Source organism: candidate division KSB1 bacterium, assembly GCA_034506395.1.
GTDB lineage: Bacteria > Zhuqueibacterota > Zhuqueibacteria > Thermofontimicrobiales > Thermofontimicrobiaceae > Thermofontimicrobium.
Map to the genome: position 1 here is coordinate 1 of JAPDPQ010000015.1, position 115,343 is coordinate 115,343.

64 protein-coding genes and 1 riboswitch (1 of these 65 running past the window's edge) are annotated in these 115,343 nt (G+C 46.4%); of the genes, 11 read left to right on the forward strand and 53 right to left on the reverse strand.

The window, feature by feature from the left end:
* From ONB37_11200 to ONB37_11225, 6 genes are all read right to left on the reverse strand, one after another.
* Nucleotides 1–1,944 (reverse strand): condensation domain-containing protein (locus ONB37_11200; protein MDZ7400721.1); only part of this gene is annotated, 1,944 nt, incomplete at its 3' end.
* A gap of 314 nt (nucleotides 1,945–2,258) precedes the next feature.
* Nucleotides 2,259–5,657, reverse strand: a complete 3,399-nt coding sequence (locus tag ONB37_11205) for an amino acid adenylation domain-containing protein (protein ID MDZ7400722.1) — start codon at nucleotides 5,655–5,657, stop codon at nucleotides 2,259–2,261.
* Between the two features lie 265 nt (nucleotides 5,658–5,922).
* On the reverse strand, nucleotides 5,923–10,689 hold the full coding sequence (locus ONB37_11210) for an acyltransferase domain-containing protein (protein MDZ7400723.1): 4,767 nt from the start codon (nucleotides 10,687–10,689) through the stop codon (nucleotides 5,923–5,925).
* A gap of 206 nt (nucleotides 10,690–10,895) precedes the next feature.
* Complete coding sequence (locus tag ONB37_11215) at nucleotides 10,896–20,747, reverse strand: amino acid adenylation domain-containing protein (GenBank protein ID MDZ7400724.1); 9,852 nt, start codon at nucleotides 20,745–20,747, stop codon at nucleotides 10,896–10,898.
* A 340-nt stretch (nucleotides 20,748–21,087) separates the two neighbouring features.
* Nucleotides 21,088–29,865, reverse strand: coding sequence for an SDR family NAD(P)-dependent oxidoreductase (locus tag ONB37_11220; protein ID MDZ7400725.1), 8,778 nt, complete (start codon nucleotides 29,863–29,865; stop codon nucleotides 21,088–21,090).
* Nucleotides 29,866–29,915: 50 nt separating this feature from the next.
* On the reverse strand, nucleotides 29,916–30,632 hold the full coding sequence (locus ONB37_11225) for a GNAT family N-acetyltransferase (GenBank protein ID MDZ7400726.1): 717 nt from the start codon (nucleotides 30,630–30,632) through the stop codon (nucleotides 29,916–29,918).
* 1,521 nt (nucleotides 30,633–32,153) lie between these two features.
* Here ONB37_11225 and ONB37_11230 point away from each other — a divergent pair.
* Nucleotides 32,154–36,236, forward strand: a complete 4,083-nt coding sequence (locus ONB37_11230) for a PKD domain-containing protein (protein MDZ7400727.1) — start codon at nucleotides 32,154–32,156, stop codon at nucleotides 36,234–36,236.
* Between the two features lie 278 nt (nucleotides 36,237–36,514).
* On the opposite strand, the gene ONB37_11235 is transcribed toward ONB37_11230, so the two are convergent.
* The 20 genes from ONB37_11235 to mtaB all read right to left on the reverse strand — a co-directional run bounded on the left by ONB37_11235 (nucleotide 36,515) and on the right by mtaB (nucleotide 56,933).
* Complete coding sequence (locus tag ONB37_11235; GenBank protein ID MDZ7400728.1) at nucleotides 36,515–37,276, reverse strand: DUF72 domain-containing protein; 762 nt, start codon at nucleotides 37,274–37,276, stop codon at nucleotides 36,515–36,517.
* A 218-nt stretch (nucleotides 37,277–37,494) separates the two neighbouring features.
* A complete protein-coding gene (locus ONB37_11240; GenBank protein MDZ7400729.1) occupies nucleotides 37,495–38,205 on the reverse strand; it encodes a hypothetical protein in 711 nt (236 codons plus the stop codon).
* Between the two features lie 216 nt (nucleotides 38,206–38,421).
* Nucleotides 38,422–39,729: a tetratricopeptide repeat protein gene (locus ONB37_11245; GenBank protein MDZ7400730.1), complete on the reverse strand. Its 1,308-nt coding sequence runs from the start codon at nucleotides 39,727–39,729 to the stop codon at nucleotides 38,422–38,424.
* A gap of 217 nt (nucleotides 39,730–39,946) precedes the next feature.
* The gene (locus tag ONB37_11250) at nucleotides 39,947–40,483 is read right to left on the reverse strand and encodes a hypothetical protein (GenBank protein MDZ7400731.1); all 537 of its coding nucleotides are present in this window, start codon (nucleotides 40,481–40,483) and stop codon (nucleotides 39,947–39,949) included.
* A gap of 526 nt (nucleotides 40,484–41,009) precedes the next feature.
* Nucleotides 41,010–41,600, reverse strand: coding sequence for a shikimate kinase (locus tag ONB37_11255; GenBank protein MDZ7400732.1), 591 nt, complete (start codon nucleotides 41,598–41,600; stop codon nucleotides 41,010–41,012).
* 50 nt (nucleotides 41,601–41,650) lie between these two features.
* The gene (locus ONB37_11260) at nucleotides 41,651–42,988 is read right to left on the reverse strand and encodes a tetratricopeptide repeat protein (GenBank protein MDZ7400733.1); all 1,338 of its coding nucleotides are present in this window, start codon (nucleotides 42,986–42,988) and stop codon (nucleotides 41,651–41,653) included.
* 681 nt (nucleotides 42,989–43,669) lie between these two features.
* On the reverse strand, nucleotides 43,670–44,176 hold the full coding sequence (locus ONB37_11265) for a DUF5668 domain-containing protein (protein MDZ7400734.1): 507 nt from the start codon (nucleotides 44,174–44,176) through the stop codon (nucleotides 43,670–43,672).
* Nucleotides 44,177–44,201: 25 nt separating this feature from the next.
* Entirely contained in the window at nucleotides 44,202–44,999 is a 798-nt protein-coding gene (locus ONB37_11270) for a PspC domain-containing protein (protein MDZ7400735.1), read from the reverse strand.
* Between the two features lie 279 nt (nucleotides 45,000–45,278).
* Nucleotides 45,279–46,031: a protein-L-isoaspartate(D-aspartate) O-methyltransferase gene (locus ONB37_11275; GenBank protein ID MDZ7400736.1), complete on the reverse strand. Its 753-nt coding sequence runs from the start codon at nucleotides 46,029–46,031 to the stop codon at nucleotides 45,279–45,281.
* A 120-nt stretch (nucleotides 46,032–46,151) separates the two neighbouring features.
* Nucleotides 46,152–47,129 carry a histone deacetylase gene (locus tag ONB37_11280; GenBank protein ID MDZ7400737.1) on the reverse strand — a complete coding sequence of 326 codons (978 nt, stop codon included), beginning with the start codon at nucleotides 47,127–47,129 and terminating at the stop codon, nucleotides 46,152–46,154.
* The gene (nfi, locus tag ONB37_11285) at nucleotides 47,116–47,805 is read right to left on the reverse strand and encodes a deoxyribonuclease V (GenBank protein MDZ7400738.1); all 690 of its coding nucleotides are present in this window, start codon (nucleotides 47,803–47,805) and stop codon (nucleotides 47,116–47,118) included. Before nfi ends, ONB37_11280 begins: the two co-directional genes overlap by 14 nt.
* Nucleotides 47,802–48,368 carry an NUDIX hydrolase gene (locus ONB37_11290; GenBank protein ID MDZ7400739.1) on the reverse strand — a complete coding sequence of 189 codons (567 nt, stop codon included), beginning with the start codon at nucleotides 48,366–48,368 and terminating at the stop codon, nucleotides 47,802–47,804. The genes nfi and ONB37_11290 overlap by 4 nt, the downstream gene beginning before the upstream one ends.
* Nucleotides 48,365–50,155, reverse strand: a complete 1,791-nt coding sequence (locus ONB37_11295) for an N-acetylmuramoyl-L-alanine amidase (protein ID MDZ7400740.1) — start codon at nucleotides 50,153–50,155, stop codon at nucleotides 48,365–48,367. The genes ONB37_11290 and ONB37_11295 overlap by 4 nt, the downstream gene beginning before the upstream one ends.
* Nucleotides 50,156–50,396: 241 nt before the next feature.
* Nucleotides 50,397–50,723: a DUF1232 domain-containing protein gene (locus ONB37_11300; protein MDZ7400741.1), complete on the reverse strand. Its 327-nt coding sequence runs from the start codon at nucleotides 50,721–50,723 to the stop codon at nucleotides 50,397–50,399.
* 39 nt (nucleotides 50,724–50,762) lie between these two features.
* The gene (locus ONB37_11305) at nucleotides 50,763–51,104 is read right to left on the reverse strand and encodes an Mth938-like domain-containing protein (GenBank protein MDZ7400742.1); all 342 of its coding nucleotides are present in this window, start codon (nucleotides 51,102–51,104) and stop codon (nucleotides 50,763–50,765) included.
* Nucleotides 51,101–51,955, reverse strand: a complete 855-nt coding sequence (locus tag ONB37_11310) for a DUF3808 domain-containing protein (GenBank protein ID MDZ7400743.1) — start codon at nucleotides 51,953–51,955, stop codon at nucleotides 51,101–51,103. Before ONB37_11310 ends, ONB37_11305 begins: the two co-directional genes overlap by 4 nt.
* The gene (locus ONB37_11315; GenBank protein ID MDZ7400744.1) at nucleotides 51,955–53,103 is read right to left on the reverse strand and encodes a tetratricopeptide repeat protein; all 1,149 of its coding nucleotides are present in this window, start codon (nucleotides 53,101–53,103) and stop codon (nucleotides 51,955–51,957) included. The genes ONB37_11310 and ONB37_11315 overlap by 1 nt, the downstream gene beginning before the upstream one ends.
* Nucleotides 53,104–53,185: 82 nt before the next feature.
* Nucleotides 53,186–53,527 (reverse strand): lipopolysaccharide assembly protein LapA domain-containing protein, encoded by a 342-nt coding sequence (locus ONB37_11320; GenBank protein MDZ7400745.1) that lies wholly within the window; start codon nucleotides 53,525–53,527, stop codon nucleotides 53,186–53,188.
* 229 nt (nucleotides 53,528–53,756) lie between these two features.
* Nucleotides 53,757–55,094, reverse strand: coding sequence for a tRNA (N6-isopentenyl adenosine(37)-C2)-methylthiotransferase MiaB (miaB, locus tag ONB37_11325; protein ID MDZ7400746.1), 1,338 nt, complete (start codon nucleotides 55,092–55,094; stop codon nucleotides 53,757–53,759).
* Nucleotides 55,095–55,604: 510 nt separating this feature from the next.
* Nucleotides 55,605–56,933: a tRNA (N(6)-L-threonylcarbamoyladenosine(37)-C(2))-methylthiotransferase MtaB gene (gene mtaB / locus ONB37_11330; protein MDZ7400747.1), complete on the reverse strand. Its 1,329-nt coding sequence runs from the start codon at nucleotides 56,931–56,933 to the stop codon at nucleotides 55,605–55,607.
* 155 nt (nucleotides 56,934–57,088) lie between these two features.
* On the opposite strand from mtaB, the gene ONB37_11335 reads away from it, so the two are divergent.
* The gene (locus tag ONB37_11335) at nucleotides 57,089–57,571 is read left to right on the forward strand and encodes an NUDIX hydrolase (GenBank protein MDZ7400748.1); all 483 of its coding nucleotides are present in this window, start codon (nucleotides 57,089–57,091) and stop codon (nucleotides 57,569–57,571) included.
* Nucleotides 57,572–57,707: 136 nt separating this feature from the next.
* Nucleotides 57,708–58,895, forward strand: a complete 1,188-nt coding sequence (locus tag ONB37_11340) for a class I SAM-dependent methyltransferase (protein MDZ7400749.1) — start codon at nucleotides 57,708–57,710, stop codon at nucleotides 58,893–58,895.
* A 214-nt stretch (nucleotides 58,896–59,109) separates the two neighbouring features.
* Here ONB37_11340 and ONB37_11345 read toward each other — a convergent pair whose 3' ends face one another.
* The 7 genes from ONB37_11345 to ONB37_11375 form a co-directional block, all read right to left on the reverse strand.
* Nucleotides 59,110–62,169 carry an efflux RND transporter permease subunit gene (locus ONB37_11345; protein ID MDZ7400750.1) on the reverse strand — a complete coding sequence of 1,020 codons (3,060 nt, stop codon included), beginning with the start codon at nucleotides 62,167–62,169 and terminating at the stop codon, nucleotides 59,110–59,112.
* 286 nt (nucleotides 62,170–62,455) lie between these two features.
* Nucleotides 62,456–63,331, reverse strand: a complete 876-nt coding sequence (locus tag ONB37_11350) for an efflux RND transporter periplasmic adaptor subunit (protein ID MDZ7400751.1) — start codon at nucleotides 63,329–63,331, stop codon at nucleotides 62,456–62,458.
* Between the two features lie 770 nt (nucleotides 63,332–64,101).
* Entirely contained in the window at nucleotides 64,102–65,427 is a 1,326-nt protein-coding gene (locus tag ONB37_11355) for a TolC family protein (protein MDZ7400752.1), read from the reverse strand.
* Between the two features lie 305 nt (nucleotides 65,428–65,732).
* Complete coding sequence (locus ONB37_11360) at nucleotides 65,733–66,182, reverse strand: MarR family transcriptional regulator (protein MDZ7400753.1); 450 nt, start codon at nucleotides 66,180–66,182, stop codon at nucleotides 65,733–65,735.
* A gap of 365 nt (nucleotides 66,183–66,547) precedes the next feature.
* The gene (locus ONB37_11365) at nucleotides 66,548–68,878 is read right to left on the reverse strand and encodes a heavy metal translocating P-type ATPase (protein MDZ7400754.1); all 2,331 of its coding nucleotides are present in this window, start codon (nucleotides 68,876–68,878) and stop codon (nucleotides 66,548–66,550) included.
* Nucleotides 68,879–69,344: 466 nt separating this feature from the next.
* On the reverse strand, nucleotides 69,345–70,553 hold the full coding sequence (locus tag ONB37_11370; protein ID MDZ7400755.1) for a hypothetical protein: 1,209 nt from the start codon (nucleotides 70,551–70,553) through the stop codon (nucleotides 69,345–69,347).
* Complete coding sequence (locus tag ONB37_11375; protein ID MDZ7400756.1) at nucleotides 70,550–71,788, reverse strand: hypothetical protein; 1,239 nt, start codon at nucleotides 71,786–71,788, stop codon at nucleotides 70,550–70,552. The genes ONB37_11370 and ONB37_11375 overlap by 4 nt, the downstream gene beginning before the upstream one ends.
* Before the next feature lie 420 nt (nucleotides 71,789–72,208).
* On the opposite strand from ONB37_11375, the gene ONB37_11380 reads away from it, so the two are divergent.
* Nucleotides 72,209–72,910: a nucleoporin NDC1 gene (locus ONB37_11380; protein ID MDZ7400757.1), complete on the forward strand. Its 702-nt coding sequence runs from the start codon at nucleotides 72,209–72,211 to the stop codon at nucleotides 72,908–72,910.
* A gap of 13 nt (nucleotides 72,911–72,923) precedes the next feature.
* On the opposite strand, the gene ONB37_11385 is transcribed toward ONB37_11380, so the two are convergent.
* The 5 genes from ONB37_11385 to ONB37_11405 all read right to left on the reverse strand — a co-directional run bounded on the left by ONB37_11385 (nucleotide 72,924) and on the right by ONB37_11405 (nucleotide 79,180).
* Entirely contained in the window at nucleotides 72,924–73,640 is a 717-nt protein-coding gene (locus ONB37_11385) for a DUF1638 domain-containing protein (protein MDZ7400758.1), read from the reverse strand.
* A 154-nt stretch (nucleotides 73,641–73,794) separates the two neighbouring features.
* Nucleotides 73,795–74,799, reverse strand: coding sequence for an iron ABC transporter permease (locus ONB37_11390; protein MDZ7400759.1), 1,005 nt, complete (start codon nucleotides 74,797–74,799; stop codon nucleotides 73,795–73,797).
* Nucleotides 74,796–75,581, reverse strand: coding sequence for an ABC transporter ATP-binding protein (locus ONB37_11395; GenBank protein MDZ7400760.1), 786 nt, complete (start codon nucleotides 75,579–75,581; stop codon nucleotides 74,796–74,798). Before ONB37_11395 ends, ONB37_11390 begins: the two co-directional genes overlap by 4 nt.
* 221 nt (nucleotides 75,582–75,802) lie before the next feature.
* Nucleotides 75,803–76,714: an ABC transporter substrate-binding protein gene (locus tag ONB37_11400; GenBank protein ID MDZ7400761.1), complete on the reverse strand. Its 912-nt coding sequence runs from the start codon at nucleotides 76,712–76,714 to the stop codon at nucleotides 75,803–75,805.
* Between the two features lie 267 nt (nucleotides 76,715–76,981).
* Nucleotides 76,982–79,180, reverse strand: coding sequence for a TonB-dependent receptor (locus ONB37_11405; GenBank protein MDZ7400762.1), 2,199 nt, complete (start codon nucleotides 79,178–79,180; stop codon nucleotides 76,982–76,984).
* A 222-nt stretch (nucleotides 79,181–79,402) separates the two neighbouring features.
* Nucleotides 79,403–79,607: riboswitch (cobalamin riboswitch) on the reverse strand.
* 746 nt (nucleotides 79,608–80,353) lie between these two features.
* On the opposite strand from ONB37_11405, the gene ONB37_11410 reads away from it, so the two are divergent.
* Complete coding sequence (locus ONB37_11410) at nucleotides 80,354–80,842, forward strand: DUF4252 domain-containing protein (GenBank protein ID MDZ7400763.1); 489 nt, start codon at nucleotides 80,354–80,356, stop codon at nucleotides 80,840–80,842.
* A gap of 330 nt (nucleotides 80,843–81,172) precedes the next feature.
* Here the strand turns inward: ONB37_11410 and ONB37_11415 are convergent, their stop codons facing one another.
* The 4 genes from ONB37_11415 to ONB37_11430 all read right to left on the reverse strand — a co-directional run bounded on the left by ONB37_11415 (nucleotide 81,173) and on the right by ONB37_11430 (nucleotide 90,692).
* A complete protein-coding gene (locus ONB37_11415) occupies nucleotides 81,173–82,999 on the reverse strand; it encodes an L-fucose isomerase (protein ID MDZ7400764.1) in 1,827 nt (608 codons plus the stop codon).
* A gap of 679 nt (nucleotides 83,000–83,678) precedes the next feature.
* On the reverse strand, nucleotides 83,679–84,995 hold the full coding sequence (locus tag ONB37_11420) for an anaerobic sulfatase-maturation protein (GenBank protein MDZ7400765.1): 1,317 nt from the start codon (nucleotides 84,993–84,995) through the stop codon (nucleotides 83,679–83,681).
* Between the two features lie 653 nt (nucleotides 84,996–85,648).
* Nucleotides 85,649–89,005 carry a glycoside hydrolase gene (locus tag ONB37_11425; GenBank protein MDZ7400766.1) on the reverse strand — a complete coding sequence of 1,119 codons (3,357 nt, stop codon included), beginning with the start codon at nucleotides 89,003–89,005 and terminating at the stop codon, nucleotides 85,649–85,651.
* 157 nt (nucleotides 89,006–89,162) lie between these two features.
* Entirely contained in the window at nucleotides 89,163–90,692 is a 1,530-nt protein-coding gene (locus ONB37_11430; protein ID MDZ7400767.1) for a serine hydrolase, read from the reverse strand.
* 737 nt (nucleotides 90,693–91,429) lie between these two features.
* Here ONB37_11430 and ONB37_11435 point away from each other — a divergent pair.
* Both ONB37_11435 and ONB37_11440 read left to right on the forward strand, forming a co-directional pair.
* Nucleotides 91,430–92,329, forward strand: a complete 900-nt coding sequence (locus tag ONB37_11435) for a HAMP domain-containing protein (protein MDZ7400768.1) — start codon at nucleotides 91,430–91,432, stop codon at nucleotides 92,327–92,329.
* A 294-nt stretch (nucleotides 92,330–92,623) separates the two neighbouring features.
* Nucleotides 92,624–93,019: a hypothetical protein gene (locus tag ONB37_11440; GenBank protein ID MDZ7400769.1), complete on the forward strand. Its 396-nt coding sequence runs from the start codon at nucleotides 92,624–92,626 to the stop codon at nucleotides 93,017–93,019.
* 19 nt (nucleotides 93,020–93,038) lie between these two features.
* Here ONB37_11440 and ONB37_11445 read toward each other — a convergent pair whose 3' ends face one another.
* The 11 genes from ONB37_11445 to ONB37_11495 all read right to left on the reverse strand — a co-directional run bounded on the left by ONB37_11445 (nucleotide 93,039) and on the right by ONB37_11495 (nucleotide 107,675).
* On the reverse strand, nucleotides 93,039–93,233 hold the full coding sequence (locus ONB37_11445) for a hypothetical protein (protein ID MDZ7400770.1): 195 nt from the start codon (nucleotides 93,231–93,233) through the stop codon (nucleotides 93,039–93,041).
* A gap of 27 nt (nucleotides 93,234–93,260) precedes the next feature.
* Nucleotides 93,261–93,803, reverse strand: coding sequence for a peptidylprolyl isomerase (locus tag ONB37_11450; protein ID MDZ7400771.1), 543 nt, complete (start codon nucleotides 93,801–93,803; stop codon nucleotides 93,261–93,263).
* A gap of 13 nt (nucleotides 93,804–93,816) precedes the next feature.
* Nucleotides 93,817–94,719 (reverse strand): PfkB family carbohydrate kinase, encoded by a 903-nt coding sequence (locus ONB37_11455; GenBank protein MDZ7400772.1) that lies wholly within the window; start codon nucleotides 94,717–94,719, stop codon nucleotides 93,817–93,819.
* Between the two features lie 152 nt (nucleotides 94,720–94,871).
* The gene (locus tag ONB37_11460) at nucleotides 94,872–96,104 is read right to left on the reverse strand and encodes a M14 family zinc carboxypeptidase (GenBank protein ID MDZ7400773.1); all 1,233 of its coding nucleotides are present in this window, start codon (nucleotides 96,102–96,104) and stop codon (nucleotides 94,872–94,874) included.
* Nucleotides 96,105–96,523: 419 nt separating this feature from the next.
* Nucleotides 96,524–99,004: a phosphodiester glycosidase family protein gene (locus ONB37_11465; GenBank protein ID MDZ7400774.1), complete on the reverse strand. Its 2,481-nt coding sequence runs from the start codon at nucleotides 99,002–99,004 to the stop codon at nucleotides 96,524–96,526.
* A gap of 411 nt (nucleotides 99,005–99,415) precedes the next feature.
* Nucleotides 99,416–100,105 carry a DNA repair protein RadC gene (gene radC, locus ONB37_11470; GenBank protein MDZ7400775.1) on the reverse strand — a complete coding sequence of 230 codons (690 nt, stop codon included), beginning with the start codon at nucleotides 100,103–100,105 and terminating at the stop codon, nucleotides 99,416–99,418.
* A 768-nt stretch (nucleotides 100,106–100,873) separates the two neighbouring features.
* The gene (locus ONB37_11475; GenBank protein ID MDZ7400776.1) at nucleotides 100,874–101,740 is read right to left on the reverse strand and encodes an FAD binding domain-containing protein; all 867 of its coding nucleotides are present in this window, start codon (nucleotides 101,738–101,740) and stop codon (nucleotides 100,874–100,876) included.
* A complete protein-coding gene (locus tag ONB37_11480) occupies nucleotides 101,741–102,253 on the reverse strand; it encodes a 2Fe-2S iron-sulfur cluster-binding protein (GenBank protein MDZ7400777.1) in 513 nt (170 codons plus the stop codon).
* Between the two features lie 159 nt (nucleotides 102,254–102,412).
* The gene (locus tag ONB37_11485) at nucleotides 102,413–104,668 is read right to left on the reverse strand and encodes a xanthine dehydrogenase family protein molybdopterin-binding subunit (protein MDZ7400778.1); all 2,256 of its coding nucleotides are present in this window, start codon (nucleotides 104,666–104,668) and stop codon (nucleotides 102,413–102,415) included.
* Between the two features lie 620 nt (nucleotides 104,669–105,288).
* A complete protein-coding gene (gene thrC, locus ONB37_11490) occupies nucleotides 105,289–106,563 on the reverse strand; it encodes a threonine synthase (GenBank protein ID MDZ7400779.1) in 1,275 nt (424 codons plus the stop codon).
* A gap of 134 nt (nucleotides 106,564–106,697) precedes the next feature.
* Nucleotides 106,698–107,675, reverse strand: coding sequence for an ornithine carbamoyltransferase (locus ONB37_11495; protein ID MDZ7400780.1), 978 nt, complete (start codon nucleotides 107,673–107,675; stop codon nucleotides 106,698–106,700).
* A gap of 958 nt (nucleotides 107,676–108,633) precedes the next feature.
* Between ONB37_11495 and ONB37_11500 the strand changes: the two genes are divergently transcribed.
* The 4 genes from ONB37_11500 to ONB37_11515 form a co-directional block, all read left to right on the forward strand.
* A complete protein-coding gene (locus ONB37_11500) occupies nucleotides 108,634–112,767 on the forward strand; it encodes a PAS domain S-box protein (protein MDZ7400781.1) in 4,134 nt (1,377 codons plus the stop codon).
* Between the two features lie 24 nt (nucleotides 112,768–112,791).
* Complete coding sequence (locus ONB37_11505) at nucleotides 112,792–114,156, forward strand: sigma-54 dependent transcriptional regulator (protein MDZ7400782.1); 1,365 nt, start codon at nucleotides 112,792–112,794, stop codon at nucleotides 114,154–114,156.
* Nucleotides 114,157–114,836: 680 nt separating this feature from the next.
* The gene (locus tag ONB37_11510; GenBank protein ID MDZ7400783.1) at nucleotides 114,837–115,253 is read left to right on the forward strand and encodes a response regulator; all 417 of its coding nucleotides are present in this window, start codon (nucleotides 114,837–114,839) and stop codon (nucleotides 115,251–115,253) included.
* On the forward strand, nucleotides 115,250–115,343 hold the 5' portion of the coding sequence (locus tag ONB37_11515; GenBank protein ID MDZ7400784.1) for a UpxY family transcription antiterminator. 467 nt of this gene lie beyond the right edge of the window; the window shows 94 of its 561 coding nt (coding positions 1–94); the start codon lies at nucleotides 115,250–115,252; its stop codon lies beyond the right edge, outside the window. Before ONB37_11510 ends, ONB37_11515 begins: the two co-directional genes overlap by 4 nt.

The following is a 115,343-nucleotide window of genomic DNA, read 5'->3' on the forward strand; positions in this document are numbered from 1 at the left end:
TATGCTTTTGGCCGATCGCTGAATATTGGGATCGGCCGTGCTCTCCTGGGCGATCCGATCCCATTCCTCATCCATGCTGATGATATGGGCTTGATAATCGGGCAGATTGTTTTTTAATTGCCGTTGCGTGAGAATCACGGGCACCTGGGTGTCCTCCAGCATGAACGCCATGCGGGGTTTGGGATAGGCCGTATCCAGTGGGACATAAACCGCTCCCGCTTTGAGGATGCCCAGCGTCGCCACAATCATATCCAGCGACCGCTCCATGATGATCGCCACGAAATCGTCAGGCTTTACGCCCAGTTTCATCAGATAATGGGCCAATTGATTGGCTCGTTCATTCAATTCTCGATAGCTGATCTGCTGCTCGCCAAAGATGGCCGCCGTGGCATCGGGTGTGCGGGCGACCTGCGCCTCGAACAACTGATGCACGCAGCGATCACTGGGATAGTCCCGCTGCGTCTGATTCCATTCCACGACCACCTTTCTTTCCTCTTCCGCCGTCATCAGCGGGAGCTCATCGATCGATTGATCTGGATTTTTAACAATTCCCTGGAGCAGATTTTGGAAATGACCTGCCATGCGGGCGATCGTGTCGTGGTTGAAAAGGTCGATATTGTATTCCAGGGCGATGCGCAGGCCATCTTTCCGCTCTTCGGCGAACATGATGATATCGAATTTGGCCGTGCCGCTTTCGGTTTCGATCAGGCTGATCTTCAGTTCGGGCGTCTGCAGCGCCTCCTGCTGGGCCTCCTGCAGCGCAAACATCACCTGGAAGAACGGCGTGTGGCTCATGTCCCGCTCGGGATGCAATTCGCTCACCAGCATTTCAAACGGCACGTCCTGATGGGCATAGGCCTCCAGCGCCATATCATTCACCCGCTTCACCAATTCCCGAAACGATGGATTGCCCGACAGGTCGCTGCGCATGACCAGCGTATTCACAAAAAATCCGATCAGGTCTTCCAATTCTGCCCGAGTGCGATTGGCGATGGGTGTACCGACCGAGATATCCTCCTGCCTGGAATAGCGATAGAGCAGCACTTTGAACGCCGTCAGCAAGGTGGTGAAGAGGGTGACGTTCATTTGTTTGCTCAGCGCCTTCAATCCTTCCAATATGGTTTTCGGAAAGATGAACGCCTGATGAGCGCCCCGATAGGTCACGTACGGCGGACGAGGATGATCGGTGGGCAAATCCAGAATCGGCGGCGCACCTGCTAATTGTTTTTTCCAATAGGCGATTTGATTTTCTAACAACTCGCCTTGCAGCCATGACTTTTGCCATACGGCAAAATCGGCGTATTGGATGGGAAGTTCGTCCAATGGCGAAGGCTTGCCCGCAGAAAAAGCATGATATAGCGACACAAATTCCTTGATGAGCACGCCAATGGACCAGCCATCCGAGATGATGTGATGCATGGTGAACAGCACGATGTGCTCTTCGGGATTCAGCCGAATTAGACTGGCTCGCAGCAGCGGTGGTTTGGAAATGTCAAATGGGGTCTGCGCATCCTCAGTGGCCAATTCGATCGCTCGAGCCTCCTGCTCCTGTTTCGGCCGATGGCTCAGATCGATGATGGGGATGTCCACCAACAAATCAGGCAGCACGATCTGTTTGGGCCGCTCGTCTTCGGTAATAAAAGCTGCCCGCAGCACCTCATGTCGCCTGACGATCTCGTTCAAACTGTGCTTCAAAATATCAATATTCAATTTGCCCTGGCAACGGACCGCTGCAGAGATATTGTACGAGGGGCTGCTCGGGTCCCACTGATACAAAAACCACATCCGCTCTTGCGCAAACGACATGGGATATTCCTGTTGATTTTCCCGCCTGGGAATGGCAAATTTTTTCGCTTGCTGCTGGCTCTTCTCCTGCAACTTTTTCATCAACAACGCCCGTTTCTCAGGCGACAGCTCTGCCAGTCGTTTTGATACATCACCCATCGTTCTGCTTTCCTTTTTGCTTTTTTTATATCGAAGTATTTCTCTGTCTTTTTTTGTGAATTGAGTAGGTTAAGTAAGTTGAGTGGTTGAGTCAGGTAAGTGGGGTGTTGATTGATGATTTTGAAAGGCGCCCAGCCAGATTAAAGGATGCGAAATTCATTTTGCAATATCAATCTACCTAACATCCCCCCTGTCCCCCCTTCAAAGGGGGGAAACTATGGCAAATCCCCCCCTTTGAAGGGGGGGTAGGGGGGATGTCAAATTTAATCCAACTCAATAACCCTAAGTCCCCAATTACCTAATTACCCAATCCACTAATCCCCCAAAAGCTTCTCCACTTCCTCCTCCGACAACCCTTCCAATTCATCGAGCATTTCGCCCAATTCTTCCTCGCTGACCTGTGCGGCCTGGGCTTCGGCGATGACCATAGCCAGATTGGCCACAGTCGGCGCTTCGAACAGCTTGCGCAACGGGATCTCCACGTTATAGGTGTTTCTCAAGCGAGAGATGATCTGTGTGGCCATGAGCGAATGCCCGCCCAGATCGAAAAAGTTGTCGTAAATGCCGACCTTCTCGATGCCGATGGTCTTTGCCCAGAGATCGGCAATCATCTGCTCCACGGGATTGCGGGGCGCCACGTAATCGTGCTCCAGCTCAGGCCGATCCTGATCGGGCACGGGCAATGCCTTGCGGTCGATCTTGCCGATGGGCGTCCGAGGCAGTTCGTCAATGGCCATGAAGATGCCTGGCACCATGTAGTCGGGCAAATTCTCTTTCAAATAATTCCGCAGCTCGCTGTTCGACGGCGCTTTGTCCTTGAATTCGGCTTTGGGCACGACATACGCCACCAGCCGTTTGTCACCCGCTTGCTCTGTTCGAGCCACCACGACCGCTTCTTCAATAGCAGGATGCTGCTGCAACATAGCTTCGATCTCGCCCAATTCGATGCGATAGCCTCGCACCTTCACCTGATGATCGACTCGGCCCAGAAATTCGATATTGCCATCAGGCAGAAACCGAGCCAGATCACCCGTGCGGTACAGCCGTGCGCCTTTCTTCTGGCTCAACGCATCGGGGATAAATTTTTCCGCCGTCAAGTCCGCCCGATTCAAATAGCCTCGAGCCAGGCAATCCCCGCCGATGTACAGCTCGCCAGGCACGCCGATCGGCACGGGATTGAAGAATTCATCCAGAATATAAATGTGCCGCAGCGCCGTGGGCTTGCCGATGGGCACGCCCAGGCTGAGGCCGTTCTGGTTGAAATTCGCTGGCACTTCAAAAGTCGTTGAAGTAATCGTCGCCTCGGTCGGGCCGTAGGCATTCAACAGTTTGGCTGAATTCAAAGCTGTCTTTTCCCAGAGTTGCAAGTTTTCAGCAGACATCAAGTCGCCCCCCACGATAAATAGTCTCAGTTGTCCATTAGTATTGGTAAATTTTGATCCGTCCCATTCCCGCAGCAATTGGTTCCAATAGGCGGTCGGCGGATTCACCACCGTCAGCCCGTATTCGGCGAGGTTCTTTTGGAATTCGGCAGGGCTCCAGATATTGGATCCCCGCAGCACCAGTTTCGCCCCAGCGATCAACGGCGGCAGGATTTGCTCCAGCGAGGCATCGAAGTTCATCGAGGCGAATTCCAGCACGTGATCGCTGGGCTGGAGCGCATAATAATCTCGCATATTCAGGCAATGGTCGGCAAGAGCGCCATGCGAGATCATCACGCCTTTGGGCTTGCCTGTGGAACCCGAGGTGTAAATGACGTACGCCAGGTTTTCCATCGCCGCCCGCTGCTTGGGATTTTTCTTGCTCTTTTTGGCGATCGCCGCTCCATCCCGTTGCAGGCAGATTTTCTGGCTATTGTTTTCGGGCAGCGCTGATAACAGATTCTCTTCGGTAAGGATCATCGAGACACCCGAGTCCTCGATCATCAGCGCCAGCCGCTCTTTCGGATAGGCGGGATCCAATGGCAGATAGGCTGCCCCCGCTTTGAAAATCGCTAACAGCGAAACGATCATGTCCATGGGCTGCTCCAGGCAGATGCCCACCAATGTCTCAGGCGCCGCCCCACGGTCCATCAGATAATGCGCCAATCGATTGGCTCGGTCGTTCAGTTCCTGATAGGTCAGCTTGTCTTGTTCATAAATGAGCGCAATCTCTTCAGGCGTCTCTTTGACCTGGGCTTCGAACAGTTCGGAGATGGTTTTCGATTGCGGCTGGTGAAATTCTTGCGGTGCCCGACTCCAGCGCTGGAGAACTTTCGCCCGTTCGTCATCGGTCAATAGTGGCAGATCGGAAATGCGTTGCTCGACATCTCTCACCAGGCCATCGAACAAAATTTGAAATTGCGCCGCCATGCGTTCGATCGTCTCGGGTTCAAATAGATCGGTGTTGTAAACGATCTGGCCTCCCAGCTTTTCTTCGTTTTCCTCGATCACGAATGTCAAATCGAACTTGGCCGTGCCGCTGTCGATCTGCCTCGGTTCAATGGTGATATCGGGCAGCCGCAGCGTCTGCGCCGTAGTATCGAGATGGACGAACATGGCCTGGAAGAACGGCGAGATGGCCATATCCCGCTCGGGCTGCAATTTCTCCACCAGCGTCTCGAACGGGATGTCCTGATGCTCATAAGCCCCCACAGCAGCCGCTTTGATCTTTTTCAACAGCTCCCGCACCGTGAGATTGCCCGAAACCTGGGTGCGCATGACCAACGTATTGACGAAAAATCCGATCAGGCTCTCGGTCTCCTTGCGATTGCGGCCCGCAATGGGCGTGCCCACGCAGATATCCTCCTGACTGGTGATGCGATACAAATAGGCATAAAACGCCGCCATGTAGATCATAAACCGAGTGACATCCTCCTTTTTCGCCAGCGCCTCGATGGCCTGCCGAAGCTGGCCCGAAAAATTGAAGAAATAGGTGGCGCCGTGGGTAGTCTGGTAGCTCGGTCGGGGATGATCCAGCGGCAGATTCAGCACGGGCGGCGCCCCAGCCAATTGCTGCCGCCAATAGGCCAGTTGCTCCTCCAGCACCTTGCCCTGCATCCATTGACGCTGCCACACGGCGAAATCGGCGTACTGCACCGTCAGTTCTGGCAACGGCGAGGGAAGGCCCGCCACGAGCACCTTGTACAGGATGGCCACCTCCTGGATGAAGATGCTGAGCGACCAGCCATCGGACACGATGTGATGCATCACCAGCAGCATCAGATATTCCTGCTCGGCCAGGTGCATCAGCGTCACCCGAAACAGCGGGCCTGTGGATAGATCGAACGGCAATTGCGCCTTCTCTTTGGCCAGCTTCATGGCCGCCGCTTCCCGCTCCGAGGCAGGCAGATGCCGCAGATCGATCTGCTCCAACTGGATCGGCATTTCCGACTGAATGACCTGGATTGGCTGATCGTTCTCGGTGGCAAAGGTCGTTCGCAGCACTTCATGCCGCTGGACGATGATGTTCAGCGCCTTCTCCAGCGCAGCGATGTTGGGCTTGCCCTTCAAAATCACCGCAGCGGGATTGTTGTACAGCGGCGTTCCAGGGTCCAATTGATCCAGAAACCACAATCGCTGCTGGCCGAAAGACAACGGGAATTTATTGGTCGCCCGCCCTTGCGGCAGGATTTTCGTCCCAAGCACATCCACCCCTTTTTCCTTCAGCATCAACTCCAGCAGCGCCCGCTTTTCAGGAGATAAATTTTTCAACTGCTCTTGTATATCGGTCATCCGTGTCCCTCTTGGTTGCCAGTGATCAGTGGTCAGTGATCAGTGGTCAGTGATCAGTCTTCAGTCGCCAGTCATCAGTCGAATGTTTTAAGTTATTCTTATTCCAAGCCTATGTCCAATAAATCTATCATCCCATCATTCCAATTTTCCATTATTCCACTATTCCAACATTCCATCATCTCATAGCCTCATCACTCCATCACTCCATCACATCATCACTCCGCTACCCCATCATCCCCAATTACCCAGTTACCCAATCAACCAATCACCCACCCCGCTTCTTCTCCAATAACGCCCGTGCCTCTTCATCGGACATCTGCTCCACCATCGCTAATATTTGGGCCAAATCGGCTTCGGTCTGCTGCTTGGCGGCCTTTTCGTTTTCGATGCTTTCGGACAGTGTGGCAATGGTCGGCGACTCGAACAATTCTCGCAACGGCAATTCCACAGTGAACCGTTCTCTCATGCGGGAGACCAGTTGCGTTGCCAAAAGCGAATGCCCGCCCAATTCAAAAAAGTTATCATAAATCCCGATCGGCTCAATGCCCAGCAGTTCCTGCCAGATAGCGACGATCTCTTGCTCCAGCTCGTTTCTGGGCGCCACGTAGGGATTGGGCAGATTCGGCCTGGGATGAAACGACGAAGGCCCAGATGGCTCAACTGGTGCTGTATCTTTTTTCGCCTCCCGACGGACCCATTTTTCCATCCGAGCCTGCAAGCTGGCAGTGGAGAGGATCACCTGAGAGAGGCCATTCATGGATAAAATCTGCTCGAACGCCTGGACCCCTTCAGCAGGTTGTAATGCCAGATGCATCATTTCCGAGCCAATCGCTCCTGCTTGGTGGACGTCTTCATCAAATCGCCAGCCCTCCCAGTTCACACTCATCCAGCCAGTTCCATTCACCTGATTTTGTCTGGCGACAAAGGCATCCATAAAGCTGTTGGCTGCCGCATAGGCTGCCATGCCCAGACCGCCCAGAATTGAAGCCAGTGACGATTGCAACAGGCAAAAATCAAGCGGTTTACCCTTGAGCACTTTTGCCAGCACATCGGTGCCAATAACCTTTGCCTGGAACTGCTGAAAACAGAACGCCGCATCCAATTCCTGAATCGGCCGCAATGAGTTTACTCCAACCAATCCCGCCGCATGAATGACGCCATGGATGGTCCCAAAGCGATCCGCCACCTGCTGGACAGCCATTTGCATCTCTTGTTCGTTCGCCGCCTGGGCCTTGAGCACCATCACTTCGGCGCCCGCTGCTTCCAATTCCTGCAGTCGCTTGATCCGCTGCACCATCCCCGAGTTCGCCTGCGGATTGCTGATTATCGATTCCCATTCTGACTTCACTGGGAAATCGAACATATCGAGCAGCGCCAGTCTGGCGTGATATTTTTTCGCCAGATGCTCCGCAAAGGTCAGACCGATTCGTCCCAAACCACCTGTGATCAGATAAACCCCTTTTTCTCGCAATCGAGGGGCTAATGGTGTTTTATCGACCAAGTGATATTCTTCAAAATGCTGAATCCAGCGATGACGACCCCGATAGGCCACCGTGCTTTCACTGGTATCGGACAGGATTTCAGCAACCAATTTGTCTTCCCAGCCACTGGCGATCCCCGCCCGATCGAAATCGATATGGCGACAGATCAGATTGGGATACTCCTGGGGAATGACTTTGCAAGCGCCTAACAGCGTCGCCTTTTCAGGCACAAGCGTTTCGGTTCCTATTACGTCCAGCACATCGGTGGTCACGGCGGCAATTCGGATCGGTGCGGCAATGTTCTGTCTGGCCAAAGCCTGGGCTAAATGGATTATACTGTAAAACCCATAGTTTTGCAGAATTTCAAAGTCAGCACTTCGATCCGCATCGAAGGTCCACAAATGAACAATTATTTCTGGAATCCGCTCCTTTTCCTTGAGACCTTTCACCAACTGCTCATAGTCGGCAGGTTCAGCAGGATTGATGGCATAAACATGGCTATTGATGCAGCTAAAACCATTACCTGGAACCACCGAGGTCACCTCTGCGCCACCTTTCACTAGTCGATTGACCAATTCTGCCCCTGCTCCATTCTGATCCACAAAGATGAGCCAGCGGTAGCTGCTCAGATCGGCATCCGCATCATGAGCGAGCGCAGGCAGGTCCGCTCGTCGCCAGGATGGCACATAGAACCACCGCTCAAATGGCTGCCGTTTTGAAGGATCGGCCGAAGCCGCTTCTGCCTTGGTCTGGGCTTTCACCTCAAACCAATAGCGCTGCCGCTCGAACGGATAGGTCGGCGCTGGGATGCGATGGCGTTGCTCATGGGCATAAAATCCCTGCCAATCGATCTTCACGCCCGCCAGCCACAGTCTGCCCAACGTGTTCAACAGAAATTCGACATCGGCAATTTTTTCTTTTGGGTGTCGCATCGATGCCAGTACCACTCGGCCTGGGACCGAACTCGGCACTCGCCGAGCCAGCGTGCTCAGGGTATTGCCTGGGCCTACCTCCAGAAACAAGGTATTGGGATCCTGCAGCAGTTCCCGAATGCCGTCGCTGAAGCGGACCGTCTGGCGCAGATGTCTGGCCCAGTATTCGGGATCCGTGGCTTGCTCCACCGTAATCCACGTCCCAGAAACGTTCGATAGATACGGCAGTTGCGGCGGATTCAGTTTGACTTTCTTCACTTCTTCGATGAATGGCTTCAAGATCGGCTCCATCATCGGCGAGTGAAAAGCGTGGGAAGTATGCAATCGCCGAAACTCGATCCCTTTTTCTGCCAACCTTTTTTCCAATTGTTCGATAGCTTCGAACGTCCCAGAGACCACGCAGAGCGATGGGGCATTGACTGCCGCCAATGACAAGCTTTCATTCAAATAGGGCTGGATCGCCGCCTCATCTAACGGTACGCTGAGCATAGCGCCCGCAGGCAGGGACTGCATTAACTGGCCTCGGGTCGCCACCAGGCGGAGCGCATCATCCAGCGACATCACGCCCGCCAGACAGGCGGCCACATATTCGCCAATGCTGTGGCCGATCATCGCCTGCGGCTTGATCCCCCATTCCTGCCACAGTTTCGCCAGGGCGTATTCGATGACGAACAGTGCGGGCTGGGTGATGCGGGTTTGGTTGATTTTTTGATTTGCTTCTTCTGTCGACATCCCCCCTGGCCCTCTGTCCGCCGATTGGCGGATACTTCCTTCGGTCGCTTCAAAGGGGGGAACAACAGCTTCCCCCTTTGAAGGGGGATTGTGGGGGATGTTCCAATTAGGATCATCCTTGAGATAAATCACATCCCTCAAATCCAAACCCAAAAGCGGCTTCAGGAACTCAGAACAATAATCCACTTGTTCCCGAAACGTTGGCTCGGATTCATAAAGCTCCCTGCCCATATTGACATATTGGGCGCCCTGGCCGCTGAACATGAAGACCACACCTGGCTCGCCTTTATCCGCAGCATGATAGCTGCCCAGAATCCGTTGCGGATCACGATTTTTTAAAATGGTCAGCAATTCTTCTTTGGAGCGACCGATAAGAAATCTTCGATGATCCAACGCCTTGCGCCCCACCAGCAACGTGAACGCCAGATCGGCCAGATTGACATTGGTCTCCGTTTCGAGAAACTTAGCCAGATTATCCATGGCCTGGTTGACAGCGGATTCAGTTTTGGCCGACAGCGCTACCAACTGATAGTCCCGTGACGCCCCAGAGGGTTCGAGCTCTGGCGCTTCTTCGAGGATGACATGGACATTGGTGCCGCCGATGCCGAACGAGCTGACGCCCGCCCGACGGGGCGTATCGCCCATCCGTTTCCATTCCCGCAATTCCGTGTTCACATAAAACGGGCTATTTTTGAAATCGATATGCGGATTGGGGCGTTCAAAATTGATGCTCGGCGGGATGACGCCCTCCTTCAATGCCAGCGCTGTTTTGATCAGGCCAGTCACTCCCGCAGCGGTATCGAGGTGGCCGACATTGGCTTTCACCGCCCCCAGAGCACAAAATTGCTTTTTGTCCGTCCGCTCTCGAAACACCTGGGTCAGGGCCGAGATTTCGATCGGATCGCCCAGGCTGGTTCCTGTGCCGTGGGTTTCGATGTAGGTAATGGTCTCGGGCTCCACATTGGCGACGGCTTGCGCCATGGCAATCACCTCCACCTGACCTTCCACCCCAGGGGCGGTAAATCCCACCCGATTGGAGCCGTCATTATTGCAGGCAGCGCCTCGGATAATCGCATAAATATGGTCGCCGTCTTTGATGGCATCGGATAGCCGCTTCAGAACGACCACTGCCACGCCATTTCCACCAACCGTCCCTGCTGCCTTTGCATCGAATGGCCGACAGTGACCATCTGGGGAGAGGATCATGCCTTCCTGATACATGTAACCTTGAGTTTGTGGCAACAAAATCGTTGCCCCGCCGGCCAGGGCCATATCGCATTGGTAATTAGTTAAGCTTTGATAAGCCAGATAAACCGCTACTAAAGAGGTGGAACAAGCGGTCTGGACATCAAAACTCGGTCCTCTGAGATTCAATTTATATGAGACTCTTGTTGTGAGAAAATCTTTGTCGTTGCCAATTACATATTGATAAATATCAGCAGAGCTCAAAGCACCATTATGCGCCCGCAAAATCGAGAGCATATAGACATTCAATCCCATGCCAGCAAAGGTTCCGATCAATCCGGCATACCGGTCAGCGTCATACCCTGCGTTCTCCAGGGCTTCCCAGGCGCACTCGAGGAACAACCGCTGCTGCGGATCCATCAGCTCAGCCTCTCGAGGAAATATGCCAAACAATGCAGCGTCGAATTCATCCACCTTATCGAGAATGCCTCTTGCTCTAACATAATTTGGATGGCGAAGTTGGTCAGGATCAACCCCAGCTTCAATCAGTTCCTCTTCAGAAAAAAAAGAAATGCTTTCAACGCCGTTTTTGATATTTCTCCAGAACTCTGCTACATTTCGGGCACCCGGAAATCGGCCAGACATACCAATGATAGCTACATCGAAATCACTATAATTCTCAAGAATTGCCTTTCCACTCATCCACTTCCTCGCTAACTATCGATCCTCCCCCTGATTTGAACATATTTTTTCAATAGAATCGGAAATATTCAATCCTGAAATCAGAGTAGCATCTGCGAAATAAGAATTTGCCTTTTCCGCATTGAATCGCGCCAAGAAGGATTGACGCATTTTCCTGCATTTTTTATCAAAGCGGCCTCATAGCCAAAATCGTTTGACAGCATCTTTTATCGCGTTTCGGTTCTTTTTAGCCGCTCTCGTTGTGCTTCGAGCGCATGTCTTTGCCGCGAGGCACGCTGTTGCTGTTGTTGAAAGATTTGTTTTTGGTTTTCATCCTGCTGCAAAAATTGGCCCAGGCTATAAATGGTGGGATGCTTAAATAATTCAACGATGGAAATCTCTCGTTTCAATGCCTCACATAGCAGGGTGTGAACCTTGGCCATTGCTAACGAGTGGCCGCCGATATCAAAGAAATTGTCATGAATACCAATTCGATCCAGCTTTAATACCTCTTGCCAAATTTTAGCGATCAGTGTCTCAATTTCCGTTCGAGGCTTTACCATTGCTGGCGCATTTTCCGAGCGAATTTCGACCGGTTCAGGGAGAGCTTTGCGATCGATTTTGCCGCTCTGGGTCAATGGCCAGGTTTTCAAAGCCACGAAGTGGGACGGCACCATGAAATCTGGCAATTGTTCTCTCAAAAAATTCCGTAGTTCCTCTGCAACGGGAGCAGGCTGATGATCATGCAAGAAATATGCGATGAGCCGGGGTTCTCCGGAACGATCTTTTTTTGCCACGACGACAGCGCTTTCAATGGCTGGATGTTTCATCAATCGGGATTCGATCTCTTCTAATTCGATTCGGAAGCCACGGATCTTCACTTGAAAATCGACTCGACCCAGAAACTCAAGATTGCCATCGCTCCGAAAGCGGGCAAGATCGCCTGTCTTATACAGCCGCGCGCCTGGCTCGGAGGAAAATGGATCTGGGATGAATTTTTCGGCAGTCAAATCTGGCCGAAGATGATACCCGCGCGCCAGACAAACACCGCCCAAATGCAATTCGCCGCTCACACCCATGGGGACTGGGTTCAAATATTGATCCAGCACATAAACCTTGATATTGTCCAATGGCCTCCCAATCGGGATCGTCGTCGTGTTCTCAGGCAATTGTTCAACCTGATAAATAGTTGGTCCGACTGTCGCCTCGGTGGGGCCATAACCATTGAAGAATTTTCGGCCCACCATCCATCGCGTAACGATCTCGGGCGGAAGATTTTCGCCGGCTGAAATTAGAACTTTCAAACCAGGCACGCTCTCGGGTGGCAAAATTGCCAACAGCGAGGGCGGTAGAATGGCAACATTGATCTGCTGATCGTTGATCAATTGGATCAGGCTCGGAGTGGCTAAGATCGTCTCGCGTTTGGCCAAAACTAGTGATCCCCCGGCCATGAACGCAGTAAAAATCTCTGATACTGAAGCATCGAAGCTGCAAGAGGCAAATTGCAACCAGCGACTGGTGGCATCGACTCCCAGTGCTCTGACATGGGCTGTCGCAAAATTGCAGAGACTGCGATGTTGCACCAATGTCCCTTTCGGCTTCCCAGTTGAGCCAGAGGTATAAATCATATAGGCTAAATTCTCGGGAATTGCACCACTGATCGGATCTTCTCCACTCTTCTCGGCAATTTCAGACCAATCCGAATCAATATGGATCACCTGCACACCTTCCGGGGCAATATTTAGATCCAGACTCTTCTGGATGATTAAACATTTTGCCCCAGAATCTTCTATCATGAGCCGCAAGCGGTCCAACGGATAAATTGGATCCAACGGCAGGTATGCCCCACCCGCTTTTAGCACGCCCAGCATTGCGACCAGCAAATCAATTGAGCGGTCCACACAAATAGCGACAATAGTCTCTGGTTTCACTCCAAGGCTTTGCAGATGATGCGCCAGATGATTGGCCCGGGCATTCAGCTCGCCATAAGTTAATTTCTCTTTGTCAAACACAACGGCTAAGGCCTCAGGATTTTCAGCGACCTTGGCTTCGAATAGCTCGTGGATGCAATAGTTAGCAGGAAATTCCCGATCGGTTTCATTAAATTTTTCCAGGATCATTGTTAATTCCGACTGTTCGGGTAAGGCTACATCAGTGATGCGAGCCTCCGGCCGCGATGTCATCCGCTCTAATACAACGATCAAATTGTTCAGCATCCGAGAGACCGTTTGTTCCTGGAACAAATCAATATTGTAGGTGAATGAAACCGCCATCCCCTTTGGCGATTCGGTTGCCATGAGCGTCAGATCGAACGGTGCCACGTTCTGCTCCAACGTCACCGATTCCAACGGCAGGCCTCCCAGATTCATCTGTTCACCCGCTTCGCCCAGCGCGAAGGACGATAGGTCTTGAATCTCGCTCAGATGCGCTTTCTCAAGCACCAGCATCGTCTGAAAAACTGGGGTGCGGCTCGGATCTCGATGGGGATGGATCTTTTCCACGATGAGCGGGAATGGATAATCCTGATGCAACAAGCCCTCTACCACAGTGGTTTTCACCTGATTGAGCAAGTCAACCACGGTTTGCTGGTCGTGAACAGCCGAGCGAAACGCTACTGGATTAACAAAATAGCCGATCACATTGGCAAATTCCGATTTGGTTCGGCCAGTGGTTGGAGATCCGACGATAATATCCTCCTGATTCGTGTAACGATGGAGCAAGATGTCATAAGCCGTCAACAGGATCATGAAAGTGGTCGCGCCATAGTGCTCGCCCAGTCTTTTTAATTTTTGAACCAATTCAGGATCCAATCGGGCTGATACCGACTTTCCCTTGAAAGTTTGAACTGCTGGTCGCGGATAATCCAGCGGGAGATCAAGATTCGGCAAATCACCGGCCAGCTTCTGTTGCCAATATGCCAAATCTTTCTCAGCTTGAGCCTCGGACAGATACTTCGCTTCTTCCGCAACGAAATCTTTGAACTGATGTTTCAGCGGCGCTAATTCGATTTCACCATCTACTCGAGAATAGATTTGACTCAGTTCATAAAGCAGAATCGTCTGTGACCACAGATCGGTAATGATATGATGGCTCACGAACAACATGAAGTGATCTTGAGGCGATCGAGAGAACACCCAGACTTTCATGAGCGGCCCGTGTTCAAAATCGAACGGCTGCTTCGCCTCGCTTTCCATGCGATGCTGAATAGCTTCTTCATCCAATAGCGAAACATCTTCAATTTTGAAGAAAACTTCCATTCTGGGATGGATCTGTTGAATCGGCTCCCCATCTCGAACTGCAAAGGTCGCACGTAAAACTTCGTGACGATCGACCAGGTGCTGGAAGGCATCTCTCATTCGGGATAGATCAATCTCTGACCGAATACGCACGGCGTAAACCATGTTATAGATGCTTTCTGGATTGACCTGATACTGAAACCAGAGCGCCTTCTGTCCCTGTGATAGCGGATGTTCTCTGATCTGATCGACCGGTTGATCGTTTTCTGGTTTGTCAACGGTCGGCTGGACATCAGCGAGTTGCGATACCACATGCTGCGCCAAATCTAGTGTGGATGGTCCCTGTAGCAGCATTGCCACTGGCAACACAATTCCCAAGTTCGACTCGAGGCTGTTTTTCAATTCGATCGCCATTAAAGAATCCATGCCCATCATATTGAGCGGTTTGTGCAAATCCAGCTTTGAGGATGGAACGCCTAAAACTCGGGATAATTGCTTTTGGAGATATTCCACAAGAACATCTTGACGTTTCTCAGGTTCGATAGCCACCAGTTCGTCCCGAGTTAAAACCGCCTGGCCTTTGGTCGGTTCGGCCTTTCTCCTCTGCTTGATCTTTTCTGCCGCAAAATTGGAAACGAACGGCGGTATTTCCTGGTCAGGATAAAGTTGTAGCACTTGTCTCCAATTGATCGGCGCAACGATGACCTGTGGGAGCTGGAGCTGAAGCAATCTTTCAAAGATGGCGATACCTTTTTCTGGGGCGATTGTCTGGAAGCCTTTGGTTGCCAATCTGCCGCCGCGATCGGCACGGGCAGCTAGACCGATCTGTGACCAAGCAGCCCAATTGATGGCCATGGCGGGCAATCCCATCTCATTACGATAATGTGCCAGTGAATCCATAAAAATATTGGCCGCCACATAATTTCCCTGGCCTGGCGAACCAAAAATAGCTGCGGCTGAGGAAAACAGGATAAAAAAGTCCAACGGCAAATCCAGGGTCAATGTATGAAGGTTCCACGCCCCTTGCACCTTGGGCCTCATCACTCGATCGAACTGCTCCTGAGTTAATTGGAGCAACACCCCATCATCGAGCAAACCCGCTGCATGAACGACTCCTTTGAGCGGAGGCAGCGAAGTCTTGATATTGGAAAAAACCGTTGCCATTTGATTAGCATCTGCCACATCGGCTGAGACAACAGTTATTTCAGCGCCCATTCTCTTCAGCTCATCGATCTGAGCCTGTTTGGCGGCAATCGAAACAACGGGCGGTTCCAGCAATACGATATGCTTTGCCCCATTTCGGATCAACCACTTCGCAACTAATGTCCCAAGGGCCCCTAATCCTCCAGTGATCAAATAGCTTGCCTCAGATTGGATCGGCAATGTCTTTGTCTCGATGATTTGTTCTTGAGCTGGGGTAGCTTGTTTCGAAATTACAATCTTGCCGATATTCTTCCGCTGCGCCATAAACCGAAACGCATTGATCGCGTCTTCTAAAGCGAAAACGACATAGGGAATCGGCCTGAGTCGCCCTGACTCGAAATGAGTGAGCAACTCCTGAAATAGGTCTTGAATCAGACCTGGTTTGTCCTTTGCTATGCGGAGCAAATCGACCGCAAAATAGGACAGATTCTTTCGGAATGGATAGAGATCCATCAAACCATGAGAGTAAATATCTGTCTTGCCGATCTCAACAAAACGGCCATAATCTGCCAGTACAGATAGGCTTCTGGAGATGGATTCGCCAGACAATGAGTTGAGTACGACATCCACGCCCTTCCCGTCGGTATAATTCAAAATTTGATCGGCAAAATCCAGGGTCCGAGAATCCATCACATACTTAATTCCCTGGGATCGTAAATAAGCTCGTTTCTCTTCACTTCCGGCAGTGGCAAAAATCTCGGCGCCGATCATCTGGGCGATTTGAATGGCTGACAACCCAACGCCACCAGCTCCAGCGTGGATCAGGATCTTTTCACCGGGGCGCAACCGCGCTTGATGAACGATCCCATAATAGGCGGTCAAGAAAGTAACTGGAATTGACGCTGCCTCTTCAAAAGAGATGGTGGTGGGTTTTCGAACCAATAGGTCGGCCAATGTAATGGCATAATTGCCAAAGCAGGCGGGCGCCAATCCCATGACCTCATCTCCCACTCTGAATTGAGTCACCTCAGGTGAAACTCTGGAAATGACGCCTGAACATTCTGCTCCCAAAGGTATCGCCTCGCCCGGCAGCAATCCCAGCGCATTCATCACATCCATAAAATTCAGACCAGTAGCATAAACCTCAATCTCAACCTGGTTCCCAACGAGTTCTGGCCGAATAATTGGGGTCAATTGCAGTCCATCTAGCGTGCCTGGCACATCGACCTCTAAACGAAAGGCTGCAGCATCGGGTTTTGTCAATTTTTTGGAAGTGCCAATGTTATCCGATTCGAATCGAGATAATTTGTCAGGTGAAAGACGCGATATTCTGGCAACAAATCGATTTTGATTTCTGAAAGCTATCTGGTCTTCTCGATCGAGATAGAGAAATTCGGGCATGAGGATGCTCAAAGATTGCTCCAAAGATCCAGATTCGAGGTCGAGCAGCTTGCATTTTAGCTCGGGATGTTCCTGGGCGATCACCCGGCCCAATCCCCAGATAGTCGATTGCGAAATCGAAATCGGTTTTCCATCTAAATCGTGCGACTGGGCATTCTGCGTCACCAGATACAGTCCTGGTAACTCCTGCCAGCGAATTTTATTGATGCTCCGAATTAGCGCGGAAATGCTGCCGGTAATCAACGATTGATCGGCCGAGAGCGAATCTAACGTAAGGTCAGTTGAACGGGTGCAATCGAGTCCCCAGAGGTAAATTATTCCCGCGCACTTGGCTGTTTCGGCGAAAGCCTCGGAGAATAATCGCTCAAAATGATCTGGATTGGAAGGATGAATCTGATAGGTCCGATTGTCACTGAATTGAAAATCTATTCCAGCTTCGACGATAATGCAGTTCTTCCCTTTCGTTTGCAGCTCTGAAGCAATGCGACGGCCAAAGTTTCCGTTATCATTAAAAATTAGCCAGTCACCTTGTCGACGATTGACCTGATGGTATTCAATCGTTTTTTTCTCCCAAACGATCTCATAGAGCCATTTAGTCAAATCTTCCGACTTCTGCTTGCCCAATCGCTGTAATTTCAGGCCCTCAATTTGAAGCACAATCTCTCCAGCCGCATCAAACAAAATCACATCGCTCTTTAAAGACACCGGATTGGGTTCTTCAATCGGATAAATTCTGGTATAACTCCATTGCGGTTGTCGCTGCAATTCAAGATTGGTGATTTTTTCAAAACGGATTGGCAAATACACATCCGCCTGATCACCGTCCATCTCGAAAGGTAAGGCGTTGGAAAGAACCTGTAAGCCGGCATCCAGCAGCGCTGGATGAATCATATAATCGTTCAATTCTGCTTCGATTGCGGCAGGTGGTTGCAATTTTCCCAATGCTTCCTTGTCTCCCTTCCAGAGGTCTACCACGCCTTGGAAACTCTCGCCATAATTGAGGTGATGCTCGAACAGTTGCTGGTAATGGGTTGCGACGTTAACGGCTTGGTTGCATCGTTTCTGGATATCATTGAGCGATGCGGAAGCTTTCGAACTAGCCTCAGTTTGTCGTATCGTCCCTTCAGCATGAAGCAGCCACAAGGATTTTTGGGCAGAAAAGCTATCGGCCAGGCTAAAGACCTGAAATGTCGCAACCCCATTGGTGATCGGCGACAGCACAAATTGAATCACCTGATTATGATTTTCTTTCAAAAATAGCGCCCGCTGCAATGCGACATTTTCAATAATAAACGGCTTGTCTTGAAACACAGATTTCGAAGCAGCAAATGCCATTTCCAGATAAGCCGTAGCTGGCAGCACGATGGAATCCTGAACTTTATGATCAACCAGAAATGATAGGAAACGGGTGTTGATCGCATTCTCCCAGACATACTTACCAGCCAGCACCGGTGATAAGCGTCGGGATCCTAACAATGGATGAAAATCAGCGCCATCGGTTTCAAACTGAATCAAGGAACTCTGAGGCTTTGCTTTTTTATTTTCCTTGCCATCATCGAACCAGTAGGGTTCCCGCTGCCAGGGGAAAGTAGGCAACGAAACCACATTTCCGGCATTAGGGTAAAATCGCTCCCAGCGAATTGGGAATCCTATGGTAAACAGTTTTCCGGCCGCCGCGAGCATCGTTGTCATCTCTTCTTCTTCACGCTTCAGAGAATGCAACACTGTCCCCTTTTTGCCGAGATGGGCCAATTCGCTTTGAATGGAGTTGATGAGGGTTGGATGGGGATTCAATTCGAGGAACACGCTAAAATCATCATGAACCAATTGATCAATGGCGGTTGCAAATCGAACTGGTTCTCGCAGATTGCGGCCCCAATACGTGGCATCCAGGTCAGCTCCATTCAAAATTCTACCAGCAACGGTCGAATAAAATGGGATATGTCCCGATTGGGGGCGAATATCTTTCAGGATCTCCATCAGTTCATATTTTAAATGTTCGACCTGGGGATTATGGGAGGCGACATCTACTCGCAGCAAGCGGCAGAATACCTGCTTCTGTTCCAGCGTTGCAACGACTTGCTCCACGGCTTGTGGCTCTCCAGACAACACGATAGATTTTGGACCAGCGATGACTGCGATAGAAATTTTATCTTCCAGACCTTTGATCGCTTGTTCAGCCTCTGGAAGAGAAAGCTCTACCACTGCCATCTTCCCCTGGCCGGCAACAGTCTTTAATAATCGGCTTCGGTGAAAAATGACTTTGATGGCGTCTTCGAGGTTCAAAACACCAGCCACATGAGCCGCTGCAACTTCGCCCATGCTATGACCCACTACTGCATCCGGTTCAATGCCCCAAGATCGCCAGAGATTTGCCAACCCAACTTGCAGTGCAAACAAAGCTGGCTGGATAATATCTATTCGGTCTAACTGAGATTCTGATTCATTGGCAGTAAATTGATGGAGCAACGACCAGTCTGCATACTGACGGATAATTTTATCGCATGCCTCGATAGTCTCTCGAAACACGGTCTGCGATTGGATCAGTTCATGTCCCATTGCCCACCACTGGGCACCTTGTCCTGGAAAAACGAATACCACCTTCGCCCGACTATTGAGGACCGCGGTACCCTTTGCAATTGTCGGCAAAGATTCGTCCCGCAGCGCTGCATCTAAATGTTCCAAAAGCTCGTGTTGCGAATGAATGACAAAAGCCACGCGATTGCTATAATGGGTTCGACGCAAAGAAGCTGTATAGCAAATATCACTGAGCGAAATATCTTTGCCATATCCGGCAAGATAGTTCAGATATTCTTTCATCAGGTCCTTTAACGCCTCATCGCTGTGTGCTGAAAGAGGTAATAGACGAGCGACAGTCGTCATATTATCGGCTCTGCCCTTTTTATCGGCCATTGGAGGCTGAGTAATTACTACATGGCAATTGGTCCCACCAAAGCCAAGCGAAGTGATTCCAGCGATCAACGGTTCATCCTTCACGGGCCAATCGCCTAATTCTCGTTGCACAACCACTGGCAATTCATCAAATGGTATAAACGGGTTGGGCTTTTTATAATGGAGACTTGGGGGCAATTTTCGATGATAAACAGACAGAGCGACTTTTATTAGGGCTGCGACCCCGGCCGCAGCCTCCAAATGCCCAATGTTAGATTTCACTGATCCGATTGCACATTTTCGATCTTTCGGTCGTCCCTGAGAAATCACCGCTCCCAAAGCGCGGACTTCGATAGGATCGCCTAATTTCGTCCCAGTCCCGTGGGCTTCCACATATTGCACCAATCCGGGTGAAATACCAGCGTTTTTGTATGCCTCCTGAATCACAACTTCCTGCGCCTGTCGATTGGGAGCCATCAGGCCGTTACTGCGACCATCGCTGTTGACAGCACTGCCACGAATTACGGCATAGATACGATCGCCATCAGCAATCGCTTTGGATAACGGTTTTAAAACGACCACACCAGCCCCCTCTCCACGGACATAACCGTCTGCATCGGCATCAAATGTTTTGCACCGGCCCGTGGGTGACATTACGGTCGCCTGACAGAAATTGATGGTCACTTCGGGCGAGAGCATCAGATTCACGCCGCCCGCAATGGCCATGTCACACTCCCCCTTTCGCAGACTATTGCATGCCAGGTGGACAGCTACCAACGAAGAAGAACAAGCGGTATCGATCGCTACACTCGGGCCTTTCAAATCGAACAAATAGGATAGCCGATTAGCGGCAATGCTAAACGCATTCCCTGTGCCAACGTAAGGGGTTATATCTTCAAAATTGCCCAATTGTAATCGAGAGTAATCGTAGCTGCTGATCCCGATAAACACACCTGTTTTGCTTCCAGCAAGTTGCTGCGCGGTTTTCCCAGCGTCCTCTAAGGCTTCCCATGCAACTTCTGATAGAATTCGCTGCTGGGGATCCATATCAGCAGCTTCCTTAGCGGAAATGCCAAAAAATAGAGCATCAAATTTATCGACATCTTCAATGAATCCCCCCCATTTGGTGTACATTTTCCCTGGTGTCATGGGCTTAGGATCGAAAAACTTCTCCAAATCCCATCTCTCTTTTGGCACTTCAGTGATGGCGTCCACTCCATTAATGAGCAATTCCCAGAACTGATGGGGATTCTTTGCACCAGGAAAACGACATCCCAGACCAATGATTGCAATGGGTTCAGATTGCTTTTGCTCCATTGTCTTCAATTTGGTCTGCATCTCTTCTAAGGCCAAAAATGCCCGTTTTAAGGGTGAGAGTTCTTTTGTTTTTGGATCGAATTGATGCATCGTGCAACTTCCCTTTGTTGATTTTTTCAAATTTCTCTGATTTCTTATTTTGGCGATTTAACAAAGAGGGGCATCAGCCCCCTATCTAATATCGTTATTAAGCCCCCTTTTTCCCTAACCCATTTCTGACTCAGCGTCCGAAAATGTCACAGAATATATCAAGACTAAAAATCGTCATGATCAACGCTTATTGCTATGTACCGATGGAATCTCAGCCACTATCTTCAGTCACAAACGCAGTCTTTCATTAAATCCATCTTCTGAAGATCGCATGGTTCTACTTTATTGTGCTCGTAACGAAAAATGGTATGGTCTATGCGTACGAAAATATCTTTTCTTATCACATCTCTAATGCTGCCAATTTTGCTTCGAGTAATGCCTCAACTTCGGCATCTGAGAGATCAGCGAGATCTTCTATCTCCTTGCTCTCAAACTGATCGCGCGTTAGTGTTGGCTGCGATGTTTTGATATGTGCGTCCGCTTCAAAGATATGCTCGATCAAATAATCCGCTAAGCTTTCGATTGTCGGATAATCAAATATCAAAGTCACGGACAAATCAGTTTTAACAGAAGCGCTAATTGCATTTTTCAATTCGATCGCCATTAGCGAATCAAAGCCCATTTCTTTCAGCGGTTTCCTAATATCTACTGGATATGACGCATCAAGGCCAAGGATTCTGATAACTTCTTTTTGCAACTGCCCCACTAACAGTTCTTTCCGATCTTTTGGCGCGGTTCGTCGCAATCTTTCTAAGAAATCGGATTGACTAACCATCGTTTCTGGTGAGGATGGTTTTCCAGTGGAAACGAAATCTGCAAAAAGTCCAGGCACGCGATCGGCGGGGAATTGCTTTAAGAAGCGCGACCAATTCACTGGCAGAACAGCAATTTGAGGCAAGGGCTGGCTGATCAATTTTTCCAGCACTTTCAATCCCAGCTCTGGAGGAATGAGATCAAATCCGATCGATTCGTAGCGCTGCCGATCTTGGTGATCAAGTTGGCCGGCCGTACCCACCTTGGCCCATGGACCCCAATTGATGCTGATGGCCGGCAAACCAATGGCACGGCGATGATGTGCCAGTCCATCCATAAAAGCATTAGCTGCCGCGTAATTGGCCTGGCCCGGTGAACCGAAAATCGCAGCGACGGAAGAAAACATTACGAAAAAGTCCAGTGCCATCTGTTTTGTCATTTGATGGAGATTGTACGAACCTGCAACCTTCGGTGCCAATACCTGGGCAAGTTTATCGCGATCCTGCTGCAATATCACCCCATCGTCTAATTTCCCTGCCAAATGAATTACCCCAGCCAGGGACGGGAGGGAAGATGATTGCGTTGGATCCAGCATCCTCTTCAGTTGCTCAAAGGCCGATGGTTGGGCGATATCACCGATGAACTTCGTCACGACAGCTCCTCGCTCAGTCAATTCAGCGATCGACTGTTCCGCAGCTTCAGATGGTTGCAGAATATCAGCCAAAATCAGATGTCGTGCACCATGTTCCACAAGCCATCGGGCAATCATTAATCCCAGACCCCCAAACGCTCCTGTGATGAGGTAGCTAGCATCGCCTCGAATAACCAGTGTCCTCTCCCCAAATGAACGATCCTGGCGTACCACCACTTTGCCGATGTGTCTGGCCTGCTCCATCCATCGAAAGGCATCCACTACTTGATCCATTGAGAAGACATGATGATGCAATGGCTGAAGCTTACCCAAATTGAATTGTTCCATCAGCTCCTCGAGCATGAGCATGACGCTGCGAGAATCTTGATATAAGAGATCATCTAACGCGATGGTGAAATAAGCCACGTCGCTGCGGAAATTTTTCACCTGCTGGGGCGACCAGATCCCGATCTTGCCGATCTCTAAAAAGCGACCCTGTTTAGCCAATACCGAAAGTCCCTTAGGAATATATTCGCCAGAAAGCGTATTCAGCACGATATCTACGCCTTTTCCCTGTGTGACTTTTAGAATTTCATCTGCAAAACTCAAGGACCGAGAATCCATGACATGCTCGATGCCGAGCGATTTTAAAAATTCTCGTTTTTGCGAATTCCCTGCCGTGGTAAAAATTTCCGCTCCAATGTTTTTGGCCAATTGAATGGCAGCCAGTCCGACGCCCCCAGTTGCCGTATGAATCAAAACTTTCTCCCCGGCAGACATTTTTCCCAGTTTCTGGAGCGCGTAATAAGCGGTGAGAAACGCGATCGGAATTGTCGCTGCTTGTTCAAAACTCCAGTGAATTGGCTTCTTCACAACCCAATTCGCTTCTGTAATGACATGAGAGGCAAAACATCCTGGAGCAATAGCAATAACAGCATCCCCAATTTTGAACCCCGTAACACCTTCGCCAATCGCACTGATCTCTCCGGAGCACTCGCCGCCTAAGGGACCGGGGTCGCCAGGGTAAAGATTTAAGGCATTCAAGACATCCCTGAAGTTTTGGCCTATCGCCTTCACCTGAATTTCTACTTGACCTGGGCCTGGTTTTTGGCGAGTCATGGGTTGGAATCTCAAATTATCCAACATTCCTCGTTCTGTGATCGTCAACTGAAATGGCTGATCAGCAGGGACTGCTCGTTCGGTGCGAGCCTCAGGCTGGGCAATTGAAGCTAACCTTGGGACATATCGGTTCCCATCCCTCAAGGCGACTTGATCTTCAGCATCATTGGCCTGGATTTCTCCAGCCAACGCCGTGTAGTCGATTATTTCTGAGTTAGGATCTAGATCGATGCTGATCGGCTTCAGCTCTGGATGCTCCAAAGCGATCACACGCGCCAATCCCCAGAGAGCGCTCCCGTTGAGATCGATCAAAGCTGCCGTGCTGTCGACTGGTTGTGCCCCTCGGGTGATCAACCAAAGCTGCGGAAAACGCCGTGGCTTCACCTTCTCCAACGCTTGAACCAAATAAAGCATTGAACTGCAAACCGAGAGCACGTCTCCAGTGAGGGACTCAGGCAAACCCCAGAGATAGATGATCCCCTGAAGTGGTTTGCCTTCAGCGCTGACCAGTTCACCAATTAATTGCTGATAATCTGCCAAGTTTTGCGGATCAATTTGCCAGCGATCATCCGCTAATTTTGTCAAACGATCTCCTGGCGTTACAATGTAACTGGTCTCAATCTGACTCTGTAACTCTTGAACAAACTTTGCTGTCAGCTCTTTCTCAGTTATAAAAAGCAACCAGCGACCAGCTATTGACGATTGAAGTTGTTCTGCCATTTTCGGTCGCTCAACTTTGCGCCACTCGATGTGGTAGAGCCATTGATTTAAGCGCGCCTCAGAGACGCTTGCCAGGCTGGATAGAGTGGTCTTTTTAAGGCTCAAACCATCCACTTGAGCCACCAGATGCCCAGCATCGTTATAGAAATTCAGATCGGACTCAATTATCTCGCTATTGGATGTACCCGAATTGCGCCACAGCACATGACACCATAAACGCTCATCGGGCTTCCTTACCAATTGCATCCTCTCAAGCCCGATCGGCAGATAGATCCAATCCTCAGCCTCGGATATTATCGCGCCGACCATTTGAAAACCACCGTCGAGCAAAGCCGGATGGAGATGATGTGAGGTCAAGTCAGCCGAAGCTGTTTCTTCCAATTCAATCCGTCCAAGCACCTCATGGACTCCCTTCCAGAGCTGTCGAATCGTCTGGAACGAATGACCATATTTAAGGCCCAGGTGTTGAAGTTTTTGATAATAGCTTTTCGGATCGATGGCTTCGTTACACCGCATCCGAATCGTTTCAAGATCAGTTCGTTCTTGAGTGTCCTGCGGTTTTTCGTTTAGATTGAGCAAGCTTCCAATGGCATGTAATTTCCAACTATCAACTGTTCCACTATTTGTGAGAGTAGAGCTATAAATTTGAAACTGCTTGGACGGTTGGTCGCTGGAACGAATGATCATTTGCACATTACGCGGTTCTCCATTCGAAAATGCCATCGGTTCTAAAATGGCTACATTTGATATCTGATAATTTTGTGTTCCAAATAGCTGCTGGGCAGCCGCCAAGGCCATATCTAAATATGCAGCCGCTGGAAAAATCGGCATCCCAAAAACGCGGTGATGGGCCAGCCATGTCAGATTGCTGAGACTCAGCCGAGATTCAAATACCGTATCCTTTAGGGCTGGGGAGCGCAAAAGCGAATGCAGCAATGGATGGATGATTGGGCCAGTGGATTGTATCGAAGCCGAACCCAGAATCGGTGCTTTGAGCGGCTTCGCTTCTTCAATCCAATAACGTTGGCGTTGAAATGGATATGTTGGCAATGATACTTTGGATCGCACATAATCAGCATCGAAGCTGTTCCAGTCAATAGCAGCTCCGGTCACAGCAAGTTGCGCCAGACTATCCAGCATCACCTGCCAATCGTTTTTGTTCTCTCGCAATGAAGGCAACCACTTGGCTGATGAATCGGGCAAGCAACGCCGTCCCATTCCCAGCAGGATGGGATTTGGGCCAATTTCAAGAAAAATGTCACATCTTTCATCAGCCAGTGCCTGCATCGCGGCTGCGAATTGCACCGTTTCCCGCAAATGCCGGCGCCAATACCGAGCGTCTGGAATCTCCCATGGACCGAGAATATGGCCATTGAGATTGGAAATCATTGGAACGCGCGGACTTTTATGTTGAATTTCCGAAGCAAATTGCTCAAATTCATCCAGAATCGGTTCCATCAGCGGAGAATGGAACGCGTGCGAGACCTTCAAATGGCGACTGTTAATCCCATCACCGGCTAACAATTCAACCACGGTCATCACAGCTTCACGCTCTCCTGAGATGACGATGTTCTCTGGCCCATTGATGGCAGCAATGGCCACTTTATCTTGATAGGGTTCAACGGTTTCTGCTATTCGCTCCTTCGAGGCGAAAATGACCGCCATCTCTCCGTTGCGCGGCAGCGATTGGATCAATCTCGCTCGCATAGCGACCAGCTTTAAGCCATCTTCCAGACTGAAAAATCCGGCCACACATGCCGCAACATATTCTCCAACGCTATGCCCATATACATAATCAGGTTCAATGCCCCAGGATCTCCAAAGCTGAGCCAGAGCATATTGCAGCGCAAATAGACTGATATGCGCATACTGCGTCTCATGAATCAGCGCTGCTTGCTGGTCATTCGTGGAGAATATCACCGAGAGCAGAGGAACTGGCAGATCGGATCTGAGAATTTCATCGCATTGATCCAACGCCTCTTTGAAAGTTGGTTGGGTCTGATACAACTCTCTCCCCATCCCCACATATTCTGATCCTTGACCTGTAAAAAGAAACGCGATCTTTGAGCGTCGTTCCGATCGGACCACTCCCCAATGAACGCCGATCTCCTCTTTCCCATCTGCAAATGCTGCAAGCCGATCGCAAAACTCCTCGATCGAATTCCCAACCACTGCCAATCGATGGGTAAACAGCGACCGACCAGTGTTCGCCGAGAAACAGGCATCACCGATATTGATACCAGGATGCTTTTGGAAATATCGCTGATAGCGCTTAGCTAACTCATTCAGCGCTGCTTCTGTTTTAGCAGATAACATGAGAATATGAACCGACCGCTCGGGCTGATCGATAGCGGCTTTGGGCTTCAAAGCTTCTTCGATGACAACATGGGCATTGGTCCCCCCAAAACCGAACGAGCTCACCCCAGCGATCCGTCGGCCCTCTCCAGCTTTCCAAAAAATCGGCTCAGTTGCGATCCGTAGCGGCGAATTGTCGATATCAAAATATGGATTGATGCGCTGAAAATGAAGCTGCTTGGGGATGAGTTCATTTTGTAGGGCAAGCACGACTTTAATGACCCCAGCGATCCCTGCTGCCGATTCGAGATGGCCGATATTGGCTTTGACACATCCGATAATACAAGGTTGATCTTTGGGCCGATGGCGATGAACCGCAGCCAAAGCCTCAAGTTCGATTGGATCGCCCAAGCTGGTACCAGTCCCATGGGCTTCAATATACCCCATTTGTTCAGGTTTGATATTTGCATTCGCGAGCGCCTGCAATATAACCGCCTGCTGCGCTCTGCCACTGGGCGCAGAAATCCCATTGGTCTTTCCATCATGGTTCACAGCCGATCCTCGGATCAACGCCAAAATTCGATCCCCATGAGCTAAAGCATCCGAGAGACGCTTTAAAATGATCACGCCGCATCCCTCTCCTCGGACGTAGCCATCAGCCGATGCATCGAAGCTTTTGCAACGGCCGTCGGGTGCTAACATCCGCGCATGTGAAAAAGAAATGTTCCGTTCGGGAGAGATAATTACATTGACGCCACCTGCAATCGCCAGGCTGGATTCTCCATTGCGAAGGCTTTGCACCGCCAAATGAATGGCCGAAAGCGACGAAGAACAAGCTGTGTCCAATGCAATGCTTGGCCCCTTTAGATCCAAAAGATATGAAAGTCGATTCGCGGCGATGCTGAAGGCATTACCAGTTCCAGTATAGGCATCAATCAGGGAATGATCGCGATACAATGAAGCCGTGTAATCATCATTGCTGATCCCGATAAATACGCCGGTATCGCTTCCGGCCAAGCGCTCTGGGATGATGCCGGCGTGTTCCAAAGCCTCCCAGGTCACTTCTAACAGCAAACGCTGCTGAGGATCCATTCGGCTCGCTTCTTGGGCCGAAATGCCGAAAAACTGCGGATCGAATTGATCGATTTGCTTCAAAAATCCGCCATCACGGATGACCATTTTTCCCGGCACGTCGGGATTCGAATCATAAAACGCGTCGCGATCCCAGCGATCTTCTGGCACAGCAGTAATGGCATCCCCTCCATCCACTAACAATTCCCAGAATTCTTCTGGATTATCGGCGCCAGGAAAGCGACAGGCCATTCCAATAATAGCGATGGGTTCTGTATCCATGGACTTGATGGTTTTCGGCTTCGCAGCACCTACATCCCCAGTTTCTTCTGCAGCCAAAAACATTGCCAGAGATTCGATCGTTGGATAATCCCAAACCAGTGTTGGCGACAGCTTTCGTCCCAACCACTCCTCCAGATCGCCCACCAATCCCACCGCTTGAGCTGAGTCCAACCCAAAGCTGACGAAGGGCTCTTGAATGCTAATTTCTGAAGCATTGATGCCAAGGTTTTCAGCAATTTTCGATACTAACCACGATTCGATGGCTGAGACTGTTGGACTTTTCAGTTTTGAGCTTGCTGGGACTATCTCTGATGAAGGCACAGGCTCAGGAGCATGCTCATGTTCAGCCACAATTGTCTCGACTGAGATATCGGTCTGCATAGGCCCAGAAGCCCGCCATTCAGCTACGACTTGAAGCTTTCCTTCCAAAAACTCATTTTTCGTGGCACGTCGCTGGATCTTCCCGCTCGAAGTTTTCGAGATGCTCCGCGGCTTGATCAACACAATAGCATACGCCTGCAATTCATGGGCTTCTGTGACACTGCGTCGGATTGCATGAATTACCGCTTCTGCGTTGAGCTTTTTCGGATTACGCACTTCCACTACGATGACCAGTCGTTCCTGGCCTTCAATTTCCACAGAAAACGCCGCACTACAGCCAGGTCTCAAATCAGGATGACAATTTTCGACGGTAAATTCAATGTCCTGAGGATAGTGGTTTCTGCCTCGGATAATGATCAAATCTTTGATACGACCGGTGATGAAAAGCTCACTGCCTTTCAAATACCCCATATCCCCGGTTCGAAGGAAATATCGACCTTCCTTCCCCTTAATTTGCGCTTTAAAAGTCTCCTCCGTCTCTTCAGGACGATTCCAATATCCCTTAGCGACACTTGTTCCAGAGACCCAGATCTCCCCGATTTCATTGGGCCGACATTCCTCGAGCGTCTCGGGATTCACAATCGCGATGATCTGATCGCCATAAGTATGGCCGCAGCCCACAGCTAATTGGCTATCGTTCTGGCCTGGCAAGCTCTCAACGAATCGATTGTTCTTCAGTTCAGATTTTTTGATGGTCACGATAACTGGCGGATCGGCACTGTTGCCACCTGAGACGAATAGAGTGGCTTCAGCCAAGCCGTAGCAAGGATAAAATGCCTCACGTCGAAAACCGCATGGGGCAAATGTATTGGTAAACCGATCGATGGTTTCTGGGCGAACTGGTTCAGCGCCGCTGAAAGCAACCTTCCAATGCCCCAATGAGAGTTTTTCTTTTTGCTCTGGGGTTATTTTTCTAGCACAAAGGTCATACGCGAAATTTGGGCCGCCACTGATCACCTGTGCGTTCTTGATGCGAGAAATCGCGTTGAGCCATCGCAACGGTCGTTGCAAAAAATCGATGGGTGACATGAGCGTACAAGGAAATCCCCCATAAAGTGGTTGCAAGACCCCTCCGATCAAGCCCATATCATGATAAATTGGCAGCCAAATAACTCCCTCGCAATCAGGTGTGAAAGCAAATCCCTCATAGATCAATGCTAAGTTGTATAACAAATTTTCATGGCTCAGCATCACGCCTCGGGGCATACCGGTTGATCCGGAAGTGTACTGAAGGAATGCCAGGGTATCCTTATTGATGTTTGGTTCTTTCCAATCCTCCGCCAGATCATTTTTTATATCCTCTGTGGATAACCATTGAAGTTCGCTCAGATCTTTGGCATTTAGAATTGCCGATCGTTGCGATAAGAATGTTCCGAGCGCACTGCCAAATTTTTTGAAGAAAGGTACCTTTTCAAGAGAATCGGTCACCTTAGAACCGATCCTCATGATTTTGATCATGGATAAGATCGAATCATTCGTCAATACCAAAGCTGCTTGCGCATCCCGCGCAATCGCTTGCAAACGCGGCAAGGTTCGATTCAATCGGGTCGGATCCGGCGGGTAGGCTGGAACGGCAGTAACCCCAGCGTACAAGCACCCGAAGAAAGCAGTAATATACTCGATCCCTGGAGGATAGATTAACAAAGCTCGCTCACCAGTAGCACCTATCGATTGAAGCCAGGCCCCCAGAGCTCTTGCGCGTCGGTCCAGGTCACCATAGGTCATCAAAATATCCTTCTCTTCCCCATCTTGCAGATACGTATAAGCCCGCTGATGCGCAAAATGGGTCGTTCGCCAACGCAACAATTCGACCAATGTCCTTGGTTCAAAATTCACCCCGCCAAAAACCTTTGAATGAATCGACATATTCACCCCTTCCTCAACTTTAAGCGAGATAATCTTCAGCTATGGAAGATTTATTCTGCGATATAGCTCATTCTTAGAACATCGTAATATTGACCATCAAAACAGCACTCCTGCCGCAAAATTCCTTCAACTTTAAACCCGAGTTCCTCATTCATTTTGATGGTCCGAATATTCATATCAATGGAATTCAAGTAGATCTTCTTCAACTTCATGCCCGCCACGCCATATTGCATCCAAAGTTTCAATGCTTCTTGTAAAAATCCTCTACCCCTATATTCTGGTACAGCAATCAGCCCTCGAAGCTCTGCTTTTCGCAGCAGCATATCATAACCCAAAAAACCAGCGACCCCAATAACAAAGTCCTCCTCGTTGTTCAGCGTGATCATCCCAAGAACATTAGTTTCATCAGTCAAAAATGTGCCAGCTTCAATTTTAGTAGCGGTCGGCCAATGAATTAAAAAATGTTGATGCTCTTGCATTGCCAACCACCTCTTTAGCGTCGGGATATCTTGATCTTTTATGAACGGACGGATTCGAACATTTTTGCCAATCAATGGAAAGTTGACTTCTACGTCCATTGAATAAACAACTGGAGCGCCCTTAGGTATGGAAGCCTGATAGCCATTCTTCATGGAAAGGTCCAGGAGAATATTGACAAATCTCAAATAATCCACCTGGCGAAACCCATATTGAGCTGTTTCGCGAAATAGGCTTCTCGCGACTGCCTCAATTGTGGCATTCGGGATCGATTCGCCGCTCACATTCATAAAAGGATCTCATTGATAAAAATTCGGGAGTAGTAGTCAAATAAGTGGATCAGCCATCCTGACGAAAACCAACCTATAATAGAACCATGATTAAGAAATTGCGTAAATATTGGAAGCAAAATGAATTTCATTTTTCATAAAACAAACAAAAAGCTTATCCAGCTCACTTTATTCTTCGCTCGCCCAATCGCTTGTTAGCACCGATAGAAAAATCTTTGAAAAAAGAATGCGGCAAATGTATCTACAAAGCATTATTTTGAAACCTGAAAATCTAAAATGAAAAGTATTATTCAAAAATTGCCGCACGAAACTCACGAAAGGAAACGAAAATTATTCTTTGAGATTACCTTCTTGTATTATTCCGTGTTTTTCGTAGGACAAAAATTTGTTGCTTGCCTCGCTTGAGTTCATTTTAGAATTTTAGGCGCAAATTGATCTGTATGAAAACTGATCTGAAGATGACTCATCCGCAAATTCGTCCTCAAGCAAGAAGCTGAGGGATAAAGAGCGCAGCACTGTAGGACCAATGAGGCGATTGCGTAGGGCTCCAAAACAAGTAAATTACCTATTCGTAATTCCAGAATACAATTTTATTTCGAAAGCTTTGGAAAAAAGCGTCAAAACACCAAATCGAAAATAATTGGGATTGATCTTGGGTCAAGCTTATTAGAAAAATTTGTCTTTCCAGATTCAGCAATCTTGAGCGATCGCTGGTAATTCTGGGCATAATTAATAAAAAAGAAGATGATTTAAGGCTCAAGAAAATGTTATTTTTTTTACGCGAATTTGATCAGTGGCAGGTATATTACCAGCAGAAAGCGAAAAAGCAAGCTCAGATAAAATGCCTGTGATTGATCAGCCTAACCACTGGATTCGCAATTGTTAACCGCGAAATTTTTGCAGATCGAAAATTCTGATATAAGGCAAGCATAAAACAATTGCCTTTTCGCTTCAGTTTTTGTATGATATGATGTCGATATTATTCATCGAGCACTGAACGAGGGGGACTTTATCATTTATCGTTATTTTAGAATTGAGCGCGTGCCAATGAGTTAACTCATTCAACTGCCTCTAATACATGCCATGAAACGATAATGCAGCCGAAATACCTATCGAGATGCGCCAATATGCATCACCCTTCTTGATGGCTGAGAAAAATTTAGTGCATCCCCCCTCTTTCCGATTGCGGGATAGCTTTAACAATTACCAACAACAATCATTCATTTCCAATCAGAAAAACAATCGAGTTAATGAATGCTAGTGATCAGATCTTTGGTCTCACAGCAATCTGGAAGCAGTTTATAATATCAATCGGTGCGAGCTGGCAGTGATGATTATGGCGGTAGGAAATCCAGGTATCATTTTGCGAGGTTAGCATCTGATCGGCATGCAACAAGTTTGAATCAAATAGCAAAAAACCTTGAATGAAGGAGGTGATGCGACAAAGAGCTATCAAGAATTGCTTAATCCTATAACTCACAGACAACAGAATTGGTCAATAATCGCAGATGGAGGACCAAGATGAACAAGAAAGTTCTTGTACTATTGCTCATGGTAATGGTAGTGGGAGTGTTTTCGGTCAAAGCTGCTGAAGACCCGAAAGGGCTGAAAGAATTGACCGAGAAGGCGGAAACTATCATAGTGGGCAAAGTGGATCGACAGACGTCACAGTGGGATGAAAATCATCAAATGATCTATACCACCGTGACGGTTAATGTCAAAGAATATTTGAAAGGTGAAGAGAACGTCAAAACCCAAGCGATCCGGCTTCCTGGGGGCAAGGTTGGTGATGTCCACCTCCGAGTGAGTGGAGTACCAAGCTTCGAAAATGGAGAAGAAGCATTGCTATTTCTCAATTCTTCCCCAGAAAATGGGAAAGAAAAAGTGATCACTGGGTGGAGCAAAGGTAAGGTTAAGCTGGACGGGAAAACAGAAGGGGTTGCGACCGTCGCCAAGATCAAACAAATTCTCGGAAAATCGGGCAATAAGCTCCAGATGCCAGAGCGGATTCAATTCCCGGAACCGAATTTGTTGGTCAATCGGGCAAAGAAATACAAACCATCCCAGGGGCATATCCCCAGCGACGAATCCGAAACAGAGGATGGCGACTGGGGATGGAAGTGCGTTTGGGGTGATAATTTTGAGCATGGCTTCCCAGGCACTGACTGGATCCTGGCTCGAAATGGCAATCCTGGCGTGCATAATGGCTATACCTGGGGTCTTACGGATGTCAACCCATATGACGGGAACTACGCGGTGTGGTGTGCTCAAACCAATATGTTTCCAGATAATCCAGACCTGCAAGCTGGGACGGATAACTATCCCAATAACACCTTTGCCTGGATGATCGCTGGACCGTTTGATTTGAGCGATGTTTATTCCGCGAAGCTGACCTTCAAAATTGATCAGACCGTTGAACCATTCCGCAATGTTCCACCAGCAGACAATAGCTATATTGGTCCGTTGGATCGCACTGGGGTTGGCTTTTCCATCGATGGCGTTTGGTTCCAGATCACAGAGCAACCCGAATATCAGTGGATTTACCATTCCACTGGTGGCTATATCCATTATGAGATCAATATTGAAAATGTGATTGGGCCATTGTGGGACAAAACTCAAGTCTGGGTCTGCTTTATTTTCATGAGTGACTACCAAATTACTGATAAAGGGACCTGGATTGATAATGTGAAAATTAAAAAGTATGTCCCCCAGGAAATGCATCCTGAAGTGATGTCAGTTGTGCCGCTGAAGCAATCGGCTGGTACTGGAAAGACGATCAAGATCCTAGGAAACAACTTTGGCGATTTCAATGACGGGAATCCCGACACCAAAGTAGAGTTCTTCGGTGGATTCTACTGGTGGGGAGACTCCATCTGGATTCCAGCGACCACTTTTAGTCATTGGAACAACACAAAGATCATCTGCGATGTTCCGGCTGGTGCGAGCAGTGGGAAATTGCGACTCAGACGACCCAAAGAGGGCGTCGCCTATCACAAATTTGATGTGTCGTTCGGCTATTGTGGTTCGAAATGGTATCCTGGCGTTGGGACCGCACTTGGCACGGATTACCCCATCATCCCGTTTAAGATTAACGCGCCACATGCTATTGCCTTCATGGACATCATCAACAGTGCGGAAACATGGAACGTCCAAGGCAATGCCATGGTGCATCTCCAGTTTGCTGGTCCTTCCAGCAAGGCGCATGCTGCGTTTGATGGCGAAAACACCGTGCTGTTTGATTATTATACTTTCCCTGGTTCGCCCAGCACGACCTACCTCTGGACCGATGGATCAGGACATATTCTCGAAGCAGACATCGTGCTGAACACCTTGTATGCGTGGGCTCATGATGCTGCCTCAGCCTCTTCCCCGGCGAGTATGGTTATCAGCAATTGGGCGACCCATGAGTTTGGCATTTTGCTGGGCCTCACCAATCTTTACGGTTGGAATGATCGGGAAAAAACGATGTTCGGTTTCACCTGCTGGGATCATGTCGAATCATACTTCCTGGATGAACACGCTGCTGATCTCCATCCTGAGGATATAGAAGGCCTAAAATGGATCTATAGCGACGCTTTCGATGTGGCTTTTACGGCCTATCCCAATGTCGGGGTGAGTCCGCTCAACGTCTCATTCACCAACAAGACCCGGAGCAAATATCCGATCGCAAGCTATCACTGGGAGTTTGGGAATGGTCAAACCAGCAGCCAACAAAATCCAACAGTCGTATTCACCGCTCCTGGTGATGCGAGCTTCGATGTCACGCTGACCGTTACCGATGTGAATGGCAATTCAAAATCTGCAACGGTCCCTGGGCTCATCAAACTGAACCAGCGGCTTGCAGCGGGCATTAATGCAGAGCCAACTGTGGGATTCGGACCGCTCACTGTTCGCTTCCAGAACCGAACAATTGGCGACGCTGAAACGTTCTTGTGGGATTTTGGCGACGGGACGACCAGCACCGAGCGGAACCCGGTTCATACTTATGCTGAACCTGGCATCTATTCCGTCTCGCTGACCTCTAGTGCTGGCGGCTTCAGCCATACCGAATCTGTTGCCGGCTTAATCGAAGTCTACGACGATATGGAACACTTGGGGCTCACCTATTTAAGCTTGGTGCAACATGATGGTGAGACCTGGCGCGGCGAAGAATGGGATAACGCCATCGACCAAACCACTTTCCACACCATTGGAACCGTAAATGTCAAAGGCGATCATCCCTGGGCAATATTCACTTTCGATGACGGCTTCGCCCGCACCATTCATAAGGTGAGATTGATGACCGACACCGGTTTGGAAGGAAAGCGCGATGACTGGGTGAAAGATTTCACCATCGCTGTTTCCATGGATGGAGAAAATTTCACTGATGTCGGCACGTTCCGAAAAACCGGAGGCGGCTGGGAAGATTTCTCTTTCGATCCAATCCAAGCGCTATTCGTGAAGCTCACCTGCGAAGCAGGCGCCCATCGCTGGCAGCAGATCGGTGAATTCGAAGTCTATGAGAAAGTGGAGTTGCCCGATATCTCCGGTTCATTTATCGTCGCCTCGGAAACCCATGTGGCCAACGGCTATGATCAGGCTGGCGTGAAAATTGTCCTCGCTGATGCCAATGGCAATCCAGTGAGTGGTCTTTCTCCATCCTATTTCAGGCTGATAGCCTCTGGTTCCAACAATTTTTACAACTTGGTGAGCGAGACCAATGAACCAGGCATTTATAAGGGGACTTTCTCATCCCTGACACCAGAAGACAAGGCCGTTTCGGTGCGGATCGGTGGTGTTCGCCTTGCCTCATCTTCCCTCCTTGCAAATGCGCCAGTGGTGGTCAAATTCCTCGAACCAGAATTGGTGAAAGAGAAATTGCTGTTCCATCAGGGTAGCGAAACTTGGCGCAATGAAGACTGGAGCAAAGCGATAGACGATGATCCTGAAACCCAGGTTGCTGCGAATAAATTTGATGGCTGCTATGGCATCTACAAATTAGCTGAACCAACGGCCGATCGTGGCATCATCAAAGTCCGCTTGCTGAGAGGAAATGGTAAAGGTTATCCGAAACAGTTGGTCACTGAATATCGGATCTCAACCTCGCTCGATGGTGTGAATTTTGTGGAGCTCTTCAAAAAGTACACCAATGCGGCTGATTGGGAAGAAACCCTATCGCTCCCAGTCGTTGCCAATTATATTAAAATCGAGCTCTTGGAATCCGAGGACCAATACCGAACCTTTGCCGAACTCGAAGTTTACTCCACACCGCTCATCAGCGCCAGTTTAGATGGATTATTCGGTTCTGGTTTCAAGGCAGGGGAAATTATTCCGAGCAGCTACGCCCTGCGGCAAAACTATCCTAACCCGTTTAATCCTGAAACCATGATCGTTTTTGATCTGCCAGAAGAAGCCAAGGTCACCCTTGATGTCTATAACCTCATGGGACAGTCAATCAAAACCCTGGTGAATGATAAAAAGGTCGCTGGCAGATATCAGATCCTATGGGATGGTTCTGATGATAAAGGTATGCCAGTAGCTAGCGGCATTTACTTCTATCAAATCAAGGCTATCGGCAAATCCAACACCTTCTCTAAGAAGATGAAGATGATGCTCGTCCGATAATTCTTAATTGATTTCATTAAAAAACCGAATGGGCTATTTTTCGCCCATTCGGTTTTTTTGTGCTCAGGATTGGTCTCATTATTCGAGATAATTTCAATGCGGAATAGAACGCTAAAAAATCGTCTCAGTAAACAGCTCTGGAAATCAATTCATCGAGAAGCTTTCGTAAAAGTTCATCACCAGTTTTTTGAAATTTAGCCAATTCATTTCGGCCTCGAAACCTTGGGCTTGATACCCAAAGCTCTATCGGCCTTCAATTTTGTTCGATCCGTTTTCAGCTAATCGCTTGGTTGATTGCAAATGAGGCGTTTTAAGCTCAATGCGTTTTGCACAGCCCATCCAAAAGCATCGTTATTATAGAATACATAAACGTCCTGACCATTGACCAGCCAATTTTTGATATTCATTGCCTCTTGTCGCAATTGCTGGGGGGAATAATTGGATGAGTATAGCCAGGAAGGACCATGGCGCCGGATATAAATAAAATCAGCCGTAACTGGTTCGGTGATAGTCAATCCAGGCCAATCAGCAAAACATAATGCGATGTTAGCCGAACGAAGAAGCTGATGCACCTGTGCCTGATGCCAACTGGGATTGCGAAATTCAAAGGCAATCTTGGGGTTTGCAATCAAATTCTGTCTTTTCCAATATTCAATAAATTCATTTAGCCGATCCAAATCCAAATTCCAATATGGTGGAAATTGAAACAATATTACCGCCAATTTTTCCCCTAAACCGCTCACGCTTTGCAAAAATTTTGTCACCGTATCCTGGGGTTGGCCCAGCTTTTTCATATGTGTGATGTAGCGGCTGGCTTTAACAACAAAATGAAACCTATCAGGAGAGACATCCCGCCATCGCTCGAATACCTCCCTTTTGGGGAGATGATAGAAAGTATTGTTAATTTCGACGCAGTCAAACACCGAGCAATAGAATGCAAACCACTCGGCCTGTTTAAGCCCTGCTGGATAAAAAACATCATTCCCCCAATGTCGATACTGCCAGCCACTGGTTCCGATATACGCTTTCCCCAAAGCCATCGCTATCTTTTTTTGATCATGATTCTATTAAATTGCCCAAAACGACAAGACGAGCAAAGGATTTCATTTGCCGAATCCACCCTGTGAATCGATTAAATTGCGATCGTTCCCATCCAAACTACAATTTTCTCCTGCTTAAAGATCTTTAAATTCATTCAGCGTACCTTGGAATAACCTTGATTGGTTTTCAATTGAGCCAAGCTCGAATTTTATCATTTTTAGCTGTCCTTGTCACTAAGTATCTCTTTCATGTTTCGATACTCAAGAACAGCCTCCACAGTTTCGTTAAGCAGCACACTCCATTGATCTTGAATTAAATTCATGTTGGATTCAACCATTTCAATTAATTCAGGATGACGTCGGATCTGCTCCAAAATGAGCTTTGGATCCGTCAAAGAATCTAATTTTAGTAAGCTGCGAATTAATGGGAACAGTCGATATTCCTCCAGCGCGGCATATTCAATAAAATCGTTGCCATAGAGCAATGAGAACCGCTTTAGCCCATTGATTAACTGATTGGGGGCAATATTGTAAATCATCCCAACCTGATTCACAATCTGCTCAAAATTGGAATGAAGGAAGCCCTCTGCTGCCCTTAGTAATTGGATCAATAGTGGTTTCTGATGTCGAATCACTAAGATATCAAACGCGCATTGCAAAATTCTTCGCTTTGGGAGATTCAAACGATCGTTCACAATGACATTTTGAGCTCTCTGTTCGATGAAACCATTTTTCGGATACCAGTGATAGCTGCCAGAGAAATCAACCCTTCCGAGAGTGGAGTAGTTATCGCACAAGATATGGAAGGCAGCACCCCATAAAAGATCTGATTGAAGATCATTTGCTTCAAGCAAGCGCAAATCATGAGCAATGGCCTGAAACCGAGATCTTCCCAAATGGGTCACAAAATCAGGAATCACATTCCCCAAAACCAATTCTCCGCGAGCCGAGGGAACTGGATGAAAATTAATTTTCTCATAAGCAAGATTCAAAAGATATGTATGCGTAAATGTCAGCATACTGGGAATATACAACATTTTTGGATATATGCAACAAAAAATAAGACCCTGAAATTTGCCAAATCGGCAAGCTCCAGGGTCTTTTCGAGGATAATTGGCTTATGATTTTCGAAGCTTATGTATCAGTTAAAGGCTGCTTGCGTATTTTTGTGCCTTCTGAAAATATTCGCTGTCTGGAAATTCGTTCATGAGCTGATCGAACATGGCTAAGGCAGTCTTTTTATCACCTAAAAGCATATAGCATCGTCCCATCATCAAAAGGGCATCGTCCTTTTTAAATGATTCTTGAAATTCAAGGACCTTACGAAAGGCATCAAGTGCTGACTGATATTCACCTTTTCCAAAATAGCTCTCGCCGATCCAATATTGACAATTGCTGCTCAAACGATGTTTGGGATTAGTCTCTAACAATGAACTGAATAAATAAATTGCGGCATCAAATTCTCGGGCATAATAGTGCTGGAGAGCTTTTTCATAGCTTGCGGCAAAATCGGATAAATCAGCCTCGAGAGAAGCAGACAATTCACCCCCACGATTTTTGAGATTTTTTTCCAACTCGGCGATTTTCTCCTTCCGAATGTTTAGCTGAACTTTCAGTTCCTCAATTTCCAGTTCCTTTTGTCGAATTGCATCATTAAGCTGGTCAATACGCGATTTTAATCTGATATATTCTTCCATGTTCATATTCGCGTTGGCCATTTCCCTGTAATTATCCAGGCCTTCAAGCAGCGAATTTAGCTCATCATCCGCTGAACTGTTTGAATCCTCTGCCGCTATTTCGTCCAATGCGCTATTGGTATTCGATGAGATACCCCCAATGCTGCTCGAAATTCCAAAAGGCGATAAATAGTAGGTAATTCCTGCTCGGAGATTTAGATATCCATCAGTCGCCCCGCCACTGTGATTGTTTAGATCATCCCCAGTAGTAAACCGATAGTCTAAGTACGAATCGAAAGCCAAATTCGGATTTATTTTAATCTCGAGGCCCCCTCCTATAAAAAATGAAGCATCAAAGTAGCCACCGAGGTAGCGCCCTGGCAAGGAACTTGAATTGGGTCCGTGGTAGGAGAAGTGAAACGCACCAAGCCCTAAATAGCCATATGGAGTAAAATTGCTTTCAGTGAGCAATTTAAATGCGCCTTTGAAATCGAGAGTGATGAGATCAGTGTGGAAGGTACCGCTATTATTAGCGGCAGTTCCGCTCAATATGCCATATCCGAATGCCAAATTGGCGAAAAAGCGGGGACTAAAATTATATTTAGCGTAGGTCTCAATTCCAAAATTAAATCCACTAGGTTCTTCACAATAAATTTTTTGAATGCCACTATTCAACCCCAACCCGAAGCGACCTGCGGTTAACATTTGCGCTTGTCCATTTCCATGAAATACCAAGCACAATGCAATCGAAATGATCGCCAAACGATATTGATGCATTTTCAGCCTCCAATTCCCCCCCACTTATTGCTAACATCCCTACCTGCTAATTTTGATCAATTGCTTTTAACAAAATTTAAAAGGATGACTTTGTCAAACAACTTGCTGTGACTTAGAATTTGGTCGCAATCATCCTGATCTGGCCACCATTTATCATTAGTCAAAAATAGATCGATGATGGCATTGGAATAAAGATTGCCCGATTCGATCAAAAATCCTATATATATTCAATTAAGTCCCTTGGGACAACTTTTTCAATAGTTATTTTTTTATCCGAGTAATTATTGTAGGCTTTAATAAGCTCATTCATCTTTTCTATGGTTTCTTTAACGACTTTTATTCTGTGTTGCTTATCACTATTTTCTTGATCAGATTTTAAATTTTTTCTTAATTCCAAAATTGTGTCGCCAATCCGCTCGAAGTAATAATTGCTCATTGAATGACTGATCAATTCATCAACTTTTTCTTTCACCTCTTTTTCTCGATTCGCCAAAAACTTCAATGTATTCTTTAAATGAAATAGGTTGAGATCTCTTATTAGCTTTTCATCCTTACCAAGGTAGATAAAAAGCGCAGGGTAGCGATTATAGAAATCAGTTTTCACGGCGATTGTCGTCAGTAAGTATTGCTCGATGATCACTCGCTCGTTAAAGGAAACCTCTCGATGGGAAGAATACTTTAAAGAGTTCGCTTCTTTCGAGTATTCGACTTTTACCAATAAATCAGAAAATGAAAAATAGAGCAGTTCTTTCATCCCTTGTTCCCTTATTGGTGTCCGCATCTATTCATAACTGAATATTCAATCAATTAAATACAAACATTATGCCAACTTATTTAATATATTTATAAAAATAAGATATTGATATGATAATATTTTGATTGTCAATTAGATATATAAATAAAAAGCCAACCAATTTAGAATGTATTAGATGAAGACACGCGTATCGAAGTGAACCAATTTTCTATTAACAATATATAGATAATCAAACTTAATAAACTATATTCAGAAATTAGTTGTTATTAATCACAATTAGTTTTGTGTTTTTTGGTCATAATAGACTTGGCTAAAGGAATACAATGGCATTTGATGATATTATTCAATCTCAAACCAAGTCATTTAACAAACTTCAATCGATTCAGATCGGTGCAAGGATCAAGCCTACGCATATACTTTTACAAAAATATTTAAAATAATTCTTGATTGATAATAGCTTGCAGGTAGATTTTTTTTCGGAAGGAGGACCGGATTTCTGAGAGGTATATCTTTTCAGAGAAGCTCTTTATCGGAGAAATTGGTATGGTTCCAGCAGCATCAAGATCTCCTGGACAATTTGGGAAACTGATTTATTGGTTGCGTCAATAATTATATCTGCTTTTTCATAACTAGGCTTGCGGATCAACATGAGCGATTTTATTCTGTCATAGATTTGATTGGGATCGGTCAGGACTCTTCCTCTGGAGTCAGGTCCAGCAATAAGTTGTCTTTTATCTGAGTATTCGATTCGTTTCCAAATTTCTTCTGGCGTTGTAGCTAACCAGATAGAAATACCTGAATTTTGGACCACTGACAAATTTTCAATGTCAATAAGGGTTCCACCTCCCAAAGCTATAACAGCATTATTTCGCTGGGACAATTCCATTAAAATTTGACTTTCAATTTCTCGGAAAAAAGCCGCCCCTTCATCTTTAAAAATCTGGGCGATTGGTTTGCCCAATCTTGTTTCTATTTCTACGTCAAGATCAAAAAAATCTCGGTGCAGTGCTTCAGCCAGGGCATAGCCCACGGTTGATTTACCGCTTGCCATAAAGCCGGTTAAATAGATCAGCGGCACAGGCTGCGAAGGCAAACTAAGTTCAACTTTATCGATCATTTCAGAATTTGATCCAAACGCTTTCTTTTCCAGGATGCTATTAATGACTTTTATTCTTCAGTTAAACTAGCGAACTTTTTGCTCTTTTTGGATGGAGCTTTTTTCTGTGGCTTATAGGGTTTTAATTTATATTTTTCTCGCAATTCTTCCACCCGTTTGCGCGTGATCGCAATCCGCTTTTCTAAATCTGTCGGGGCTAAATCTAAAAATCGATGGTAACTGAAGTAGGCCTTTCTGTATTGACCACTATTGTCTTGCGCTAAACCAAGGTTGAGCCAGGCCTCATGATAATCTGGATTGATCTTTATTGCTCGCTCGTAGCACTTCATTGCATCTTTAATTCTTCCTACTTTAGCTAAAACAACACCCAAATTATTCCAAGCGGTTAGCAGATCCGAATTCAATTTGATCGCCTTTTCGTATGCTCGAATGGCCTCGTTCGTTCGATCCAGTTTTGTTAAGATATTGCCTGCACGATGATGGGCATGGTAGTGCTCAGGATTCAATTTGATCACTTGTTCAAAACAGCGGAGAGCATCAACATCTTGACCAAGTTTTTGCAAACAAACTCCTTTATAATAATAGGCCTCATAGAGACGACTGTGAAGATCAATCGCTTTATTGTAATATTCAATAGCCTCCATCGGCTTATTCATCTTAAACAGAATATGAGCACAGCAGAGCCATGCTTCATATTCGTCGGGCGATATAGCGGCGGCAGCTTTGAATTTCATCAGCGCCTGATCATATTTCTTCATTTTTTCCAACGCTACGGCTTGGTTGAGCAAAGCCTCATAAAAATTGGGCCGGACCTCTGCCGCTTTTTCTGCCATCACATAGGCATCCTCAAACTGACCCAATTGCAATAGTATGCCACTTTGATTAAGCAAGCCAATTCCAGTTTGAACCCAATTCGTCGATAAATCGTATTTGTCGAGCGCCTCCTGGTAATCGCCCTTTTGATAAGCTTTATTTCCCAATCGAAACATCGCCAAAGCCTGCATTTGATCCTGCATGGAGATATTTTTCGCTTGCTCAATCTCTTCTCGCATCAGTTGCTCATCACCGATCAATTTGAAATGCCCGCTGTTATCTAATGCGTTCAAATAGCGACGCAGCCGCTTAGCCTCAAACTCGGTTATTTCTTCTTTGAATTCTCTAAAGGTATAAATGATATCCGTGATGAAGACTATCAAAACCGCGGCAAACAATATTATAATATTGATCGGATTCAGCATGTGATTCAAGTCAAGATAGAAAGTAATTCCTATAATGATCAATCCGATCGAATTAATTGGAATATATGGCCAGAATTTCAGCCTCAGACCGACAATTATCAACAACAGGAAAAAAATAAACAAGAGTCCATTGAGAATTGTGAAATACATATTCTGATCGCTCCAAAAAATAGGTTCCTGATCCCCTATGGCCGACCGCTTCTAATAGCCCTTGCTTTCTAGGGTGATAGCTTACCTTTTTCCTAATTTCCTGTAAGCTTTGAGTAATATAAACATTTTAAGAAGATTTGTCAAGCGATAATTCTGCAAATTAGCTAATCGTGTATTTTTTAGACCAAGAATGTTCAACAACTTTGTGACAATTTAAACTGATATCGAAGGTTTCATTCGGAAAATAGAATTTGGCTCTCTATTCGGATGTTCCCCTTGCTAAGGATCATTAATCCTAAATTGAAACACTGAGGTTCATCCATTAAATATCCAATGATTTTCAAGCTCAACGCCAATGGAACAATCATTTCTCTAATTATGCTTGATTTCTAAAAAACTGATGCGGATTCAAGGGAGGATGATTGAAAAGAGATCGAGAAATAACAACAGATCAGATAGAAGTTTGGGTTGCTTTGGTTTACAATGACACGAAAGCGCCCAAAAAGACTGTTTCGTAGCACCAAAATCCTGTAAGCAGTCCAATGATCGCGATTCAATCTGGATCACACGAGCCCCAAAGCCATCTTAATCAGCAGGGATAATTTGTTATTCATGTTGCGCTTTTGGTAGGTCTTTTGAAAATAGGGATAAAACTTCGCTCTCAGGTAAAGCAGAATCGGGCTATTTTTTCAAAGCACTAAAAACAATCGCTCCTCCGATCAGGATTAGTGCTATTGGCCAATAGTCAGAAATGAGCTCCCTCAAGTCAAAAAAGACTATATCCAGTCTTCGAAGGAAAATGACGGTGCCAATAAACACCAAAATTCCCCCAGGGATCACAAGTCCCCAATCCTTTGGATATAGTATAAAAACTGATAAGAAGCTCAATCCTAGGATGATCAAAATAATTGGCCAGACTTCTCGAGCATATTCATAGGGTACAATATCATAATTTCTCACCAAGAAGTAGCAGCCGAGCAGAAGAAGCAGTGTTCCAAGGAAGATACCTCCCCTTTCTCGTTTCATTAAAACCGTTTTATAGATCAGCAAAGCGAGAATAATTAGTAGAAGTGGATAGATCTCATCCCAGCCAATAGTATATGGTGTCAATTTGTTGACTAACAAAATCGCACCAATAATAATCAGAATCACTCCAGGTAATATTGAAGGTCTTTTCTTATTCATCATGTCTATCCTTCATTAGTGTTATCCATTATTCGGATTGATCGCTCTGAGCCTGTTTATTAGATGATCTTCTTGTCCTTCTGGGGTGTTGTTGTTCACTGTTCTCTTTTGGAACTGAGATCGGTACATTTATTGAAGTTGCGGATGGCGACGTGATTGGTGCTTCTGGTACAATAATCATCCAGGCGATATAGACGATAATTCCCAGCAGAATTCCAGTGGACAACGAGACCACAATCCATAAAATTCGCATTAGAGCTGGATCAATATTCAGATATTTCGCTAACCCGCCGCAGACGCCGGCAATGATTTTTTCATCGCGGGAGCGAAATAATTTTGTCGCTGAAATGGAAGGTTCAGTCCTACTTTTATCTATTTCGATATTGTCGGTTCGCTTAAGGACATAAAATAAATAGAATACTCCAAACAATATTAAAATAATGGGCCAGAATCGATCCCAATGAAAGAACCACGGCCTGAAAAAATGAAAATGAAATGGACGGAAATAATACCAGTCCCAACGATTTGATAAGAATAACAGTCCCAATAAAATAAATCCGATCCCGAGATATAAGGCAGCGCTTTGAGGTTTTCGATCTGCAAAATTCTGATTCGGATTATCTCTAATTACCACCAAAGCGATCAGATATAGCAAAATTCCCAACCAAAATCCGCTGAAAAATATGATGATGAGCCATAAGATTCGGACCAGAGTTGCATCAACCTCAAAATACTCGGCGATCCCCCCACAAACTCCAGCGACCAATCGATCGATCTTTGATCGATACAGCCGCTTTGGCTCACTTGCTTTCTTATTCTGTTCCATTATCTGTCCTTTCTGTAAAAAATAACTAAATAGAACTATATGAATAGCTACAAACAACCATTAGAATCGATGATTTAAATGCTCATTTTTGCATATGAACTCATTGGCTTGATCATCCAGACTTTGAAACAACTAAAAAGTCCACCTTTTTAACAAGGCGAAACAGCTGAACAAAGTTCCCAGTCACATTCTAATTGAAATCCAGATCAAAACTAATGCTTTTGATTGCTGGGACTATGTACGCGTGATCATTCTAAAAAGTTTATGATTTTTTACCAATCACTCATTTTTTCTCTGTTCGGCTTCGCCAGTCATTGGCACAAAACGGACTGGGAGCAGTGCTTGCTGCTGAATGCTTCCATCCGATTTTTTGGTGACGAGAACCAGCTCTTGATAGAGCTCACCGACGGGAATAACCATCCGACCACCTGGTTTTAATTGATCGATCAAGGGCTGAGGGATGTGCTCGGGCGCAGCGGTGACGATGATGGCATCGAATGGTGCCTGATCAGGTAAGCCGCTATAGCCATCCCCAATCACAACATGAACATTTTGATAGCCAAGCTTTTTCAGCAGCTCAGCCGCTCGATGTCCCAAAGAGGCAATAATTTCGATGGAATAAACCTGACCAACAATTTCAGCAAGGACCGCTGCCTGATACCCCGAACCGGTCCCAATTTCAAGGACTTTTTCGTTTCCTTTGAGCTGCAATGCTTCGGTCATAAACGCCACAATGTACGGTTGTGATATGGTCTGTCCTTCTCCAATGGGAAGTGGATAGTCCTGATAGGCCTGGCTTCTCAGATATTCAGGCACGAACAAATGGCGCGGAACTTTCAGCATTGCTTTTAATACCAGAGTGTCTTTGATGCCTCGATACTGAATTTGTTCTTTGACCATCTGGTAACGCTTGGTACTGAAAAAGTCCTGCTCAGTTTGGACCTGCTGCTGAGGCAAGGGGTTATCGCTGGATGGCCGACATAAACTGAGGAAGACACCAAAAATGAAAAAAATGTGGATTCTCTTCATCATGAGGCCTCCTCTCATTGAATTCAATAGATCTACTCGAAAACGGAAGAGCAGTCTGACTAAATTTGTTAATCCCAGCGGAGCTTGAGAATTCGGATGAAAGCAATTGCATGGTGCCACAATTCAATCAATCGACACTTTTTGTCCCATTAAAACTTCGATGTGAGCTTTAACGCTTCGGGCTAACGTATCGAGGTTATAGCCGCCTTCCAAAAGAGAAATGATACGCCCCTGACAAAATTGATCGGCCAAATCCATAATGATCTGAGTGAGTCTGCCGTAACCATCGTCAGTCAGGTGCATCCCAGCTAATGGGTCTTGATCATGCGCATCGAATCCGGCCGAAATGAGTATCGCATCAGGTTTGAACTTTTCTGCCGCGGGCACTAATTTTTCTTGAAAGGCTTGAATATAATCGCGATCTCCATGACAAGGAGCCAATGGGATGTTCAATGTAAAGCCCAATCCAGCACCTTTTCCTGTTTCATGCTGAAGTCCACTGCCAGGGTAATGGGGCCATTGATGAATGCTGAAATAAAACACGGTCGGATCTTCGTAAAAGGCATCCTGAGTTCCATTGCCATGGTGAACATCCCAATCGACGATAAGAATTTTTGTTAGATGATATTGTTGCTGTAAATATTTCGCTAAAATAGCAATGTTATTAAATAAGCAGAAGCCCATTGCGCGATCACTGGTTGCATGATGCCCCGGCGGCCGAACGGCACAAAATGCATTATCAATTTCATGGTTCATCATCGCATCGGCCGCAGCCATACCGCCACCGACTGCCAGCCGAGCGATCTCAAAAGAATCGGGACAGATTCCGGTATCGGCATCGAGATAGCGATAGCCATTTCGGCAAGCCTCTTCAACGGAGCGGATATAATCGCGCTCATGGATTTGAGCGATCCATTCGACGTCGGCTTGGTAAGGTGCAATTCGCCTGAGCCGTTGAATCAACCCCGTTCGTTTCAGATGGTTCATGATGCTTTGCAATCGTTCGGCACGCTCAGGATGTGTCTCTCCTGCATTATGTTTCAAATAATCCTGGTGAAATACCAAGCCCGTAGTTCGTGACACTGGTTCATTGGTTCTCATAATTGGCTCGCAATTGGTTTACAGCGATGTGACTTCGCCGGATCGGTTCTGGAATTCGATATTGAGTTATGGTTCGCAACACCCATTCGATTGCCTCGTCCAAAGTTATTTTATGCCCGGGAGATACAAACAACGGTTTGACATGATCGCGGGTGCGCAACACTGCACCAATGATTCTGTCTTGATCCTTTAATTCGGTCCAACTCCCTTGAATTTCCATTGGCGTTTCATATTTGCCGAACAGCCGTGTTTTTGCGCAGCCAATGGTTGGCCGATCAAGGATGATCCCCAAATGTGTCGCCAGCCCCATTTGTCGGGGATGGGCGATGCCCTGACCATCAAACATTATCAGGTCTGGCAATGAAGTTAACCGCTCCAGAGCTTTCAATAAAATCGGGGCTTCACGAAATGATAAATAACCCGGCACATAAGGGAACGACGTCACCCCTATCGCGTTGCATTGTTCGACGATCCGCATAGCTGGATACTCAAAGACCGTTACCGCCGCAAAACATCGCTCCAATTTTCGCGAATAAGAGACATCTGCACCAGCCACCAATTGGATTGACGCCGGAAGGCGTTGCAATTTGATCTTATTGCGCAATTCGTTTTGGATTTCGCGCGCTCGTTCAGGTGTGACGTTCCACTCATGTAGCTGACGGATTTTCATTTTCATGAGTCATGAGGGTCCCTGGGATTTATCTCCCTGGACGGTTCTGATGCTCGCTGCACCAGCAGATTTAGCACTTGCTGATGCGATGCGAAAGCGATATCATTGGGCAGTTGGTTCAATGGAAAAAAAACCACCTCACTCGCATCATCCCCAGGGGCAAGATTCCCATTCATGATTTTTGCCTGAAAAACGATGAGCACGACATGCACTCGAGGATCGTCGAAACCAGGAAACACGCCAAAAAGCTGATCCACTTGAATATCGAGATTGGTCTCTTCTTTAGTTTCCCGAATCGCTGTCTGTTCAGCAGTCTCATTGAATTCCATGAATCCTGCCGGTAGACACCACATATTTTTGCGCGGTTCATATTTCCGTTTCACTAGCAAAATGTTATTGTCATTCATTAGAATCACAGCGACCGCTGGAACTGGATTGATATAAAAAATAAAGCTGCAATTTTCGCATATCAGCCGTTGTGTTTTTTCATGGCTGATGTATTTGGTCGTAAGATGATGACCACACCTTGGGCAGAATTGATAATTATTGGGATTGGTTGAACTGGTCAATTTTCACTGCTCTCCTTGATGAATTGTTCAATCGCCGATACGACAGCCGCGACAACCCGCTCTTGAAAGGCAGAAGAAGCGATGAGGATTTCTTCCCAGGGATGGGTGATAAAACCAGGTTCAATTAAAACGGCCAGCATCTGTGCAGGTCGAACCATGGCCAAATTCTCATAAAATAGACCAAAGCTTCTTATACCTGTTCGTTTTGTCAGCGACTTTTGGATCAAATTGGCCAATCGATAGCTTTGGGGATGGTAATAATAGCAACTGATCCCATGGTTTCGGAATGGATTGACGCCATCTGGCAACGCATTGAAATGAAAACTTAATAGCAGATCAACATCATTCCAAATCGCGTACTGAATGCGCTCGGTAATTGAAGCGCCGAAATTTTCGCCGCGCGTCATTATCACAAATGCACCCTTCGTCTCTAAAGCGCGCTTCAGAGCTGCGCAATACCGATAGTTCATCTCTCGCTCTGTGAGCCCTGTGGGTCCAATGGCACCAGTATCAGGTCCGTGCCCGGGATCCAGGCAAATCGCCACCCCCTTGAGCGGCAGTTGTTCGGATCGCCCACGGCCCGGCCCAGTTCTGATATCAATGAACAGAGTTCCATTTTCATAAAAAAGCCGATATCCCCATAGCAACTTTTGGGTCAATTTAATCTTCAACTGCCACACGCCTTTGGCAGGCTGTTCCCAGCTCAGTTCTGTAACCGATTTTTCGTCCAATTCAAGTTGGATAAAATCTGTATTCGATGCAACACCATATAAAAAAACCGAGAGTCCCGAAGATTTTACATCCTGCTCTATCTTTATGGGCAATCGTTGATCTAGGCCGATTTTGACACGGGTGCATCGATCAAGTAGTTCTGTCTGGATGGTTGATATCATCGCTGGAGCCGTTATTCCAGTAGATTGGATGATATTGACATTCTCGGCCTTGACCCATGCGGTTTCGGCATCGGAGAATTTTATTCTCGAATAACTGCCGCGCCGACCAGTCACCATAGCGGAAGTTCCCTTCAAGAAAAATAATTGATCGCCTGGGCTCATTGTACTCCGCTCCACCGTCACATCGCGGATGAACTCCACCTGCTGCGGAATTTCTGGTCGATAAATAAATAGTTTACCATTCGCGCTGGCGCTGACAGCTTGACCATTTTTATCTTTTAATTCAAAGCGAATTTGCCTTGCAACCCCTGCGCCATTACTCGGGACCGTAAAACTCCCAACATAAATCCCTTTGACTTTGGCCATTTGAGGATGAATAATCTCTCCGAACAGTGGTTCGCCCCAGACGAAAGATTTTCGCGGAGGCAGTTCTTTCATTGGGACACCGGAGACCAAGCCCTCTACCGAGAAACTTGCCTGACATCCTGGTGTGCCTTTGAAAGCGAGCTTAAATTGTTCACCAGGTGGAAGCTCGCAATCGACCTGCGGAAACACATAACTGGTGTCTATTATCAATTCATTCGCAGAGGAGGTAACCAGATAATGCGGAATGCAAACGCGTCGAACCGCTCGCGCAGTATCGCTCCCCGAAATTGCCACACATTTAATTGTGAAATTGCCTGGCGTCACAGGAATGTATGCTAAAAAAGCACCATTGTGATAAAGTTCTGTTGGTATGCCGTTCACCCAAAATCGTGCTTCAGGTGACGAAACATTCCCGAACACAAAAGTGGATTCGGCCGCAATGACCTGACTACCCTCTTTTGGGTAAACAATTTCGATTTTGATCTCTGGTTTAACCTGACTGTTCAAGATCAATGCTAAAATCGGCACGAACAAAAATTCGATCCAAACGATCCTTATTCCCATTTTCGATACGAATATTGGTAGTTTTTAATAGTATGAGATACCATTCTTTCGGATGTCTGCAATCGCTGGGCAATATTTCAAATATTTGAACCATTCTTCTGCGAATTGAGATACGCTACACATTCAATGCCCGATTCAGAAGCTGCTCAGGCATCTACAAAAACCGCGAATCCAAAGTTCTGATCAAATCGGATCTGAAAATAGGTTATCTGCTCCGCACAATGGCAGCGATATGTTCCTCAATCACTTCTTTCGGACATTTCATAATAAAGTGTCGCAAGGCAAACATCAAAATAATTAGATCGTCGACATATCCCAGAAGCGGCAATAGCCAATCTGGAAGCAGATCTATGGGGGATACAATATAAAACAGAGCCACCAACAGAACAATTTTCGGGGACCATGGGACCCGGCTATCAAACATCAGCCGCCAATACAATCGGATGAGCTTTGGCAGATGAATTATGGCGCGAAAAAAATCTGTGGGGTTTTGTAGACCACGTTGAATGATGCGGCGAAATTCAATTGCCATAGTTCAATGCGACTTTTTCGAGGCATACACTTGATAAAATCAGCACGTCAAATGAAAGGCTCCCATCACGGAACGGCTCTCCAAGAGCTTGTCAAAGGTCTGGCAAGCCTGAGGCGTTTTTTGAGCTATCAGTTCGATTTGGCGTGAGTTTAACCATTTTTCTGTTTCGGGCAGAACCTTCATGAGCCCAAACTTGCCCGTGCCAACCACAACTATCTCCGGTTGAAATTGATCGACCGACCTCTGGATATCTGCAATGCACAGTTCATGTCCGCTGGCGCGCCACCAATCATGAATCACCTGATCTCGAAACACAATGACGTCGTGGTGGTATTGTGTTCCGTTGATGACAATTAAGCCGAACCGATATTGTTCAATCATCTTTTTACCACCTGAAATGGAATGCCATGCAAATTTTTGAAAACCTCACCAAAGCGAACGGCTTGGTCTTCGGTCTCGAACTCGCCAACCCGAACCAGGTAAAAAAGGCTATTATTGATGGTCTTGGTCTCGATTCGACAAGCATATCCCAATTGCGAAAAATGCTGTTGGAGCTTTTGAGCATTGGCACGTTCGGAAAAAGCGCCAATCTGAATAGAATACGGCTTTGTTTTGGAGGGCGGTGGGACCGAAGGTGGACTGAGCGCACCGTCCTCGGAGTTGGTCGCCTTAGAACTTCTCTTTACCATTTGATCCAGATCAGCTAGCGCTGCCTTGGCTTGATTTTTAAATGGCGACTTGGGATACTTTTTCACCAGCTCCTTAAGTTCTTGCTCAGCGGTGCTAAAATAACCACTCGCAATGAGACAACGTGCCGCCAGATACTTTGCTTCAGGGATCAATAGCGAATTGGGGAATTGCTCGACAAGATTATCTAAATACTGGCGTGCCACAACGTACGAGCCAGTCGTAAAGTAATATTGCGCCAGCCGCAATAGTGCATGATCAGTAAATTGGGATTGCGGATATTGATCGACCAAGCGCCGATAAAGTTCTGCAGCCCGATCGCCATCCTCTTCGATGTAAGCCTCTAAAAAAAGCGGGGCAGGGCTATTAGGGTATTTGTCTCGAACGCTGGCCAACCGGTTTCTTAATTCTTCCTTACTGTGATTTTGTAACCAAGCTATTATCTCGCGAGCATAATCTTGCGAATATGAGGAGCTCGAAAGCAAGCTCCACACGAGCATCAACATCGCGCCAAGCGATCGAAACAGCGTTTGACTCTTTTCCATTACATTTGGTCGATGAATGTGTTCCACTGATGACAATTCGGGCAATGCCATTTTGGTTCGCTCGAGGTGAATTTACAATTTTTGCACGTGAACAATTGTTCCTTTTCTGCCATTATTTCGTCAATTAGCTCGATTGCGTGCTGGAACGCCTCTTGCCTCCTACCAGTCTTAGCTAACAGCTTAGCCAAGTAGCGTTTTGCCTGTCGCGATTTTGGATTCCGATCGTTCGCTTCATAACATAAATTCAACGCCTTGTCGATCTCACCTTTTCGCTCATAAATATCAGCCAAAGCAAAACGGATCGGTTCGACGTCTGGGTTACGACTGAGTAATGATTCAAAAATATGCTCTGCTTCGCTGAACATCCCTTCGCGAAACAGAATTTCTTTGATTCGAGAGAACCCGAGATAAGAGAGTTGCGGTGCCACCGTACTGAATTTTTCCAGCTCAGCCAGGGCGTCTTCTGGTCGATTTTCGCGAATATAAGAATCACTCAGATACAAATAAGCCGGCGGGCATTTTTTGTCCAATTTGATCGCCTCTCGAAATTTGATCCGTCCATCTCGCTCCTTTCCCTCTTGGATCAATTTTAAACCGGCTTCCACTTTATATAACGCTAAAATTTGATTCGCTTTCTTGCCTCGAACTTTCTGGATTTTTTTCAGCGTTTCAAACGCCTTATCCCAATCCCCAGCTGCTTCGTACAGCTTCAGCAATAGCTCTTGTGCCCAAACTTCGTTATCAGTGAGTGCCAATAACTTCTGGCAGACCTGAATGGCTCGTTCATAATTCTTGTTGGCCTGATAATCTTTGATCAGGCTCTCTAAAATGTTGACCTTCTGCCCTTTCGTCAAAGTGGGTCGTAGAATCAAGCCGCGATGGATTTTGATCGCCCGATCCACCGAACCCTGGTCTCTCAAAATATCACCAATCTTAATATAAGCATCGACATTATTGGTATCGGCTCGCACTGCCTCGCGCAGCTTTTCCAGTGCCTTGCTCCTCTCTCCGAGGATGAGATAGTTCAATGCTGTGGTGTACACCACCGAGGTATCCACCGCTTGTTGAGGCGATTTCAACTTCAAATACACCAATACTGCGATGATGGCTAATGCAGCTCCCATGCCAAATAAGATGATCGTTATCATAGTTACGGTTCCCAATCTAATATGTTTGATCTGCCCAAGTTGTGATCTTATGCGCAATTACTGTCTAAACGCTACCAGCGTTCTACCCGATTTTCTTTTCAATTTGCTCCATCGCCTCGGCTTCCTCATCGATGGGAATATTGCGCAGCTCGTTAAGTTCTTTTTTCAGGGCAATATTTTCTTTGCTCACCTTTTTAACCGTCGCCTTCAATTCAATCACTTTGAAGATTGAACCAACCATCCAAATGAGGACCCCGACCGCAAATGAAATGAACATGACCACCCAGATGGGAATAGCCTCTTTTGTCTCCCAGAATAAAAATTGCAATTTATGAGCCTGCTTCAAAAAATCTACATTTTGAGTGATGAACAGAATGAGCATGAAGAGCACAATCACCCAAAAGAACCATTTAACGATCCACATAACATCCTCCAATTATTGAATTACTCAGCCAAGAAGGCACCTATCGTGAGGAGAGCCACTGGATTCAACCTTGGTTTCATTTCCTATTAATGAAGTTTTGAGGCGATTTACCACGTTCAGGCCGATAAAAGGATGATCATCGTTTGCGTAGTCAAGAATGGTCTCATCACTCCAACAGGCCTTTGATTCTCGTTTGTCGTTATCCTTTTAAAAGCGGTCTATTCCGAGATCAGCGCATTCCAGCAGATACGAATTCACCGAACAACGTTCGACCTTCTGCTGCCACGATTTTCACCTCAACCAAACGGCCGACCATCGTTTGGTCGCCCTGAAACACGACGATTTTATTGGTCTCGGTGCGACCCATATATTGAAACCGCTTGGATTTTCTGCTAGGCCCTTCTACCAAAATCTGGGCAAAGGTTCCAATCAATTTTTGGTTATTCTCCAGGGTAATGGCGTCCTGAAGCGCATTGAGTCGTTGTAATCGCCGGACCTTTTCCGCTTCGGAGACTGTTTCCTTCAATTGATAGGCAGCAGTCCCCTCCCGCGGCGAATATTTGAACACAAAAATCCCGTCAAAACGGGCCTGTTCCACCAGTTGGACCGTCAATTCAAAGTCCTGTTCCGTCTCACCCGGGAACCCCACAATGATGTCGGTGTACAAACCGACATTTGGGATTTTGGCCCGCAATGATTCAATCAAATTGACATATTGCTCTCGCGTATATTTCCGATTCATCAATTGCAAAACATGATCCGAACCCGACTGAACTGGCAAATGAAGATGATTACAGATTTTTGGGTGGTTCGCCATCGCATCGATCAATCGAGGCGAGAGGTCCTTTGGATGAGATGTGGCGAATCGCACCCGCTGAATACCGGGAACCTCTGCCACCATCCAAATTAGATCCGCAAAATCATGGTCACCATCATGATAAGAATTGACATTCTGCCCTAGCAGCGTTACCTCGACGAAGTTTTGTTGGACCAACTGCCGAACCTCTCGGACCACATCATTGGCAGCACGGCTTCGCTCCCGCCCTCTGACATAAGGCACAATGCAATAAGAACAAAAATTGTTGCAGCCGCGCATGATCGCTACCCAAGCACTCACTCCCGATGAGCGACTGGGGTACATTTCGCTGTAAATTTCATGATTATCGAATTCAGCCAGTTTAAATTGGTTATCACGAGAGCCATTGTTGAGTTTCTCCAGAATCTCTGGTAGGCTGCGATAATTATCCGGGCCAAGCACAAAGTTAATGAATGGCTTTTGATGCAACAGCTCATCTTGTAGGCGCATGGCCATACAGCCAAGAACGCCAATAATCATATCAGGACGTTGCCTTTTTAAGAAGCGAAGAGCGTCCAACCGGCCAAACACGCGATTTTCCGCGTGCTGCCGAACACTGCACGTATTCACCAGAATCAAATCTGACTCATTTAACGATCTCGCAGGCTGATAGCCTGCCCGATCCAAAATTCCAGCCACCAGCTCGGAATCATACTTATTCATCTGGCAGCCATAGGTTTCGATGTAATATTTTTTGATCTTTTCTTTCATTCTGACAAAATCAAAAATTCAGCCCCCACTGACACAACTTTAATCACCATTTCTTCAACTGCTATTCTCGCGAATAATCATCGAATTTTCCTCAATGCAGCAATTTAAAGCAAATCGCTGCTCTTGCCTTTATCGAGCATTTGAATTAAATTCGAAGGATGCATTTTTGATCAGGCTATAAATTATACTAATATTTTGATTAAATGTCAATGAATTTGTTTATCCATCGAATGAGCCAAATAGATCTATCATGAAATCCTGCAATAGTGGCTTGCCCAACTCTACCAATAGCCAGATAATCTGTTTCCTACTACAAAATGCGGAAACGCCAAACCCTTGGTCGATATATCAATTTTTGATCATCGGATAAAATTCATGTTCTCCCGATGGCATCTTTGCAAGGCCTTGTTCATGGTTTATGCAAAGAGGATTTTAAAGCTCAGAATCAAATATCTTCCTTCTGATTCAACTATTTCTCATGCGCAGCCACGATTAAGGGGCAAAAATTGATCATAGGAGACGTCCCACAACCCAATTTGCTTCAGCTTGAACAACTTCGACTTCGCTAAGCTGATTGAAAAACTCGGTCTGGATGGGTGTTGCCACCCTGGCATAATTATCGGTCCACCCAAACATCCATTCGCCTTTATTTTTCGTTTCCCAAAGCACCCTCAGCTTTTTCCCAATCAGCCCTTCGAGAAATTTTTGCTTTTTTATTTTCCCCAATTGACGAAGAGATTCGCTGCGCTGCTTAACCAACCGGGGATCAATCTGAGATTTAAGCTGGGCAGCCTGGGTCCCAGGTCGTGCCGAATAACTAAACACATGAAGATAGGTGAACGGCAAACGTTCAATGAAACGATAAGTATTTTGAAATTGCTGCTCGGTCTCTCCCGGAAATCCAACAATCACATCGGTACCCAGACCACAATCTGGAAACTGCTTAACGATCCGCTCGATGAGTCGCTCATAATCCTGGGAGGTATAGTCCCGATTCATATTGCTGAGGACATCATCATCTGCGCTCTGCAACGGGATATGGAAATGGTGGCAGATTTTTTCGGAACGACCGATCCATTCAATGAGCGCATCATCGATCTCACGAGGTTCCAAGGAGCTTAGGCGAATCCGCTTCAAGCCCTCGATGCGTTCGAGCTGTTGCAACAGGTGGAGTAGGTTGATCGGCGGAATAAGATCTTTGCCATAGCGACCGATATGCACCCCAGTGAGCACTATTTCCAAGTGGCCATGATTTACCAGCGCTTGCGCAGATTCGATGACCTTTTGCAACTCATCGCTGCGGCTTTTGCCCCGGGCCAATGGGACAGTGCAATAAGAACATCGGCTATCACACCCATCCTGGATCTTAAGAAACGCTCGTGTATGGTTAAAAAACTTCCCAGGGCTCGGCTTGATAAAGCGCTCGTTCTTGGAAATGGCATGGTAGGGTTTAGAAAGATCTAGTTGCTGGTTCAATAGCTCGACCAGTTCGAACTTCACATCACTTCCCAGAACAAAATCAACGCCGTCGATCGCTTGCAACTTCTCTGGCGCGAGTTGCGCAAAACATCCAACCACGGCAATCCGAGCTTGCGGCGATTGGTGCTTTGCCCGTCGGATTATCTGCCGACATTGATAATCGGTCTTGCTGGTAACCGTGCAGGTATTGATGACGCAAATGTCGACTGGTTCTCCAAATGGGACGATCCGATACCCAGCTTGCTCGAACTGTTCTGCCAGAATCGCAGTCTCAGCCTGATTCAATTTGCATCCTAGTGTATAAAAGCTCACTTTTTTCATGGTACTGGTATAAATGTCCTGTCGCTCAATTTGTTCCATTCTATCTTAATGGCTTTGCATCGATAGTAGATTCCCATTGGCTCAATTTTTCAGACCCAACTTATCATCTCGATCGGACATCATCAAAAATTATTGCTTGCTTTCCTCTCGATTTTAATTTATATTAACATCTTCATAAAAACAAGGAGAAAAACATGCGCCATCGTATTCGCGCGGCTGGCCTCATAATCGACGGCAATTCCATCCTATTGGTACACCATTGCAACGAGGCTCGTGGAGTTGAGCTCTGGATTCCGCCTGGAGGTGGACTAATCATAAGCGATCATTCGATTTTTGATACGGCAAGACGCGAAATTTTTGAGGAAACAGGACTCAGTGTTGAGGTCTCACGGATCGGCTATATCCGGGAGTTTCGAGATATTCAGAATCAAATTCATCATATCGAATTTTTCATGCCGGTCGATTCGTATTCTGGAAATCTTACCATTGCAAATGTCCCAGAAGGCGATGAAGATCATCCGCTCATCAAATCAGTGCAATGGATCCAACGAGCCGAATTACACCGCATTCCAGTTTATCCCGATTGGCTGGTCAGCGATTTCTTTTGGTGCGAGGCGTCTCAGAATTTCCCAATGACCCGCTACATTGAGTCGTCGATTGGCTCTAAAAAATTGTAGCAATCATTCTGTAACATCTTGGTTCACTTTCTCAGACAAATAGAGACCGCAAGGCTTTTTATCTTTTTGCCTGGATCGCAGGTTTCGGCTTAATTTTTGTGCAGAATGATGAATTCTTTGCTCGAGGAATAAATCGATGGGCCAGGTCATTCTAAAATCGGGCCGCGAAAAATCAATTATTCGTCATCACCCCTGGATTTTTTCTGGAGCGATAGAACGTGTCGAAAATGGTATCAATCTGGGCGAGACAGTTGACATCTTATCAGCGAATGGAGATTGGTTGGCTCGAGGCGCTTATTCACCCCATTCGCAAATCCGCGTGCGCATCTGGAGCTGGGATATCAACGAGCAGATCAATTCTGAATTTTTCTTCAATCGGTTGCAACGAGCCATCCGAATGCGAGCGAATTTGATCGATGAAAACCGCATCACAGCTTATCGACTTGCGAATTCTGAATCAGACGGTCTGCCAGGATTAATCGTCGATCGCTATGGGGACTTTTTGGTTTGCCAATTTCTTTCGGCAGGTGCTGAGTATTGGAAGAATGAAATCGTTGGCGCGCTACATCAGCTTTTCCCATATGCAAATATTTACAACCGCTCAGATGTGGAGGTAAGGCAGAAAGAGGGGCTGTCTCCCAACCGTGGCGTGCTTTGGGGGGATGCCCCACCAGAGTTGATAGAAATCCAAGAGGCGGATGTTCGCATGCAGGTTGACATTTTGAACGGGCATAAGACAGGCGCTTATTTGGATCAACGAGAAAACCGAATGTCAATCGCCCCTTTTTGTCAAGGAAAACACGTGCTGAATTGTTTTGCCTATACGGGAGGATTTGGGCTTTGGGCAATGCGCGGAGGTGCGAGGCATGTGATCAATATCGAATCCTCTCCCTATTTTATCCAGTTAGCCGAGCGAAATATCGTAGCCAATGGTTTTAACCCAAGTCAATTTGAACAAATTCCAAAAGATGTATTTCAGGTATTGCGTCAGTTTCGCGAGCTCAACCGCAAATTTGACATCATCGTCCTCGATCCCCCTAAGTTTGCTGAATCCGCCAACCAACTTTCAAAGGCCAGTCGCGGATATAAAGATATCAATTGGCTTGCGTTTCAATTATTAGATCCTGGCGGATTGCTTTTTACGTTTTCTTGTTCGGGCCATGTTTCTCTAGACTTATTTCAAAAAATCGTTGCTGACGCTGCTCTGGATGCTGGTCGTGAGGTGCAAATAATTCGATATCTGAATCAGTCAGCCGATCACCCGATTTCGCTGAATTTTCCTGAGGGGAGATATTTAAAAGGGATTGTTTGTCGGGTGATTTAATACACTTAGGAAACCCAGATCTTTTTCTACCCTCATTGTTCGCCCAAACCGCATCTTTTCAGATGATCTATTATGTTTCTCCACTAATATTAATTTGCATCTCTCTATCCACCTAATACAGACAACCCATTGGATAGCCTAATACACCCATGCATTGGTGTCTGATCACCCGTTGGGAATTTTTTTAAGGCTGCACTTTTATTTTTCACTATTTTTAATCTCCTTGCCTGCTCAGCCGATCCACTAGCGAATACACACACGGAATCACCAGCAACGTCAAAAATGTCGACGTCGTCAGACCGCCAATCACCACAGCGCCTAACGGCTGCAATGCTTCGCCGCCTTCGCCCAGACCCAATGCGATAGGGATCATGCCAAAAATGGTCGTCAGCGAGGTGATCAGGATCGGCCGCAAGCGGAGCGTTCCCGCCTCGATGATCGCCTCGTCTTTGCTCATGCCTTTGGCTCGCAATTGCAGAATAAAATCGATCAGCAAAATACCGTTGTTCACCACAATTCCCACCAGCATGATCGATCCCAACAGCGCATTCATGCTCAGCGCCGCACCGAAGATGAACAGCCCCAGAAACACGCCGATCAGCGCCAGCGGGATGGTCATGGCGATGGTGAACGGATGCAGGAACGAATTGAACTGCGTGCCCATCACCACATAGACCAGAAAGATGGCGATGACCAATGCCGTCAACAGGCTTTTGAACGAGTCGGCGATGGCTCTGGATTGACCGCCGTAGGTAATGAAATAATCAGATGGCAGGTTCAGCGAGGCAAGTTTGTTTCGCACCTCGGCCACCACCTGGCGCTGGTTCCTGCCTGCCACATCGGCTTTGATCTCGATCACCCGCTGCTGATCGAACCGTTTGATCTCGCTGGGCGCCCGCTCCAGCGACACCTCGGCTACGGCTCGCAATGGCACAATGCTGCCCTTCATGGTGGTCAGCGGCAAATCCAGCAGCTCGTTGACATCTTTGATCTTGCTGGCGTCAGCCGAAACCGTGATATCATACTCTTTGCCAAAACTGCTCAATCGAGTGGCCGCTGAGCCCAGCACGGCCAGCCGCACCGCTCCCGCAATCTGGCTATTGGATAAACCCAGATCGGCAGCTTTGAGTCGGTTGATCCGAATACTAAATTCCGATAGCCCCTCGGCCAGCGAGCTGGTGAGGTTCACCACGCCAGGCACTTCTTTGACGATATTGGTGGCCCTGGCGCCGATCTCCTCCAGCACTGCCAGATCATCGCCCGCAATGCGAACATTGACAGGCATTTGTTTCATGCCCTCGGTCACTTCGATCTGTCGCACCACCACTTTGGTACCGACCAGCGAACTGTAGCGGTTGCGAATGTCCTCCATAATGGATTGAATCTGGGGCACAAATTGTGGTTTCAAATTGACGGTGATCGCTGCAAAATTCGATTTCAAATCGCCACGGGCCGAAGCCACCCCGATGACCGAATACACCTGATCGACCTCGGTTCGCTGGAGGATTTCCGATTCCACTTTCTGGGAAATAGCGTCAGTGAATTCCAGCCTGGTCCCCTCTGCCAGCGTCAATTCCACCCGAAATTCGCCCTGATTAATGGATGGCAGCAGTTCGACGTCCAGCAATCTCGGAAAAATGGCGATGCTTAATACCAAAACCAGAACGGCCAAGAATATCGTCAGCAGCCGATGGCCCAAGGCCCAGCGCAATGAGGCTCGATAGGTCTGCGTTAATCGCTCGAAGAAATTTTGCCAGGCCCGCACCACAAAGCCCAGCCGAGAGGTGCCCAGCTCGATTTTCATCAGCCGAAAGCTGAGCAATGGCACAATAGTTAAAGCAACAATGACCGAAATGGACAAAGCAAAAACAATAGTCAGCGCCAACTCGCCTAACAGCACGGCAAACAATCCCACCAGAAACGCCAGTGGGAAAAATACCACCACTGAGGTCAACGTCGAAGAAGTGATGGCCGATGCCACTTCGCTGGTGGCATTGACCACCGTAGTGAACCGATCCTCCCCTCGCCGTTCTCGCAAATTGCGAAAGATATTTTCGATCACCACCACCGAAGCGTCCACAATCATGCCCACGCCCAGCGCCAAACCGCCCAGGGAAATGGTGTTGATCGTCAATCCGAACCAGTCGATCAAAAAGAATGTAGCGATGATCGAAATGGGAATGGAGAGCATGATGATCAACGTATTCCGAAAACTGCCGAGGAAGATGAGCAACACGATCGAAGCAAGTAACGCCCCAATCGCCGCATTATTCAGCACGTTTTGAATGGATTTTTTGATGAACAACGACTGATCTCGAATGATCGTCACCTGAATGTCCTGCGGCAGGATTTTTTTGATGGTCTTCAGCTCCTCCTTCACCTCATCGCACATGGCCACGGTATTGCCGCCGCTCTTTTCTCGGATGGCCAGACCGATCAGCAATTTGCCGTTCAATCGAGTGACAGAAAGCTGCTCTTTATTTTCCAAAGTCACCTGGGCGATGTCTTTCAAATAGATCAGGACGCCGTTATTGGCGGCCACGATGATATTCTCAATGTCCTCCACCTCGCTGAACTTGCCAACGATGCGGATGAAATAGTTGCGCAGCTCGCTCTGGATTTTGCCTGCAGGCACATTCAGATTTTCGCTGGCCAGGGCGGCAGTCACCTGCCCCAGAGTCAATCCGTACGCATAGAGCCGATCGGGATCGACTTTGACCGCCACCTGCTGTTCGTAGCCGCCAAAGGTCTGCACCGTGGCCACATTTTCCAGTCGCAAGAAGCGGTTTTTCAGTTTCGTCTCTACATAATCCCGCACCTCGTTCAGATCCCGCTGATCCGAGTTAAATCCCAATTCGATCCCTGGCGGCAGAAAATCCTGAACTTGTAAAACTCGTGGCTCCAGCGCTTCCCGTGGGAAACGGCTGCGGGCTTTGTTGGTTCGCTCCTGCACCTTCAGCTTGGCATCATCAAAATCGATGCCCCAGCCGAAGCGCACCAGCACCTGGCACATCCCTTCCATGCAGGTCGTTTCCAGCTCCTCCACGCCATCGATGGTGCTCAGCTCCTCCTCCAGCGGCTTGGCGATCTGCTCCTCCACCTCCAGCGGCGCCACACCAGGATACGGCGCAATGATAATGAGCGATGGCGCCACAAACTCAGGCCAGAAAGACACAGGTATATTCGGAATGGATAATAATCCAATGACCACCACACTCAAGGTGATCAATATCGTTCCTACTCGTCGTTTGATACTTAGCTCAGCTATCTTCATCTATGTCCCTATCAATAAAATTCAGTTTTAATTTGAAAGCAAATAGCATGGTGCATGGCACATGGCGCTTGAAATTTAGAACATGGGTGCTTTTTGTCGTCCCCCCCTTTGAAGCGACCGAAGGAAGTGTCCGCCAGTTGGCGGATAATGGGTCAGGGGGGGATGTTAACTGATTCCAAATTGAACAACAAATAACCCTAAAACCAATTTGCTTTCAATCTCGATTCTCCATGCCATTTACCCCATGCGCCATGCTCCAAGCCCCATGCCCCATGCTCTATGCAACTCATTCCCCTTCGATTCGCACTTCCGTCCCATCCTCCAGCAAGTTCTGCCCCAATACCACGACCTGATCCCCAGCCTTCAAATCCCCCTGCACTTCGATCAAGTCGTTCACCATCGCTCCCGTCTGCACCCGCACCTGCTTTGCCTTGCCATCATCGATGCGGAACACATAGCGATTGGCGCCCGTGCGGACGATCGCATCCAGCGGCACCACCAGCCCCGTATGGTCGCCAAGTTTGACGTAGCAGCGGGCAAACATGCCAGGCTTAAGCTTCAAATTTGGGTTGTCGATGGAAATTTTCACCGTGGCCATGCGGGACAGCCGATCGAGCACAGGATCGATCTCAGCGATTTTGCCCACCAGTCGCTCGTTCGGATAGGCATCCAGCTCCACCGAAACCGTCTCGCCAATTCTGATCTGGCGGAGATTGGCTTCGGAAACTTTGCCATTCATATAAATTGGCCGCAAGCCACTAATGGTATAAGCTGGCTTTTGTACCGAGACCCGACTGCCGATCTCCACCTGATCGCTGGTGATCACCCCGCTGTTTGTCGCTTCGATCCGCACCCTGGCGAACTCCATGCCTGGCACATCCTGCTGCACCTCAGCAAGCACCTGGTCTTTGCGAACGAAATTTCCTAGAGAGACCGACTCCGAAACTACGATGCCATTGGCTCGTGGAAAAACCTCCACTTGAAACGTCGGCGCCAACTCCCCTGTGATCTTGATCTGCTCCGCAATCAGCATCTCTTGAACCTTTGCCGCCCGCACGGCAACCACCGCTGCTTCGGGCTTGGCCGTGCTCATCGAGTCCTGCTTTTTCCCACAATTTAGAATGAATAACGTAGTGAATATCATTAAAAAGATTTTTCGCATTTTGTTTCTCCTGCAAAAGATTTTATTGTCTACCTGGTATTGGATATTGGTTATCAGACAACGGATATTCGGAATCAGCATCTAATTTATCAGGTAAAGAATTTGAGTTTACTCTTTACATAAAAATCGGAATGTCATGCCTGCGAAGGCAGGCACCCCATACCTAATCTTATTCTACCCAAAGATTCCTGCATCCGCAGGAATGACAAGCCACAGAATGTCATGCCTGCACATGCAGGCATCCCATGCCTAATGTGATTCTACCCAAAGATTCCTGCATCCGCAGGAATGACAAAGTATAGAATGTCATGCCTGCGCATGCAGGCATCCCATGCCTAATGTGATTCTACCCAAAGATTCCTGCATCCGCAGGAATGACAAGCCACAGAATGTCATGCCTGCGCTTGCAGGCACCCCATGCCTAATCTTATTCTACCCAAAGATTCCTGCATCCGCAGGAATGACAAAGAATAGAATGTCATGCCTGCACATGCAGGCACCCCATGCCTAACGTGATTCTACCCAAAGATTCCTGCATCCGCAGGAATGACAAAGAATAGAATGTCATGCCTGCGAAAGCAGGCACCCCATGCCTAACGTGATTCTACCCAAAGATTCCTGCATCCGCAGGAGTGACCTCTATTCATATCCCTTTAATGCAAAAAGAACCCGTCAACTTCTCCCATCAACTACCCACTGCAACTGATAACTGATCACTGATTACTGGCAACTGATCACTGATCACTGGCAACTGATCACTGACCAACTGATCACTGCACCGCAAACCACCCAAAATCCTCCATTGCCCGACACAGCTCCAATTTGGTCATCACATGATTAAAAATGGCCTGGGTTCGGAGCAACTCGCTCTGGGACAGCGTATGCTGGGCATCCAGCACCTCGATCGAGGAGATCAGGCCATCCCGATACTGCTGTTCCGCTACCTGCAGCGCCTGTTTCGCCAGGACGATGTTCTCCTCCTGCGTCTTGATCTTATCCTCGGCCTGACGCAGCGCAATGATCGCCTGTCGCACCTGCAAGCGAATCAGATCTTCGATCTCCTGCTCCTGCAATTTGATCTGTTGCTGCTGCAATTCCGCCTGCTGCACCTTATGGGACGTGGCAAAACCATCGAACAACGGCACCGCCAACTGGACACCCACATTGTAGTTATCCACAAATTTATCTGGGTTCAGCGGATCAAATCCATTGACTACATTGTAGCCCGAGAATAAAAACAGATTGGGCTTGTTTCCGCTTTTGGCCAATGCAATCTGACTCTGACTCATCTGCTGCTGCAACCGAATCGCTTGAATATCCGAACGCACCGAGGTCGCTTTGCTAATAATTTCAGCCTCATCCAATCGGACAGGTTTGAATTCAAATTTACCAGCCACCGCCACCTGATCACTGTCCCTGCCAATTACTTTTGCCAGGAACATCTTGCTTTTTTCGAGATTCGCTAACGCCTCGCTATGGGCACTCTGCGCATTCTTCAATTCCACCTCGGCCCGCAGCAGTTCCAATCGGGGCACAATTCCCGCCTGAAAGCGATCCTGAGCGGTTTTCAGATGCCGTTCCGCCCGCTGCACGCTCTCCTGACGCAGTCGCACCACCTCTTCGTTGAGCAGCACGGCATAGAACGCCCGCAGCACCTGCTCGGTCAGCTCGACCTTCTTTTGTCGCCGCTGCACCTCAGCCAACGAGCGCCCCACCTGCGACATCTCGATGGTGCTGTTGATACGTCCCCAGGTGACTATTGGCAGTTGCAGCTTCACATCCACATTCACCCGATTCGGCGTGCCGAATTGAAATGTCCGACTCACCCCGCCCATCGGGATCGTGAACGAAGTAATCTTGCCGATCCGAGTGTAGAGCCCACTCAACCCAATGCTGGGCCAGAGCTGCGCCTTTGCTTCCGCCACCTGCTCGACCGCAACTTCTGCCCCCAAATCTGCCACCTGGAGCATCCGACTGTTCTTAAACGCCAATTGCAGACAGTCCTCCAAAGTCAAAGCATCCTGGCCGAATCCTGGTCGAACCAGCAACCCAATGCTAATTATGATCGATGAAATTTTGATCCAGTTTCTAATCATTCTTCTCATTCCTATGTTTGAAAAATCTCCAATGATCAATTTCCAAATCACAAACAAATCTCAAAATCAAAACTTCAAATTCAAAATATCTCTCAGATCCATGCTTTTGGTCATTGGTTTTTGAGATTTGTTTGAATTTTGGTATTTGCCTTTTGGGATTTAATTTTTTAGGTTGATAATTCTAAAGCTCCACTTCAGTGCTTTGCGCAATTTTTTCTTTTCATCGTCAAACAATCATTCATCATTTATAAAAATCATCAGCGCTCGTTTTATCATCCGTGGGAACTATCATCCGTTGGGAAAAATCAGTTTTTAACAGGACGATGGATGATCTTCAGGATCGTCTCCAACGCCTCCACCAATTCGATCTGCTCATCTTCAGTCAGCGGCTCCAGCACCTTTCGATAGCAATCGTTCATCACATCCCTTCGTCGCTCCAGGATCTTCTCCGCCCTTTTCGATAATTTGAACACTGTAATCCGCCGATCATTGGGATCCTTTTCCCGCAGCAATAGATTTTGTTGCACCAGCCGCTCCACCATCTCGCTGGCTGTGCTCTGGGCAATATGCAACTGCTGCTGCAGATCATGGATCGACATCGCTCCCCGATGCTTCACCAGCATCAGCACCCGATATTGCGCCAGCGAAAAATCCGCCCCTCGGGACGCCTCACTGGCCAGATTGTGAAAAAAATGCATCATCGGGATGAACGCATTGGAAAAGCGCTCCAGCATCTCATCGAATTTCGATTCCATCAGCTCTCCATAAAAAAAATCGCTTTCCGATATATCGGAAAGCGATATAATAATAAAAAATGGGGAAAATGTCAAGGATTTTTTTTTGACAGGATTGGAAAATGGGATTTTCTGATTGAAGAGCTATGCGATGTTTTCATCTATTCGTTATTTTTTTCCAACGGATCGAAACAACCCAACGGATGCAAAATTGACAGCAAAATATCCGTTGGCTTCAACTATCCGTTGGGCCAACAATAAAATGTCAAATCATCTCCCAACTGATAGATGAATCCAACTGATAAAAACCCTAAAAAAATCCGCTGGCTTCATCTATCCGTTGGGGGGATCCATTTTCATCCAATTTTGAAGATCAATCTTAAATTTCATTTTGCTCCACTATTCAGTGCCCGCAAGCCGTTGAACACGACCATCAAGCTCGCTCCCATATCGGCAAACACGGCCATCCAGAGCGTAGCCAGGCCAGGGATGGCCAGCGCCACAAAAATCGCCTTCAGAAATAGCGCCGTGAAAATATTCTGCTTGATAATGCGCCCTGTTTTTCTGCTCAGCGCTTTGAGATAGGCCAGCTTGCCCAGATCATCCTTCATCAACACGATATCGGCGGTCTCCAGAGCGGTATCCGTGCCCGAGCCACCCATGGAAATGCCCATCGTGGCCATAGCCAACGCTGGCGCATCGTTGATGCCATCGCCCACCATGGCCACCTCACCATATTGCGATTGCAATTTTTTGATCGCCGCCACTTTATCCTCGGGCAACAGCTCGGCAAGGAACTCATCGATCCCCACCTCCTGGGCGATGGCTTCAGCGGTCTGAAAATTATCGCCTGTCAGCATGATGGTCCGATGGATCCCCGACTGGCGCAACGCCTGAATGGCCTGGTCGGTCCCAGGTCGCAGCGCATCGGCGATGGCGATGATCCCTAACACCATTTCCTCTTTGCCCAAAATAATAGCCGAAAAATTCTTGCGCTCCAGTCGTTCCAGATGTTCATGGATCTCAGCTTCGCACCAACCGTTTTCCTCGAATAGTCGATGGTTGCCAATCAAATAGGTCGTGCCAGCGATGGAGGCTCGCACGCCTTTGCCCGTCAGCGACTCGAACTTCTCGATCGGCCGAAAAGCGATTCCTTTTGACTGTGCATACTCCACAATGGCCTCTGCCAGTGGATGCTCGGAGCGGGACTCCAGCGAAGCAGCGATGGTCAAAATCTCATGCTCGGAAAAATTGTTGATGGGAATGATCGCCTGCACCCGTGGCTGTCCCAGCGTCAGCGTGCCTGTCTTGTCGAACGCCAGCGCTTTGAGACGACTGAAATTTTCCAGATAGGCGCCACCCTTGATGAGAATGCCGTTGCGGGCAGCATTGGTCAGGCCGCTCACGATGGTCACGGGCGTGGAGATGACCAGGGCACAGGGACAGGAGATGACCAGCAACACCAGCGCTCGATAGAACCATTCCGTGAACGTCCCATGGAACACGACTGGTGGGACAATCGCCAGCAGCACGGCCAGCGCCACCACCGCAGGGGTGTAATATCTGGCAAACCGCTCCACAAAACTCTGGGTTGGCGCTTTTTTCGCCTGGGCTTGCTCCACGAGATGGATGATCCTCGAGAGCGTCGAATCTGCAAACTTTTTGGTGACGCTCACCTCCAGCGTTCCCTTCTCATTGATCGAACCCGCAAAAACCTCGTCATCGATCGATTTGGCCACAGGCAGGCTTTCGCCAGTGATGGGCGATTGGTTGACGAATGAAGCGCCCGCAACGACCCTGCCATCCATGGGGATGCGTTCGCCAGGCTTGATGATGATAATTTGCCCGATATCGACCTGATCGACAGGAACTAACTTTGCTCCTGATTCATCTTTGACGAGAGCGACATTGGGTGCTAGCGCCATCAGCGATTGGATCGACTTTCGAGCACGGTCGAGGGAATAGGATTCCAGCAATTGGGCCAGCGCAAACAGGAAGATCACCATGGCCGCCTCGGACCATTCGCCGATGATCATGGCGCCGATTACAGCGATGGACATGAGAAAATTCATGCCCAGCGTCAAATGCTTGGCTTCAGCCCAGCCTTTTTTGAAAATATGAAACCCACCAGCAATGACGGCAATGAATAAAATTGGAATAGCGATCCGATTATCGATCTGAAGGTAGCGCAGGATTCCCCCCAGCACGGCGAACACGCCTGAGATCACGGTGAGGATCAGCATTTTATGGCGCTGCCAGAATGAGGGCTTGGCTTTTTGGCTCACCCGCTCCGCCAGTTCCGAGCGAAAACCCAATTCTTCCAGAGCCCGCTGGATATCACTGATGGGACAGCGATGCTCCACGATCAATTGGTTCGCCACTAGATTGAATTGGATGGTCTCAACGCCTGGCATTTTTTTCAAACGAGCTTCGATGGGGCGTGATTCATCGGGACAGTCCATACCTGAGACGATCAGTGTGGTTCGTTGCAGCGGGTTCGCCTCAGTGACGGAATAGCCGAGTTCGCTCACGGTTTTTTGGATCGACTCGACATCCACTGGCGCATCCAGGGATTCGACTTCTAATCGAGCCTGAATAAAGTCAACCTTTGCCAGCTTGACACCAGGTAGCCGCCCCACTTGCTTTTCGATTTTTAAAGCACAGTCGGCACAATCCATGCCGTTAATTTTAAACTGTAAGATTTTGTCCTGAGACATTCAATTCCTCTGCGATCCTATGTTCTACATAAATTTCAAATCTAAAAAATCAAAGTTGATCCATGAATCTTTTAATTTCTTCTGCGACCTTTCATTTCTGTGGCATTCCAGTTCTGGGGGAGAAAATATACCTCCCACAGAATTGATATCCCATAGAAATGAAAAGAATTTTTTCTGCACGCAGAATTGAAAGCACACAGAAATCTTTTCAAGTCTCTTTTCTGCAACCTTTCATTTCTGTGGCCAAAGAAACAAATCATTCTGGGAAGATTTTTGTTTCAACTTATTGCTACCAACTTTTACAGCGCTATCCGCGAAACGAATGAGCAGTCTACATTGAACAAAAGTCCTTTAGTTGACATCAACCACAAAAACTTCGATTCGTATGACGAAATGCTATTCGCGCAAAACTTTTCCTTCCATGCGATAGATTCATTGAATCAAACTTCATTCTCTATCGTCCGAGTCACCCCATCCACTCAATCCGCTGCTGGATCTCTTGCTCTGACCAATGATGGACAGTAGGGATAAATTTTTTGGCAATAGCAAATGCTTCCCCAGGCTCGATGAGGCCTAAGCGGATAGCATGGCGTAATGGGATGAAATAATCGGCCGGTTTTACGCGATAACGCTCATCGCACTTCGGATGAGGCAGTGGATGGGCGATCAGTCCGGTCATCGCCAGAAAAATCGCCAGATAATGGCGGTAAATTCCCACATTCCCCGGCGTCCAGAAATCCTTGGCGGCTGCCTGAAGATCGTGTTCCAAGCCGATCGCCTCAATTCGATTCTGTTCCACTCCTCTGCGCCACTGCTGAAACAATCGTGGGCTCATTTGAGAAGCGCCCAAAAGATAGCCAAATCGCTCGATGTTCTTGCCCAGCCGGGCTAATCCGATAAACCAATCATTGCCAGTCGAAAATTGAACCCTATTCGGAGCAACCGCCTCAACAATTTTGATTCGGATCAAATCATCGCTGCAGTCAAAGGGGTAATTTCGACCGCTCTTTTTGCTGATGATGGCACTTTTGTATTCCTGAATGTGAGGAGTTCGATCTAAAATTTCAACAATCTCGTCAGGTGAAAAATTAGAACCAAAACCAGGGATTCCAATATCGAGCTCAAAGAAAACCATACCAAAATCCGTGTAATCTCCCACCACGCGACCAATTTCGCGATAGATTTCAATTTTTTTCTGTGGCTCAATTGAAAAAAGGCGTCTATCAGGAACTGGCATATATCGAATGCGGGAGAAATTAAGGTGTTTCAAACCCTGATAGATTTCTTCGATCTGGTTTCGGAGCGAGGAAGCGATTTGATCAGCGGTAATATCCAGCGAATTGGTGTTCAACCCGGCCACGAGGAGCGGTCGATCTGGTTCAAGATAATTTTGCATGTCAAGCGCGATTTCCGCGGTCCGCCAGATCATCAATTTGGTCAACTCCCAATCGTTGTAGATTGCCCAGGTGGTATCTACATTGGTAGCAGGCACGCTTCCGAATCGAATCACTTCACGAACTAAGTTTTCGTAGCTCTTCCAATCGAAGCTTCCGTTTGGCAGCCATGGACCATACATCGCAGTAGTTGCCAGGATGGTCTTATTGGTTAATCGGTCATAATAATCTGATAATGAGATCCGCTGATCTGAGATCGGAAAATTTTCGTTTTGTATCATGAATTCACCTTTGCTAACTTGCCTTGCAATCTTTCAGGCTGCCACTGGGACGCGACGCGATTGGGATAGCGGAGGAACTGATTGCGATGAATAGGACGACCATTGTCTGCTGCGCTTTGATACAGCGACTCCACCTGTCCCAGAATATTTAGGGCATGTATCGCATTTTTCCAGTATGGTTTACCAGTAAATATCGTTTCGATATAATCCGCCAGTTCCACCGCAAATGGATCTTGGTAGCTCAGATCCAAGTATTGCCAATAGTCGCGCCATTGGATCTTTAGGTTATCCAGCGCTCGTTCCCAAAGCAGCAGCGGTGCGGTTTCTTTCCATTGCACTTTCAGGCCATACAAACCAAAAACCATTGAGCCATTCTCCCCATCCACCGTGATTTCCAATGGTCCAAATTCTGAATTGATGCGGCGATACCAAGTCCAGATAGATGTATTTACCACACCGTTGGAATGTTCTCTTCGGATGGCTGCATAATCTTCAACATCGCATTCGATAATGCCATCTCGGTCATAAGCTAAGCGCCGCTCAATAAGTAGGCGGGCCACCGCGCTGAGATACTCCGTTTCCCCGAACAGCGCTTCTGAAAGATAGCCCTCATGGCACATATCAAGCAGAATGCCACCACCAGCTTCTCTCAGGGTCCAGTTAAAATCGGGCCGCTGGCAGCAATATTGTCTTTCGCCAAAGCCTGAGGCGACCTCATAACCGAATTCCATATGACAATGAAACGGTTTGATAGCAGGGATCAATTCCAACGCTTTTTTGACTCCTGGAGCTTCGAGCATGTGATGCACTACGCCATGCTTGAATTTTTCTTGTTCTAATTTCTCCACAATAGCAAGACCATCGGCATAATTGGCTGCAATCGGCTTCTCCATGAATACTGCAGTTGTCTTGGGATCCATGATCGCCAGATCGCTCAGCATGATCTCCTTCCGAATCCCAGTGGCGATGGTACAATGGTAAAGCTGATGTGCTGGATTGATCTTTCGCGCGATTTCGTAGGCCTGGGTGATATTGGTGGTGAAATGATCGATATTTATGGCCTCAGCAATGAGCTTCAACTTATCGATATTTCGGCCAACGCCAATCAGGATCGGATGGACCAGCTCCCCATCGATCTTCACTATTTGTTCCGCAGCGATCCGCTGGAGCGCTTTGGCTGCCACCTGCCCCATCCGTCCGGTAATCCCATGAATAATTACTGGCAAATTGATCATGTTCAACTCCTCAAATTCTCTTGAAATAGCTCTCGATAAAATTACTATTTTAACACCCTCCAACTTAATCTGTTCCACGGGCACATTCAGATGATCAAATAAATTTTTCGCTCAGCAATAAAATTCGCTTGCTTTGCAGCAATCCAGAAGTTATATTAAAAAAAACAGCGTGAGTCTTAAGTCGATCCAATTGTGCGTTTGCGATATATTTTTTCAGTTGGCAAAACAGTCGAGCCGTTTTTAAAGCAAATATAGATCCCGTAAATAGGATGAATAAGGTGCATCGTTTGAGGTCTCTAACAAGGCAATTTTATCCAAAATCTGAATAATTGATCGCGCCTGGCAAGTTCACCTCGGAAAATTCTTTTTATCATCGTGCCGCAAGGGGCTCAAATTACCTGTTTTCTCAGGAGGGAACAAATGTCCGATAAATCCGATGATGACTCTGACGATCTTGATCCTGAAGATGGAGGCGACTTTAATGAAGAAGAGTGGGATGAAGAGGATTGGGAGAAATTCTTTCAAGAAGAAGAAGAACAAAAACGTCGGTTAGAGCAATTATTGGATAAGTATGGTTTTTCCGAAGAGGGTCTGCGCAGAGCATTTCAGGAATTAGGTTATGATCTCCCAGATTCCGATGAGCTCCAAGAACCCTCAGCGGATCAGGAAATGGAAGATCAAGATATTGACGCGATCATTGCGGCGGAGCAATCGGATTGGGATGACGAACTGACTTTTCGAGATGATTATCAAAATGCTCACCCGCTGTTTTTGACCTGCCACGGATTGCTGCTCAAGGTCGTTAAATCTATGAGGCATATTTGGGTCGACCATCGGGATCATCCCGTTGTTACATTTCAAACTGGCCTTTTCGAATGTATGAGCAAAATCATCCATGCTGGCTATATCGATATCGATAGGGCTTTGGAGGCTGAGCGTGGGCTTGTCCTGGCTGCTCTGAAGCGAGCCAGAAAGTCATTGTTAGGATCTTTATTTACCATTCCAAAATTAGAGGCCCTGAAAATTTTTAGCAACACCTTTTTATCGCAACTCCGTCATCAGATCATCGAGCTACTTCAGCTCATTAACCAGGAGATTATTTCTGTCAAACAGAAAAAATAGTTGTCCTTTCTGCTCATCCCTCTTTTGCTATATCGATGATTCGATCATCATAACTGGCGATAATCTTTTGGCCGGGCTCCACTACCAAGTAATCCTCTGAATCCCAATTTCCCTCAAGAAAATTGATGATCAATCGAGGATCGCCTTTCAATTCGTCGTAATTCCAATTTAGTTCTTGGGCACAAGTACGCGTGAATCGCTTGTAATTTTCAGTATCATAAAACTCTAAATCGACATAGGCTGCTGTAGAATAATCGCGAATCCAGTGCTGTTCGACCTCCATTAGATACTGGGCATTTTCTTCGCCATATTGTTCTTTGTACTGCTGATAGATTTGCTCCAACCGTCTCCTGCCTGGCATTAGCGCAGTATCGATCCAGCCTGGGCTATACCAATAAGTCCCAGGATGATGATCAAAATATTGGCGGTAGCGTTCTTTTGAGCCAAGCAAAAAAGTGATGCAATCGTGGCCGCGCATGATCACTAATTTTTTATCTCTCGCCTGAATTCCAACCAATCCGTTGCTGCACAGGCCATATCCGATTAAAATGGCATCATAATCGCCCACCACCGAATCGATCGCCTGCTGCACCTCCCTTCTCAGGACATCAGGGGTATTGTGGAGTCCTTGTTGGAGAAAATGGAAATTGAACACATTCTTCGAAATGGAAGCAAAATAGCAGATCTCCCGCCAGAGCACATGGCAACTGATGATGTAGAATTTGCTCACTGAATAACCCTTCTCATGATGCATAAATTGTGATCGTTAGATACATGGATAAATTAAAGGATAAGCATTGGGAATCGCCGCATTGATCGTTTCTGGGCATCTATGGAATTCATCTCCTTACCTCCCTCTGCAAACCGATGTGTGGCTTTTCACCTCATCCCAGAGGATTATGTTCCGAAGAACCGCTCAGCAATAGCCACAGGAAAAAGGGGCCACCCAGGAGGGCAGTAATGACCCCGACTGGAATTTCCGCAGGAGCGATGAGTATGCGTGCGACTGTGTCGCACAGCACCAGAAATGCCCCGCCGAAGAAAAAGCTTGCTGGAGCTAATAGGCGATGGTCTGGGCCTAGTATCAAACGGCAGATATGAGGGGTCATCATGCCAATAAAGCCGATGGGACCACAAACAGAGACCACTGCGCCAATCATCAGAGATGTTGCAAAAAAAAGAATGGCCCTGATCTTGTTCACGGCGACACCACGGCTCAAGGCGATATCTTCCCCCAAAAGCAATAAATTTAATTCATGGATGACCAGCGCAATCAAAAGCGCCCCGATGATCACAAAGGGCAAAATCGAGAAAACCGGACGAAACCCTGCGATCTCGAAGCCGCCCATTAACCAACGGATGATTCGAAACGAATTGGCATAATCGCTCAAATATTGGATAAAAAGGATCAAGCTGGAGAAAAAGAAGTTGATCGCCACCCCTGCCATTAGCATTGTAGCAGGAGTAAAAATTTTTCTCATCCGAGAGAAACCATAGACCAGAATCACCGATAAACTTGCCCCAATAAACGCGGCCAAGGACTGTCCTGGAACTCCAAACGCCGAAAAGATGACGCCGATTTTGATATAAACCGCGGCTCCAAAGGCTGCGCCACTGGATACCCCCAGTGTAAACGGCGTTGCCAGGGGATTGCGAAACATTGCTTGAAAGACCATCCCACTAATTGCCAAAGCAGCTCCAGCCAGAAACGCAGCAAGAACTCGGGGCAATCGAACCATCCAAAAAATTCGATCCACCAGCTGATTCTCGTTATCAAAAATTGATCGAATCGAAATCGATTCCATCCCCCAAAACGGGGTGATCAGCAGCACAGCGATTGCTGCAGAGATAATGATAGTGAGAGCAATCCCTCGCTTTTGGTAGATCATGGCTGAACCTCGGGGGCAATGATCGGTTGACCAGTGATTGGATGAGCGAGGAAAACAAATTGTTTGTCAAAAGCAGGGGCAAGGACCTCGTTGCGCATGATTTGTTTGGCATCACCAGTAGATACAATTTGGCCTTGTTTCAGGATAACGATCCTTTGGCTTTGCAGCGCTGCCATATTAATATCGTGCGTGACCGTGACGATGGTCATCCCCAACTCTCGGTTCAAGCGATTCAATATCGAATAGATTTCCGCTTCGTGCTTCGGATCTAAAAACGTGGTGGGTTCGTCCAGCAGCATGATTTCAGCGCCCTGAGCCACTGCCGCTGCGATAAATGCAATTTGTCGCTCTCCGCCGCTCAATGTCGTCATAAGTCGATCGGCGTAGCACTGAAGGCCAGTGAGCGATAGCGCCTCTTTAGCCGCGATCCGATCTTGAGCTGTGAAAGACGCAAATGGGCTGAGATACGGATAGCGTCCCAACATCACGAATTCTTCGACGGTAAAGGGAAAGATCCGTCCATTGGCCTGGGGCACATAGCTGATGCTCCGCGCTAATCTTTTCTGTCCCAGCTTGGTGGTTGGTACATCTTTTACAAGGATCGTCCCCTGATAGCCTGTGTAAATGCGCATGATGCATTTCAACAGGCTGGTTTTCCCTGCGCCATTCGGACCAATGATGGACAAATAGTCTCCCTTGAAAATTTGTAACGATACCGAATCCAAAATTCGTTTATCGCCAAAGTTGAGAGTTAAGTTTTCTATTTCGATGATTGGTTTCATTGCTAAATTAGATTTTTGTCATTGAAATCACTAGCATCGCAAAAAAAGCTGATATTCTTTCCTTGCCTGTTGCATAGTTCAATTTAACAATTTGCGCCCCAATTGCTTTGATAAAATCATCACCGCAGGCTATTCTCAACGCAACTGTACTTGCAAGGGCCTTTTTTGTTCCTAAACATCAGCTAAAAGGGAGATACCGCGATTCGGAGCTTTCACATATTCTACCAGTCGATCTCTGGATGGATGATCCGAGCTAGCAGCTCAAGAAACAAATAAAATCGTGGGCCAGGGATCACCGCATAATCATCTGAAATGATGTAAATCTGGCGCTTGCTTACAGCTTCAACATCTGGCAAGCTGGACCAATCGCTCACCACCTTCAAACTATCCAGACCAGTTTGCTTTAATTGCGGGATCAGATCGATAATGATCGCTGGATTGAGATGGCTGATCCCTTCTGCTGAAACCATCGGATAAGTGATTTTTCCATCCTGATAGGCATTCTTTCCTCCGGCCATCTCGATGAGCTCATCGAAAAACGTGTTCTTTCCAGCAATATAAACGTCCTCAATCGCCCCTGTTCCCATGGTCCGCTCAATGACGATCATCACGTTGGGCCGGTACAGTGCTTCAGTCCGATGCTGAATCGTGCTGATTTTTGTATCGATCTCCTTTAAAATTTCTTCTGCTCGAGAGTTCGTGCCTAATATTTTCCCCAAATAAGCGATGCTCGATCGAATATCTGAAACAGTCTTGTTATTTACGCTGATATATTTGATCCCCAATTGCGAAAAAAACACTTTGGATTGTTGGAAATCGTCAGTCAAAAGGACCAGGTCGGGTCTCAAACGAATGATGGCTTCATAATTGAGATCCAAATAGCCACCAACCTTGGGCAGCGACTTTGCTTCTGGGGGATAGTTACAAAATCGAGTGACGCCGACCAGCTTATCCCCCATGCCCAACGCAAACAGCGTCTCTGTAATATTGGGAGACAGCGAAACGATGCGTTCATATTGGCCCGTCTCGTGCGTAGCGAGTTGCCCGCTGGTTCGATCAATCGTTTTGTGCAGAACGATCCCCAGCAGAAGCAGTGCTACTATCAACGAAAAAGCGAAAAAAGTTTTTTTCATTTAATTTCCTTTCGCCGAACCCATAGAGCCGTGTTGAAGTATGAACTTTGGTTGAAAGAAAATTTTGAATTCGATAGCCAATATGATCCAGCCCTTCTGGACATTAGCAAGCGATCGGAATCCCCCGTTCTCAATCGCTGACCGAGCCACCGTCGGCTGTTCAATTTGGAATTGGTCGCTAATTTTTCAAAATTTTCAAGCTGAAATTTGGCGGCCGCAGCGATTCCCCCTTGCAAAGGCTCGCCACCTTCGCAAGGGGTGATGATTTTAGTATTTGACTCCCAAACTAAACCGCAGCTCCCGGCCAGGTGATGGGTAGCCATCGATGACATAGATCGACTTATCCAGCAAATTATTGACTTGGAATTTGGCATCAACAGTGAAACCAGCAACTGGCAATGAATAGCCGATATTGCCGTTCAGCAACGAATAGCTTGGCAATGACCGAGCATTATCAGCCGAGACAAATCGCTTGCTCACTTGTTGGAAATTCAAATTAACCGAAAGGCCTTTGATCAATGTCCCAATAATCAGATCGAGCTTGCTATCGGGACGATAAATGAGCCTCTTGCCTTTCGTGGCAGCATTGGATGCGTCATCGGTGGCTTTCATCCACGTATGGAATAGCTCGAGATATGCGATGCTTTGCGGGAGATGATATTTCACACTGGTCTCAACCCCTTCGATCTTGGCGCGACCAATGTTCATCGGCATCCAGACACCAGAAGCGTCCGCGTTCCACGAGATCAAATCGGTCACTTTATTCTTGAAATAACTGACATCACCAGAAAGCACTGTACTGGTCTTGCGGCTGAAATTCAAACCCAGATCGAAGTTGTTGCCAGTTTCTGGTTTAAGATCAGGATTGCCGCGCACCCAGACTTCATCGGGCCAATAAAGATCATCGAAAGTTGGAATGCGGAACGATCTGCCAAAATTACCTCGTAAACCGATGGTCGTTATTTCACCGGTAGAAACCAGGACGCCAAATTTTGGGGACAATTGGGCTGCCACATCGGAATAATTGTCCCATCGCAAAGCGGGGATGGCGTTCCATTGGGTCAGCAGACCAAAGATTTTCCACGGGAAATTCACTTCGGCCAGTCCGTAAATGCTTTGAATGTTCCGATCGTCGACCTTAAACTTGGTGCTATTCAATCGATCCTGTCGCAGTTCCGTACCGGCAATCACATGCAGATAGCGGCTGGCCAACACTTGACCTTGCAATTGCAACCCAATGGCTGAATTTTTGTGGCGATCATCGGTCGGTGCCCAGCCATCTGGATCTTGGTAATGGTAGTCGTACACTTGATAGAATACATTTTCTTCTAATCGAAATCGAGTCGTGAGTTGGTGTTCGGATTGCACGGCAGCCAACTTGCGATCGACCTCAGCTCGGGCATGGGGGGTGGTCATCGGTTGATTGGTCCATGGATTGATGTTCACCGAGCCTGCGTTACCCTTTTTGGCGATCAAATTGTGGAATATCGCCTGAAGCTGATGCCGTTCGTTCAGGTTGAGTTTCGATTTCAAGAAGAAATTGTCCCCCTGATAATCGTTATTGATCCGTTTGGTAGTTTGCTCGCTCGACGGCAATTTGAACCGAAAGTCGCCATCGCTCTGGAGCCGATTGTAATTCAAAAAAGTGGACATCAGGCCTATGCGATGTGATCCTGAGAAATTGAGAGCCCGAGTCCCAAAGGACCCTATGGTTGAATTCAAGCCGTATGAGAAGCCTCGCGGGTCAATTGTTTCTTTCGAGATCAATTGAACAGCGCCGCCGATGGCGTCAGATCCCAAAAGAGCTGAATGTCCGCCGCGCACCAGCTCAACGCGCTCAATTGCGGCGACTGGAATCAAGTTCAAATCGACGCCCCCTCCTTGGGCCGTGTTTAATCGCAAGCCATCTAAAAGAACGACCACTTGGTCGGCATTAGCCCCTCGGATCGAAGCGGTTTGGGTTCCAGCGATGCCGTCGTAGGAATTAAAATTTACGCTGCCGATCGATTTCAGCGCCTCGCCAACGGTGGCAGCATTACGAGCCGCCAATCGAGGAGGAGTCAACACCTCAACCGCTGCCGAAACCTGAGATTGACGGTGATCGGTCAAAGTAGCTATAACGAGAATCGGATCAAGTTCAATGACTTTTGGATGGAGGTAAAAATTGAGACGAATATCGCCCGCTACCTGAACGTTCAACTCCGTCGCGGTCTCATAACCTATCACCCGCACGCTGATGTCATAGTTTCCTGCTGGGATTCGATCGATCAGGTAAAATCCACCGTCCCGCGATGCCGCCCCCAAATTCGTATTCACGACCAGGATATTGGCGTCGGGAATTGGTTTTTTGGTCACTGCATCATAGATGTAGCCAGAAATTTTTCCCAGTGGAGTTGCACCAAGAGGAAGGAGAGATAAAAGCGATGACAAGAAAACAGCGATGGCCGAGAAAAAAACACGTTTCATTGGCATAAAGCTCCCTTGTTTTGGTTCAGTTGGTTTAAAGTGAATTAACCCAAATGAACCTTCGAGAGCGAGCATTCCCATATTACGTGCGGTCCAAGTCGGGACAAAAAAAATCCCAACCTCGACCGGGAAAGTTGGGATTCATTTGCTCGAATCGTTTTAAGAATTCCAAACCTCACCCTCGAAGGTTTATGCGGAATTGAACACGACGCACCAGAACCGGCACATCGAGCGCCAATCGGCAGGTTTCCTGGCTTAGGGCATCAAACCGAATCGCCGCGCCTTCCCATCCGACGCTTAGCAGACAGTGGCTTGCGTATCATGCGTTTTCATGATTTCGCATGTGCAGCATCCGTAGCCCATTACAGTAGCGGGGCTGCAGCGGATTCTCACCGCTTTCCCATTCACCGATTGGTATTTCCAATGAACGCTAGCGCTCGACTCAATTATAACGAAACGAAAATTAAAATGCAAGCGATTTTTTTTATTTTTTGAAATGTTCATTTTCATGATTTCATAAGGCGTTGCTTAACTTTTATAATCCTCAAAAAGTTTCATGTTCAGCGCTCTAAACGATATTCAAAATACATTTATTTCGGATCTCAACTCTGTGAAAGAGTAGCTTGAACATCCTACAAGAGTTTTTGCCTATAAAATTTTAAAGAATCTTTGGTCCTAAGATTTGAAAGTGCTCAGATATCATCTGATGAAAATCTTCCAATATTGTTCTTTTAGATAACCAGAAGACCGGCTTACCATGCGGTAAGCAGTGTTGTTCCCAAAATCAAAATCAACTGCCATGAAATTTTGATCCTATAGCTTATAGCTTAAATCTTCCATACTCTCCAAAAATGCCATCCAGCAGGATTAAAAATTTCCCATCAGTCTCAAAATTTAAAAGTCACCGTAATCATCTGATCCATGAGAATTGGATTCAGCTAGTTAATGAATTTGCTTACTAAATCTGAGTCTAAATGGAAATGGGAAGGTCACCGATATCGATCGATGTCGTCTAGCAACTTTTTCTTTTCATCTTTCATATCGAAAACTTGAAAAGACCAAACAAGAGCAAAGCCGCGGAGGCACGATATGAGCAAAATCAGTTTAGCGTGGATCGTGATCCTTGCCATTTGACTGTCTTTTGATTCTCTCATTTCTCAATATGATCTGCCTGTGAAGAAGCATCCTGGTTATACCAAAATTGATGAGATCCCCGTGGTCGCTGGGGATCAGCAAACTGTGGATATTCATCTCCATGGGAATATTTTAAAATCCCTTGCTCAGTTTTCTGAACCCGACGATCCAGAATTTGTTGCAGCGCTTTCGAATTTGCTTCTGATCCAGATGAACGCGTTCTCAGTGGATGAAACTCTCGCAGTCAAATTAAAACCTTCAATCGCCACATTTGAAAATCGCCTCAAGAAGCGCGGTTGGGAAAATGTTCTCCGGGTGAGAGATCATGAGGAGCAGGTCGATATTTTCATTAAATACGACGATCAAAGCTGCATGATAGGGCTCGTGCTCCTTGCCTTTGATGGAAATGCCGATGCCGTATTCGTTAACTTCGTCGGAGATCTCGATTGGCATTCTGCTAAGAGGATCGGCGAAAAATTTGACATCAAACAAATAAAATGTCTGGATGATTACGGATTAAGACAATGAAGCCCGGATCAGAAATGAGGTTCGAATTCGGTTCTGAGCTGCAATTGAGCGAAAATTTTATCCTGCTCTCCCCGATCCATTGGATCAAAACAGAGCAAAAAACGGCTGTGCTAATATTTTTATGAGAGCGATCTTGGGATTGAATGAGGGGTAAAATGCTTGCTGGTCTATTGTCTCGTTTTCAAGCTCCGTGACTTATCTTTAAGATCACAGAGAGATGGATGCCAAGCTCATCAAAAATGGTGATTCAAAAATAGGCGTGATGCTCTGAAGGAATGCAAGGCAAACCAGGTTTCAGATCGAAACCTGGTTTGTCGTTTTTGATCGTTGCTATTTTTTCAATCCATAAAGCGGGCCGAAATTGGCACAAGCGCGAAAATCAGCCCCTTCTAAATCTTTCGTGCCAAAAGCAGCCCAGGCGCTGGGACGAAAAATTCGATCTTCGGAGACATTGTGCATATAAACGGGGATTCTGAGCATGGCCGCCAGGGTGATCAACTGATCGCCGATATGACCGTAACTAATCGCCCCATGGTTGGCGCCCCAGTTCGCCATAACGGAATAGACATCCCGGAATGCACCCTGGCCAGTCAGAATCGGCGTAAACCAGGTGGTCGGCCACGTGGGACTGGTGCGGCGATTGAGGATTTCATGCACCTCTTTAGGCAGGTCGACGGTGTAGCCTTCAGCTATTTGGAGCACTGGTCCAAGGCCCTTCACCAAGTTGATCCGCGACATCGTGACGGGCATGTCGCCTTTGGATAAAAACTGCGATGAAAATCCGCCGCCGCGAAAATACTCCAGCTCCGCCGGACACCAGCGCGTGGCTTCCAAACATCGGGCGACTTCCTCAGGGGTGATCTCCCAGAAAGGTTTCATGACAGGATTGCCCTGCTTGTCCGTCTGCTGGCCCGTTCCATCCAAAGTGGATGAGCCGGAATTGATGAGATGAATAATTCCATTTGCGGCTCTGCCGGTCAATGTCTTGCCAGTGACGCGCTTCACTGCTGCAGGGCTCCAATAAGTGCGGACGTCAGAAAAGATTTGAGCGGTATCGGTCAATAAATGGCCAAAAAGCATAGCAACCCCGTTGAGGCAATCGTTCTCCGTGGCCATGATGAACGGCTCGCGAATGCCGTTCCAATCGAACGAGGAATTCAGCATCGCCTCCATGAAATCGCCGTTGGGAAAATGGTCAGTCCATTGCCGCTGTCCCTGGAAGCCGGCAGCGATGGCATTATGGCCCAATGCCTCTTCTTCAAAGCCCATCTCCGCCAATTTGGGATTCCCAATCATTAAATCGCGGGCAATGATGGTCATTTTGACAACCATTTCCCATTCCCAATCTTTTCGAGCGCGAGACGTCTGAATCTCCTTCCGATTAACATCCTCGCCTTCTTTGCAGTACTTTTTCACCCAGTGCAGCGCGCGCTGGAACTCATCTTTATCATAAATTTCTTCTTCTATTCTTCGGACAAATTCGGTCATGTCCACGGTTTCGTTTCTCATGCCGAGATAATCTTGAAAGAAATCCTGATTCACAATGGAACCGGCGATCCCCATGGATACGGCCCCCAAAGCCAGATACGACTTGCCGCGCATTTCTGCCACCGCCAATCCCGCTTTGGCAAATAACAATAGCTTCTGTTTCACATCTTCTGGAATGGTGGTATCATCGCGATCTTGGACGTCTCGGCCGTAGATGCCAAACGCGGGCAATCCTTTTTGGGTATAGCCAGCCAAAGCCGCGGCAAGATATACCGCTCCGGGTCGCTCAGTGCCGTTGAACCCCCATACCGCTTTGGGGATCAGTGGGTCGCTATCCATTACTTCCGTGCCATAGCACCAGCATGGCGTCACCGTCAGCGAGACGCCTACACCTTCGCGGGCGAATTTCTCGGCCGCAGCAGCAGCCTCTGCCACTCCGCCAATGCATGTGTCCGCTATCACACATTCCACCGGCAAACCATTTGAATGTCGTAGATTTTGACTTAAAAATTCCGCTGCCGCCTTCGCCATGGTCATTGTTTGGTTCTCCAGCGATTCCCGAACTCCTTTGCGTCGGCCATCAATGACTGGTCGAATGCCAATTTTAGGTGTCGCGCCACGAAGTCGTTTCATCGGGGGGTTCATTTTCATCTCTTCAATCTTTGCCATAGTTACTTCCCTTTCCTCAAAAATGACTGTTAAAATTGCTGACAACAATTTTGTATTGAAGTCTGGCTTAATGATTTTATCAGCGCCATGATTTTGATCAAGTCGCACTCTTTATCGTGCTATATTTTTATATCGTGCATGAACGAAAACCATTGAGTTTGAAGTAGCAGTGTCATTCCGAACGAAGTGAGGAATCTGGTGACATAGAGATTGTTGCACTTAAAGATTTCTCCATTCGGTCGAAATGACAAAAAGGTGAATTTTCTTTCAGGCACTAAATAAATTTTGACCGCTACCAAATGGTCAAATCCCGAATCTGTGACCCTGAAATCTGCAAACGGAAGCGGCTTTTGTGTCCCCTTTATTTGTGAATCATGCCTGTCCCACTATATGATGGAACGGATAACAATAGCCGCTCAAAAAATCTCCCCTTTTTGCAGCTTGCTCTTTTTCATCTCAAAAGGGAAATTTCCAAAACTTCCAGACAATTCGATGTACTTTGAAGGGCCTCGTTTTCGCTAAAAACTCGATGGTCACGCTCCTATTTTTCTGTCAGCCATCTTGCAGTTCATCCGCAAAATAGAACGAAATTCGATGGTTATTAGGATTTGAAATGCCGATCAGCTTGACCGAAAGAGAGGCTACGTGAGTGAAGCGCGTTCGATGAATTGGTTTCGATTTATGGAGCTGCGATTCTTCTTCTATTTTGTTCACAGCATTTCTTGAACTTTTTGCCACTCCCGCAGGGGCAGGGATCGTTCCGACCGATGTCCAAACCCGGGAATCCGTGATCTTTAGCCCGCGCCCAGGACATCACGTTGGCTGGCGCTCGACAGTGACGCAGTTCATTTGCCATGAATTTCATATAAAGGTCAATATGTTCAAAAAACACTCGGTAGCCCTCGCAAAGATAGTTCAGTCCGACCTGACCAGTAGGCGTCTGCATAAATCGGTTCTTGGGACATTCGCCGCGACAGATAAATAAAACTGAGCAATCATGGCAGAATTGAGGCAAGCGATCATGTTTATTGTTGCCAAATCTCCTCTGTTGATCCGATGTTACCAATTCGATCAGGGATCGCTCCAGAATATTCCCAAGCCGATGTGTCGGATAGACAAAATGATCGCATGAATAGAGATCTCCATTATGCTCAATCGCCAATGCCTTACCACAGGTCTCCGCAAATAAACATAAGCTGGGCTCCTGGCCAGACCACCGCTGTAATGCCACTTCAAATAGCTGGATGAATTGCCTCCCAACGTCGTTTCGAACCCACTCATCGAAAATCTCAATCAAAAATTTGCCGAATTGCACTGGCTCGACCGACCAATCCGCGACCACAGCTTCGGACTGATCATCCGGGGAAACAAGCTGCCGATGAGGATGGTGATGGGAAATACGAACTCGTTCGACAATTGGAATAAATTGGATAAAGCCGCTCCCGACCTGTTTGAGAAAATGATAAACTTCAAGCGGAAGCTGAGAATTGGCCCGATTGACCGCAGTGAGGATGTTGAACTCCACGCCATGTTTCTTTAATCGCTCCAGCCCTTGCATCACCCGGTCAAACGACCCCTGGCCAGCTTTGTCCACGCGATGCATGTTATGAAGATTTTCAGGACCATCCAAGGACAATCCCACAAGAAAACGATTCTCAGCTAAAAATTCGCACCACTGATCATTCAGTAAAATCCCATTGGTCTGAAAGGCGTTTTCAATGGTTTTTCCATCGGCATACCGCTTCTGGAGCGCAACAACCGTCTTGAAAAAATCAATCCCCAACAGCGTTGGCTCGCCCCCTTGCCAGGCGAAATTCACGACTGGGGCCTCATTGCACTGGAGATACTGGCGAACAAATGATTCCAATACCTCATCTGACATCCGCCAATTGCGATGATCGGGATAGAGATTTTCCTTTTCGAGATAGAAACAGTAGCTACAGTTCAAATTGCAAATTGGGCCAATCGGTTTGGCGATGATATGGAATGCGATCATTGAAAATTAGAACGAATTTGGCTTTTGAATTTGGTTGATAGATATTTTATTTGATCCAGCACCACATAATTTGAAACAGAATATAGCCCAAATTATCAAGTTTGTCAAGGGGTAATTTGCCACTTATGACTAATGCTTGAATGAAAACTCACCTTCTTGTCATTTCGAGCGCAGGGAGAAATCTGTAGGTCTTATAAGCTAAATGGAACAAATTTCCTCACCTCGTGCGTGATGGCATATCTAATTCAAGTTTACTGGTCTTCATTTAGGCAATAATTAGCAAATTAGATTTATGCTTTTAGGACGGGAAAAGCATATCGAGTCACAAGAATGGGAATATTTCAGCGGAATTCCGATGCCAAGGCTCAGCCAGAAAAAGTCGAGGCGGATTGATTGAACAAGGTGTCATACTTATCAGGCTGTGGAAAAATGATAATATTTAGTCTGGCCCTGTCATTCCGAACGAAGTGGGGAATTTTTATAAGCTGTTAGTTCCGTTTCATCTAGAGATTCCTTATTCCGCTTCGCTCCGTTCGGAATGACAGCAAATTTAGTAATTTCTGGGTACACTTTTATGGGTGATATCAATTCAAGGGATCAAGAAATCACGAATCAGAGACTCACCAAATTTCAAGTTGAATAATCTCCCCAGATTAATCGTTGATCAGCATTATGGTCCTGATACCATAACCTGGCATAGGAATTTCATTTCCTAATCTTTCGAGTGGCCGCTCAAACGGATCGCTCATATAAATTTCTTTTGGGTGCAACGAACCCCATATCAGTCGTGCTGACCGAGGGTCGGGCGTTGGATTGAACAGTCGAAGCAAAATGGTCTTGCCGTTACGGCCCGGCTTCAACAGAGTAACGATGACATCTTTGGGTTCAATCCTGAAGAGCGATGTCGAGCGGTGTGAATCTTTTGAAACTGGCACAGGGATGAGCGGCTGATGGCATTCAATGGCAGTCCGAGTTACCTGGGCTTGATCGTATCTTCCGTGGGGGATAATCGAGTAGCGCAATTGACAGACGCCAGGTTGATCCGCTTTGTAGTTGGTCTCCCAATAATTGTTCATCGCAAAAGAATAGATAGTTTGAGACGGCTCAAGCTGCCTCACCCAACCACATATCGTTGCATCGGCTCGGATATCGCCCAGCTCCATCAAAGGCGCATCGATTGGCACCCAGGTGATACCGAGCTGTCCGTTGGAGATATCTACCCAACGCTGGACCGTAAACCAATTCTTGCATGCTCCTCGAAGCTGATCTTTTTCAGGACGAATGACTCCCCAGGACAGATCTAGCCGAACTTCTCCTTCGGGGATATTGAACGGAAAGCCGAAATGAATGCCCTCGGGCTCCCGAATCGACGGCCGATCCAGTCCATTGATAATGTCGATTCGTGCAATCCCATGAATTAACCGAAGCTCTCGGCTAAGTTTATTGCACCCAGGCGCAGCAGATTCAATGGTCACCGAGACCAGCAATTTGCCCATTTCTTTGGGGTAAATTTTCACAGGCTGATCGATCAATTTCTTGTTGCTTGGATCTCTCCCAGCGACATAAATATAATCGTTCAGGCCATTCAGAGCGTTATGAGCCACGAAATCATGAGCGAGATTTTTGATCTTGAGGGACGAGATAGTTCCTGTGCTTGGATCGAGTTCAAGGGTGATCGTTTCATTGGAGAGCTGATTGCCCTTTACGTTCGCCTTGCCCTTTTGGAAAGCTTTGCCCGGATGGATGGTGAATCGCATACTTGCGAGGGGAGGAATATTTTCAGCTAAAAATGCCAGTTCGCCAGTCGATAATCGTTGGGACGGAACCTTCTCCCCTGCTTCATTTTTGATCATATCACCCGCAAGGTTGAAGCTGGCAGGAAGCGTTACCAGATCGGTTCGAGCCCAAGAACAGGTATTGAACACATCGATCGCTTGGATTTTTGGTTCCTTAGGAGCGATTGATCGAAACGCGTCGGCCAATAGATCACGAGCAATGCCATCGGCGTTCTCTGCCCTTTGCTGCTTCCATTGCCATTGATGCTTGACGGATTCATCATCGGGCGCGCTAATGGAATTCCAGGCGCCCCAGGTATGCTCGCTGAACAACAAGACCTGTCGCCAGGCTTCGCCAAATCGTTCGTGGGGATAATGGCTGGCGTCCAGGATGGTCCAAAGCGCGCTGGCCTGCACCAGCCGCTCCGCAGCAGCACGATTGACCGCTGTCTCTCGTGCAGTCGAGGCCGCTCCATCCTCCCAATAAGGTGTAAAGTCGCCCCGCACTCGGGGCAACTGATCTCGATATCGGGCTTCTAATTCATGAAAAAGCTGGGCAGTGGTCGCAATCACCAAGCGCGGTGACTCGTATCGCTCGTTCCATTGATGCACCGACTCGGATAAATTCACATCTGGTGGGCCATTATCCGAGCCGATGCTATAGCGCAGCCCTACCACATCATAAGGATAATTGGCTTGAACTAGTTGCTCTAAATATGGCAGAATCCGTTCAAATTTAACTCGATCCGGGTCAAGTTCGCCAGAGAAAACATATTCCAGACCAGTGTGAAACCAGCTATAGCCTTTGCCGTGCACCCAGCAAAGCACCTGCTCTTCTCCGGATGGCGAAACCCAATAGAACGGCTGATCCGCCCAATCGAACACATGCCCGATCCGATGCCCTAAATTTGGGCCCAACGAAAGATATTTGATCCCACTCTGGGCAAGAACCGGAATCAATCCCCAACTCCAGCCAGGTATATCGCTGATCATCGCGGCTTCGATGGGTATATCATATTCCTGAGAAAAATGTCGCGCTGGAGCTAATGCCTCCAACAGTTCTTCTGGCCGACAGAGGCCTGTCAGCAGGTTGGCATAGAGCCCATCCAATCCGATCCAGCCGTTGCGGATCGCAGCGAGCAATTTGGCCTGTTTGACATCATCCTGACGCTTCAAATACTCATCCACGTGCCATAATTGCTCAGCATTCCATTTGAACTGCTCATGTTTTGGCAGCGATTGGCTCTGCTCGGCAATCGCGATCGCCTGCTCCAGATGATGAAATTGCATTTTGAGCACGTCTTCCTGATAATGAGTATAGCCGATATCTAAATGCGAATGCGGCAACAAATACACTGTAAATTGTCGCACTGGCTCCAAAAGCAATCGCTTCTTCACTACCAATTGTTCTCGCATTTCAATATAAATTTCGACTGGTTTCTCACGCACCACGGCCTCAAATGGCAGAGTGACCGTATTAAATCCGAAGTTGAACGTCGTCATGATCGCTTGCTCTTTCGAATAAACATGGGCACGGATCGGTTTATTGAGGTTGACCACATGGATTCGAACATTTTGAAAGCGGCGGTTTTTATTTTTTAAGATCCCTAATTCGGGTAAGAATGTGATCTTCGGTCGCAATGACGCTTGAAAGACCATGACCCATGCTTGGCTACCAGCCGTTTCGCCGATCACTTTGAGCCGAAGCGGCTGCCCTGGCACAAGCTCCCGAGTTGGAAGCTCTAAAAACATATATCCAAATCGATCGCCGTATTGATCGGTCATCAAAGTCTGAAACGAAAGCGTCTCATCTCTTGTGCCTCTAATCGACCAATTCGGTTGTGAGGTGGAGGTAAACGTCAAACAGGATTGATCATTGATATACAGATCGAATTTTTTCTCCCCAAGATTGCAGCCCAGACCCGCGATCCAGAGAAATGTGGCCTTTGCAAACGGATAATCTTGCGGCAGAGGCTCAGACTCCCACTCCGCTGTCATCGATCCAGTAGTGGCCCGAACGATCAATGCGGTTCGGACATCGGGATGGCAGGAATAGTAATCGATCGATTGCCCAGAGATGGCGCGCTCGAAACCCGATAGATAGCCCGGAACACTTAACAGCCGTAGATTCATGATTTCGTCCGACGCCAAATCTTGGGATCGAACGTTCCCGAATATCAGATGAACCATCAGCCCAAACAGGAATATTTGAAGCGATCTTTTTCTTGTGATCATGGTTGACCTCGATGGTTTGAAGGAACGGTTCATATCAAGTGCCCGCTCTGATATGGTTGACAAAATTGAAAAATCAAAAGGCAATTTATTTTTTCTCAAAAAGGAATCATTGATCAACTTCATCAACGTTATGATCTCATCCCAAAGGCCCTAAAGTTCAACGCAACAGGATGAGCTTTCGAGCCGCCGAAAAATGTCCCGCGCGCAATTGATAGAAATACACGCCGCTACAAAGTTGCGCGCCATCAAAAGAGATCTCATGCGAACCAGCCGGCAGAAAACGATCTAAAAGCTGTGCAACCAGCCTACCAGTGACATCATAAACGTTCAAGGCAACTACGCTGGAGTTTGGAAGATAAAATCGAATTCGGGTTGCACTGTTGAATGGATTGGGGGAATTTTGCTCCAATTGAAACCCTGCTTTCGGAGCGGATAGAATAGAAGTGACTGAAGTTAAATTTGGCAATTGGGCGAAGCAGGTTTTAAAAACATCCTCTTCCACATTGTACCATCCACTATATTGGCCGTAACCCCATTGCCCTCCATTGGTGATGAAAATGATACCATATTTTCCCAATTTCGAAAAATAGCAATCGCTGATCAATCCATAAGCTTCCCCAGGATGACCAATCAATTGCTGGCCAGGCAAGAGATCGGTTGTGGTATGATTGCCCAGTCCATAAGTCTTAAAAATACCGTAGTAGCTATCGCCATTGATGCCGTTATAGCGCCACACGACTTCATGCATGCGGCTGATCGTGGTATCAGCCAAAAGCCTCATGCCGTGATAACTTCCACCATTTAAATGAACGATCATCAGCTTCGCCAGATCGATGGCGCTGATCCTCAGTCCGCCCTGGGGAGAAAAAATGACGCCGTTTTCGCCGATCGAATAACCACTCAGATCGCGCTCTGGTGGAGAAACTCCGTTATATCGATCGAATTGGGCGACCCAAGAGCTCCCAGATTTCCGATAAAGCACGGCGAGGTCATTAATATCGGGAAGGTCGCGGACATTAAAGCTTGCCGCGATACCGAGTGGATCAAAAAGATGTTTTTTGCAATACTGATCGAATCGCTCGCCGGAAATCCGTTCCACCAACGTGCCTAAAATTCCAAAATTGATATTGGCATATTGAAAATATTTTTGATCTGGCCCACGGCTGGCGTCGAACATGTCGGCCGTATAATAAGTCCCTCCCGGGATTAGTAACTGCTTCAAGGCAGGTGGTGGATTTTTCCCATAGGTATCTGATAAGAACCGATCGTAACCGCTACCATCCCGCAAGCTCGAAGTGTGTGATAATAGCATTTTAAAGGTGATGAATTGATTTCTGAACGCAGGGTTCTTTAGTTCAAATCCCAGATATTGGCTGACATCGTCTTCCAGTTTGAACAAGCCTTGCTCATAAAGTTGCATGACCGCCATGGCTGTTATGAATTTGGAGATCGAAGCAATTCGAAATTTGGTCTGTTCGTTTACGGGCAAATTGCGCTCAATATCCCTCAACCCATATCCTTGAGAAAAGACAACGCCGCTGTCTTGAACAATGGCGACAGACATGCCAACCAATTGATACTTCGTAGCGATCATCGAGAGGAGCGAGTCCAGACGTTCATTTTGTCCGAATGCTTGAGTTGCGCAAAAAAGCAGAACATGCACAATCAATTGAATAATTCTCTTCATCTTTCTTCCTCAGGACATTTCACGCGGTCTTTGTACAAAATAGAACAGTCGTTACTATCATCAAATCTCTTGAGAAGCATATTCAGAAATTGCTTAAATTGAATGGATGAGTTAAAAGTGATTGTGGTCTATCCAATTTTTCAATTGAATCTTTTTCAACCTAAATTTCTAAAATCTACTCAAACGACTTCGATAAAATTTTTTGCCCACGAAAACACGCGAAAGCCTAATCTCAAGGAATTGTCTTCGTGCTTCTTCATGTGTTTCGTGGGGCAATTTTTGCATAAGGCCTCTCATTTGAGAGTTTCAACTTCAAAAAGAATCTAACTAAGTGGAATCAAAAAGTCAAGCGATTTTAATTGAGAGCACAGGCGTGGCATCGTGCAAGATTGAGATTACAGCGAAATGATCAATCAACCCAGTTTTTAATGTGCCCTTAGGGAATTATGGAAGGGTTCGGTCTCGGCCAAGCGCGGAACCAATGGCAAATGGTAGTAAACGAGAGCAGCATGGCGCTACTTGGAAGGCTGAATCTCTAAAAAAGAAGGATCAACCCAGTTTCAATCAGACAATGCCTTATTGTTCTGGACAAGATCGGGACGACCGGGGAAAGTTAAATGTTATTAAAAAATTCACGCAAAGTTTGTCTTGTGAGACTATTGGCAAAGTTGCTATTGGACTGCAGCGACGAAAAATTTAAACCGAATTTTGTGCAATTTAACCGATTTTATATTTAAATGATTTCGAGATTTCGACGGCTGAGCATCAAAATAAAATGGCTCATTTACACGTTCGTATTTATCAATTTGTTCTTTGTCGCATTGTTTTCTTTTTTCATCACGGCTGGGAAACGAGACCTCAAGCGCGAATTGAAAAAATGGGGTGGATCATTAGCCAAAAATTTGGCCGAAAATGCCTCTCATCATGTTCAATCCCGAAACTATGCCGAGCTGAACAGCTATCTTTATGGCATCATGAATTATGATGAAATCATTTACTCAGCTATTCTCGATGAATCGGGCTCAATTCTTGCCATTGAGGACTCTCGATCGCACTTGACCAGTGAGATGCTGGATGATGCTACTGCCGCAAACAAAGGCCTTTTCAGATTCATCTCTTCCCCTGATAGAAACGAGCACTATTGCTTTATTGAACCAATTTTCACTCTGGGGAATGATGCATCCAGTAATGCTTCAATGCACCATGATCCACTTGAGCAAGCGATCACTGGATTGGATCGGCACGAATCGTTTGGCAAGCAGCAACGATTGGGCACGGTGATTTTGGGCGTGTCTTTGGAAACGATGAATTTCAATATCCGACACATGAGAAATCGAGCGATTTATATTGCGGTTCTCAGTACCCTCATCGTCTTCGGATTCGTGTTTTGGAGCGTGCACCGGTTGACGCAACCCATCAAAGAATTGGAACGAGCCGCACAGTTGGTCGCCAGTGGAAATTTGAATCATTCCATCGCGACGGCCCGAGAGGATGAATTGGGAAATCTGGCACGTTCCTTTAATGAAATAATCGAGAAATTGAAGCAATCGCAGGAGCGAATTGAGAATAACACCAAGACGCTTGAGAATCGAATGGCCCAATGGACGCTCGAACTGCAACAATTCGAGCAAAAATAGACGTTATTTGATCAAAAAATGAAAATTGTTTAGTAATGTTGGTTAATTATGGCATCTGCAATCTATGGAGAATTGATTTTAGATCATTCGACAATAAGGCACACCAAAAACTCCGTATCTGTTAAAAAGAATCTGATTTCCTGTGAAGTATTTCGGCAGATTTTAAGGCAATAGCCGAAGTCTTGCTCGATATAAACAAGACCGTTTAGCAAATTTCTATTTAATTCCTATGAGTGAACAAGTCTTTTGAAATTCTGTTAAAAAACTCAGCTTCGAATTCAAGGAGTGATAGCTATGAGAAAACAGCAGCTCATATTGCTAATTTTGGGAATTCTAATCACTGGAGCTACTATCAAAGTAGGAGCAAATATGCTGAGCAGCAGCGCCTCAGCAATGAATCGGGATGCAGTTTTTCAAGATTGCATGACCATTGCTATCAGAGCACAACAATGGTATCAAACTCCGTCTGTGCTTGGTGGAGGGAATAGGTCATTCGAAAATTTTTCATTTGAGGCGATCAATTTTCCATCAAACAATGAAAATGGAATTTACGCTATCAGCAACCGAAGCAATAATCAAATCACAATCACGGGCACGGGCCGTAAGCCTCAAGCAAAACTTGGAACGGTAAGGATTGTGGTGCTGCCAGATACTATTGAGCCTCCAATTTTTGAAGGGGCTTGGCAATAGAACGAAGAAGATTCGTTTATCACTTGGGACGCAATACAAGGCATTTTTCGACGCGATCGCCCAAATCCAAACCACGAACCAATCGAACCCGAAGCGATGGGATACTGGACCAGTAAACCAAAGCCCCAGTACCCCATCGCACAAATTGATCGAGTTCGCAAATACGCTGTCGAGTTAACACTTCCAGCAATCGAGGAACGTTTCTTGAATGCATGAATCGCGATTTGAAATGACGGAATGATTACTCGGTCCGTTTAAAAATGTGATAGCCAAGGCTCGTTTTGATGATGTCGCTAACTTGACCAACGCTCAGCGAGCTAATGGCCTTATCAAGCTCTGGAAGTAAATCTCCCTTAGTGATCACCCCCAAATCGCCGCCACGGGCAGCATTCGGATCTTTGGACCGTTGTTTGGCCAGCTCCTTAAAGTCAGCGCCCTCACTGAGCAATTTTTTGATCTCCTTCGCTTCCTCTTCAGTCGATACCAAGATATGCAATGCCCGCATCGTAAAGCCAGGGATATCGAAGCGGGAATTGGTCAACGATTTTTTCCAAATATATCCCACCAGATGAACCGCCACCCAATTGCCCTGATCCTGAATGGCGATGACCTTTGTACCTTGTGGCAATTGGCAAATCACAGAGCCGGCTGGGGAGAGCCGCAGATTTTCAGCGGTCTCTTTTACATATAATTCATCCCCCTCTTTGATTTGCAATTGTCCATAACTGTTGAACGTAAACCCCAGAAGCATTCCGAAGCAAAGAACCCCAATCAAACGTCTCATCAATAAATCTCCTTCAATTAAATTGGTTCAGAAAATGGTTGACCGTTTGGAGGTCAGGAATGCCAGACCTCCCTCCGAGCTGCGTGCATTTTAAAGCTGCCACGGCGCTTGCAAATTTTAAAACATGTTTTAGTTCCCACAGTTCTAATAGTCCGAAAATAAATGCGCCGTGAAAAACATCCCCTGCACCCGTGGTATCTTTCACATTCACTGGGAAAGCTGGCTGATAATAGCTGCCATGGCGATCGGCCCCATAGCACCCGGCGCTGCCACAGGTAACCACCGCAGCCGTAGCCCCACAACGGAGCAGTTGTTGGACCGCCCAGAGATAATCGCCGCTTCCAAAATATTGGTGACAAAATTTTTCCGACACCACCGGGTAATCCACCAGCGCTAACAATTCCTCCATGCCCTTTCGCTGGCTGCCAGCATCGAGCACGATCTTTGTACCATGCGCTTTTGCCCAATGGGCCATGGCGACCGTCGCCTCGGTATCGCGACCATCGATCAATAAATACTTGGCCGATCGCACATATTCCAATTTAAGCTCACCAGGAGCGATGGGGCGATAACGACTGCTATTGAGCACAATGGAGCGTTTGCCATTGGAAGCATCGATCCAGATAAATGCCTGTTGTGTCGGCATATTTGGATCAATGATTAAACCGCTTATATTAACGCCGGCACGGATGAATTCGTTCACTAAAAATTTGCCATTATCGTCATCTCCAATGCGACTGATAAAGCTTGTCCGTCGACCCAGCCGCGCTAAGGTGGTTAACGCTGTGGCCACTGGTCCTCCACCCTGCATCGCAAATTCCAATGCCTCTGTTTTTTCATCCGTCCCAGGATACTTGGGGACCAAACAAAGATAATCTACGGCACAGATTCCAAATCCAAGACAGTCAAAATCCATCCGCTTAAAACTCGATCCTTCAGTTTCAAATTACAATGATCGCGATCTCGATCCGAAACAAATCGATTTTCCCCCGCTTATCTCAATGAACATCTAATATTCTCACATCGATTCAGCAATCCAACATTCCAGCAATTCATCATTTTATTTTTTTACTCCGCGAAACGATTTAACCAAGGGGTCTGGGTAGGACAGGTATTATCTCCCGTCAGTAGATCTAATGAATAGAAAACCGCTTGGGCGTTCTGCTCTATAATGGCTAAAAGATCGGCTTTATTGGGGAAAAAACTATCACCAGCCTCGATGAGCAGCGAAGGGACGCTCATCTGGTGAAACATCCAGGATGAACATTGCCCCACCCAGTCATGCAGCGGCGCGACTTGGTAATGATCGCTGCCCGAGCTTTTTTTAATTTGGCGTGCTATCGCTTCAGCCAGATCAGCTAACTGATGTGTGACAGCGATCTCGGTGGGATACAAAACCTTTTCTCCTGCGCTGTGAAAATCGAGATGCAGACTAAAGCGGCGGTGCTCAGCCAAATGTCGGATCGCAACAATTTCTGGTTCGGAAAACGGAGCTGAACCACAGTAGTAACTGCTTTGAGGGGAATGATCCCCCCTCACATCCCAATGATAGTCGTAATTGCGGTTGAGATCAACACCATCTGACTCTGGAGAGAAGCGGCCATCGCCATTGTTATCACGCATGTTCTTTCGCCAAATCAGCCTGGCGCTATCCGAAAAGTTCAACCGATAGCCATCTGGATTGATGACTGGCACGATCCAGACCTCGGATTTCTCCAACCAGGTCTTGACTTTCGGATCGTTCGAGGAATTTCGGCAGAGATAGTTCATGACATGCAAACAGATTTCAACTCCAATTGGCTCATTACCATGATGCGCCGCCGTCAACAGTAGTGATGGTGTCCCCTCTCGATTTATCGGTTGGCTGGAAATCCTGATCGCGCGAATCGGCAGTCCCCAGAACGCACTGCTCCCAATCGTATGGAGTGTGGTGATTGATGGGTAAGCCTGGTTCAAATGTTGAAGGACGGAATCGATTTGATCAAGCCGATGGAAGCCCTGATCGAACAATTTGGTTACTTGGATGTCTACCACGAGCTCAGGCTGCAACCCGGCTTGCTGCAATGCGAAGAACTCCTTCCAGCCTGCGGTAAATTCAACATAGTTGGCCCGCGAGAGATCGTACTGATCGCCAAAGAATTGCTGGGCAACACCGCGCTGGTGATCGTCGCTCAATCGAACACCAATCCGAACTTTATCAGTTTGTTTCTGATCATAACGCACCAGCAAAAAATAAATCCCCGACAACAATATTACCAACCACGCTGCTGCCAAAGTGATGATGCGAAATTGTTGAACCATGCTCTCTCAATTTCTGCTTCTGTGTCACGCTCAAAAATTTGCACTATTTGAAATTCTTGAGAGTGAAAAATAAATAAAATAGTCATTCCTGCAAATTCAGGAATCCAGTTTATGCGATTGTATAGCACATGAAAAATGCTTTTGGGTCAGCCACGGCCTAGGATGACGATGGATTTAAAATCACTTGCGTTCTTCAGGATCCTAAGTTCCGATTCATTTTTGGCCAGCTCCCACGAAGAAAAAGCGATAGTAAATAAATTATTCAGTGATCTGCCCCAAAGATACATGGTTACGGACCACTCATAACCATGTACCCTTTGAATACCGAGCGCTGAAATTTTGATGGAGCGGGCAATTTTTATTTTAAAATCGACAACTGAATATCTCATCTAGCGCAACAATCGGTGAAACTTAATTTATCATTTCAGGACAACCATTTTTCGTGTCATGCGAAAATTGTCCGCTTCCATGCGATACCAATAAATGCCGGTGGACAGGTGTTTGGCATCGAACGCTACGTCATGAGCTCCAGCGGGAAATCGGCCATCGACCAAATTAGCAACCTTTTCACCCCGTGCATTAAATACCTCTAATTTCACATCGCTATCTTTGGGCAGCTCAAACGAAATTCTAGTAATCGGATTGAAAGGGTTGGGAAAGTTTTGGTGCAATTTATAGCCTTTCGGCCGGCTCGTTTCCCTATCATTTTGAACGCCAGTCTTAATATAATGGGCCTTGAAATCATCGAGATAAATTACCCCAGCGTTCTTTTTATTCTCATCGGTCTCCGCCAGATAAATCCGCTTCCATGTAATGGGAAATGTCAGTTTGGCATTTGGGTTGTTCCAGTGCAGAATAGCCTCAGACAGTGGAACTCTCAGCGATTTCCAAGATCTTGACCAATTGATCCCTGGCGAAGCCTGGGTGAAGTTCACTAAAAATTTTTCGCCATCCGCATCTTCGAACTCACCCCGCAACCAATGGCCGCTGCCATCCCCGCAGACTTGAATCTCGATCTCTTCTGGAGATCCAGCAATGGGGATGGAGCAATTCAAATAGAGGGCGCTGGTGCCACCGGTCGCCAGGCTATATCGCAACCGGCAAGCGGAAGGAGCGGACAAAAACAACTGATTATCGAGCTCCATTTGGCATTGGGATAGATTCACACGAGTCCCCGAAAGCGACCAATTGGCGAGCGATTTGAAATCATCAATCATTGCCTCGGAAGCGATCCCGACAAAAACTTTAGCCGTACCAATTACACCAGAATAGCTGGCAATTACTTCTCCTTGTCCTTGCTGGGTGGCGCGAAAAACACCGTTGGGAGAAATCGTTCCAATATCGCCATTGACAGCCCATTGGTAATCGCTCGGCTCCAGAAGGACCAGATGCCCCTTAGCATCTTTAGCATTGGGTACGAGTGCCTGGCTTTCACCAATTTTCAGGATCAGCGGATTCGGTAACAGCTCGATGCTCGCCACCTGGATGACAAACACTTGACTGGAGTCGCGGATTGCTCCAACGCTCACATAGACATAACCTGAGTCCTGGTTTTGCCCAGCCACGAATAGTCCCCTGTGATCGATCCGACCGAGTTGTGGAGAACATTGCCATTGCGAAGAATCAACCGAGAAGCTTACCGGGTTATAGTATTGGTCAAAACCACGGACCTCGAACTGGAGCGATTTTCCGGCTGGCACATACGCCATGGCAGGAGCTATATCCAATTGAGCGAGAGGCCCCGTGGGTGCCGTGCTAATGACCAATAGCGCGTTGGAGACGGCTCGTTCCCCTCCAGCATCAGATGGCCGATTAACCAATTGGTTGCGAACGACCATGGTTGTAGATCCACCGCCATCGAGGTTAATTCCCTGATAAACTCCCCATTGAAGCATATATTCAGCCAGCTCGAACAGCGACATGCCAACACTGTAGCCAGGCCGTCGACCATCCACCGTAAATAGATAAAGCTTGGTGGAATCGCTGTTGCAGCCGATTGCTGTGCGCGGATGCCGATTATACGTAAAGGTTCCAGCAACGTGCTCTTGTTCCCATTCGACAGAAATAGCTCCATCTCGGATCAACCGAGGCGTCCCACCGATCATTTGTTCCAATCGCTCCAAAATGGGCGGCAATTGCATGACAATCGCAAAGGTATCTCCCACAAAGATGTTATGATCCAAATAGAATCTGGCTATCAGATGCCCAGACAGAACCAATCCGTCTGCTGGGATCGGATTATTGCCGTGACCAGGTTCCAATAGGCTATCTTTCGCAATCGCTACCAATTGAACTGTATCGCCGACCACCATTTGCTCATGCAGAAATTTAGCGGCGATTTCAGTACCCCAGAAATTGGTGCCCGTGCTTGGGCCATAATAGCGATTGAACACGACCAGATCATCGGTATCTCGGATTTCATTGATGCCAGAGATGGGCATGGTTCGCGTGTTCGGCGCAATCACCTGCCCTTGAAACGAAACGATGTCAAAAAATGGCTTCTGTGTTGCCGAAATCCCAAATACTGAGCGGCTGGCCGGGTTCTTTAATATTAACCCGTTCAGCACCTGAGTGCCGATCGGAACACCTCGGCTATCATAAAAATCCCCATTGATAGCACCAATTACCCGATGCCCCTCTCGATCGTTCCGCAGCGCCATGGAGGACGTGGTCTCGTTCCCAGCCAGAACATCTCGAGCCTTTGCCGTCTCCAATTTGATCCAAGGATTCCTCAGGTCAACCTCCAACACTTGAATATGCCAGGGACCATTGGATTTATAATCATGATAAAAAATCACACCTGGCCCTACTGGTCGTTGTTCAATGATTTCCGCTGCTGCAATTTGCACCGATATTAGCGCTAAGATGATTGGCAAAACAATCTTTCCACGAATTGCCATAGGACCTCCATTCAAATTCTAGTTGTCAGTTCAAAGATGCATATATTCCACCTAATAATTTTGGCTCTGCAGAATAGAAGCAGCAAAGAATTGTGATGTCATACCTACAAATGCAGCTATCTCTCAACGTTTTTTATCAAAATTAAAAATACAATTGGGTTCCGAAGGGGTGACACTCCCATGCTCGCAACCTGATCATTTTGCAGCAACCTATCTCAAAGACGAATAAAGACCTGATTTCAATTTAACAATCATGGAGATTCGTTTCCTTGACCAGTGATTCCCTGAGCTCATCCCCAAGATTGTGTTTTGCTTCGAGCATCTCTGATGAGCCAATGGGTATTGCCACTATTATGGACCAACCATCAGCATCAAAAGAATCGTTTTGATTCGATTAGAAGAACTTCTAATTTATAATAATCCATTTTGCAAGAAACTGAAATAGCGATCCTTGCCGATAATGATATGATCATGAGGTTGAACATCGACCAGTTTGCAGGCTTCCACCAGCCGTTTGGTGATGTTCTTGTCTTCCAAACTGGGAGTGGGGTCCCCGCTCGGATGGTTATGAACGAACACGATTCCAGCCGCTGAATTATTGAGCGCTTCACGAACGATTTCCCTGGCGTTGACAATGCTCTCGGTGAGGGTCCCTTCAAAAATGGTGCGTTCCAAAATCAGATGATTGCGCGAGGTCAGAAGAATGATTTTGAACTCCTCACGGTTCAAATCGCGCATATAATGCCCAACCAAATTATAAACATCCTCGCAGGTGTCGATTCGCATCTTCATTTTTACCTGCTCAGCCGCCATCCGTTTGCCGATCTCCAATGCCGCCTTGATTTGCACTGCTTTGGTCTGTCCGATTCCCTGGATCTCGCATAATTCTTGAATCGACCTGGCATCCAGTCCGCGAAATGTCCCATACTTATTTAATAGTATCCGAGCCAAATCCACAGCCGAATGCTCTTTGTCCCCGGTCCGAAGAATGATCGCCAAAAGCTCAGCGTCTTGGAGCCTATCGGCGCCATGTTTTATCAATCGTTCCCGGGGACGCTCATGTTCAGGCCAGTCTTTGATCTTTAAAATTTCGTTTTTCATCGTTCAACGACTCACCCTATAAATAGTCGCAAGTGGGGTAGTTTGCCAAGAATCTTAAAATCTTTTATCAAAATTGGTTCAATATTCGCTATCACCCAAAAAAGAGCGAAGCTCTCTTTCAGCCAATAGAACAAAACCCTGGCAACAAAAAAGCAAATCTCTTAGAGTACTGTCATTCCTGAGAATGACGGAATCTTTTGAGAATCATTCAGCCAATATCTATTCAACAACCTCTGTGCGGACCATTAACTTACTGCATTAGATCATTTTCAAGACATCCCAGCTATGAGTCAGGTGCTTCAATGAAGATCGAAACCATTCAATCATATCATCTGCGGTTTGATTTGGCAGCAATATAATATTTCTGATGCGGAATGTCAAGCAAAATGTCTGTGAACTTGCAATAGGTTCATTTCATGGCCTCTTGGCACTTCAAAAAAATTGTTTTATTAAACTCCTGCCATCCCTGCGAAAGCATGCATCAGCTATTTCGTCCTACAAAAAAGATTTTAGCATACGAAGAAATGTTAGAGCGCTATGAGTCGATTTTGCCTGCGCCCCTTATTTTCAATCAACAGGTCGCAAACAAAATAAGCCCTGGGTGGATATTTCGGAGAGTTCATCTTGAAGCGACGCAAAATAGTTTGAAAGATTGGTTCAATCAGCAGCGAATTAATTGCCGCGCAGATTGCAATTTTGCCCTTGACAAAAACCTTCGCTGCTCAAAGAATAAGAATAGTTCCTAAGGTTGATTCCTATGAATTAAGTTCATTTTATATGATTCCTCATCGCGCAGAAAAGCGCCTCCCGGAGCAATTCTCCACAAATGCGTCGTCGATATCGCTCATCTGATCGGATATCGCTGATCGGGCTCACTTCGTTTGTCAAAGCTTGGCTTGCAGCATCGATGAGCGATTCGGATAATTTCTGCTGTTGAAGTATTGTCTCAGTTGTTCTCGCTCGACGGATCTGTGGCGTGACACTGCCAGGAACTATCCGAATTTCCGTGACGAATCGCTCCTGAATCCAACTCAGCACGGCCAATGAGACCTTGCTGATGGCCAGTGCCTTGCGCTGCCCGACTTTGCGGAAATACCAATAGCACTTATCCTGATGGAGGAACGGAATGCGGATAAAGGCAATATAGCGTTCCCCGTTCAAGCTGGTCTCGCCAGGATTGAGCATCACCTGTTCGATGTTCGATTTTTCGAATTGGCCGTTGTGGCGAGGACCGATCCATAGTTCTGCCTCCAGGACACAGAGCACAGGCAAGCTATCCCCAGCAGGCGAGGCATTGGCAATATTGCCGCCCAGCGTGGCCCGATTTTGAATCTGCACCGAGCCGATTTGGCGACAAGCCTCGATCAAAATCGGTAGCCGCTGCTGCAAAATCGGATGGGCGATGATGCGGCTCAAGGGCACCGCCGCTCCAATTAGAACCTCCTCGTCGGTGATGTCTATTCGCTCATGGAGCTCCTGAACGGCTGTGAGGTCCACCAGGGAATCCGCTTCAGCCCAATGCTGGCGTTGAACCATCAAATCCGTTGCGCCAGCCACAAATGTGAGAGGGCCTTTATTCTCCTGGACAATCTGATCTAGCTCTGCAATCGATCGAGGTCGAAAGATCCGCTCCATCTATTTGCCTCCAAACGCTGTTTGCCAATCCAGTTTGACCTGGTTCACCAACTCAGGCTGTTGGGTTAAATCCATGACCGCTTCCACGATTTTCGCATACCCTGTGCAGCGACAGATGTTGCCCGCCAATTGCCATTTCACTTGATCGATGGATAATGGTGGGGCGGCAGTAGCCAGTAGCGCTGCAGTGGACATCACAAATCCCGTAGTGCAAAAGCCGCACTGCACCGCCCCATGTTCCACATAAGCTCGCTCCAACGACGCAAATGAGGACCAATGCCGCAATCCCTCAATAGTGACGATATGGCTATTCGCCAACTGAAGCGCTGGCACCAGGCACGAGTTGACGGCACTTCCATTTATTAATACGGTGCATGCCCCACATTCACCTTTGCCACAGCCTTCTTTGGTGCCAATCAGGTCCAGATCGTCCCGCAAAATGTCGAGGAGCCGCTTTTTCGGCGAAGTTGCCAACTCAATTTGATTTCCATTGACAGTAAATCGAATGTTCATAGCTTTCCCTTGATCAACATAATCCACCAGCCTGCAACTAATTTCTATCTAGAAATTTTATCTTTCCTCGACGCTTCGGAATACAAGCGAATCAACTTAAAGCATGCCTTCCCTTTGCCCCCTGCTTTATGCCCCATGCTCCATGCCCCAAGCCCCATGCTAAACCCATTCAGGCAACACAGGCAGCCGATTGAACTCCCTCCCAAAAATCATCCATAGCGCAGATACCACGGCAGGCGCTGCGCCCACGAACGGCAGCTCGCCCAATCCCTTGGCACCAAACGGCCCGAATGGATACGGGTTATCCAAAATTCTCACATGAAACTCAGGCACATCCATGATCGTAGGGACGATGTAATCGGAAAATCCCGACACATCGAACTGCCCCCCTCGCAGCTCAACCTTCTCATACAGCGCCCAGCCAATGCCCTGCAGCGAGCCGCCCTGAATTTGCGCCACTGCCTGATCGTAATTTATCGCTTTGCCGATCTCGTGCGTGGTGTAGTACCGAGTCACCTTAATTTCAAACGTCACAGGATCGACTTCGATTTCAGCGACTGCGGCCGCCCAGGAATAGACGGGATAGGCATCGCCTTTCCAATGGATATCATCAAACTTGATCATCGGCGGGTGGCAGTATTGTTTTTCGATCACAATATCAAGATAACGCTTGGCTACGGCTTCAAATGGGAAGATTTTTTCACCCGAACAAAAATAGCCCTGGCGATATTCAAAATCGGTTCCAGATTCCCTGCTCAATCGGCTGGATAATTGTGCGATCAATTCCTTTGCCGAATCGATTAACAGGCTACCAATCACCATGGTAGACCGAGAGGCCACGGTCGGACCCGAATTGGGCACGAAATCGGTGTTCACCTCAGCCAAAAGCACTCGATCCCGCTCGATCGCCAGAGCATCTGCCAGGATTTTCTTAAATGCCGTTTGCTCGCCCTGCCCCATTTCAGTTTGAGCGGAATAAATAATGGGCTGACCATGTTCGTTCAGCCCAACCCGAATTTTGCCCTGAATTTTGTTCTCTCCCGTGCCTGTGAATCCTGCGCCATGCAAAAAAGCGCTGATCCCAATTCCGTGCAACACATCGGTCGGATGCTGCTTCGGGAATTGGCCTTGCTGTAATCGGGTCAGAATAGGTTGGTTCCAGGCCTGGTACTTTTTTCTTTTTTGTTCATAATCGCTCTGCGTAAGTACATCTTCAAACGTTTGTTTGGCTGAGACGCTGTATCTCAGCACCTGGTCTGTGGCGGTTGTCTGCCCCTCGGTAATTAAATTCACCTGCCGAACATGGTGGGGAGGCAAATCTAGGGTCAGAGCGATCTTTTCGATGAGCATTTCGATGCCAAACACGGCCTGTGGGCCACCAAAGCCCCGAAATGCGCCGCTGGGGACGGTGTTGGTGGCTACGGCTTTGGCATGGATGCGGACATTCGGCACGTAATAGCAGCCTGTCGCCGTCAGCGCTGCCCGAGATAGGACAACAGGCGATAGCGTGCAATAAGCGCCGCCATCGAGGTAGAGCATTAAATCCAGGCCCAGCAAACGTCCGTCTCGATCCACATACGCCTGGCTTCTCATGTACGAGGGATGGCGCTTCGTTGTATATTTTACATCTTCCTCCCGATCGAAAAGCATCGCTACAGGATGCCCGCTCTTGACCGCCAATAGCGCCACATGTCCCGCAATCAGCGATGGGTAATCCTCCTTGCCGCCGAACGCCCCGCCAGTTGGCGATTGAACGATGGTCACTCCGATTTTTCCATCGAACATCTTGTCCAGCGCCCCTTTGATGTAATAGGGGCATTGCATCGAACCTCGAACCACTACCCGATTTTGCTCTGGAATAGCGATCAGCCCCTGCGGCTCCAGATAAAGATGTTCCTGGAAACCCGTGCGAGTTTCAATCTGAACCGTTTTGAAAGCTGCTACTTTCGCCACTGACAGATCACCCTTTTCGATTAAGATTTCTTTGAAAACATTTCTGTCACCGTAGATCCGAACACCGCTGGTCTCCGAGGCCAGCAGATCGAACACGGCAGGCAGTGGCTCATATTCGATGCGGACATGCTGGATCGCCTGCTGGAGCAATTGTTTGTTCGGAGCAGCGATGACAACAATCGGCTCGCCGATGTAATTCACAATCCCATCAGCCAGAAACGGCATATCGTTCTCAATCATGGCGACATGATTGTAGGGAACATCCCGTGCCGTCACCACAACGACCGAAGACCAATCGAACGCAGGATCGAAATGAATGCCCAAAATTTTTGCCCGTGCATGGGCGCTGCGTACTGTGCCCCCAAACCATAAGCCAGGGATCTTCTCGTCAGCGATATAGCGGGTCTCGCCTCGAATTTTTTCGGCAGCATCAACACGGAGATCTTTGGGATTAGGAGTCATACCGATTTCTCAGTCTTTATTTTAAGTGTAAATGAAACGGAATTTTGCTCCAAAGGATTACAACAACCCAATGGATTTTGTCCCCACAGATGATATAACCACCACTGATTAATTTAAAAGCATTATCTGTGGTCGTTCTATCACCCGCTGGAAATATTTTATAAAAGCGAATTCAAATATCCGACTTCTCAACTCAGCGGCCCATCCAATGGATGGAAATAAACCCAACAGATTTTGTCCCCACAGATGATATAAATACGACTGATTTGTCTTAAAAACTTGATCAGTAGTTGTTCTATCATCCGTGGGGATATTTTATCAACTCAAATTCAGATGTACAATCATTTCACTTACCAACTCCTCCAATAGATTGCTACAACACAAGGGATTTTCATTCACAGATAATCTCCCCCCTGATGTCTCCTAAAAATATTATCCGTGGTTGTCCTATCATCCGTGCGAAAACTTTGAGTAAAGAAATCCATATTAACAACTATTGGATTTATCTAACGCCCCAACAAATCGAAACAGTCAAACTGATAACGTTCAAAAGAATTATCCGTGGCTGTTTTATCATTCGTGGGGGAATTTTGATTAATTCAGAATCCATGTGGTTGTTTTTATCCGTTGGAGAAATTCGCTCTCCATTCTTCTGGAGTTCTTGCATTAAGTTTCGGATTCCATTTTCTCAAAACCTGGACATCTTTTAATCCATTTCCTGTTAGCATCATCAAAGCTTTTTCATTAGCTGAAATCTTCTCTTTAAATTTCAGATACCCTGCAAAACTGGCCGCAGCAGCGGGTTCGACCAGAAGTCCCATTTCTTGCGCCAATAATCTTTGAGCCGCCAATATTTCCCCATCTGAAACGACCATCGCCTCTCCCCCACTCGCTTTTACGGCTTGGGCAGCCATGTAAAGATTCCGAGGGGCACCAGCACTGATGCTATCGGCGATCGTTTTTGGAGCCTGATATTTAAAATGATTCGTCTTCAAATACCGCACCAACGCATCGCTGCCTATCGCCTGAACCGCCATCAATTTCGGCAAGCGCTCGATCAAGCCCAATTGCAGCAGTTCCCACAGTCCTTTGTAAATGCCACTGATCACCACGCCATCGCCGACAGGCACGAAAATATCATCAGGCAACTCCCCTTTCATGGCAATGAACAAATCATAAGCTGCCGATTTTTTGCCCTCAATGGTCAAGGGATTGAATGCCGTATTGCGATTGTACCAGTTTTTCTGTTTCGAAATTTCGACACACAAATCGAACGCCTGATCGTAATTGCCATCCACCAGATGGACTGAAGCGCCAAACGATTGCATCTGGATCAGCTTTTCTTGAGGAATACTCGCAGGCACGAAGATTTGCGCACGCAATCCCAATCGGGCACAAATACCCGCCAACGAAGACGCTGCATTGCCCGTGGAGGCGACAGAGATGTCTTTAATCCCCAATTGCCATGCCTTAAGGGCCACCAGGCTGGAAGCTCGATCCTTGAACGACAGGGTCGGGTTTCGAGTATCATCGAACAAAATGATTTTTCGAGTTTCAAATTCATATTCCAGCACAGGCTGATGGCTCAAGGACAGCCGATCGAGTATTAGAGGCAGGATATTATCCAAAAAAATTCCACCTGACTGCCAGCGATAACTCAACGGCCAAAGTTCAGGATAGCGCCAGAGCTGCCCTGCTGGCTGGCTCAAAAAATGATGTTTATCGAGCCTTTTTTTCAATCTGGGATAATCGTAATGGATCAGCAGCACGCCCCGCAGTGGCTGATTCCGCTCCGCCCTCCCACAATCTGGACAGAGATAACGAAATTCTGGCTCAATGGCGTCAATGGAAAATTCCGTTTGGCAATCGAAGCATTTATAGAAATAATGATTCATAATTTTTGATAAATTGTAGGACAAGATGGTATCTTGTCCCTGGTACTTGTAGGACAGGATGCCATCCTGTCCCTTGCAATTGTAGGACAGGTTGCCAACCTGGCTGAACCTGTGGGACAGGTTGCCAACCTGTCTTACAAGATCAACGCTAACAACGCTTTCTCCACATGCAACCGATTTTCCGCCTGCTGATACACCACAGAATGCGGCCCATCGATCACCCCAGGCGTCACTTCTTTGCCCCGATCGGCAGGCAGCGGGTGCATGTACAGCGAATGCCGTTTGGTCAATTCCATGCGTCGCTCATCGCAGACCCAATCGGGATATTTGTCGATTAGGGCGAGGCCCTCTTTTTCATCCTGCGTATGAACCAGCGGCCCCCAGGATTTGGGGATCACCACATCGGCATCGTGAAACGCTTCGTCCATGTGATGGGTGATCTCAAATTTCACCCCAGCTTCCTCGGCATTTTTCCTGGCCTGCTCGACGATGTGCGGCATCAGCTTGAATTCGGGCGGATGCGCCAGGGTCACATCGATGCCGAAGCGGGGCATCATCAAAATCAAACTTTGCGGGACTGAAACAGGCCGCATGTAATTGGGCGCATACGTCCAACTGACGCCCAGCTTCAAGCCTCGGGTATTTTCTCCAAAATGTTCAGTAATAGTAAAATAATCTGCCAAAATCTGGGCGGGATGATACACATCGCATTGCATGTTCACGATCGGCACCGAACTATGCTGGCGCAGCTCTTCCAGATAGCGATTCCCCTCGCCATATTTGCAATAGCGCACCGCAATGCCCTGCAAATAGCCAGAGAGAACTTTAGCCGTATCCTTTGCCCCCTCGCCGTGGGAAATCTGCATGGTCTGTGGCGCAAAATAGATCGCATGTCCGCCCAATTGCGTCATCGCCGCTTCGAACGAAGTGCGGGTTCGAGTCGAGGCATCAAAAAAAATCATACCTAATGTTTTTCCTTCCAGCAGCCGATTGAACCGCCCTGCGGCATATTCTAACTTCAACTGCTTCGCCATCTCAAATAATGTCTTCAATTCCTGAACCGACCAGTCCTGCGTGGTAATAAAATGTTTGCCTTTGAGTTTGGTTTGCATAGACATCTCCCTTAGAAAAAATTGGATAATCCTTTAGGCATTTTCAAATTCTTAAGTATCCATAGTAAAGTCGCTTTAAAAATTAGCAATCCTGAGCTCATGGAATGATCTATTATTCTGATAAGCTATCTAATAACATCAGCTTCCTTTCATTACGAATTTTTTAGATTGAATTAGTTGAAATAGAGAACTTGAGATTTCTGTCCTTTTTAGGATTTACGAGAATATACAAAATGCGAATATTTCAATGATCCTTCTGTGGATTCAGGAGTCTCTTTTATTTCACAAATCAACAAATTAAGAGATATCTAATTTCACAGGCATAAGACCAGAATTTCAATTTATCCAAATTTTGCCAAAAATTTAATATTGCTTTTCAAAAACAATTTAATCAATTCAGAATTATTATCAAAATGATTTTTTCTTTTTGACCAGAAATAAAATAACTGAGTGATGTGGAAAATCGCTTCGGATATTAGTTGTCCATAATGTTAAATTGTCTGCAAAAGGGAAGGTTAGGATTCTTGAGTTGTTTCATTTTATAGCAACAAGTAAAATTTTTTCATATCAATTAAGCTATAGACATTTCGCATGAGGATTTGAATGCGAAAATTTTTAAATATTGCAAAAATGATTAGCGATCAGAGTATCAGTTTTTATCTTCAATTTATTATAATTTTCAAAAAATCTATTGAATTTAATAATCCTAATGATTATATTTAGCAAAAAAATCGTTGATCTTTTTTGGCGCTTAGATAATAAATGCGAGTTTAAATGCAATAATAAATGTTCATCAGCTTATTGCTGCGACAAGGCTTGGTTTAAAATAATTGTTTCTATGATGTCGCATCTACTCCGCTGCTGTTTCTTTTGAACTAGCTTGTTTTGGGCAAACTTTTCCTTTCAAGATAGCCCAACAAAAAATGCAAAATCTATAAGAAAAATGGAAGCCAATAAAATGAAAGCGATCCTTAACTCTTCCCACCAACATTTAATTGGATCAAGTTTTAACGATTTTGAAAATAGTGCAATGACATTATTTCAACACTCGCCGATCCCAGCTTTTATTTTTCGTAAAATCAAAGATGAGTTTATATTGGTCGATTTCAATACCGAGGCCTGTAAGATCACTGAAGGAAAAATAGAAGCATTGTTGGGTTCAAGTTTTTCAAATTTGACCAAAAATCTTCCTGAGGCACAGCAAGAGATCGAGCGATGTTTTGTTCACCAATCAACCGTTGAAATATGTCGAAACTATCGTCTCCTTACAACGAATCAAACTCGGGCATTAGCTACTAAATACATTTATTTGCCGCCTGATCGGGTGGTGATCTTTAGCCAGGATGTCACGATGATCAGGGAAATGAATAAATATTTAGACGATAGCAGAAGATGGCATCAGGAGCTATTCGATCTGTTACCACAAACAATATTTGAAACTGATGTTGACTTTAAAATTGTTTATGCTAATAAAGCAGCTTTTAACATTTTCGGTTTCGATCGTTCTGATTTGAATAGCGAACTAAGTGTTTTTGATTTGGTTATTCCAGAAGAACATGAGAAATTAAAACGGAATGTTTATCAATTAACACATGGACTGAAAACAAGCGGCAATGAATACATCGTTGTTCGAAAAGATGGCACTAGATTCCCAGTTTGTGTTTATTCGATTCCGATCATCAGAGATGGTAAGGTAACTGGTTTAAGAGGTATTCTGATTGATATTTCCCCCTATAAAAAAGTTCAGGATGATCTCCAACAGGCTAATTTATTGTTGGAGCAAGAGGTCAAGAAGCGCACGGCTGATTTGCTTGAAACGAATCGCAGCTTGATCACAGAAATTGAGCACCATCAATATACCCAACAAATGTTGAGTCAAAGTGAACGGAAATATCGCGCTATTATGGAGCAAAGCGCTGATTGCATCTTTCTAATCGACATGGAAACCAGAAAACTGATTGAAGCCAATCGGGCATTCCAACAGTTATTGGGATATTCTGCTGATGAAATAGAGAGGATTCAAATTTACGATATTCTTGCTTCTAATCCAGCAGATTTTGATGATATTCTATATTCGATTCAAGAACAGAAAACAATTTCCTCAAGACAACAACTATTTCGCCACAAAAATGGCAAGTCGGTAGGGGTCGAAATAAGCGCGAGTTTGATCGATTACGATAGGCAGCGAATCATTTGTGTATTTGCAAGGGATATAACAAATCGTATCCGCTACGAAAAGATTCAGCGAGTGATCTATCAGGTGTCAAAATCGATTGCACAAAATAGAAATTCCCAGGAGCTATTTCACTCACTTCGACTAAGTATTGGAGAACTTCTCGATACCTCAAATTTGTACATCGCACTTATTAACGCTGATAATATTGTTTATTATCCTCAATGCCAAAATGAAAATGGTTCTTCTGCTCAAGCAGCATTCGATAAAATTCTTATTGAACACATTATTCATAGTGGAGAACCGATTCTAATTAATTCTGAATCTTCTCTTATAACAGGATTATTTGATAAAATTGAACCCAACTTTTTGATCGCTAAGTCGTGGCTTGGAGTCCCATTAATATCTGATAATCAAATTATTGGAGCCATCACTGTTCAAAACGAAAACAGCTCAAATGAATATACAAAAGATGATCAAGAACTTTTGGAACTGATCGCTAATCAAATTGCAAGTGGTGTCGTACATTTAAAAGCTGAAGAGCAGCTGAATCTCACCCATCAAATTTATAAAGAATCAATTGAAACCGCAAAAGGTGTGCCTTATCGGTTGAACTTTGACACCAATCGCTACGACATAATGAGTCGAAAAGCTGAAGAGCTGCTTGGGATAGATTTTAATCAAATCACTTTGGATCGCCTTAAATCGATGCAGCAAAAAATTGTCGTTAAAAATCCCAATTACGCTGATAACCCTGCTGAGTACAGTCGTGCATTTCGTAGAGGAGAGCTGAATGAGTATGTTTCAGATTTTCTGATTATGACTCCAAAGGGCGAACTCAAATGGATCAGCGATTGTGCCATCCCCATTCGTGATCAGTCAACCGGTAAAGTGATTGGATCATTGGGGATATTGCAGGACATAACCGAGCGCAAGCAAGCAGAGCAGAATCTAAAAGAACAAGAGTTATTCATCGAAAATATATTGAATTCAATCGGCGCCCATGTTGCAATTTTAAATGAAGAGGGAGTTATTGTTTATGTTAACAAAGCTTGGACCGATTTTGCAATTGCCAATGGCTTAAAAGCGAATCAAGTTGGTGAAAATTACCTATCAGTATGTGATCGTGCAATTGGACCAGGCGCTAATGAAGCTGCTCAAGTGGCGACTAACATCCGAAAAGTCATATCGGGTCGATTAACCAGCTTTTCTATGCAATATGCTTTTCAATCTGGTCAGCAACGTCGCTGGTTTAAAATGGACGTAACGCGCTTTCGCAAGCCAGAGCCAGCGTTTGTTGTCATTACCCATGATGATATCACGCATTTAAAGTATGTTGAAGAAGCACTACAAGCCAGTGAAATGCGCTATCGTCATATCGTAGAAGACCAAACTGACATCATTTGTCGCCATCATCCTGATGGAACAGTTTCGTTCGTTAATGGCGCTTGTTGTCGTTTCTTAAACAAGACACCAGAACAAATCATTGGCCAAAAAGAATTACCTGTTATCCATGGGGAAGATCTAGAATTGATAAAGAATTATGCAAAATCGCTTTCCTCCAAAAATCCAACAATCGCTTTTGAACTTCGTCTTATTCGTCATGATGGTTGCATACGTTGGTTTCATTGCAGCTTACGTGCAATCTATGATAAACAAAATAACATTCGTGAATATCAGACGGTAATGAGGGACATTACTGATAAGAAAAAAGCCGAACAAGAATTAGAAAAATATCGGGCTTACCTAGAGGACTTGGTGAGGGAACGGACCAAAGCGCTCAATATTTCAAATCAGAAACTAAATAGGGAATTGATACATCGTCAAAAGGTTGAATCGGCGCTGCGGATCACTAAACAACGATTTGAGCTGTTATATGATGAGAATCCATCGATGTATTTCACGCTTGATTTCAAGGGTAAAATTCTTTCAGTCAATAAGTTTGGTGCAAAACAGTTAGGCTATGCCGTCAATGAACTATTAGGCAAATCAGTATTCATTATGATTTATAAAAAAGATAGGCCTGTGGTTAAACAACAAATTAATGATTTAAAAATTAATCCCAAATCGATCCTTAGTTGGCAACTGCGGAAGGTCCGTAAAGATGGCAGCATCCTCTGGGTAAAAGAAACCGCCCGTTTGGTTCAAGATGATCAGAATCGACCGATGATTTTAATTGTTTGCGAAGACATTACCGAGAAAATCAATTATCAAATCGAACAACAAAAATTGATTAAACAGTTGAATGAGCGAGAAAAATTAGCTGTACTTGGACAGTTTACAGCTGCGATTGCTCATGAAATCAATAACCCGCTCGATATCATCATGACTCAAATCGATCGATTAAAAGAAAAATATAATTCTATAGATGACTTTTCAATCCAAGCGCAAAAAATCGAATCCCAAGTAATGCGGATCAATCGCCTTATTAGAAATATTTTATCTTATGCGACGCCAAAATTAATAACCTTTCTCCCCGTTAACATTAATCAATTGATACTTCGAACCATCGAAATGTTGCAGGCTTATTTCAAAGAAGGAATTACTATTGAAACCAAACTATGTTCGGATTTACCGATGGTCTATGCTGATGGTGTGGGATTAGAAATCGTGCTTAAGAACATAATTATTAACGCAATTGAATCCATTTCACAAGTAGGCAAAGTAAAAATAGCTAGCAGACTCGCTGGAGACCAAGTCATAATATCAGTCAAAGATACTGGAATTGGAATCGACAAGGAAAATATGCAAAATTTGTTTAAGCATTTTCACTCGAACAAAAAAGAGCGTGGTGGTACTGGATTGGGCTTGGTGATTAGCCAGGAAATTATAAAAAAACACCAGGGACATATCTCTGTTAAAAGCCGAGTTGGCTATGGGACCACCTTCTCAATTACATTACCTCTAAGCAACAAATGATCATAGCTCCTGGAGGATCGGACAATGAGCTTGATATTATTGGTAGATGATGAGCTTGAGATTCTTACTACTCGCTCAGAAATAATACAAAATTTAGGATATGATTGTATAACAGCTAAAAGTGGTAACGAAGCAATCACACAAATCCGAGAGAATCACATTGATGTAATATTAACCGACCTTATCATGGAACAAGGGGATGGTTTTGCACTTCTAAATGCTGCCAAAGAAATTGACCCCGATATACCAGTTATTTTGTTTACCGCATATGGAACCATCGAATCAGCGGTTGAAGCCATGAAATTAGGGGCATTTGACTATATTCAAAAGCCCATAAATAAGGACATGTTAGCATTAGTATTAAAAAAAGCCATTGAATTTCGTCAGCTCAAGCAAGAAAACCTTGTTCTAAAACACCAAGTTAATAAACAATTTCAGCTAGATGGAATGATTTATAAAAGCCAATGTATGCTGGAAATATCCCGAAAGGTAATGAAAGCTGCAGCTTGTGATGCAAGTGTATTGATTTGGGGCGAATCTGGGACGGGAAAAGAAATGATTGCTCGAAATATCCATGCAAAAAGCAATCGAAAAGACAATCCTTTTGTTCCGATCGATTGCGTTGCTTTACCACCCACATTGATGGAGAGCGAACTTTTTGGTTTTGAAAAAGGATCCTTTACAGACGCCTCGCGAACCAAAAGAGGATTGTTTGAGATTGCCAATGGCGGCACCGTATTCTTTGATGAAATTACCGAACTAGATTATGGACTGCAAGCAAAATTGTTGCGTGTACTTCAGGAGCAAGAATTCCGTCATGTTGGCGGGACTGAATTGATAAAAACTAATATCCGCATCATATCTGCGACCAATCAAAATCCCGATAAAGCAGTAAAAGAAAAAAAATTAAGACATGATCTATATTATCGTCTAAATGTGATTCAAATTCCTGTACCACCGCTTAGAGATCGAAAAGAAGATATCCCACTGTTGGTCCATCATTTTATAGATGAATTTAACCCCAGACTTCTTAACGAAATTAAAGGGATTACTAACGATGCAATTCGACAGCTTACAAATTATCATTGGCCTGGAAACGTCAGAGAATTGAGGAATGTGATCGAACAAGTAATGTCGATGGCGGAACATGAGACTATCGGAGTAAATGACTTGCCCGATTATATCAAATTATCAGATTCGTCTCAAATCGATGATCAGATATTAAGCATGAGCTTTCAAGAAGCTAAGGAAAGATGTCTCAGTAATTTTTATAAAAAGTATCTTGGATACCTTCTCAAAAAATACAATGGAAACATTAGCAAGGTCGCAAAAGAATGCGGATTAAGCCGCTGGACGATATATCGAATGATTCAAGATGCACAGTTATAATAAAATCTGAAAGCTAGCGAAAAGCATTGTTATTTTTTTACTACATAATATATACTTATTTTTTTTCGCAACTTGCCTAATTTTATTTTTATTGTAGCAAATAATTAACAAAAATTTTGATTGTAATATTTATTTGCCTCTTTTCATCAACTCCTTTATTCTATTAATTATCAAATATATGACTCCCTGCCATTTTTGTTCCACTCTTTGGCACAGGAATTGTTATTAATAATAATTGAGATTTATTAAAAAATATAAAATCAATTTAATATTTTGCTTGAATATTTGTTAGAATCAATTCAATAACCAAAATGGAAGCAAGGCATATCTTATTTTGGTTAATAAAAATAATTGGAGATAATATTCAAGTAATTAACACAAAGCGCTAATACTAAAAAGACAATAGCTGACTTTCTTAAAAATAACTTTGTTCTGATCTAAATTTGATGGTAAATCTCTTTGTTTTGTTTTTAATTTAAAATTACCTTTTTGAAAATTGTCTTTGGTGCGCACAAATAAAAAAGTTACTCTCTGAGTTCCCCAAGTCTTAAAACGAGTAGCTCCGATAGCCACAATTAAGGACTTTCTAATCGTGAAAATGCTTTTTTGAAAAAAAATAGGTGCTATTTTTTATGTAAAAATTGCCAATTCTTCAAAATCAGAATTCATGGATGATTTAAATGATGAAAACTATCAAATCTTCGGTCATCGTTTCCGAGGATTCCAAAGTCGCTACTCAACTGACGGATATTCTTTTGAAGCATGATTATACCGTTACAATTGAGAAGTCGATCCTAAAATTTATCTGCAATATTTTGGATAAAGAAATAAATCTCCTGATCCTAGATATGGATGTACCAAAAACCTTTAATTTAGATTCGATCGAGATCATCAGGAAAATACGTCCCAGACTTCCAATTATTGTGGTTATGGCAGATACCTCCCTCGATGCATTGAAAACTATGGTACAAAAAGGAGTCTTTTATACCGCCATTAAGCCAGTGCAGTCAGAGGACCTAAATGAGGTGATCAAAGCACTTGATCTATCAGAAACCAGAAAGAATCGAAATAGCAGCTATAATTGCATGATTAATTGAACCAATATATTTTATTAGATGCCATGAACTCGCAACCGTTATTCATTGATTCTAACAACGTACCGCACTGGTATGCGATATACACTCAGA

What these genes read in the sequence shown, in the direction of transcription:
- ONB37_11205 (MDZ7400722.1), bottom strand. Translation starts at nt 5,657, where the DNA reads ATGACCGATATACAAGAGCAGTTGAAAAATTTATCTCCTGAAAAGCGG.
- ONB37_11210 (MDZ7400723.1), bottom strand. Translation starts at nt 10,689, where the DNA reads ATGAGTGGAAAGGCAATTCTTGAGAATTATAGTGATTTCGATGTAGCT.
- ONB37_11215 (MDZ7400724.1), bottom strand. Translation starts at nt 20,747, where the DNA reads ATGCATCAATTCGATCCAAAAACAAAAGAACTCTCACCCTTAAAACGG.
- ONB37_11220 (MDZ7400725.1), bottom strand. Translation starts at nt 29,865, where the DNA reads ATGTCGATTCATTCAAAGGTTTTTGGCGGGGTGAATTTTGAACCAAGG.
- ONB37_11225 (MDZ7400726.1), bottom strand. Translation starts at nt 30,632, where the DNA reads ATGAATGTGAGCGGCGAATCGATCCCGAATGCCACAATTGAGGCAGTC.
- ONB37_11230 (MDZ7400727.1), top strand. Translation starts at nt 32,154, where the DNA reads ATGAACAAGAAAGTTCTTGTACTATTGCTCATGGTAATGGTAGTGGGA.
- ONB37_11235 (MDZ7400728.1), bottom strand. Translation starts at nt 37,276, where the DNA reads ATGGCTTTGGGGAAAGCGTATATCGGAACCAGTGGCTGGCAGTATCGA.
- ONB37_11245 (MDZ7400730.1), bottom strand. Translation starts at nt 39,729, where the DNA reads ATGCATCAATATCGTTTGGCGATCATTTCGATTGCATTGTGCTTGGTA.
- ONB37_11250 (MDZ7400731.1), bottom strand. Translation starts at nt 40,483, where the DNA reads ATGAAAGAACTGCTCTATTTTTCATTTTCTGATTTATTGGTAAAAGTC.
- ONB37_11255 (MDZ7400732.1), bottom strand. Translation starts at nt 41,600, where the DNA reads ATGATCGATAAAGTTGAACTTAGTTTGCCTTCGCAGCCTGTGCCGCTG.
- ONB37_11260 (MDZ7400733.1), bottom strand. Translation starts at nt 42,988, where the DNA reads ATGTATTTCACAATTCTCAATGGACTCTTGTTTATTTTTTTCCTGTTG.
- ONB37_11265 (MDZ7400734.1), bottom strand. Translation starts at nt 44,176, where the DNA reads ATGATGAATAAGAAAAGACCTTCAATATTACCTGGAGTGATTCTGATT.
- ONB37_11270 (MDZ7400735.1), bottom strand. Translation starts at nt 44,999, where the DNA reads ATGGAACAGAATAAGAAAGCAAGTGAGCCAAAGCGGCTGTATCGATCA.
- ONB37_11275 (MDZ7400736.1), bottom strand. Translation starts at nt 46,031, where the DNA reads ATGATGAAGAGAATCCACATTTTTTTCATTTTTGGTGTCTTCCTCAGT.
- ONB37_11280 (MDZ7400737.1), bottom strand. Translation starts at nt 47,129, where the DNA reads ATGAGAACCAATGAACCAGTGTCACGAACTACGGGCTTGGTATTTCAC.
- nfi (MDZ7400738.1), bottom strand. Translation starts at nt 47,805, where the DNA reads ATGAAAATGAAAATCCGTCAGCTACATGAGTGGAACGTCACACCTGAA.
- ONB37_11300 (MDZ7400741.1), bottom strand. Translation starts at nt 50,723, where the DNA reads ATGGCAATTGAATTTCGCCGCATCATTCAACGTGGTCTACAAAACCCC.
- ONB37_11305 (MDZ7400742.1), bottom strand. Translation starts at nt 51,104, where the DNA reads ATGATTGAACAATATCGGTTCGGCTTAATTGTCATCAACGGAACACAA.
- ONB37_11310 (MDZ7400743.1), bottom strand. Translation starts at nt 51,955, where the DNA reads ATGGAAAAGAGTCAAACGCTGTTTCGATCGCTTGGCGCGATGTTGATG.
- ONB37_11315 (MDZ7400744.1), bottom strand. Translation starts at nt 53,103, where the DNA reads ATGATAACGATCATCTTATTTGGCATGGGAGCTGCATTAGCCATCATC.
- ONB37_11320 (MDZ7400745.1), bottom strand. Translation starts at nt 53,527, where the DNA reads ATGTGGATCGTTAAATGGTTCTTTTGGGTGATTGTGCTCTTCATGCTC.
- miaB (MDZ7400746.1), bottom strand. Translation starts at nt 55,094, where the DNA reads ATGAAAGAAAAGATCAAAAAATATTACATCGAAACCTATGGCTGCCAG.
- mtaB (MDZ7400747.1), bottom strand. Translation starts at nt 56,933, where the DNA reads ATGGAACAAATTGAGCGACAGGACATTTATACCAGTACCATGAAAAAA.
- ONB37_11335 (MDZ7400748.1), top strand. Translation starts at nt 57,089, where the DNA reads ATGCGCCATCGTATTCGCGCGGCTGGCCTCATAATCGACGGCAATTCC.
- ONB37_11340 (MDZ7400749.1), top strand. Translation starts at nt 57,708, where the DNA reads ATGGGCCAGGTCATTCTAAAATCGGGCCGCGAAAAATCAATTATTCGT.
- ONB37_11345 (MDZ7400750.1), bottom strand. Translation starts at nt 62,169, where the DNA reads ATGAAGATAGCTGAGCTAAGTATCAAACGACGAGTAGGAACGATATTG.
- ONB37_11350 (MDZ7400751.1), bottom strand. Translation starts at nt 63,331, where the DNA reads ATGCGAAAAATCTTTTTAATGATATTCACTACGTTATTCATTCTAAAT.
- ONB37_11355 (MDZ7400752.1), bottom strand. Translation starts at nt 65,427, where the DNA reads ATGATTAGAAACTGGATCAAAATTTCATCGATCATAATTAGCATTGGG.
- ONB37_11360 (MDZ7400753.1), bottom strand. Translation starts at nt 66,182, where the DNA reads ATGGAATCGAAATTCGATGAGATGCTGGAGCGCTTTTCCAATGCGTTC.
- ONB37_11365 (MDZ7400754.1), bottom strand. Translation starts at nt 68,878, where the DNA reads ATGTCTCAGGACAAAATCTTACAGTTTAAAATTAACGGCATGGATTGT.
- ONB37_11370 (MDZ7400755.1), bottom strand. Translation starts at nt 70,553, where the DNA reads ATGATACAAAACGAAAATTTTCCGATCTCAGATCAGCGGATCTCATTA.
- ONB37_11375 (MDZ7400756.1), bottom strand. Translation starts at nt 71,788, where the DNA reads ATGATCAATTTGCCAGTAATTATTCATGGGATTACCGGACGGATGGGG.
- ONB37_11380 (MDZ7400757.1), top strand. Translation starts at nt 72,209, where the DNA reads ATGTCCGATAAATCCGATGATGACTCTGACGATCTTGATCCTGAAGAT.
- ONB37_11390 (MDZ7400759.1), bottom strand. Translation starts at nt 74,799, where the DNA reads ATGATCTACCAAAAGCGAGGGATTGCTCTCACTATCATTATCTCTGCA.
- ONB37_11395 (MDZ7400760.1), bottom strand. Translation starts at nt 75,581, where the DNA reads ATGAAACCAATCATCGAAATAGAAAACTTAACTCTCAACTTTGGCGAT.
- ONB37_11400 (MDZ7400761.1), bottom strand. Translation starts at nt 76,714, where the DNA reads ATGAAAAAAACTTTTTTCGCTTTTTCGTTGATAGTAGCACTGCTTCTG.
- ONB37_11405 (MDZ7400762.1), bottom strand. Translation starts at nt 79,180, where the DNA reads ATGAAACGTGTTTTTTTCTCGGCCATCGCTGTTTTCTTGTCATCGCTT.
- ONB37_11415 (MDZ7400764.1), bottom strand. Translation starts at nt 82,999, where the DNA reads ATGGCAAAGATTGAAGAGATGAAAATGAACCCCCCGATGAAACGACTT.
- ONB37_11420 (MDZ7400765.1), bottom strand. Translation starts at nt 84,995, where the DNA reads ATGATCGCATTCCATATCATCGCCAAACCGATTGGCCCAATTTGCAAT.
- ONB37_11425 (MDZ7400766.1), bottom strand. Translation starts at nt 89,005, where the DNA reads ATGATCACAAGAAAAAGATCGCTTCAAATATTCCTGTTTGGGCTGATG.
- ONB37_11430 (MDZ7400767.1), bottom strand. Translation starts at nt 90,692, where the DNA reads ATGAAGAGAATTATTCAATTGATTGTGCATGTTCTGCTTTTTTGCGCA.
- ONB37_11435 (MDZ7400768.1), top strand. Translation starts at nt 91,430, where the DNA reads ATGATTTCGAGATTTCGACGGCTGAGCATCAAAATAAAATGGCTCATT.
- ONB37_11440 (MDZ7400769.1), top strand. Translation starts at nt 92,624, where the DNA reads ATGAGAAAACAGCAGCTCATATTGCTAATTTTGGGAATTCTAATCACT.
- ONB37_11445 (MDZ7400770.1), bottom strand. Translation starts at nt 93,233, where the DNA reads ATGCATTCAAGAAACGTTCCTCGATTGCTGGAAGTGTTAACTCGACAG.
- ONB37_11450 (MDZ7400771.1), bottom strand. Translation starts at nt 93,803, where the DNA reads ATGAGACGTTTGATTGGGGTTCTTTGCTTCGGAATGCTTCTGGGGTTT.
- ONB37_11455 (MDZ7400772.1), bottom strand. Translation starts at nt 94,719, where the DNA reads ATGGATTTTGACTGTCTTGGATTTGGAATCTGTGCCGTAGATTATCTT.
- ONB37_11460 (MDZ7400773.1), bottom strand. Translation starts at nt 96,104, where the DNA reads ATGGTTCAACAATTTCGCATCATCACTTTGGCAGCAGCGTGGTTGGTA.
- ONB37_11465 (MDZ7400774.1), bottom strand. Translation starts at nt 99,004, where the DNA reads ATGGCAATTCGTGGAAAGATTGTTTTGCCAATCATCTTAGCGCTAATA.
- radC (MDZ7400775.1), bottom strand. Translation starts at nt 100,105, where the DNA reads ATGAAAAACGAAATTTTAAAGATCAAAGACTGGCCTGAACATGAGCGT.
- ONB37_11475 (MDZ7400776.1), bottom strand. Translation starts at nt 101,740, where the DNA reads ATGGAGCGGATCTTTCGACCTCGATCGATTGCAGAGCTAGATCAGATT.
- ONB37_11480 (MDZ7400777.1), bottom strand. Translation starts at nt 102,253, where the DNA reads ATGAACATTCGATTTACTGTCAATGGAAATCAAATTGAGTTGGCAACT.
- ONB37_11485 (MDZ7400778.1), bottom strand. Translation starts at nt 104,668, where the DNA reads ATGACTCCTAATCCCAAAGATCTCCGTGTTGATGCTGCCGAAAAAATT.
- thrC (MDZ7400779.1), bottom strand. Translation starts at nt 106,563, where the DNA reads ATGAATCATTATTTCTATAAATGCTTCGATTGCCAAACGGAATTTTCC.
- ONB37_11495 (MDZ7400780.1), bottom strand. Translation starts at nt 107,675, where the DNA reads ATGCAAACCAAACTCAAAGGCAAACATTTTATTACCACGCAGGACTGG.
- ONB37_11500 (MDZ7400781.1), top strand. Translation starts at nt 108,634, where the DNA reads ATGAAAGCGATCCTTAACTCTTCCCACCAACATTTAATTGGATCAAGT.
- ONB37_11505 (MDZ7400782.1), top strand. Translation starts at nt 112,792, where the DNA reads ATGAGCTTGATATTATTGGTAGATGATGAGCTTGAGATTCTTACTACT.
- ONB37_11510 (MDZ7400783.1), top strand. Translation starts at nt 114,837, where the DNA reads ATGATGAAAACTATCAAATCTTCGGTCATCGTTTCCGAGGATTCCAAA.